Raw genomic sequence first — 115,343 nt, 5'->3', positions numbered from 1 at the left:
CGCCGGACCACACCGACGCCCGTACGCCGGCGAGCGAGGCCACGCCGCCCGCCCGCACCTGGCCCAATTGCGGGCCCATCGAATACGACAGCAGCTCGATCCCGGCCAGCCGTCCCCGCAACTCGTCCGGGATCGTCTGGTTCCACATCGCGGAACGGAAGATGCCGCTGACCATGTCGCAGCCTCCCGCGACCGCGAGGAGGAGCAGCACCGGCCAGATGTTTCCCAGCCCGCCCGCGAGTGCCATGGCCAGGCCCCAGCAACCGGCGGCGAGCACCACCATCCGGCCGTGCCGGTGCACGCGTGCGGTCCAGCCGCTGGTCAGGCTGACCGCCAGTGAACCGACCGACCCGGCCGCGTACATCAGCCCCAGCGCCCAGGGCGCGTGGAGTTCGTCCGCGAGGAACGGGAAGATCGCGGCCGGGTAGGCGAAGAACATCGCCGCCATGTCGACCGCGTACGTGCCGAGGAGTTCCTTGCGCCGCCACGCGTAGCGCGCGCCCTCCGCGATGCCCCGCAGGGACGGCTTCCGGGCGTCGTGCGACGGCGGCGAGGGCGCGAGGCGCAGGCCGAGGAGGACGGAGACGGCGAAGGTGGCCGCATCGAGCGCGTAGGCCCACTCCAGACCGGCGTACGCGATGATCACGCCCGCCAGCGCGGGCCCCGCGATCGCGCCCGTCTGCCAGCGCAGGGCGTTGAGCGCGGCCGCGGCCGGCAGGTGTTCGTGCGCGACGATGCGCGGCAGGATCGCGTCCAGGGCGGGGCGCTGCAGCCCGGTCAGTGCGCTGACAAGGGCCACGACCACGTAGAGCGGCCACACCATGGGGTTCGGCAGCAGGGTGTTGGCCAGGAGGATCACCGCGAGCAGGCCGAGGGCCGCTTCGGTCCTGACGATCAGCTTGCGGCGGTCGAGGGCGTCGGCGAGCGCGCCGCCGTAGAGCCCGAACACGAGCAGCGGGACGAGTTCGACCGCGCCGACCGCGCCGACGGCGAGGGCCGATCCCGTCAACTCCTTGATCTGCAGCGGCACGGCGACGAACGACAGAAAGCTGCCGAAGACCGTGATCGCGCCCGCGCACCACATGAGCCGGAAGTCACGGGAGGCGCGCCAGGGCGCGAGATCGGGGAGCAGTGTCACGGACGACCATGCTCCTGGGCGTACCGGACCCGGGCAAAGGATTTTCCGCCGGTCAGGGAAGGGGCGGGCCCGGGGTCCGCGGGTGCCGCCCGGCCCGTCTCCGGTGGGCCCTTCGGGTTTCCGGTGGGCTCGCCCGATGGGCTACCAGCGGGTGGGCGGCGGTTCCGTGAGCTGCTCGGCGAGGCGGGCGAGCCGGTCGCGGAAGCCGCGGCGGTTGCGCGGCCCGGGCAGCCGGTTCTCCCCGGCGGCCGCACTCACCAGGTGCTGGACGGTGTCGAAGCCCGTCTCGGGGCCCTGTCCGGCCGTCAGGATGCCGGGGGCGCCGAGGATGTCCGCACCGCGTCCACCGCCCGCCGGACCCCCGTCGATCCGCCCGCCGCCGTTCTCTTCCCCCGCGCCGTTCTCCGCGCCCGCGCCCGCGCCGGGGTCCGCGCCCGCGCGCGCCCCGGCCGCTCCCGCCCCGGGGGCGGTTCCGCCCGCCGCACCCTTGCCCGGCCCCCGTCCGCTGCCCGGCCCCCGTCCGCCCGCCGCACCTTTGTCCGGCCCCGCGCCCGGCGCCCGTCCGTCCGCCGCGTCCTCGCCCGGCCGCCCCGCGTGCACGGGCTGCGCGCCCGCGCCCGGCGGGACCAGGCCGCCCGGCACCGTCAGCGCGTCGTGGGCCAGAGCCTGCAGATCGCGGTCGCCGCCTTCCAGCGCGAGGATCGTCACCCCGGCCCGGCGCGCGTCGTGGACCCGCTCCAGCAGACCCTGACCCGGGCTGTCCGGTGTCACCACGAGCAGGGTCTCGCCGCGCCTGGCCGCCTGGATCCGGCCGAGCCCGACGGCCAGATGCGCCGGTTCGCCCGGCCGCACCCGGTGCCGTACGAGGGTGGGGGAGAGCTGGGGCAGACCGGACCAGGCGGCCTCGTCGTCCAGATGGGCCGCCAGGTGCCATGGCTCGTACGTCTCGCCGCCCACCAGCAACAGCCCGCCGCCGTGCGGTTCGACCGAGGTCCGCAGCGATCCCGCGAACCGGCGCGTGGCCTCCAACCACTCGGTCCCTGCGAGTACTTCGCGCAGCAGCGCGACCCGTACGGCATCCATGGCCGCGCATCCTGCCGGAGCGCACCCGCCGGCGCGACCGTTTCCCGCGGACCCTCACCCGGACGTGACGGCATCTGCGCCGGGCCTTGACCGGTCCGGCGGGGACGACTCCGCGCACGCTCCGGCCACCCGGCTCGGTCCCCCGGTACGACAACATCCCTGTATCCAGGGGTAAGAGACGAACCGTCATGTGACGTTCACTCACCGTTTCCCCGCCGTGGGCAGGGCTGGGATCCCGGCGGAATCCCCGGGAAATCCCCGCGGGACACGGGTGTCCGGCGCCTTGACGGTCCGTTGGGTCCTTCCTATGGTTCGCCGCAGGACGAAGGACGTCCTACGTCCATCGGAGCCAGGATGCAATCTCGTGTGCAACGAAGCAGCGGGAGGGGTCGCATGGCAGTCGGGGTCGCCGCGTCGTACGAGGTCTCCGTACCGTTCCGGGCGGGCGAGGACGGATACGAGAGCTTCCGTATTCCCGCTGTGGTCAAGGCTGCTGACGGGGCGTTGCTCGCGTTCTGCGAGGGCCGCGTCGGGTCCCAGGAGGATCACGGCGACATCGACATCGTCCTGCGGCGCTCCACCGACGGCGGCCGTACCTGGGGCCCGCTCCGGGTCGTCGCCGAGAACGGGGACGACACCGCGGGCAACCCCGCGCCCGTCGTCCTCCGCAGCGGCCGGGTCCTCCTCGTCCATGTGCGCAACGCCGCAGAGGCCACCGAGCAGTTGATCCGGCTCGGGCAGGTCGGGCCCGACGACGGCCGCCGCGTGTGGGTGCGGCACAGCGATGACCACGGCGGGAGCTGGAGCGATCCCCGGGAGATCACGGCGTCGGTCAAGAAGCCCGGCTGGCGCTGGTACGCGACCACGCCCGGGCATGCGCTCCAGATGCGCCAAGGCCCGTACGCCGGGCGGGTCGTCGTCCCCGGGAACCACTCCGGCCCGCCGTCCGGATCCGACACCGGCGCCGAGGGCAAGTACGACGGCAGCCACTCCCTCCTCAGCGACGACGACGGCGCCACCTGGCGGATCGGTTACACCGACAGCAGGCCGAACGGCTACATCAACGCCAACGAGACGACCGCCACCGAACTCCCGGGTGGGCGGCTCTACTTCAACTGCCGCAATGACTCACCCGCCCCCGGCACCCGCGCCGACGCCCACTCCGCCGACGGCGGCGAGACCCTGGAACGGCCCTTCCGCCCGCAGGCGGGGCTCACCGGACCGGTCGTCCAGGGCAGTGTGCTCCACCTCGGGGATCCGGACGTCCTGCTCTTCTCCGGCCCTGCCGACCCCGGCTTCCGGGCCCTGATGACCGTACGGGCCAGCCGCGACCGCGGTGTCACCTGGCAGGCCGTGCACACCGCCGACGGCCTCCCGGCGGCCTACTCCGACCTCGTGCGTGTCGACGACGGCACCGTGGGACTGCTGTACGAGACCGGGGACTTCAGCGCGTACACCACCATCACCTTTCGCCGGATTCCCGTGGAGGAACTGTCATGAGCGATGCCGGCCGCACAAGCCCCGACAGCCCCGGCCCCGGCCCCGGCCAGGGCCCCGACTCCGGCACCGCCTCGTCCGGCCGGCACCCCTTCCGTACACCCGCCCGCCGCACCGTCCTCGGCGGTGCCGCGGCCGCCGCAGCGGGCTTCGCCCTGGCCGGGTGCGGCGACTCGGGCGAGGGCGGAGGTGAGCCGCGGGGCCGCAAGAAGGGCCAGAAGGTCACGCTCACCTTCTGGTCGTGGGTGCCCGGCATCGACAAGCCCGTCGAGCTGTGGAACAAGAACAACCCCGATGTCCAGGTCAAGCTGGAGAAGGTGTCGGCGGTCAATGGCGCGCAGTACGCGAAGATGCACGCCGCCATCAAGGCGGGCAACCCGCCGGATCTCGGCCAGATCGAGTACCCCGTGGTGCCCAGCTTCCTCCTCGACAACGGCCTGCTGGACCTGGCCGAGTACGGCGCCGCAGACGTCAGGGGCAGGTTCGAGGGCTGGCAGTGGCAGCAGAGCGTGTTCGGGAAGTCGGTGTTCGCGATCCCGCAGGCGTCCGGCCCCATGGGGCTGTTCGTACGCCAGGACCTCTTCGACCGGTGGGACGTCGAGACCCCGGAGACCTGGGACGCGTACGAGGCGGCTGCCAAGGCCCTGCGCAAGAAGGACGCCTGGATCGAGACCTTCTCCGCCACCAACGGCAACCGCTTCGCGGGCTTCGCCTGGCAGGCCGGGGCGCGCTGGTTCCGCGCCGAGGGCGAGACGTGGGTCGTCGCCATCGACGACGCGCCGACCCGCAAGGTCGCCGACTTCTGGGAGTCGCTGGTGAAGCAGAAGCTCATCAAGACCATCCCGGACCGGCAGAACACCTGGTACAAGGACATCCAGACCGGCGCCATCGCCGCCTGGGCCGGGGCCAGTTGGGGTGACGCACTGCTCGTCGGCAACGCCCCGAAGACGGCCGGCAAGTGGCGGGTGGCACCGCTGCCCCAGTGGAAGAAGGGCGACAACGCGGCGGCCAACTGGGGCGGTTCGACGACCTCGGTCTTCCGTGGCACCAAGTACCCGCAGGACGCGATGGACTTCGCGGTCTGGCTCAACACCGACCCCGGGTCGATAAGGCTCCTCATCGACGGCGGCTACGGCTGGCCCAGCGCCGTATCGGGCTGGTCGAACACCGACATGGAGGGCCAGCGGGACTTCTTCGGCGGCCAGGAGTACAGCAAGGTCTTCCGGGCCGCGGGCAAGGCCGTGGACACGAGCTGGCAGTGGGGCCCGGCCATGGACACCCTCTACCAGCGCCTCGGCGACGCCTTCACCGAGGCCCTGGGCAACGGCGGTTCCTTCCGCTCCGTGCTCACAGCGGTGCAGCGGCGGACGGTGGAGGACCTGAAGGCCAAGGGCCTGAAGGTGGAGACCGGGTGAGGCGCATGACGCGCGGCGAGGCGCGCAACGCCCGGGCCGCGACGGGCTTCCTGCTGCCCTTTCTCGCGCTGTTCCTGCTCTCCTTCATCGCCCCCATCGCCTACGCCCTCTACCAGAGCCTGCTGAAGACCGAGCGGAGCGGCCCGCTCGGGCTCGGCGGCACGCATGAGGTGTTCGCGGGCCTGGAGAACTACACGCACGCCCTCCAGGACTCCACCTTCACCGCGGGCTTCGGCCGGGTACTGCTCTTCGGCGCCGTCCAGATCCCGGTGATGCTCGCCCTCGCCACCGCGCTGGCGCTCCTGCTCGATGCCGCGTCCGCACGCTGGGTCGGCTTCTTCCGTACGGCCTTCTTCCTGCCGTACGGGGTGCCCGGCGTCATCGCCTCGATCCTCTGGGGCTTCCTCTACGTACCCGGCATCAGCCCGTTCGTGGAGATGGCGGGCGCGGTGAACTGGGACGTCGACTTCCTCTCCCGCGGCGCCGTCCTGTGGTCCATCGCCAACATCGTCACCTGGCAGTACGCGGGCTACAACATGCTCGTCCTCGTCGCCCAGTTGAAGGCCGTACCGGGGGAGCTGTACGAGGCGGCGCGGATCGACGGGGCGAGCGCCTGGCAGGTCGCCCGCCACATCAAGCTGCCCCTGATCCGGCCCGCGCTCGTCCTCACGACCGTGTTCAGCATCATCGGCACGCTCCAGCTCTTCGCCGAACCCCTGGTGCTGCAGCCCCTGTCCAACGCCATCGACTCCGGCTACACCCCCAACCTGGCCGCCTACAACGAGGCGTTCAAGGGCAACAACCACAACATCGCGGCGGCCGAGGCCGTGCTGCTGGCGCTCGTCGCGTGCGCGCTGTCCTTCGGCTTCCTGAAGATGACCGGGCGCGCGGGGAAGGACGCCGAATGACGCTCCTCACCGAGGACACCGCCCCCGAACCCACCTCCGCGGCACGGGAGTCCGGCGCCACCGCACCCGGCCCGGGCCGCGGCCCCTCGCAGCCGCCGCTGCGCTTCCGCATCATCACCGCCTCGCTGCTCGCGGTGGCCGCCGTGTACTTCCTCGTGCCGGTCTACTGGCTCGTGGTCTCGGCGACCAAGAACACCGAGGACCTCTTCGGCAGCTTCGGCTTCTGGTTCGCCGACCCGCACCCCTTCCGCTACCTCGGCGACCTGCTGGCCTACGACGACGGCATCTACGTCCGCTGGTTCGGCAACAGCCTGCTCTACGCCGGCGTCGGCGCGATCGCCGCGACGCTGCTCTCGGCCGCCGCGGGCTACGCGCTGGCGAAGTTCCCCTTCCCCGGCCGCGAAGGCGTGTTCAATCTCGTCCTCGCCGGGGTGCTCATCCCCGGCACCGCCCTCGCCCTGCCCCTCTATCTGCTCTTCAGCGAGATGGGCCTCTCCAACACGTACTGGGCCGTGCTGATCCCGAGCGTCGTCAGCCCGTTCGGCGTCTATCTCTGCCGGATCTACGCGGCCGCGGCCGTACCGGACTCACTGCTGGAGGCCGCGAGGATCGACGGCGCGGGCGAGGCGCGGATCTTCTCCACACTGGGGCTGCGGCTGATGACGCCCGCTCTGGTGACCGTCTTCCTCTTCCAGTTCGTGCACGTCTGGAACAACTTCTTCCTGCCGCTGGTGATGCTCTCGGACTCCGGTCTCTATCCGCTCCAGCTCGGCCTGACCGGCTGGCAGGGCTACGCCGACCGGCAGCCGGTGCTGTACCAGTACACGGTGGGCGGTGCGTTCCTCTCCGTCGTACCGCTGATGGTCCTGATGGCCGTGCTCCAGCGGTACTGGCGCACAGGGCTGACCGAGGGCAGCGTGAAGTGAGGCGGGAGCGGACCGGAGCCGACCGGAGCGGGGCGGTGCGCGACCCGGTGCCGCGTCCGGCGTGAGGTGAGCCACGCCGGCGTGTGACGGCCGGCGCGCGCCTGGCAGGATCGGCGGTATGACGACCAACAACGCTGCCGGCTCCGCACCCCAGAAGCCCCCCGCCAAGGACCCGTGGGATCTCCCCGACGTATCCGGCCTGGTGGTCGGTGTCCTCGGCGGCACGGGTGACCAGGGGCGCGGCCTGGCGTACCGGCTGGCCAGGGCGGGCCAGAAGGTGATCATCGGCTCGCGCGCCGCCGAGCGGGCGGAGACCGCCGCCGCCGAACTCGGCCTGGGCATCGAGGGCGCCGAGAACGCCGAGTGCGCGCGGCGCAGTGATGTCGTGATCGTCGCGGTGCCGTGGGACGGGCACGCCAAGACCCTGGAGGCGCTGCGCGAGCCGCTCGCCGGCAAGCTCGTGATCGACTGCGTGAACCCGCTGGGCTTCGACAAGAAGGGCGCCTACGCGCTCAAGCCGGAGGAGGGCAGCGCAGCCGAGCAGGCCGCGGCCCTGCTCCCCGACGCGCGGGTGGCCGCGGCGTTCCACCACCTCTCCGCGGTGCTGCTGCAGGACCCGGAGATCGAGGAGATCGACACCGATGTGATGGTGCTGGGCGAGTCCCGCGCGGACACCGATCTCGTCCAGGCACTCGCCGCCCGGATCCCCGGCATGCGCGGTGTGTACGCGGGACGGCTGCGCAACGCCCACCAGGTCGAGGCCCTGGTGGCCAATCTGATCTCGGTCAACCGCCGCTACAAGGCCCACGCGGGGCTGCGCGTCACCGACGTGTGACCGGTCGTGGCTGCGCCGCCGGCGCACCGGGTGCTGTGAGCGCATCGCATGCCGTTGGCAGATCGCACGCCGTGAGCGCATCGCATGCCCTCGGCGCATCGCACGCCGTGAGCGCGATGCCCCGTTGACGACGGGCCCCCGGGGCATGGGGGACAATGTCCGGGACCTCATCCCGGACAGGAGTCGCCCCATGCCCCGCCTCGCCCTCTTCGCCCTCGCCGTCTGCGTGCTCGCCGTCGCCGCGGCGGTGGTGTCCTTCGCGCGGGGGAGCTGGCTCGGCGTCCTCTGGATCATGATGGCGGGCGTCTCGTCCAACATGACCTGGTACTACGTACGCAAGGCGAAGGTCGACCGCGCGGCCGCCGCGAACCGTACGGTCACGGGCTGAGCCCGGCGACGGCCGATCCGGCCCGCGACGGCCGATCCGGCGCGCAGAGCAGATCCGGTGGCCGGGAGCGGATCCCGGCGCCCCGGCCGGCCGGCGGACGATCCGGCCGGGGGATGGGGTCAGAGGCCCGCGGGGATCTGCGGCTCGCCCTGCCAGAAGCGGAAGAACTCCTGGCCCCAGTAGGTGTCCCAGTGCGTCACGCCGAGTCCGTTCAGCAGCGTGTCCACGGTCCCGAAGAACGCCTGGTTGACCGACGGCGCCCACAGCAGCCCGAAGACCGCCAGCAGCCCGAAGGGCGCGAACGGCTCGAGCTGGCGGCGGACCTTGTACGACAGCCAGGGCTCGATCACGCCGTAGCCGTCCAGTCCGGGGACGGGCAGGAAGTTCAGGATCGCGGCCGTGACCTGGAGCAGGGCGAGGAACGCGAGCGCGTAGCGGAAGGGGTCCGGCACCCCGTCCATGGTCCCGAGCCAGAACGGCGCCGTCAGCGCCACCGCGAACAGCGCGTTGGTCAGCGGCCCGGCGGCCGAGATCAGGCTGTGCTTCCAGCGCCCCTGGATCCGCCCGCGCTCGATGAACACGGCCCCGCCCGGCAGTCCGATCCCGCCCAGGATCACGAAGATCACGGGGAGCACGATGGAGAGCAGGGCGTGCGTGTACTTCAGCGGGTTCAGGGTCAGATAGCCCTTCGCCCCGATCGAGATGTCACCGCCGTGCAGCGCGGTACGGGCGTGCGCGTACTCGTGCAGGCACAGGGAGACGATCCAGCCGGACACCACGAACAGGAACACGGCGAAGCCCGTGCTCGTGGCGGCGCCGGTCCACACGGCCCAGGCGGACACCAGCATGATCGCGACGAGACCGAGGAAGACGGGGCTGACCCGGCGGTCGCTGCGGGCGATGGTCGTGGACATGGATGGAAGCTCCTGTGCGTGCGGGACGAGGGGGACGAGGCCGGGGCGTCCCGACCGTACAGGCGGCAGCCGGGAAACGTGCGGCCCGCCGGTGTGAGTTCCGCCCCGCCCCCGCCCGGGACGGCCCGATCGCGATGGCGCCGCACCGGTATGGGGCGGCAGCCGCCCCGTACAGGAGAATGATCCGGTGCGCTACGGCATCCTCGGCACGACACAGGCCCACGACGACGACGGGAACCCCGTCACGCTCGGCGGGGTACGCCTGCGTGCCCTGCTCACCGCGCTGGCGCTGGAGCCCGGCCGGGTGCGCACCGCGGAGGCGCTGATCGCCGAGGTCTGGGGCGGCGCCCCGCCCGTGGACGCCGCCGGGGCGCTGCACGCCCTGGTCGGACGGTTGAGGCGGGCGCTCGGCCACGCCGCCGTGGGCTCGGTGGAGGGCGGCTACCGGCTGCACGCGGAGCGTGACGCCGTCGATCTGTGCCGTTTCGAGCGGCTCGCCGGGGAAGGTGCGCGGGCGCTCGCGGACGGCGACGCGACCGGAGCGGCGGCCCTGCTCGACGAGGCGCTCGCGCTGTGGCGCGGCCCGGCGCTCGCCGACCTCCCGGACAGCGGGGGAGCCGCGGCGGGCGCCGAGGCCCGGAGGCTGGAGGCCCGCCGCTGCCGTGTCGCCGCGGACCTCGACCTCGGCCGCGCCGACCGCGCCCTGCCGGAGCTGGCGGCCCTCTGTGACGAACACCCGCTCGACGAACCGCTCCAGGGGCTGCGCATCCGGGCGCTCCGGGACGCGGGGCGTACGGCCGAAGCGCTCGCGGCGTACGAGGACGTCCGCCGCACCATCGCGGAGCGCCTGGGCGCCGACCCGAGTCCTCATCTGCGGTCGCTGCACGCGGAGTTGCTGGGTCGCGACGGGCCTTCGGCCGGCTCCGGCCGCGGCGAGAAGCAGACCTCCTCCCGCCCCGTATCGGCGGCCCCGTCACCGTGGCCGGACACCCCGCCACCGCAGCAGGGCATCACGCCGGCCCGGCAGGGCAACATGCGGGCCCGGCTCACCAGCTTCGTCGGGCGCGAGACCGATCTCGCCACCCTGCGGGACGACGTCGCCGCCGCCCGGCTCGTCACCCTGACCGGCCCCGGCGGTGCCGGGAAGACCCGCCTGGCGCAGGAGGCCGGTGACGCGTTCGCGGACCGGTGGCCGGACGGCGTCTGGCTGGCCGAGCTGGCGCCCGTCGATGACCCGGCGACCGTGGCCGAGGCGGTCGTCACCACGCTCGGCGGGCGCGAGACGGTCATCCGCGGCAGTACGGGCGAGGGGCTGCGCGTGGCGATGGACCCGGTGGCGGCCGACCCGTTCCCGCGCCTCGCCGAGTACTGCGGCCGGCGCCGGATGCTGCTGGTCCTGGACAACTGCGAGCATGTCATCGGCGCCGCCGCCGAACTCGCCGAATTCATGCTCCGCCACTGCCCGGGCGTCTCGGTGCTCGCCACCAGCCGGGAGCCGCTCGGTGTTCCCGGCGAACTGGTCCGTCCCGTGGGGCCGTTGCCGGACCCCGTCGCCGTGCGGCTGCTCGCCGAGCGCGGCGCTGCGGCCCGGGCGGGGTTCCGTACGGACGACGACCCCGCGGCGTGCACCGAGATCTGCCGCCGGCTGGACGGGCTGCCGCTCGCCATCGAACTGGCCGCCGCCCGGCTCCGGTTGCTCACCCCGCGCCAGCTCGCCGACCGCCTCGACGACCGCTTCCGCCTGCTGACCGGCGGCAGCCGTACGGTCCTGCCCCGGCAGCAGACGCTCAAGGCCGTCGTCGACTGGTCCTGGGACCTGCTCGGCCCGCCGGAACGCGCGGTCCTGCGCCGCCTCTCGGTCGTCGCGGGCGGCTGCGACCTGTCCGCCGCCGAAGCGGTGTGCGGGGACGTACCGCCCGCGCGGGAAGCGGGCGGCGGCTCGCCCGGAGGCGAACCGCCCACCGGAGCACGGGACTTCGGCTCCGGTGATGCGACCACGACGGCCGGGCCGACCGGCTCCGGTGAAGCGCCCACGGTGGCTGCACCGACCGGCTCCGGTGAAGCGCCCACCGTGGCCGCGCGCGCCGGCTCCGGCCGGCCGCCCGCCGATGCCCCGTGCATCGATTCCCGTGATGTCGCGCCCCTCCTCGGTTCCCTTGTCGACAAGTCGTTGGTCGTCGCCGAGCCGGGCCCCGACGGCGCGATGCGCTACCGGCTGCTGGAGACCGTCGGCGAGTACGCGGCCGAGCGGCTCGACGAGGCAGCCGAACGCGAGGCCGCCGAGCGGCGCCATCTGGTCCACTTCCGTGAACTCGCCCGTACCGCCGACCCGTTGCTGCGCGGGCCCGCCCAGCGCACCTGGATCGACCGCCTGGAGCGCGAGCACGACAACCTCCGGGCCGCGCTGCGGCGCGCGGTCGCCGCCGGGGACGAGCACGAGGCGCTGTGCCTGGTGCTCTCCCTCGGCTGGTTCTGGCAGCTGCGCAACCATCTCACCGACGCCCGTACGTGGTGGGCCGCGGCCGCCGCGCTCGGCCCCGACCCGTTCGCCGACCCCGTCGAGCCCGGGCCCGACCTGCACGAGCGACCGATCGACGCACCGCCGCCCATGCCGCCCGTCCTGCTGGAGGAGGCCCGGCGCGGGGTGCGGCTGATCGGGCTCGCCACCGACGAGTACGCCGCGGAGCACCAGGGGAACCTCGACCGCCTGGAGCGGATCCGCCGCCTGGCCGACGCGTACCGCCCCGGGCAGCCGCAGACCTGCCGTGTCCCCGGGGTCATGTGGTTCTACGCGGTGCTGCTGACCGGGGACTTCGAGCGGCTGTACCGGATCGTCGACGCGACCGTGGAGGGATGCCGCGAGCTGGGCCGCACCTGGGAGCTGGCGTTCATGCTGCGGTTCCGCTCCCGGATGCTCGCGGAGCGGCCGGGCCGGGTCGACCTGGCGTGCCGGGACGCCGACGAGAGTCTGGAGATCTTCCGGCGCCTCGGGGACCTGTGGGGCGTGGCCGAAGCGCTGTCCTCGCGCGGCGAGGCGCACGAGCGGCACGGCGCGTACGAGGCGGCGGCCGAGGACTACCGGGAGGCGGCTGCCTGCGCCAGGCGCCTCGGAGCCCAGGTCCAAGTGCCGCTGCTGCGGGCCCGGTTGGCGAGTGTGCTCATCGAGTCCGGCGAGATGGAGATTGGCGAGTCCATCCTCCGGGAGGTGCTGGAGGACAGCCGGCGGGCGGGCCGGGACGCCATGGCCTTCGTCCGGCTGCACCTGGCGGTGCTGCTCGGCCGCACCGGGCGTACGGCCCAGGCGCGTGAGCACATCGGGCTGCTGCGCGAGAAGGACTTCGCGGGCCGGCTTCCCGACCTGTTCGAGGGCGTGGTGCTGGGGATGCTCGCGTGGCTGGACATCCTCGACGGGCTGCCGGCCGAGGCGCTCGTCAAGGTCCGGCAGGCGCTGGAGAAGACGCGGGATCCGTTCACGGACCTGGTGGCCCCCGTCCTGCCGGTCGTCCAGATCATGACGGGCGCGCGTGCCCGGGCCGCGCTCGGCGGGGCGGACGACTTCCGGGCCGCGGCACGGCTCTCCGGCGCCTACGACGCGCTGCTGCCGCCGGGACACCACGCCCCGACGCTGGAACGGGAGGACCGGGCGGCCGTGGAGGCCACGGCCCGTACGGCACTGGGCGACGCGGCCTACGAGGTGGCGTACGCCGAGGGCGCCGGCCTCTCGCTCGACGAGGCCATCGCCCTCGTCTGACGGGGCCGTTGCACACTGTCGCCGTCGCCGTCGCCGCCCTCGTGTCCGGGTACGAGGTCGTGCACGGCAGGTCCCGGAGGCGCCCCGCCCCGTGTGCGAGGCGCTCCCGTGCGGCCCCGGCCGTACGGTCCCGGACCGGCGGGCCCGGGACCCTCACCTCACGTCTTCCTGCGGAACTGCCGTACCGCCAGCGGCGCCGTCACGACCGTGATGCCCACCGCCCAGCCCAGCGTGACCATCACCGGGTGGGCGACGGCGCCCTGGCCGTTGAGCAACGCCCGTGCGGCGTCGGCCAGTTGGGAGAGCGGGTTGTACTCGGTGAAGGCTTCCAGCCAGCTCGGCATCGTCCCGGGCGGCGCGAAGATCGACGATCCGAACTGCAGCGGCATTATGGCGAGAAACCCCATGCCCTGGACGGCCTGCGGGGTTTTCAGCGTCAGGCCCAGCAGCATGAACACCCATGTCAGCGAGGTGCCGAAGGCCAGGGCCAGGGCGATGGAGGCGAGCAGTTCGAGCGGTCCCGTCCGCAGGTCGAAGCCGATGCAGAACGCCACTGTGAGCAGGATCAGGGTGGAGACAAGCATCCGGCCGGTCTCGACGACGACCTTGGCGATCAGTACCGAGGAGCGGGCGATGGGCATGGTGCGGAAGCGGTCCATCACGCCCTTGGTGAAGTCGTCGTTGACGCCGCTTCCCACCGACATCGCGATGTTCAGGCCGCCCATCGCCATCATGCCCGGGATCACATAGTTGACGTAGACGTCGCGGTTGCCGCCGAGGCTGCCGCCGAGCGCCCCGCCGAAGACGTACACGAACAGCAGCGTGAAGACGATCGGCATCAGCACCGCGTCGAACATCGCCTCCGGGTTCTGCTTGATCTGCATCACGTTGCGCCGCACGAGCGCGCCGATGTGGCGCAGGTTCGCGCGCAGGCCGATCCGCCCCTCGCCCCGCTCGCGCACGGGCGCGGTCGTCGCCGCTGTCGTCGCCGCGCTCATGCCGCCACCCCCTCGTGTGCGTCCGGGACGGCTCGCGGGGCCGAGGCCTTCTGGCCCGTCACGGCCAGGAACACCTCGTCCAGGCTGGGCAGATGGGTGTCGATACCGGCGATCGCGAAGCCGCGCGCGCCGAGTAGCCCGACCACCGCGGTCAGTTGCTCGTCGCTGATGATCGGCACCTTGACCAGTCCCTCCTCCACATCGGCAGTGGCGCCCGAGATGCCGTCGAGGCCGGCGTGGGCGATGGCCCCGGCCATGGGGTACACATCGACCGGGTCGGCCGGCCGGATCTGCAGCGTCCGTCCGCCGACCTTCGCCTTCAGCTCCTCGGAGCCGCCCTCGGCGATGACCCGGCCGCGGTCGATGACCGTCAGATCGTCCGCGAGCCGCTCGGCCTCCTCCATGTACTGGGTGGTGAGCAGAACGGTGAGACCCTCCGTGACCATGCGCTCGATCTCGTCCCACACGATGTTGCGGGTCCGCGGGTCGAGACCGGTCGTCGGCTCGTCCAGGTAGAGCACCTTGGGCCGCCCGATCATGGACGCGGCCAGGTCCAGGCGGCGGCGCATGCCACCGGAGTACTGGGAGGCGGGCCTCCGGGCGGCCTCGGTGAGCGAGAAACGCTCCAGCATCGCGTACGCCCGGCGGCGGGCGTCGCGGCGCGGCAGATCGAGCAGCCGCCCGATCATGTAGAGGTTCTCCCAGCCGGAGAGCTTCTCGTCGACCGAGGCGTACTGCCCGGTCAGGCCGATGGCGCGACGCAGCTGCCGGGGCTGCTTGACCACATCGCAGCCGGCGACGATCGCGGTGCCCGCGTCCGGCACCAGAAGGGTGGACAGGCAGCGCACGAGCGTGGTCTTGCCGGCGCCGTTGGGGCCGAGGACCCCGAGGATGGTGCCCTCCTTCACCGTCAGGCTCACGCCGTCGACGGCCCTGGTCTCACCGAAGTGCTTGACCAGTCCCCGTACTTCGACGGCGTTTCCGCGCCCGGGGCTCATGCCGTAGTGCGTCATACGGGCACGGTGCCATATCCCGCCGACATCGCACCGACAGAGCGCCGACAGCCCGGCCGGTGGAGGGCGGCGGCGTACGGGGGCCGGCAGCCCGCCGACGGGGGAATTCCGGCGGGCTGCCGGCCGGGGGAGTGGCTTCTCGCGGACCGGCTCCTCTAGTGGAAGCTGTGCTCCTCGGTGGGGTACGCCCCGCCGACGACGTCCTCGGCGAACGCCTTCGCCGCACCGCCCAGCACCTCACGGAGCTGCGCGTACTGCTTCACGAACCGGGGCACGCGGCCGCCCGTCATGCCCGCCATGTCGGTCCACACCAGCACCTGCGCGTCGCAGTCGGGACCCGCGCCGATGCCCACGGTCGGGATGTGCAGCGAGCCGGTGACCTCGGCGGACAGCTCCGCCGGTACGAGTTCGAGCACGACCGCGAACGCGCCCGCGTCCTGCACCGCCTTGGCGTCCCGGCGCAGCTGCTGGGCGGCCTCCTCGCCGCGCCCCTGCACCGGGTAGCCGCCGTACGCGTTCACGGACTGCGGGGTGAGACCGATGTGCGCCATCACCGGGATACCGGCCTCGACGAGCAGCTCGATCTGGTGCGCCGAGCGTTCGCCGCCCTCCAGCTTCACCGCGCCGACGCCCGCCTCCTTGATGAGCCGGGTCGCGTTGCGCAGCGCCTGCACGGGGCCCTCCTGGTACGAGCCGAAGGGCAGGTCGCCGACGATCAGGGCGCGCCGGGTGCCGCGGACGACGGCGGCGGACAGCAGGGTCATCTCGTCCATCGTCACGGGGACCGTGGACTCGTAGCCGAGGTGGCAGTTGCCCATCGAGTCGCCGACCAGCATGACGGGGATGCCGGCCTCGTCGAAGACGGAGGCGGTCATGGCGTCGTAGGCGGTGAGCATGGGCCACTTCTCGCCGCGCTGCTTGGCCGCCGCGATGTCGCGGACGGTGAGGCGTCGGCTTCCCGTGCCGCCGTACAGCGTCTTGCCGCTGTCGGCGGAGGACTTCGGGGCAGGCGAGACATGCGTCATGGCAACGGCTCCTTCGTCATCTCGAGGCGCCCTGACGGCGTCCCCGGACCAGCTCCATGGTGGCACCTGTCGCCGGAGGCGCAAAGGGGAGCGGTGACGTGACGTGTCTCATCAGATACGGAACGGGGTCGTATCGTAAATGCGGTAGCCTGGCGCGCATGGCGACTCCCCCCGGTGCTCCCGCCCCGCGAACCGTCTCCGAGGCCGTCCACCGGCGCAGATGGCTGATCCTCGCGGTGCTGATGTTCAGCCTGCTGATCGTCGTGCTGGACAACTCGATCCTGAACGTGGCGATGAAGACGATCGCCACGCCCCCGCCCCAGGGCCTCGGCGCGACGCAGAGCGAACTGGAGTGGGCCATCAACGCCTACACGCTCGTCTTCGCCGGCCTGCTGTTCACCGCGGGCCTGCTGGGGGACCGGCTGGGGCGGCGGAAGATACTGCTCGTCGGCATGGTCGTGTTCGGCGTGGGCTCGGTCCTGGCCGCAATGTCGGATTCACCCGGACAGTTGATTGCGTTCCGCGCCCTGATGGGCTTCGGCGGCGCCTTCGTCATGCCCGCCACCCTGGCGATCCTCATGAACGTCTTCGAGCGCGACGAGCAGCCCAAGGCCATAGGGATCTGGGTCGGCGGCGTCGGGATCGCCATCGCCATAGGGCCCATCACGGGCGGGCTGCTGCTGGAGCACTTCTGGTGGGGATCGGTCTTCCTGGTCAATGTGCCGGTCGTGCTCCTCGGCCTGCTCGGCATGGTGCTGTTCGTCCCCGACTCCAGGGATCCCGCACCCGGCCGTACCGACCCCTTCGGCGTCCTGCTGTCGATCGTCGGTCTCGTCCTGCTCGTCTACGGGATCATCAAGGGCGGGCAGCTCGCGGATTTCGCCGATCCGGAGGTGCTCGGCGCGATCGGTGGCGGTCTGCTGGTCCTGGTGCTGTTCGTGCTGCACGAGCGGCGTACCGACCATCCGGCCATGGACATGGGCTACTTCCGCAAACCCGCCTTCTCTGCCGCCATCGCCGCGATCTCGCTGGTGTTCTTCGCGCTCATGGGCGTGACGTTCTTCACCGTCTTCTACACCCAGAGCGTGCGCGGCTACACCCCGCTGGAGACCGGGCTGCTGATACTGCCCCTCGCGCTCGCCCAGATGTTCTTCGCGCCCCGCGCCCCACGTGCCGTCGAGCGGTTCGGTGCCCGCGTGGTGTGCGCGGGCGGGATGCTCGTTGTCGCACTCACCCTGGCCGGCTTCCTCCTGCTCGACCAGGACACCCCGATCTGGGTGCTGGAGGTGCTGTTCTTCCTCCAGGGCGCGGGCATGGCCCACACCATGCCGCCCGTCACCACCACGATCATGCAGGCGCTGCCCCGGGAGAAGGCGGGTTCCGGCTCCGCGCTCAACAACACCTTCCGCCAGGTCGGCGGAGCCCTCGGTGTCGCCGTCCTGGGGTCGCTGCTGTCCACCAGCTACCGCAACGGCATCGACGGCGAACTCGCCGCCCTGCCGCCGGGCGTACGGCACGCCGCCGGCGAGTCCATCGAGGCGACGGTCGCGGCCGCCGACCGCCTCGGGCCCGCCGGTGCGGCACTGGTGCAGCCCGCCAACGACGCCTTCATCCACGCCATGCACATCACCGTGGTGTTCGGAGCCGGTGTCGCGGTCGCCGGGGCCGTGATCGTCGCGCTGTTCATGCCGGGACGCCCTCCAGCGCCGGAGCCTGACGACGCGGTGCACGAGTCCGCCCGCACCCCGGTCCCGCAGACCGGGGAGAGGGAGGGCGAGGAGTCGTGACCACCGCAGAGCGCCGCGGCCGCCCCCGTAACGCGGCCGTGGACACGGCCGTCATCGAGGCCGTCCTCCGCCTCCTGGAGGAGGGAACTCCGCTGGGCAGGCTGTCGATGGAGGGCATCGCCCGCGCCGCCGGGGTCGGCAAGGCCACTGTCTACCGGCGCTGGTCCGGCAAGGAGGCCCTGCTCCTGGACGTCATGCGCTCACTGGAGGAGGAGGCCACGGAACTCACCGGGGCGTCCGTCCGCGACGACCTCGTCCTCCTGCTGGAGTTCCTGCGCCGGCGGGGTCTGGCGAAGCGCTCCTCGGCCGTGTTCCGCGCGGTCCTCACCGAGGTCCGGTCCCAACCCCGGCTGTGGCAGGAGTACCAGGACACGGTCATAGGGGCGCGGCGGGACGCCGTATTCGGGGTGCTGCGGCGCGGCAGGGCGACGGGCGAGATCCGGGCCGACGTCGATCTGGAGCTGCTCACCGATCTGTTCACCGGACCGATGCTCGCCCGCGCCGTTCTCCATGACTGGCAGGAGCTGCCCGAAGGGCTGGCCGAGCGCATCGTCGACACGGTGCTGGAGGGCGTACGGCCGCGAGCAGCGGGCTGACGGGGCGCGGAAGGCGGGCTTCCGCGCGGGGTGGCGGGCGGCGCGACGCGGTGCCGGACATCTGCCCTTTTTCTCTGGGTACTTCCGGTGTTTGTCCAGGTTCTGTCACAGGCGCCCGCATGCCGGGACGACCAGGAACCCCTCGCCCCGGGGCGTTCGTCCTCGTAGGAGACCGGCCGCCGGGGCGGCACGAAAGGTACTCACCGGCCATCGCCTAAGGTGCGTAGGCGGGGCAGTGCGAAGCAGCGAGGAACGGCACACATGACGCAGGCGCAAACCAGGCACAGGGAACACGGCAGCTCGGGCGCCGAGCGGACCGGGTTCCGTGGCCGGCGCCTGCTGAGCGGCTGGCAGTCCCCCGGACTCTGGCGTCGCGGCATCGTCCTCGCCGTCTTCGCCCTGGTCCTGGCCGGGCTGATGGTCTTTCACTCCCGGATCCCGAACGCGGTCGGCAACGTCGGCAGCCTGCTGGAGACCTTCCTGCCCTGGATCGGACTCGGCATTCCCGTGCTCCTCGTGCTGGCGATCGCGCGCCGTTCGGCGACCGCGCTCATCGCGCTGCTGCTGCCGACGGTGATCTGGCTCAACATGTTCGGCGGCCTGGTCACCTCCAAGGCCTCCACCTCCGGCGACCTCACGGTGGCCACGCACAACGTCAACGCCCAGAACACCGACCCCGCGGGGACGGGCCGCGACGTGGCCCGCTCCGGTGCCGACGTCGTCGCGCTGGAGGAGCTGACGGGCGATGCCGTGCCGGCGTACGAGAAGGCGCTGGGCCGCGCGTACAAGTACCACTCCGTGCAGGGGACCGTGGGGATCTGGAGCAAGTACCCCTTGAAGGACGTCCGTCCCGTCGACATCAAGCTCGGCTGGACGCGGGCGCTCCGCGGCACCGTCGACACCCCCAAGGGGCAGGTCGCGGTCTATGTCGCCCATCTGCCCTCGGTCCGGGTGAAGTTCAACGCGGGCTTCACGGCGGGGCAGCGCGACGACAGCGCGCACGCGCTCGGTCAGGCCATCGCGCGCGAGCCCATCGGCAAGGTCGTCCTGCTCGGCGACCTCAACGGGACGATGAACGACCGTGCGCTGGCGCCCGTCACCTCGCCCGGCTCGTCGACGATGCGGTCCACGCAGGGCGCGGCGGGCGATGGCTTCGGCTTCAGCTGGCCCGCGTCGTTCCCCATGGCGCGGATCGACCAGATCATGGTGCGCGACATGGAGCCGGTGTCGTCCTGGACGCTGCCGAAGACCGGGAGCGACCACTTGCCGATCGCGGCCACGGTCCAGCTCTGACCCTGACCGGGCGCAGGCGCTGACCGGGCGCAGGCACTGACCCGGGCCCGGCTGCCCGTACGTCGTCCTCCACCGCTTCCCGTACGACGTCCTCCGCTCCGTCCCGTACGGGCGGGTGCTTCGGCCTGCGGAGATCTTTGGTCTGCTCGCAACAAGGGGTTCACGCGTACGCCCCACGCGTCTGAGAGACTTTGTTCCGGAAGCAAACTTAAGGAACACCGGAAAGGAAGGTTCTCCCTCCATGCCCCTGGCCCTGCTGGCCCTGGCTGTCTCGGCCTTCGGCATCGGCACCACCGAGTTCGTGATGATGGGCCTGCTGCCCAACGTCGCCGACGACCTCGGCACCTCCGTGCCCACCGCCGGCCATCTCGTCTCCGCCTACGCCATCGGCGTCGTCATCGGCGCCCCGCTCCTCACGGCGCTCGGCTCCCGCATCCCGCGCAAGCGGATGCTCGTCCTGCTCATGGTCCTGTTCACCATGGGCAACCTGGCTTCCGCCCTCGCGCCGAACTTCGCACTGCTGGCCGCCGGGCGGGTCCTCGCCGGGCTGCCGCACGGGGCGTTCTTCGGCGTCGGTGCCGTCGTCGCGGCCCGGCTGGTCGCGGAGGGGCGGCAGGCGCGGGCCGTGGCCACGATGTTCCTCGGCCTCACCGTCGCCAACATCGTCGGCGTCCCCTTCGGCACCCTCCTCGGCCAGCAGCTCGGCTGGCGCGCCACCTTCCTCGTCGTCGCGGTGATCGGCCTGGTCGCGGTCGCGGCCCTCGCCCGGCTCGTCCCGTACATGCCGCTCGACTCCCGTGCCGGGCTCGTACGGGAGCTGTCCGCCCTGCGCCATCCGCAGGTGCTGCTCGGGCTGCTCACCGCGGTCTTCGGATTCGCGGGCGTCTTCGCCGTGTACAGCTACCTCGCCTCGATGATGACCGAGGTCACCGGCTTCGCCGAGTCGTCGGTGACCGTCGTCCTCGCGCTCTTCGGCCTCGGCATGACGCTGGGCGCGCTGGTCGCCGGACCGCTCACCGACCGGGCCCTCCGCCCCACGCTCTACGGGTCGTTGGGCGCGCTGGCCGTCGTCCTCGTCGTCTTCGACGCCACCGTCCACATCAAGTGGGCGGCGCTGGTGACGGTCGTCGTCCTCGGTGCCGTGGGCTTCATCACCACGACACCGCTGCAGATGCTCGTCATGAACAAGGCGCAGCACGCGCCGACGCTGGCCTCCGCCTCCAACCACTCGGCGTTCAACCTGGCCAACGCCGGGGGTGCCTGGCTGGGCGGTGCCGCCATCGCCGCCGGGTGGGGGTGGACCTCGCCCACGCTGGTCGGTGCCGCGCTGGCGGCCGCCGGGCTCGCGATCGCCGTCACCGCCGGGCTGCTCGAGGGGTCCACGGCCCGTACGGCGGAGGGCGCGGGCGGCTCGCGGGTCGTGGCGCGCAGCTCCGACCCGGTGCACGTCGAGCGGGTCGGGTGAAGAAATCCGTCGGGTGACGTGGCTCCCTTGACCCGGGTGTCATCCTCGGAAGTGTGGCGCGTCGAGCCGCACCGGAGACGGCCGTGCCCCGCCCACTGCGCGGGGCACGGTCTTTCCGCTGCGGTTCCGCGAGCCCGCGAGCCCGCGAGCCCGCGAGCCCGCGAGCCCGCGAGCCCGCGAGCCCGCGAGCCCGCGAAACCCGACGCTTCCGGCGGTCAGGTCAGCCCTCGCGCCAGCGGTTGGTGATCGGCAGCCGGCGGTCCTTGCCGAAGCCCTTGGCCGAGATCTTGGTGCCCGGCGGGTACTGGCGCCGCTTGTACTCGGCCCGGTCCACCAGCAGCAGGACCCGGGCGACCTCGTCCGGGTCGAAGCCGGCCGCGACGATCGCGTCCTGACCCCGGTCGTGGTCCACGTACAGATCGAGGATCGCGTCGAGGATGTCGTAGTCGGGCAGCGAGTCCGTGTCGACCTGGCCGGGGCGCAGCTCGGCGCTCGGCGGCTTGACGATGGAGTTCTCGGGGATCGGCGGGGTCTGACCGCGGTCGGCGGCAGCCCGGTTGCGCCACCGGGCGAGACGGAAGACCAGGTTCTTGTAGACGTCCTTGATCGGGCCGTACGCGCCGACCGAGTCGCCGTAGAGCGTCGAATACCCCACCGCCAGCTCGGACTTGTTGCCCGGCGCCAGGACGATGTGGCCCTCCTGGTTGGACACCGCCATCAGCAGCGTGCCGCGCAGCCGTGACTGCAGGTTCTCCTCGGCGAGACCGGTGAGGCCGAGCGAGTCCATGTACGCGTCGAACATCGGCTCGATGGGCACCGAGCGGTAGTTCAGCCCCGTACGGGTGGCGAGTTCGGCCGCGTCGCCCCGGGAGTGGTCGGAGGAGTACTTGGACGGCATCGAGATGCCGTGGACGTTCTGCGCGCCGATCGCGTCGCAGGCGATGGCGGCGACGAGGGCGGAGTCGATACCGCCGGAGAGGCCGATGAGCACGCTGCGGAAACCGTTCTTCGCGACATACGCGCGAAGGCCGACCACCAGCGCCGAGTAGACCTCCTCGTCGTCGTCGAGCCGGTCCGCGTACCCGCCCTTGAGTTCGGGCTCGTACGGCGGCAGCGGTTCGGCGGACAGCGTGACGTGGTCGACGAGCAGGCCGTCGTCCACCGTGCCCGCGGGGACCGGTCCCGCCGCCGGGAGATCGAGGTCGATCAGTACACAGCCCTCGGCGAACTGCGGTGCGCGGGCGATCACTTCGCCGTCCGCGGCGACGACGATCGAGTCGCCGTCGAAGACCAGCTCGTCCTGGCCGCCGATCATCGCCAGGTACGCGGTCGTGCACCCCGCCTCCTGGGCGCGCTTGCGGACCAGCTCCAGGCGGGTGTCGTCCTTCTCGCGCTCGTACGGGGAGGCGTTGACGGACAGCAGCAGTCCGGCGCCGGCGGACCGGGCGGCGGGCACCCGGCCCCCGTCCTGCCACAGGTCCTCGCAGATGGCGAGCGCGATGTCGACACCGTGCACGCGGACGACGGGCAGGGTGTCGCCCGGCACGAAGTAGCGGTACTCGTCGAAGACGCCGTAGTTGGGGAGGTGGTGCTTGGCGAACGTCAGCACCACCTCGCCGCGGTGCAGTACCGCCGCGGCGTTCTGCGGTGCCCCGGCGGGCTGGCCGTACCGGGGCTGAGCCTTCTCGGAACGGTCCAGGTAGCCGACGACGACGGGCACATCGCCCAGGCCCTCGGCGTCGAGCCGTGCGGCGAGAGTGCGCAGCGCCTCCCGCGACGCCTCGACGAAGGAGGCGCGCAGGGCGAGGTCCTCGACGGGGTAGCCGGTGAGCATCATCTCGGGGAACGCCACGAGGTGGGCGCCCTGCTCGGCGGAGTGCCGGGTCCAGTGGAGGACGGCCTCGGCGTTCCCGGCGAGGTCGCCGACGGTCGAGTCGATCTGATTCAGTGCGAGGCGAAGTTGAGGCACGCGGCCAGTCTAATCGTCTCTCTGACGCGATGTCCCGGCCGCGGGGGTGTGGGCCCGTTCACTCCGCCGGGACGGGCGACCTCGCGGCCCGCCGTGGGCTCCGGCCCTGCTGCGCGCCGCCGCTCAGCAGCGTCGCCCCGGCCCGGGGCAACGCTTTAAAGGCCGCAGCCGACGCTCGCGCTTGCCGCGCGCCGGCTCGGTGCCCGGGCCCGTCCAGCCATTGGTTCCGGAAGGCGCGGAACCGTTCCGGCCGGAGATCGATCTCCGGCCGGGGAGCGGAGTCGTTGGCGTGGAGCCTATGGGTGCCCTCGGCGCGTACGGTCGCGAACCCGGCCGCGCGCGGCACGCGCAGATGCTGGGGGCACGGCCGGCCGGGAGATGCCGAACTCCTCGTCGGATGACGGCCGTCACCGCGCCGGAGGGCCGCTCGCCGCCGGCGAGGTGGTCCGCCACCGCATCGCCGCTCGCCGTCGGCGAGGAGTTCCGGAATCCGGCGGCGGACAGGGCGGACAGGGTGGCCCATTGCGTCGAGTGCGTGCACGCCGGGGGACTGTGCCGGCCCCGCCGGCCCCTGCTTGCACGAGTCCATGCTGGAGGAACGGCCACGGGGCGACAGTCCCGGGAGGCCGTCCGGAAGCGGCCCGCGGCCCGCGGGAAGGCGCAGGATAGGACGCATGATCCGTGTACCCGGCCGCATTCTCACGGTCGCCGGAGTCCCCACCCACGTCGTATGCGAGGGAGAGGGCCCCGTCTGCGTGCTCAGCGGCGGGCTCGGTATGAGCTGGTTCGACTGGGATCCGGTCGTCCCGCTGCTGGCCTCCCACCGCACCGTCGTGCGGTTCGACCGCCCCGGCCTCGGGTTCAGCGCCCCCGCGCCCGCGCAGCAGGTCCCCACGGCGGCCGGCGAGGCGCATCGGATCCTCGCGGTACTCGACGCGCTCGGCCTGTCCGGCCCCTGTACGGTCGTCGGCCACTCGCTCGCCGGACTCCACGCGGAGGCATTTGCACGGCTGCACCCCGCTCGTACCGCCGGGATCGTCCTCGTCGACACCAGCGTGGCGGAGGACGTCCGCGCCCCGGCCCTCCCCGCCGCGCCCCGCGCCGCCGCCGCGCGCCTGCTGGCGGCCGGGCTCGGCGCCGCGGGGGTGCCGCGGGTCCTCGGCCGCTCCGCGCGCCGCGTCACGGTCCGCGCCCAGACCGTACGCCACCGCGACCCGGCCCCCGCCGCCCTCGTTCGGCGCTGCTACAGCACGACGCGCGTGCTGCGCGCGAGCCTGCTGGAGAACGCGACGTACGCCGGTACGGCAGCGGAGGTGCTCGCCCTGCGAGCCCGCCGTCCGCTGCCGGACGTCCCCGTCACCGTGCTGGCCGCATACGGCGCCACCGATGCGCCCCGCCAACTGCGCCGCCTGGACCGGCAGCGGCGACTGGCCGCGGAGCTGAACGGAGCCGAGTTCCGGATCGCCGCCCCCGCGGGCCATCTGGTGATGATGGACGACCCCGCGGCGGTCGCCCGCGCCGTGCTCGGGGAGTCGCCCGCTTGGGACATCGCGGCCGGGAGGACCTAGCCTGACCCCGGGGACGAAACGCGGCAGAAACGCCGCCACGTGATACTGAAACGGCCACAGCGCGGTGGCGCACCCCTACAGCTCCAGAGCAAGCCGTCTGACCTGCGAGGATAGGAATCATGGATAAGCAGCAGGAGTTCGTGCTTCGTACGCTCGAAGAGCGCGACATCCGCTTCGTGCGCCTGTGGTTCACCGATGTGCTGGGCTTCCTCAAGTCGGTCGCGGTGGCGCCTGCCGAGCTCGAGCAGGCCTTCGACGAAGGTATGGGCTTCGACGGCTCGGCGATCGAGGGCTTCGCCCGCGTCTACGAGTCCGACATGATCGCCAAGCCGGACCCGAGCACGTTCCAGATCATCCCGTGGCGCGCGGAGGCGCCCGGCACGGCCCGGATGTTCTGCGACATCCTGATGCCGGACGGCTCGCCCTCGTACGCCGACCCGCGCTACGTCCTCAAGCGCATCCTGGCCAAGACCTCCGACCTCGGCTTCACCTTCTACACCCACCCCGAGATCGAGTTCTTCCTGCTCAAGCAGAAGCCGGTCGACGGCACACGGCCCACCCCGGCCGACAACTCCGGCTACTTCGACCACACCCCGCAGAACGTCGGCATGGACTTCCGCCGCCAGGCGATCACGATGCTGGAGTCCATGGGCATCTCGGTGGAGTTCTCGCACCACGAGGGCGCCCCGGGCCAGCAGGAGATCGACCTGCGGTACGCGGACGCGCTGTCGACCGCGGACAACATCATGACCTTCCGGCTGGTCATGAAGCAGGTGGCGCTGGAGCAGGGCGTGCAGGCGACGTTCATGCCCAAGCCGTTCTCCGAGCACCCCGGCTCCGGCATGCACACCCATCTCTCCCTCTTCGAGGGCGACAGGAACGCCTTCCACGAGTCGGGCGCCGAGTACCAGCTCTCCAAGGTCGGCAAGTTCTTCATCGCGGGCCTGCTCCGCCACGCGGCCGAGATCTCCGCCGTCACCAACCAGTGGGTGAACTCCTACAAGCGCATCTGGGGCGGCTCGCAGCGCACCGCGGGCGCCGGCGGCGAGGCCCCCTCGTACATCTGCTGGGGCCACAACAACCGCTCCGCGCTGGTCCGCGTCCCCCTCTACAAGCCGGGCAAGACCGGCTCGACCCGTGTCGAGGTCCGCTCCCTCGACTCCGGCGCCAACCCGTACCTGGCGTACGCGGTGCTGCTGGCGGCCGGCCTGAAGGGCATCGAGGAGAGCTACGAACTCCCCCCGGGCGCCGACGACGACGTCTGGGCGCTCAGCGACCCGGAGCGCCGCGCGATGGGCATCCAGCCCCTCCCGCAGAACCTGGGCGAGGCGATCACCCTCATGGAGCGCAGCGAACTGGTCGCCGAGACCCTGGGCGAGCACGTCTTCGACTTCTTCCTCCGCAACAAGAAGCAGGAGTGGGAGGAGTACCGCAGCGAGGTCACCGCGTTCGAGCTCCGGAAGAACCTGCCGGTGCTGTAACCGCAGGTCAGGGCACTTCCTGGCATGACAACGGCTCCGGGCCGGTGGCAGTACGCCACCGGCCCGGAGCCGTCTCATTCGCCCTGGGCCGCCTGTGGGCCAGAAGTAGAGCCGGGCGACGCGCATGAGCAAGAGATCATGCGTCGTGCGGTCGCCCGGCTTCGACCCAGGACACTTCCGTTCATCACCCGGCTACGGCTTCCGGCAAGCCGGCGGCCCGCCGCAACCCGTGTCGGCCGGACAGCGACCGATGCCTTGTGTCCTCGGCTGCCGAGCCCTAGGAGGCTCGTACGGTCACCCGATCTCGCTGAACTGCGCGACGATGCTGCGGTTGGCGTTCATGGTGATCTGGTAGCTCGGCGTGGTGACGCCTGTGGGTTGGCCGTCGACCACCCAGCCGGTGAACTGGAAGCCGGGGCTGGCCTCGGCGATGACGGTGACCTGCGTGCCGGGGTCGTACGGGCCGTATTCACTGGGCTTGACACTGGTGGCTCCGCCGACGGGGTCGGCGGAGATGTCCAGAGAGACCCGGTTGGTGACCAAAGAGGGCCGATAGGCGGCCAGGATGTCGGCGCTGCGTGTTGCGACGGCGGCGTTGTTGTTGTTCGCGTCGCCGAGGGGCTGGCCGTTGAAGATGTTCTCGGTGTTGGAGTACTGGTTGACGACCTTGCACGGCTGAGTGCAGGCACTGGAGTAGGCCATGATCGTGTGCCACTGCTGGTCGGGGGTGATCCAGCCGTAGTTCTGGGTGCCGACGGGGGTTGTTCCCCCCTGGTTGGCCACTGTCAGGCGGTCGTGCTTCAGACCGAAGTTGTGGCCGATCTCGTGTGCGAGGTTCTCCCACGCTGTCACGGAGAAGACGCTGGTGACCGAGAATGCGGCGCTGTCGGTCGTCGAGGTTGCGGCCGGGGTGGGCAGGTTGGCCTGCCCGGAGCTGTCCTCTGCGGGGATGGCGGCGAGGAGCGCGACCAGGTCGGCGCTGGATGCCGTCCGCTGGGCGGCGGCCGGGGCGCCGAGGGTCGGGTTTGCGGGGTTGCTGAGCATGCCCAGCAGGGTTCCGGCGTTTTCGCGCGCGACGCCGGTCGGCTGGGTCTGGTAGGTGTTGACGACGTGCACGCTGGCCGGCACACCGCTCGTCGCAAGCGCCCTGTTGAGCTGGTTCACGCCGTACCTGATCCGGGCCTGGACCGCCGTGACACTGCCGAGTTCGGTGACGCTGGCCGGGGTGTAGGCGACGACGATGTCGATGGCAGCCGGGTTGTCGGGAGTTGCGATCCTCAACCCCGGCTTGTGGGGCTTGTGGGGCTTGTGGGGCGGCTTCGGGTGCTTGTGGCCCGCAGGCACGTCGACTGTGTCGACACCGTGTCCGTTGGGGGGCAGCTTCAGGGAGTCGATCTCCTGCAGCTGGAACCAGCCCGGGCGCTTGGCCAGCGGCTGGTACTGGTACTGGCGGAAGCCGACCTCGATCGCGCCGGAGAGGGTGACCGGCCCATCTGTGCACGCTCCGATGATGGACACGGCGATGGTGTTCTCGGGGTGCTTCGGGTCGTGTCCGGCCCAATACACGGTGCCGTCAGCGTCCTGGCGCTGGAAGTCCTGCACCGCGGTGAAGCCCTTGCCGTGGCCGGAGGGAGGGAACGTGCGGCTGTCGTGGCCGAAGAGTGGGAACGTGCGGCGCTCGGGTCTCCCCTCCTTCTGCTTTCCGCACAACGAACGGAACTGCTTGGCATCCGCGCGCAGCGCGGCGGTGCGCACTACCCAGGGCTCGTCGTGGTCCCCGCCGGTCCTAGCGGACGCGGCGGGTGTGTTGAGGGCCAGTGCCAGGGTGGCGATGAGGGCGGTCGCCGCGCTGGAGGCGGCGAGTAGGGAACGACGCATGAGGTACGTCAGCCTCTCTATGGGGGTTTTCGGCTCATGTTCCGCAAACCGAGCTCCTGCCACATCGCGGTGCACCGCTCACACAGCCATCCGGGTCGAGGTTCACCCGGATACAGCTCTGGCCCTGTCCATCCGTCAGCAGCCGCGCCGTCGGAGACCTTTGCGCCGTGCTCTGGACCGGCAGTCGGCCGGCACGGCCTGCGGCAGGCCTGCCACCCTGCCTCACGGCAGCAGTTCGGTGAGGCCGGGAGCAATGGCGGCGACTCGGCGGTCTCACAGGGATCCTGACGGTCTCCCACCTTGCGGCGCAGACCGTGGTGGGTGCGCAAGGTCGGACGGGTGTTCCCTCCGGACAGATGACGCCGGGTCAGCGGCATTCATCACTGACCCGGCGTCATGTCACGCTTCCTGGAGCGTCTGTGGGCTGTCAGGCGTGGATTCGCTCGCCTCGTAGAGCCGATCGACCGCGGCGCCGCGCCGGAGAGTGCGCGGTCCGGAACGGTTCCGCCGATGGCTCTGCCTAGACGGTCCAGGCCGGTACTGTCCTGCCGGTGCCGTCAGGAGCGGAAGCGGACGCGCCTGGGGAGGCGGCAACAATGGCGGCGAAGCCCTCCTCGGGGTCGGCGCACACCCGCCGCGGCGCCGTGGCGGGCATCACGACCGTGTCGCCCGGCATCACGATGAGCTTCTCGCCATCGAGCTCAACGGTCGCTCCGCCGTCCACTACCGTCCACACCTGCTCGGCATCGCATGTGTGGAGGGGGCCCGTGGCGCCAGGCTGCATATCCACGCGCCACACGGCCTGTCCGGCGCCGCCCGGCGTCGGCGAGGCAAGCGTGGTCATGACGGCGTTGGGGGTCTCGGTCCTGCGGCTGCCGGCATGGCGGATGACAGGCATCGTGGAGACCCCTTAGACTCGACAACATGGTTGTCGAGATGGTGAACCTGGTTGTCGATCGTGTCAAGTGACTCCCCTGGATTCGAGCTGCCGCTGCGGCTGTTCCTCGCTTTCCGCGTTCTCATCGACGACCTCCATGACGAGCTGGCACGCCAAGGGCACCCCGATGTCCGGCCGATGCACGGCTACGTCCTCCAGGCGATCGGTCCGGACGGCACAACCGCCGCGGATCTCGGCCGTCGGCTCGGAGTCTCCAAGCAGGCAGCGGGCAAGACGATCGACACGCTTGAGCGCCTTGGCTACGCGGAACGCGGCGCGGATCCGCGCGATGCGCGGCGCAAGATCGTGCGACTGACCGATCGAGGCATGGACTGCCTGGCCTTGTCGGCGCGCATCTTCGACCGTCTCCGGGCCGACTGGGCTCAGACCCTTGGCGAAGATCGCCTCCGTGCGCTGGAAGCGGACCTGCGCAGCGTGACACCCGCAGAGCCATTCCTGCTCGACATGCCCGGATGGTTCGGCAACTCCTAGCATCGGGCCGAGGTGTCCGGAAGTGGCAGTCCCTCAAGTTTTCTCGCAAGTCGTGGAGCACGCTGTCGCAAACTCACGGCGCCCGGTGGGTGAGGACACCGGTCATGGCGTCCGGGCCGCGGAAGAACCTACCGGTGGTGCAAGGGCGTTCCGCGCTCATGCACGGAGCGTTCGCAGTGCCGAGCGGGCGTGCCGGGGTGTGAGCCAAGTGGCCCGCCATCCCTCGGTGCGACCGTCGGCGAGGTCTTCCAGGAGGGGCAGCAACGCGTCGCAGTCGCGCTCGGGAGTCCGTACGGAGACCAGCCTCTCGGGGCCCCAACGGACTTCCAGGCCCGGGGTGTCCGTGCTGATCCAGGGGCCGTATTCGAAGAAGCGCATGCGATGTCTCCGGTCGAAGAGGTGTCGTGGGGACAGCGACGCGCTGCGAGTCCCACGGATGCCCGAAGTCATGCCCGGTGCGACGAAGTCATGCCCGGCGCGGCCCGGTTGAACGGTCGGGCGTTCTCCGGTGCACGACGCTGTCACCGTCGTCCGGGGGCAATATCGCGTGCCCTTCACGTACGGGGGTAAGCGGTGCGGGACCGACGCACCACGAGAAGGGACCCCCGCCGTGCTCATGGCCCACCCTGCGGTTCTCACCGATCTCGTCGCCCAGTACGAAGCCCTGGAAGCACTCCGCGCCCAGGAAGGCGTCCCCGAGGCGCAGCAGCGGCTCGACGATGTCGTCCGTAACTTGTGCGTGGCGACAGGCGCTCAGGACATCGAGGCGGCGCTCGTCCTGGCGCGGCAGCAGCTGCGTGACGAGCGCGCCCGGAGCGGGACGCTGGTCGCGGGCTGACCCGCGTAGCGCGCCGTCCGGGGGAACCGATGTGTGTGTCCGGGCAGTTGGGTGCGGCAGCGCCCCCGTCACCTCATCCGGGCCGGCGGCCATCGACCGCCGGCCCGGAGTGTCATCGAGGTGTCAGGGGGCGGGTGGCGATCGCTCGGAGCCGTTCGTCCTGGCGCCTCGCGACGGCTGCCGAGACCGGGTTGGGGTCGTCGGGGTCCTGGCTCATCAGGTACGAGGTGAGGGTGCCCCAGGTGCGGACGACGGTCATGACTCCGGCGTGGCCGTCGGGACTGCTGGTGTTGGCCAGGGTGTAGGACACGGACCCGTGTCCGGCTTTCACCGTGGGGAGGCGGCCCACGGTGAAAGCGAAGGTCCAGCCTCGCTTCGAGGTGGCGGTGAACCCGGTGCACTCGTCAAGTGCCTTGTGGAGGTCGGCCATCCACGCCTTGGCGTCCGCGACGGTGTGGCTGCTCAGGGAGATCGAGCCGTCGACCTCTTCGGAAGCGGCGTCGGGCTCCAGGGCGGCCCATGCCAAGCCCCGGCGTTCGTACCGGGGGCGGAAGTTCATCGTCTCCGCGATGGGCCGGCACTTCGGGCTGTCCGTGGTGACCACGTCGTCGTGGTCGAAGAGAGGCAAGTCGTAGGGATCCCCATGGAAGCCGGGTAGATCACCGCCCTTCGGCAAGGCGTCCTCCAACTGCTGCGAAGTCAGGGGGCGTTGCCCGGATCTGGGCCGTCCGGGCTCGTCGTCGTCGGCCTGGTCCGACGGCCCGCAGGCCGTGAGGGTCACCGACAGGGCTGACAGCAGGGCGCAGGTCAGCACGCGTTGTATGCCGCTGGGCAACGGGCGCTCTCTTCTCCTCATGGGCGGCTGCCGGCATTGCTCTGCGTGCCGGTCGCCGCCGGATGACGCGTCCGATGATGTCACCTCATGACCGCACAAGCCCTGGAATTCCGTCCCGGTCGGCAGCCGCCCCGCGGCGTCCGCTGCCCGCCTCGACGTCGGCCTCGATGTCCGCCTCGATGTCCGCATCGACGTCGGTGTCGGTGTCCCGGCCGGATACAGCGGCGCTACGAGCCGGGGGTGCGTCAGCGGTATGCCCCGAGGTCCGCGAGCCGCCCCGTCCCCGGCCCTGCGAGCCGCCTCGCCCTCGGCCGTACGACCTCCCGCGGCCCGCCCCGGACGCCACGCCCGGCGGCCGCGCGTCCGGTCGCCGGTGGCGGCTAGGCTCGTCCTCGGCCCGTGATCGACAGGAGGCGGCGGTATGTCCATGTCCGTGCCGCAAGGACGCCGGAGCAGCACCTTTACGCAGATGCTCCGGCACGGGTTCACCGACCCCTCCGCCGCGGTCCGGCTGCTCGACACCCCGGCGCTCTCTCCCGTCCGCTCCGACCCCGTACTGCTCGACGCGCTCGGCTCCACCGCCGACCCCGACCTCGCCCTCCTCGGTCTCGTGCGCATGGTGGAGTCGCTGCAGGAGCACGGGTCCGAGGCGCAGGTCCTCCTCGACACGCTCGTCTCCGCCAAGCCGCTGCGCGACCGCCTCATCGGGGTGCTCGGAGCCTCCGAGGCGCTCGGTGACCACCTCGCCCGGCATCCGCTCGACTGGCACGCCCTGGTGACGTACGAGTCGGTCGATCTGCACCCGGGGGTCGAGGAGTTCGAGAACCTGCTGGACGGGGTGCCCGACCCGGATGCGCTGCGGGCCGCCTACCGCCGCTGTCTGCTCACCATCGCCGCCCGCGACGTCTGCGGCACCACGGACGTCGCCGACGCCGCCGCCGAACTCGCCGACCTGGCCACCGCCACCCTCCGTGCCGCCCTCGGCCTCGCCGAGGCCGCGGCGCGCGAGGACGCGGCGGCCTGCCGGCTGGCCGTCATCGCCATGGGCAAGTGCGGCGGCCACGAGCTCAACTACGTGTCGGACGTGGACGTCATCTTCGTCGCCGAGCCCGTGGAGGGCACCGACGAGGCCAAGGCCGTCCAGGCCGCGACGCGTCTCGCCTCCCACATGATGCGGATCTGCTCCGACACCACGGCCGAGGGAACCATCTGGCCGGTGGACGCCAACCTGCGCCCCGAGGGCCGCAACGGCCCCCTGGTCCGTACGCTCTCCAGCCACCTCGCGTACTACCAGCGGTGGGCCAAGACGTGGGAGTTCCAGGCGCTGCTGAAGGCCCGTCCGGTCGCCGGTGACCTCGCTCTCGGCCGCGAGTACGTGGACGCCGTCGCGCCGATGGTCTGGCAGGCCGCCGACCGCGAGAACTTCGTCGCCGACGTCCAGCAGATGCGCCGCCGCGTCGTCGAGAACATCCCCGTGGCGCAGGTCGAGCGCGAGCTCAAGCTCGGCCCAGGCGGCCTGCGGGACGTGGAGTTCGCCGTCCAGCTCCTCCAGCTCGTGCACGGCCGCTCCGACACCTCCCTGCGCAGCGGCACCACTCTCGACGCCCTGTCAGCCCTGGCCGCGGGCGGTTACGTGGGGCGGTCCGACGCCGCCGCGCTGGACGCCGCGTACCGGTTCCTGCGCACCATGGAGCACCGCATCCAGCTCCACAAGCTGCGCCGTACCCACCTCGTGCCCGAGGAGGAGGCCGACCAGCGCCGCCTCGGCCGCTCCATGGCCCGCACCTACGACTGGCCCGCCGGCAAGGAGGCCGTGGCGACGCTGCACACCGAGTGGCGGCGGCACGCGCGCGAGGTGCAGCGGCTGCACGAGAAGCTCTTCTACCGGCCGTTGCTGAGCGCCGTCGCCGAACTCGAATCCGCCGAGGCCCGGCTCAGCTCGCGCGCCGCGCGCCAGCGCCTGGAGGCCCTGGGCTATGCCGACCCGGCGGCCGCGCTGCGCCATCTGGAGGCCCTGGCCTCCGGCGTCACGCGCAAGGCTGCCATCCAGCGGACGCTGCTGCCCGTACTGCTCGGCTGGTTCGCCGACTCCGCCGATCCCGACGCCGGGCTGCTCGGCTTCCGCAAGGTGTCCGACGCCCTGGGCAAGACGCCCTGGTATCTGCGGCTGCTGCGCGACGAGGGCGCCGCCGCGGAGAATCTCGCCCGCGTGCTGTCCGCCGGCCGCCTCGCCCCCGACCTGCTGCTCCGCGCCCCCGAGGCGGTCGCGCTGCTCGGCGACCCCGAGGGCCTGCGCCCCCGCGACCAGGCGCATCTGGAGCAGGAGGTGCTGGCCGCGGTGGGCCGGGCCGACGACGCCGCGCAGGCTGTCACCGCCGCCCGCGGGGTCCGCCGCCGCGAGCTGTTCCGCACCGCGGCCGCGGACATCGTGGGCGCCTACGGCACCGAGGCCAGCCCCGCGGAGAGGGACCAGGGAACCGTGGTCGACATGGTCGGCAGGGCGGTGACCGACCTGAACGCCGCGACCATCGCGGGCGCGCTGCGCGCCGCCGTGCGCGACAAGTGGGGCGAGGAGCTGCCCGCCCGGTTCGCGGTCATCGGCATGGGCCGCTTCGGCGGCCACGAGCTCTCCTACGGCTCCGACGCCGACGTGCTGTTCGTGTACGAGCCGCGGGACGGCGTGGCCGACCAGGAGGCCGCGCAGGCAGCCTTCGCCGTCGCCAACGAGATGCGCCGCCTCCTGCAGCTGCCCACCGCCGACCCGCCGCTGCTCATCGACGCGGACCTGCGCCCCGAGGGCAAGTCCGGTCCGCTGGTGCGGACCCTGGCCTCGTACGCCGCCTACTACCGGCGCTGGTCGCTGGTCTGGGAGAGCCAGGCCCTGCTGCGCGCCGCGCCCGTCGCGGGCGACGCCGACCTGGGGGAGCGGTTCGTCGAACTGATCGAGCCGCTGCGCTATCCCGAGCAGGGCCTGACCGAGGAGTCCGTCCGTGAGATCCGGCGGCTCAAGGCCCGAATGGAGTCCGAGCGACTGCCCCGCGGCGCCGACCGGACCCTGCACACCAAGCTGGGCCGCGGCGGGCTGTCCGACGTCGAGTGGAGCGTGCAGCTCCTGCAGCTCCAGCACGCCGGGACCGAACCCGGCCTGCGCACCACCCGTACCCGGCAGGCCCTGCACGCCGCCCGCGAGGCCGGGCTGATCGGCGCCGAGGACGCCGAGGTGCTGGATGAGGCGTGGGTGCTGGCCACTCGGGTGCGCAACGCCGTGATGCTGGTGCGCGGACGGCCGGGCGACACCTTTCCCACCGAGGCGCGGGAACTGGCCGCCGTGGGCCGTTACCTCGGCTACGAGCCGGGCCACGTAGGCGAGATGCTCGACGACTACCGCCGGGTGACGCGGCGCGCGCGGGCCGTGGTCGACGAGCTGTTCTACGGGACGTGAGCGCCGACGGCGGGGGCGAGTTCCGGGGGAGGGGCCGGACGGCGGGCCGGAGAGGTCAGACCACGGGCCGGAGAGGCCAGAGGTCAGACCACGGGCCGCAGTTCGAGCTCCGGGCCGCCCGAGGTGACCACCCGCCGCGGCAGCCGGTAGGCGATCGAGCCGTACCAGAGGTACGACACGGCGTACCCGAAGGCCAGGCACATCAGCCCGCCGACCGCGTCCAGCCAGAAGTGGTTGGCCGTAGCGACGATGACCAGCAGCGTCAACGCCGGGTACACCAGGCCCAGCACCTTCGCCCACACCGGCCGCGCCAGCATCACGATGGTGATGCCGCACCACACCGACCAGCCGATGTGCATCGACGGCATGGCGGCGTACTGGTTGGACATGCTGGCGAGGTTGCCCGACGCCATCGACCCCCACGTCTCGTGCACCAGCACGGTGTCGATGAACCCCTCGCCCGACATCAGGCGCGGCGGCGCGAGCGGGTAGAGGTAGTAGCCGAGCAGGGCAACGCCCGTGGTGGCGAAGAGGACCAGCCGCGTCGCCGCGTAGCGCCCCGGATGCCCGCGGTAGAGCCACACGAGCACACCGATGGTGACGATGAAGTGCAGCGTCGCGTAGTAGTAGTTCATGCCGACGATCAGCCATTCCACGGAATTCACCGCGTGGTTGACCGTCCGCTCCACGGCGATGCCGAGGGATTCCTCCACCCGCCAGATCCAGTCGGCGTTCTCCAGGGCGGCCTGCTTCTGCTCCGGAACGGCGTTGCGGACCAGGGAGTACGTCCAGTAGCTGACGGCGATGAGTACGATCTCGAACCACAGCCGCGGCCTGCGGGGGGTGCGCAACCGCCGGCCCCAGGCGCGCTGCGACTCCGTCGGGCGGTCCTCGCGCCCCTCGATGGGTGACGGGGTGACCGTCCGTCCCTCCAGAGTCTCCACAGTGGCTTCACCCATAGCGCGACAGTCTGCCAGATGGCGGCCTGCTACCGATCACTCGCCGGTCCACGGCTCCTCTTACTCCACGCTACGCCTCGCGGACGCGGGCTGCCCCTTCGGCCCCGCGGCCGTCGATCCGCGGACCACCAGCTCGGGCAGGAAGACGAACTCGCTGTGCGGCGCCGGGGTGCCCCCGATCTCCTCGAGCAGCGCCCGGACCGCCGCCTGTCCCATCGCCGGCACCGGCTGCCGGATGGTGGTCAGCGGGGGATCGGTGAAGGCGATGAGCGGGGAGTCGTCGAAGCCGATCACCGAGACGTCGCGCGGCACTTCCAGGCCGTGCTGCCGCGCCGCCCGGATCGCGCCGAGCGCCATCATGTCGCTGGCGCACACCACCGCCGTGCAGCCCCGGTCGATCAGGGCGGACGCCGCCGCCTGACCGCCCTCCAGACTGTACAGCGAGTGCTCCACCAGGGACCGTGCGTCACCGGAGGTCAGGCCGAGCTGCTCCTGCATGCTCTGCAGAAAGCCCTCTATCTTCCGCTGCACCGGGACGAACCGCTTCGGGCCCAGCGCCAGGCCGATCCGTTCGTGGCCCAGCGCCGCGAGGTGGGTGACCGACAGCCCGACCGCGGCCCGGTCGTCGGGCGAGACGAACGGCGCCCGCACCTTCGAGGAGAAGCCGTTGATGAGGACGAACGGCACGCCCTGCGCGCGGAGCTGCTCGTACCGCTCGGTGTCGGCCGAGGTGTCCGCGTGCAGTCCGGAGATGAAGATGATGCCGGAGACCCCCCGGTCCACCAGCATCTCGGTGAGCTGGTCCTCGGTGAAGCCGCCGGGCGTCTGCGTGGCCAGGACGGGCGTGTAGCCCTGCTGGGTGAGGGCCTGGCCGATCACCTGCGCGAACGCGGGGAAGATCGGGTTCTCCAGCTCCGGGGTGATCAGCCCGACCAGGCCCGCGCTGCGCTGCCGCAGCCGCACCGGGCGCTCGTACCCGAGCACGTCCAGTGCGGCCAGGACGGACTGGCGGGTGGCCGCCGCGACGCCGGGCTTCCCGTTGAGCACTCGGCTGACCGTCGCCTCGCTGACACCCGCCTGGCCTGCGATGTCGGAGAGCCGTGCGGTCACGGGGGTGGACTGTACCGGTCGCATCTCAGACTGCCCACCAGACACAGGTGTCGGCCGGGATGTGCACACTGCCGCCCGTGAAGTGCAGCGCCGCGGTGGCGAGCACCGGCCGCCCCGGCACGGGCAGTTCGACCTCCCGGTCCAGGGTGTTGAGCGTGCACACGAAACCCGGGCGGGAGACGGCCAGCACGCCGTCCGGGGCGTCCAGCCAGTCCATCGGGCCGTCGCCGAGACCGGGCATCCGGCGGCGCAGCGCCAGCGCCGAGCGGTACAGCTCCAGGGTGGAGCGCGGGTCGCCGGACTGCGCCTGCACCGACAACTCCGCCCAGGCGGCGGGCTGCGGAAGCCAGCTCCCGCCGGGCCCGAACCCGTACGGCGCCTCCCCGCCCGACCACGGGATCGGCACCCGGCAGCCGTCGCGCATGCCGTCCTGCCCGCCCGCCTGCTCACCACCACCCTCATCCGAAGTCCCCCCGGACTCCGTCCGGGGGGACCCCGACACCGCCGCCTCGTCCTTGCCGCGGAAGAACGCCGGGTCCTGGCGCACCTCGTCGGGGAGGTCCGTCACCTCCGGCAGGCCGAGCTCCTCGCCCTGGTAGAGGTACGAGGACCCGGGCAGCGCGAGAGTGAGCAGCGCCGCCGCGCGGGCCCGCCGCAGGCCCGCCTCGCCTCCGCCGTAGCGGGTGGTGTGGCGGACGACGTCGTGGTTGGACAGCACCCACGTGGTGGGGGCGCCGACCGAGGTGGTGGCGGCCAGCGACTCGTCGATGACACCACGCATCGCGGCCGCGTCCCACGCGCAGGTCAGGAAGTGGAAGTTGAACGCCTGGTGCAGCTCGTCGGGGCGCACGTACAGCGCGAGCCGCTCGGAGCTGGGGGCCCACGCCTCGGCGACACCGATCCGCCCGTCGCCGTAGGAGTCCAGCAACTGCCGCCAGGAGCGGTGGATCTCGTGCACTCCGTCCTGGTCGAAGAACGGCAGCACCTGCGCGCCGATCATCTTGGCCTGCTCGCTCCGGCCGATCTCCGGCAGCCCTTCGGCCTTGACCATGCCGTGCGCGACGTCGATGCGGAAACCGTCGATGCCCAGGTCCAGCCAGAACCGCAGGATCGACTCGAACTCCTCGCGGACCTCGGAGTTGTTCCAGTTGAGGTCGGGCTGCTCGGGTGCGAAGAGATGGAGGTACCACTCGCCGGGCGTCCCGTCCGCGCCTGTCGTACGGGTCCAGGCCGGGCCGCCGAAGACCGACTCCCAGTCGTTCGGCGGCAGTTCGCCGTTCTCGCCCTTGCCCGGCCGGAAGTGGTAGCGGTTCCTGGAAGCCGCGCCCGCCCACTCAGCGAGCGCGGCCCGGAACCACTGGTGCTGGTCGGAGGTGTGGTTCGGGACGATGTCCACGATCACCTTCAGACCCAGCTCGTGGGCGCGCCGCACCAGGTCGTCCGCGTCGGACAGATCGCCGAACAGCGGGTCCACGGCCCGGTAGTCGGCGACGTCGTAGCCGCCGTCCGCCTGCGGTGACGCGTAGAAGGGAGTGAGCCAGACGGCGTCCACGCCCAGCTCCGCCAGGTACGGCAGACGGTCGTGGATCCCCCGGAGATCGCCGATCCCGTCACCGTTGCTGTCCGCGAACGACCGCACGTACACCTGGTAGATGACGGCGCTGCGCCACCAGCCGGCGCACCGCTCCGGGGCGGCCTGCTCACGGACGGACGGGGCGAGGTCCTGGGTCATGTGTTACGTCCCTATCGGGTGGGCCCAACCGGGCTACGACAAGCGGTGGTCTGGAACGGAACGGACCGCGCGGCGTGCGCGGACCGGTGAGGGGGTCAGCCCTTGGTGCCTCCCGCGGTGAGCCCGGCGACCAAGTGCTTCTGCGCGAAGAAGAACAGCATTCCGGCCGGCACCATGATCAGCACGGACGAGGCGGTCATCAGGCCCCACTCGGCGCGGTGCGGACCGACGAACGTCTGCAGGCCCACGGCGAGCGTGTAGTTCTCCTCGCTGCTCATGAACTGCGTGGCGAAGGCGACCTCGCTCCATGCCGTCAGGAAGGTGTAGAAGGCGGTGACGGCGAGACCGGGCCGGGCCAGCGGAACGACCAGCCGCCAGAACGTCCCGAACGGGGTGAGTCCGTCGACCCGCCCCGACTCGTCGATCTCGGCGGGGATGGTGTCGAAGTAACCCTTGAGCATCCAGGCGCAGAACGGCACCGACACCGAGCAGTAGGTGAGGATCAGACCGCCGTAGCTGTCCAGCAGGCCCATCGTTCCCAGGATGTTGTAGAGCGGCACGATCAGCACCGCGACCGGGAACATCTGGAAGAGCAGGAACGACCACATCAGGGTCCCGTGCCCGGGGAAGCGCATCCGGGACAGGGCGTAGCCCGCGCTGGCGGCGATGAGGACGCCGACGAGCATGGTGCCGCCCGCGATGGCGACCGAGTTGACGAACCAGGTGACGAACTCGGTGTCGTTCAGCACGTGTGCATAGTTGCGAAACGTGAAGCCGGACATCTCCATCGGGTGCGTCCAGCCGTTCTCGCCGCGCAGCGAGACCAGCACGATGAAGACGACCGGGAAGACGGCGACCATCGAGGCCACGACGAGCGTGGTGTGCAGGGCGGCCGAGGCGCCCTTGGACCGCTCACCGCGCCGCCGTACGCGCGGCGCCGCGGCGGCAGCCGTGACCGGTGCGGGGCTGACGGAGGCGGAGGCGGGGGCAGAGGCGGGAGCGCTCATCGGACGGCCTCCTGGCGGTTGAGCAGCCTGCGGTAGAAGACGGAGAAGACCAGCAGCAGGGAGAGGATGACGATCCCGTACGAGGCGGAGGCCGCGTAGTCCCGTACGCCCTGGAAGGCGAGCCGGTAGGCGTACGTCACCAGGATCTCGCTCTCGGTCCCGCCGGCCTGGCCGATCACCAGGTAGATGATCGGGAACATGTTGAAGGTCCAGATGGTGCCGAGCAGGATGACGGTGCTGCTGACGGGCCGCAGTCCGGGCAGGGTGACGTTGCGGAAGCGCTGCCAGGGGCTCGCGCCGTCCATCTCCGCCGCCTCGTACAACTCCCGCGGAATGGACTGCAGTCCGCCCAGGATCGCGACCATCATGAACGGCACCCCGAGCCAGGTGTTGACCGCGATGACCGAGATCTTCTGGACGAAGGGATCGCCGAGCCAGTCGACCGCCCCGATGCCGACCTTTCCGAGCAGGGCGTTGAGAACGCCGTTGTCGGAGTTGTACATCAGCTTCCAGGCGAAGGCGGCGACGAACGCCGGGACCGCCCAGGGCAGGATCAGCAGGACGCGGTAGAGCGAGCGGCCCTTGACCTGCCGGTTGAGCAGCATGGCCAGGCCCAGGCCGATCGTGTAGTGCAGGAACACGCAGCTCGCGGTCCAGATCACGGTCCAGGTGAGGCGCGGGTAGAAGGAGCCCTCCTGGCCGGAGAGGATGTTCCAGTAGTTGTCGAGGCCGACGAACTTGTACGTGGAGGGGACCTCGAAGTCACCGATCACCCGGCCGATGTTGGCCTCATTGGCGTCGGTGAAGGAGAGATAGATCCCGCGGCCGAGCGGATAGCCGACCAGCACCCCCAGCACCACGACGACGGGCAGCACCATCGCCCACGCGTACCAGTGGGTGTCGAACGAGCGCCGGGCCCGGGTGAGCAGGGAGGGGCTCGGCAGCTTCCTGTCCGGGCCCTCGGCGCCGGTGCTGCCGGAGCCCGCCGGGCTCCCGGGCTTGGTGACGGCTGTGGTCATGGCTCCACGGCTTTCTGCGGGTCGCGGGTCGAGCGGGTCGCGGTCTACGAGAGCGGGTGGGGGGCCGGGGTCCCGTTCCCGTCGTCCCTGGGGCGGGCGGCGGGCGGTGGGCGGCGGGCGGTGAACTCGCCTCCGCCCGGCGGGCGGTGGGACCGGCCCGGCCCGGCCGGGCGGCGCGTGGGCCGCACCCGCGCGGGGCGGGAGCGGCCCTCCCCTCGACGGGGAGCCCGGGCCGGACCGGGCCGGAGTCGGTGACCCGGCCTGGTCGTCGCCTAGCCGGCGATCTCGTAGTCCTCGATCAGCTTGGACTTCCACTCCTCGGCGAGGGCGTCGAGCCCGGCCTTCGGGGTGGCCTGCCCGCGCAGGATCTTCACGTAGTGCTGGTCGAAGGCCACGAACAGGTCACCGACACCGGGGATGACGGGGCGCGACTTGGAGGTGGCCAGGGCGTCCTGGAAGGCCTTCTTCGCCGGGTCGGCGGTGACGTCCGCGGTGTAGGCGGACTTGCGCGTCGGCAGCGTGTTGATCTCGGTGGCGGTGAACTCCTGGCTCTTGGCGGAGGACATGAACTTCACGAAGAGGTACGCGGCGTCCTTGTTCTGCGAGCCGCGGTAGACCGAGTAGTTGTGGCCGCCGATGGGCGCCGCGCCCTTGCCGGAGGTGCCCGCCGGGATCGGAGCGATGCCCAGGTTCTTCTTGTCCTTGAACGCCTTGCCGGTGTAGTCGTCGGCCACCGACCAGGGGCCGTTGACGACCATGGCGACCTTGCCGTCCTTGAAGGAGGTCTGCGCCGCGACGTAGCCGTCGGTGGAGGCGGGCTTGAGGGAGACGCCGGACTTCACCATGTCGACGGCGGTCTCGATGCCCTTGACGGCCTCGGGCGAGTTCACCGTGATCTTCTTGCCCTTGGTGTCGAGCATGTCGCCGCCCTCGCCGTAGAGGAACGGCAGGGAGAAGTAGCCCTCGGGGTTGAGCTGGGTGCCCGCGACGCCCGTCTTCTTCTTGACGGTCTTCGCGGTCTCGACGAACTCCTCCCAGGTGGCCGGGGGCTTCTCGACGCCGGCCTTCTTGAGGATGTCCTTGTTGTAGAGGAGACCGAGCGTGTCGGTGACCTGCGGGACGCCGACCGTCTCGCCCTTCCACTTGGCCGCGGAGAGCGGGCCCGTGAGGAAGTCGCGCTCGTGAGCCAGCGCCGGGGTGCCGTCCAGCGGCTGGAGGTAGCCGAGGTTGGCGAAGCCGGCCGACCAGCCGACGTCGGTGCGGATGACATCGGGGGCGCCCTTGCCGGACTGGGCGGCGGTCTTGAACTTCTGCTCGGCCGCGTCGAAGGAGACCGGGACGCGCTTGACCTTGATCTTGGGGTACTCGGCCTCGAAGTCCTTGACCAGCTTCTCGTACGTCGGGCCCTCGGCCTCGTTGGCGGTGTCCCACCACGTCACGGTGCCGGTGACACTGCCCGGGTCCTTGGCGGCCCTGGAGCCGTCGCCTCCGCCGTCCCCGTTGTCCCCACCGCAGGCGGTCGCCGCCAGAGCCAGCACGCCGGCCACAGCGGCGATCGATATGCCTCGACGCATACTGATCTCCTCGTTGAGTGCGGCCCGGCCTGTTCCATGGGCGCCATGTGCGGCACGCCTGTCCCTCGGCGGCCCCGGGCTGGGAGGAAGCTAACAGGGCTGCAATCTCTTGCGAAAGAGCTTGCAGAAAGAAAACAGCCGGATTTCCGCGCTGTTACCTCTTCGTGTCCCGGGGGTTGACCCGGATGTTCGAGGCTCGTACGGTCTCGGCGGTAGCAGGCCGCTGACGGCTTGCTGCAAGAACCATCACGACAATGGCCTTACGGGCATGGCGCGTTGCCACGAGGCTGCACCGTCACCCGCACCTCCCCCCACAGGAGGATTCATGGCCATATCTGTCGGCGGAACGGCCGGCAAGTCCCTCGTTGTCGCGGCCGCCCTCGCGGCGGGCGCCGCGGCCTTCCTCGCCTCACCCGCCGCGACATCCCGGGCCTCGGCATCCCCGCCCGGGGACAAGGACGTCACCGCAGTCCTCTTCGAGTGGCGTTTCGACTCGGTTGCCCGGGAATGCCGGGATTCGCTCGGCCCGGCGGGCTACGGGTACGTCCAGGTCTCCCCGCCCCAGGAGCACATCCAGGGCGGCCAGTGGTGGACCTCGTACCAGCCCGTCAGCTACAAGATCGCCGGACGGCTCGGCGACCGCGCGGCGTTCACGGAGATGGTCGACGCCTGCCACGACGCCGGTGTGAAGGTCGTTGCGGACACCGTCATCAACCACATGGCGTCCGCCGACGGAACGGGCACCGGCGGCTCGTCGTACACCAAGTACGGCTACCCCGGGCTCTATTCGGGCGCCGACATGGACGACTGCCGGTCCACCATCAGCGACTACAAGGACCGTGCCGACGTCCAGAACTGCGAACTCGTCGAACTCGCGGACCTCGACACCGGCGAGGAGCACGTCCGCTCCCGCATCGCCGCCTATATGAACGACCTGCTCTCCCTCGGCGTCGACGGCTTCCGCATCGACGCCGCCAAGCACATGCCGGCCGACGATCTGAAGGCAGTCAAGGGCAAGCTGAGCGACCCGGACGCCTACTGGAAACAGGAGGCGATCCACGGGGAGGGCGAGGCGGTGTCGCCGTCGGAGTACCGGGGCACGGGCGACGTCCAGGAGTTCCGATACGCCCGCGACCTCAAGCGGGTCTTCACCAGTGAGCGGCTGTCGTATCTGAAGAACTACGGCGAGGGCTGGGGCTACATGCCCAGTGGCTCTTCCGCGGTCTTCGTCGCCAACCACGACACCGAACGCGGCGGCGACACCCTCAGCTACAAGAACGGCGCCGACTACACCCTGGCGCACGCCTTCATGCTGGCCTGGCCGTACGGCGCCCCGGACGTCCACTCCGGCTACGAGTTCACCGACCGTGACACGGGACCCCCGAACGGCGGGGCGGTGAGCGCCTGTTGGAAGGACGGCTGGAAGTGCCAGCACAAGTGGCCGGAGGTCGAGAAGATGGTGGCCTTCCGCAACACCGTGCGCGGCACCGAGGTCACCGACTGGTGGGACAACGGCAACGACGCGATCGCGTTCGGGCGAGGGAGCAAGGGGTTCGTCGTCGTCAACCACGAGAGCGAGTCGCTGACGCGGACGTTCCAGACGTCGTTGCCGGTGGGCGACTACTGCGATGTCCAGTCGAACCGCACGGTGACGGTGGACGGCTCCGGTCGCCTGGAAGCCACGCTGGCCCCGAACACGGCGCTGGCGGTCCACGCGGGAGCACGCTCCTGCGGGTGACGCGGCGACGGCCGCCGGGGGTGGCGGCTGCGGCGGTGACGGCCCGTGCGGCTGGGGCGGTGGCGGTCGCGGTGGTGATGCCCCGTGCGGCTGGGGCGGTGGCGGTCGCGGTGGTGGTCACGGCGAATGCGGCGGTCGCGATGGCGGCGGCCACGGGGTGAACGGCAGCCGCGGTGGCGTGACCGGTGGTGTCAGCGCCGGCGGCACGGGGCGCGTGCGACGACGCAGTCGCGTACGGCGCGGTTCGGGCGCACTGCGTTCCGGGCCACGGCGGGGGCTCATACCGTCGGCGCGGATCGCCGGGCGCGTGCGGTCACGCGGGATGCGTGCCCGCGCCGCGGGGGTTCGCTTCGCTCCGACTCCCGCTCGCCGAACTCGGTTTGGGCTCGGTGGGCGGAGAGCGGCGGTCGGCGGGACCGGGCGGGCGGCGCCGTTGGTGTCGGGGTCCGGCCGCCAGGGGCGGGAAGGCGTTCCCGCCCCTGGCGGCACGGTGTCCCGGGCAGCCAACCGCCGTTGGTCGCAGTCGCAGTCGCAGTCGCAGTCGCAGTCGCAGTCGCAGTCGCAGTCGCAGTCGCAGTCGCAGTCGCAGTCGCGCCGCGGGGGCCGATGCGCAGCCCCGGTGGTGTCGGGTCCGGTGGTGCCGAGACCGACCCGGCCGGACCGGTCCCGGCAGCACCGGACCTGCCACCACCGGCCACACCCGTTGGGCGTTCTGCCGCCAGGGCGGGAAGGCGTTCCCGCCCTGGCGGCAGGCCGCGTCGGCAGCCGGCGGTCCTTGCCGGTCGCCGTTGCTGTTCCCGTTCGTGGCGCCGGCACCGCCTCTCCTCGGCTCACCCCGGTCCGGGGTGAGCGGGCGAGAAGCGGCGAGCGCAGCGCCGGTGTTGTGGCGTTGCGGCGGAAGGAAGGTTCGATCTGCCGGCCGCCGCGACGGAAGAAGTGCACGCAAGGCAACTCCCCTCCCTCCGAAGGAGATTCACGCCGATGAAACGCATCCGCACCACCGGGCGCAGAACCGCGCTCGCCACCGCCGCGGCAGCAGTGCTCGCCCTGTTGCCGTCCGGCGCGCCGCCCGCCGCGCAGGCGGCCGCCTCCGCGCCGCCTCCGCCGTCCGATGCCGCGCTGGCCGCCCAGCCCGCCCGGCACGACCTGACGCGCGAGCAGTTCTACTTCGTCCTCCCCGACCGTTTCGCCAACGGCTCGGCCGCCAACGACCGGGGCGGTCTCACCGGGGGCCGTCTCGACACCGGCTTCGACCCCACCGACAAGGGCTTCTACCAGGGCGGTGACCTCAAGGGCCTGACCGAGCGGCTCGACTACATCAAGGGGCTGGGCACGACCGCCATCTGGCTGGCGCCCATCTTCAAGAACAAGCCGGTCCAGGGCGAGGGCAAGGACGCGAGCGCCGGATACCACGGTTACTGGATCACCGACTTCACCCAGGTCGACCCGCACTTCGGGACCAACGCCGAGCTGGAGCGGCTGATCGACAAGGCTCATGCCAAGGGGATGAAGGTCTTCTTCGACGTCATCACCAACCACACGGCCGACACCGTCGACTATGCGGAGAAGGAGTACGGCTACCGGCCCAAGGGCGCGTACCCGTACCTCGACCGCGAGGGACGCCCGTTCGACGACCGCGCCGGGATGCGCCGCGTGGACGCCGACTCCTTCCCGTACACGCCGAAGCCGCGGAGCGGGGACGCGGAGAAGAAGGTGCCCGCCTGGCTCAACGACCCGGCGCTTTACCACAATCGAGGCGACTCCACCTTCGCCGGGGAGAGCGGCGAGTACGGCGACTTCGCGGGCCTGGACGACCTGTGGACCGAGCGTCCCGAGGTAGTGGCCGGGATGGAGAAGATCTACGAGCGCTGGGTCCGGGACTTCGGGATAGACGGCTTCCGCATCGACACCGTGAAGCATGTGAACCTCGACTTCTGGACCCGGTGGGCGACGGCCCTCGACGCCTACGCCGCACGCCACGGCCGCAAGGACTTCTTCATGTTCGGCGAGGTCTACGCGGCCGATCCCGCCGTCACCTCGCACTATGTGACGCGCGGACGGCTCGACTCCACGCTCGACTTCCCCTTCCAGGACGCGGCCCGCTCCTACGCCTCGAAGGGCGGTCCGGCGACGAAGCTGTCCGAGGTCCTCGCGCAGGACTACCGCTACACCAGCGACAAGGCCAATGCCTACGAGCAGGTCACCTTCCTCGGCAACCACGACATGGGCCGGATCGGGACCTTCCTGAAGCAGGACAACCCGAAAGCGAGCGACGCCGAACTGGTGCGCCGGGCGCGGCTGGCCAACGAGCTGATGTTCCTCGGCCGCGGCAACCCCGTCGTCTACTACGGCGACGAGCAGGGCTTCACCGGCGCGGGCGGCGACAAGGACGCCCGCCAGACCCTCTTCGCCTCGAAGACGGACGACTACCTCGACGACGACCTGATCGGCACCGACCGTACGCACGCCACCGACGCGTACGACACCCGTCACCCGCTCTACCGCTCGATCGCCGCACTGTCGAAGCTCACCGAGAAGCACCCGGCACTGCGCGACGGTGTCCAGACGGAGCGCTACGCCGCCAAGGGCGAGGGCGTCTACGCCTACTCCCGTACGGACGCGCGGGAGCGGACCGAGTACGTGGTCGCGGTGAACAACGCCACCGAGGCGAAGAAGGCCGAAATCCCCACCGGCGCCGCCGGGATGCGGTTTCGCCCGGTCTACGGCGCGAAGGGCGCCGGCGCGACGGCGGGGGAGGACCGGAAGCTGTCCGTCCAGGTCCCCGCGCTGTCCGCCGTCGTCCTCCGGGCGGAGAAGAAGCTCCCCGCCCCGGCGGCGGAGCCGACGGTGAGCCTGGACGCCCCCGCCGACGGAGCCACCGGCACCGTCGAGGTCTCGGCCGATGCGGACGGCGGCGGCCTGAACCGCGTCGTCTTCGCCGCCCAGGTCGGTAACGGGAAGTGGAAGGTGCTCGGATCGGCCGACCACGCCCCGTACAAGGTGACCCAGCATATCGCCGGGAGTGTGCCCGCCGGAACCCCCGTGCGCTATAAGGCCGTTGTCGTCGACAGCGCGGGCCGCACCGCGAGCGCACGCGCCGCGACCACCACCGGCCGGGCCCCCGAGCCACCGAAGCCGGGCGTCGTCCAGCGCGAGCACGCGGTCGTCCACTACCAGCGCCCGGACGGCGAGTACGACGGGTGGCGGCTGAAGACGGGCGGCGGCACGGCGGAGTTCACCGGCCGCGACGCGTACGGCGCCTTCGCCTGGGTGAAGGTCGAGGACGGTGCCACCGAGGTGCCCTTCACCGTCGAGAAGGACGGCAGCGCCGACGGCCCCGCACGCACGGTCGACCTCGCCCGCACAGGAGAGGTGTGGATCGAGCAGGGCAAGGACGGGCTGGAGGAGAAGGCCCCCGACGGCGCCTATCCGCCGCAGGACACCAAGAAGGCCGTCCTCCACTACCACCGTGCCGACGGCGACTACGACGGCTGGGGTCTGCACACCTGGACCGGCGCCGCCGAGCCCACCGACTGGTCCGAGCCGCTGCGGCCGGTGCGCCAGGACGCGTACGGCGTGACCTTCGAAGTGCCGCTCGCCGAGGGCGCGAAGTCCCTGAGCTACATCGTCCACAAGGGCGACGAGAAGGATCTGCCCGACGACCAGTCCCTGGACCTGGCCACCTCCGGCCACGAGGTGTGGCAGCTCTCGGGAGAGGCGCAGTATCTGCTGCCGAGCACCGGCGGCGCCCCCGACCTCGACCTGGACAAGTCCGAGGCGCAGTGGATCGACCGCGACACCGTGGTGTGGAAGACGAAGACCACCGGCGCCGCGAGCACGCAGCTCGTGTACGCACCCGAGGGCGGCATCACCGTCGAGGACGGGGCGCTGAGCGACGAGGGCCACTGGCTGCGGCTGAACGAGTCGGAGCTGACCGACGCGCAGAAGAAGGCGTACCCGCATCTGAAGGACCACCCCGCCTTCACCGTCGACCCGCGCGACCGGGACCGCGTCCGGGACGCGCTGCGCGGTCAGATCGTGGCGACCCGGCGGGCCGCGACAGGGGCGCTCCTCGCCGCGACCGGCGTCCAGATTCCCGGGGCGCTGGACGACCTCTACGCACGCAAGGCGCAGCGGGCGAAGCTCGGCCCGGTCTTCCGTGACGGCCGCCCCACCCTGTCCGTCTGGGCGCCCACGGCACGCACGGTCTCCCTCGAACTCGACGGCAGGACCGTGCCGATGCGGCGCGAGCGGGGCAGCGGAGTCTGGAGCGTCACCGGTGAGCGGAGCTGGACCGGGAAGCCGTACCGCTACGTGGTCGACGTCTGGGCCCCGTCCGTGCGGAAGCGCGTCACGAACAAGGTGACCGACCCGTACGCGACCGCCCTGACCGCCGACTCCCGGCGCAGCCTGGTCGTGGATCTCGCGGACCGCGCCCTCGCCCCCAAGGGCTGGGCGTCCCTGAAGAAGCCCGCCGCAACACCCTTGCGGGGCGCGCAGATCCAGGAGCTGCACATCCGCGACTTCTCGGTCGCGGACCGGACCTCCGGGCACCGCGGGCAGTACCTCGCCTTCACCGACCGGGACTCGGCCGGGATGAAGCACCTGCGGAAGCTGGCCCGTTCCGGCACCTCGTACGTCCATCTCCTCCCGGCCTTCGACATCGGCACCATCCCGGAGCGGAAGGCCGATCAGCAGGAGCCCGGGTGCGACCTGGCCTCGTTCGGGCCGGACTCCGAGGAGCAGCAGGAGTGCGTCGGCAACGCGGCGGGCAAGGACGCGTACAACTGGGGCTACGACCCGCTGCACCACACCGTCCCGGAGGGCTCCTACGCGAGTGATCCGGGAGGCACCCGCCGCACGGTCGAGTTCCGGCGGATGGTGCAGGGGCTCAACACCTCCGGGCTGCGGGCCGTGATGGACGTGGTCTACAACCACACCGTGGCGAGCGGGCAGCACGACAAGTCCGTCCTGGACAAGATCGTTCCCGGCTACTACCAGCGCCTGCTGGCGGACGGCTCGGTCGCCGACTCCACCTGCTGTGCCAACACCGCGCCCGAGCACACGATGATGGGCAAGCTCGTCGTCGACTCCATCGTCACCTGGGCGAAGGAGTACAAGGTCGACGGCTTCCGTTTCGACCTCATGGGTCACCACCCGAAGGCCAACATCCTCGCCGTGCGCAGGGCGCTCGACGCCCTCACACCGGAGAAGGACGGCGTCGACGGCAAGATGATCGTCCTGTACGGGGAAGGCTGGAACTTCGGCGAGATCGCCGACGACGCCCGGTTCGAGCAGGCCACGCAGAAGAACATGGCGGGTACCGGCATCGCGACCTTCTCCGACCGGGCGCGCGACGCGGTCCGCGGCGGCGGGCCGTTCGACGAGGATCCGCGCGTCCAGGGCTTCGCCTCCGGCCTCTTCACCGACCCCAACGGGTCGAAGGCCAACGGCACGCGCGAGGAGCAGAAGGAGAGGCTGCTGCACTACCAGGACCTGATCAAGGTCGGCCTGACGGGCAACCTCGCCGGCTACTCCTTCACCGACAGCGGCGGGAAGAAGGTCACGGGCGCGGAGGTCGACTACAACGGAGCCCCGGCAGGCTACGCGGCCGCCCCCGGCGACGCCCTCGCCTACGCCGACGCCCACGACAACGAGACCCTCTACGACGCCCTGGCGTTCAAACTCCCGCAGTCCACGCGGGCCACGGACCGGGCGAGGATGCAGGTCCTGGCCATGGCCACGGCCGCCCTCTCGCAGGGCCCGGCCCTCTCCCAGGCGGGCACCGACCTGCTCCGCTCCAAGTCGCTGGACCGCAACTCCTACGACAGCGGCGACTGGTTCAACGCCGTCCACTGGACGTGCGGGGCGGAGGGCAACGGCTTCGGCCGCGGACTGCCGCCCGCCGCCGACAACCGGCCCAAGTGGCCGTACGCCGAGCCGCTTCTGGCCGACCCGGCGCTGCGCCCCGGCTGCGGGCCGATCGCCGCCGCCTCCGCCGCCTACCGGGATCTGCTGCGGATCCGTACCACGGAGAAGGCGTTCGACCTGCCTTCGGCGGACGCCGTTCAGTCCTCGCTGTCCTTCCCCCTCTCGGGGAAGGACAACGGCGAGACGCCGGGCGTCATCACGATGAGGCTCGGCGAGCTGGTCGTCGTCCTCAACGCGTCGCCGGAGCGGCAGGAGCAGCGGGTCGCCTCGCTCGCGGGGACGCCGTACGGCCTGCACGCCGTGCAGGCGCGCGGCTCCGATGCGGTGGTGAAGTCCTCCTCGTACGCGGCGGATTCGGGCACCTTCACCGTCCCGGCGCGTACGATCGCGGTCTTCGAGCGACGCTGACCGGCGGTCTCCGCGGGGGACGGGGCAGGGCATGCACGGGGCAGCCGCACGCGCGGGGCAGCCGCACGCGCGGCTGCCCCGCTGCATGGGCGGGAGTTCGGTGCGAAGGCCCGAGACAGGTGCCGGGTCATGACAGCCTTGCGGTGACGGTCAGTGCCGTGACCGGTGTCAGGCCGTGACCGGAGGCACGCGATTCCACAACGGGTGCCAGGGCGGGCGCAGGGCCCGAACGCGCCTGCGGGTGCCCGGTCGTGTCACCGGGTCCTCCTGCGGACGCGGACGCGGATGCGGACTCGGATGCGGACCTTGGCCGTGACTCCTGCCGTCCCGATCGTTCGTTCTTCGCGCCGGGGCGCGAGAGGAGACGGGGAGCCGGTGGAGCCGTTGGATATCCGTGGTGGTGGGGCGGTCTGCCTGCTTGGTGCTGGGGGTTGTTGCCGGGGTGGTGGCCCGGTGGTGGGTGTTGAGCATCGGGGCGGGCCCGGGGCTTGGCCGAGGCCGGTGTCCGGAGGCTCGGTCGTCGTCCGGTTGCGCGACAGACCGACCAAGGTGCCTGCCCGGGTCGCCGGTTGAGCCGGTCCCGGAGACCCGTCGTCGAAATGCTTGACCGCAGGCAAGCAATCCCGCATCGAGTACCGGAGCGAAGCGCAGGACCACCGAGCGCCTGCCGGAACCGGCAGTGTCACCGACCCCTGCCACGGAAATGGACCTCGGCCCTGCCCCCCCGCCGCCCCGATGCTCGCTCTTTGCGCCGCAGGCGCGAGACGAGACCGAGTGCCGGTGGAGCCGATGGACATCCGTGGGTGGTGGGGCGGCCTACCTGCTTCGTGTGGGGGTCGTTGCCCGGATGGCGGCCCGTGGCGGGTGCTTGAGCATCCGGGCGGTCGGGGGCATGGCCGAGGCCGGTGTCTCGAGGTTCGGTCGTCGTCCGGTTGCGCGACAGACCGACCAAGGTGCCCGCCCGGGTCGCCGATTGAGCCGGTCCCGGGTACTCGTTGCCGAAATGCTTGACCGCAGGCAAGCAATTCCACAACGAGTGCCGCAGAAGAAACGGCCCCCAACGCGCCTGCCCGAACCCCGCAGTGCCACCGGGCTTTGTCGCGGACGCGGACCTCGGCCGCGCCTCCTGCCGCCCCGATGCTCATCTTTGCGCCGCAGGCGCGAGACGAGAGTGAAGGTCGAAGGGTGGCGGAAGTCCGGCCGGGCATGTGGAACCCTGCCGCGCCACCGGGCCTTGCCGCGGACGCGGACCTCGGCCGCGCCTCCTGCCGCCCCGATGCTCATCTTTGCGCCGCAGGCGCGAGACGAGAGTGAAGGTCGAAGGGTGGCGGAAGTCCGGCCGGGCATGTGGAACCCTGCCGCGCCACCGGGCCTTGCCGCGGACGCGGACCTCAGCCGCGGCCCCGCAGCCCCGATGCTCGCTCTCTGCACCGCAGGCGCGAGACGTCGAAATGCTCCACCGGAGGCAAGCAACTCCGCAACGGGCGCTGGAGAATGGGCATTCCCCCGGCGGGCGTCAGGTCGAGAAGCCCGATGGCTCGGAGGACACACCCGAACCGGAGGGCACACCGGCACCCGAGGGCACACCGGCACCCGAGGACCCACCGGCACCCGAGGACGTCGCGGGCTCGGCAGACGTCACCGGCCCGGAGCGCGCCGCCCCTTCGGGTGCGGCACCCGCGGCACCCGCGGCACCCGCGCAGGACAGCTGCCCGGACAGCAGGGAGATGAGCCGGCCGACCATCTCCGCGAACGTGCCGTCCGGCTCCTGCGAGACGATCCGGCGCGCCAGCTCCCCGCACTCCTCGTCGTGCGCCGCGCTCACCATCACCAGCGCCATGAAGTCGTGGACGAGCTGGAACTCCAGTTCCGTACGCGGGATGCGTCGTCCGTCCAGCCAGGCCAGGGCCGTCGTCTCGCACAGCCCGATCCACGAGCGGACCGCCAGCTCCAGGCGCGGGCCGGGTTCGGTGACATGGAGATGCGCGAGCATGTGGTCGTACGCCGACCGGCGCACCTCGTCGATCATCGCGGTCGCCTGCTCGGAGCCGACCGAGGAACTGCTGCCGCGCAACAGAGCTTCGAAACCCGGCCCGTGCTCGTCGACGAAGTCGAAGAAGCGGCGGATGACGCGCAGCAGGCGCACGCCGGGCGGGCCGTCGTTCGGTTCGGCGAACCGGCCGGTCAGTTCCTCGGCCGCCCGGCGCACCACCTCGTCGTAGAGGCTGTGCTTGCCGGGGAAGTAGTGGTAGACGAGCGGCCGGGAGATTCCGGCGGCCGTCGCTATGTCGTCGATCGACACATCGCCCGGGGGCCGTTGGCTGAAAAGCTCCTGCGCCACGGCTATCAGCTGCTCGCGCCGCTCCTCCACGCCCATTCTGCGTCGGCGCTCCACCCCAGTCGTCATGCGCATACCCTAACCGCCCGTCCGGCGCCAGCGGCAGGGGAGCCAATCTACGACCGGAAGAGACCCGCATGAGCCATGCGGCCCAAAGTGCGCAGTTCGGCGGCGCTTTGGCCGGAATCAGCGCAGTGCGCTCAACCGCTCCCCGTTCTCCAGGCGCGCGTCGAGTTCCGAGCGGGCGCCCGCCTTCGCGGGCAGCGCCAGGACGTTGCCCCGCGCTCGGCCCCTGACCCCGCCCGACGCCGCGATGGATGCGACCTGTTCGCTGCCCGCGGCCAGCACATGCCACGCCCCTTCCCGCGACTGCCACAGCACACCGGACAGGACATGAGGGGCGTGCGGCCCGCAGGCCGTGGTGTTCTCCGCCTGGGCGGTCACCGCCCCCGGAGCGCCGGCCGCCCTCGACGGTGGCTGGAACTGCGCCATCACGCGGCTGCCCGCGCCGCGCCAGGTCTCGGCGCGTGTGCACACCCAGGCCGCCGTGCCGCCCCGATCCGGCAGCCGCTGCTCCGCGAACTGCCAGGAGTTCACGGCCCGTACCCCCGTGGCGCGCACCGCCGAGAGGTGACAGGCCGTACGCGCCCAGACCGCGCGCGCCGCGTGTCCCGACACATCGCGCGGCTGCCGCTGCGGACCGCCGTACGTGAGCCGAGCCGGAGCCAGCTCGCCGAGATCGGTGAGCAGATGCGGGACGCGGCCGCCTCCGCCCCCGGGGCCATGACCGCCGTGCCGGGTGCGCAACTCCAGGGCGGGCCAGGTACGGCAGGTGGTCGCCGCCGCCGGGCTGGGCATCGCGTCGGTGATCCCGTCGACGGTGCGCCGCAGCGACCGCCCCGAGTCGCGCGGCCGCAGCAGGTCGCGCAGCCGCGCTCCGGAGACCCACGGGGCCGTCAGATAGCGGACGTTGCTGTCGGTACGGCCCACGACGAGCGCGGTGGCCGAGGACGCGTCCGCGTTGTCCGCCCGGGCGAAGTCCAGCACCGCGCCGCCGCCCCCGCCCTGCTTGGCCTCGGCGTACCGCACCACCCGCAGGCCGTCGTACAGGAGCACCACGGCGGCCCGGTCCACCTCGCCCGCGTACAGCAACTGCGCCGGGCCCGGCGGCGGTCCCGAGGCGGTGCCGGGTGTCGCGGATACGCGCACCGCTGCCCCGGGGCGCGCCCAGACGGCCAGCGCCCGGCGCAGCAGGGGCCGGTCGTCGACCCGGTTGCCGCGCGTGGGCCACGCCGTGAAGTCGGTACGGTCCGCCGTGCGCCAGGCGGTGGGTGCCACGTGGGCCAGTTCCGCGGGATCGAGCGCCCGCTCGGAGGCCGGATTGCGGGCGTACGGCGGAGCAGCCGCTCCGTCCGGGCCCCAGCCCTCGCCGGGCAGACCGAGGAGCGTGCCGCACACGACCACGGCGGCGGTCGCCGCGACCGCGGCGCGCACGTGCTGCCTGCGACGGAGCAGATCGGTGGGGCGCGCCTGCAGAGAGCAGGGGTCGAACTCCGGTGACTCCAGCAGGACTTCGTCCCTGCTGCCGCCCGGTGCCGGCATCCGGTCGGCCTCGTCCAGCGCCGACGCCGCGTCCGCCACGCCCGCCGTCTCCAGCAGCCGCCGCACCGCCGGGTCGGTGAGCCGTTCCAGCCCGCGCAGGACATGGGCCGCCCTGGCGGCGGCCGAGACCGACGACAGCGCCTGGTCCAGGGCGAGTTCATCGGCCCCTCCCGGCCGCGGGTGGAGGCGGAGCCCCCAGACGTGCGGCAGCAGCGGGGGCAGATCGGTGCGGCGCGGCAGCCCCCAGCGCCGCCGCGGACGCCCGGCCCTGAGCGCGGCCCGCAGCACCCGCAGCCGTACGTAGGCGTAGCCCGGCTGCTCCGTCGCGCCGTCCTCCTCGGTGCGCGGCGCGGGGAGCCCGGCCTCCTCCGGCCGAACCGGCGCCCCGCGGGCGCCCCGCCCCCGCGGCAGGGCGCGCTGCACCAGCGCGTGCGCGGTGAGCAGCCGGTGGTTCCGGCCGGCCCGGGGCGGCAGGACGAGATACGCGATCCGTACGAGCCGTGGGTAATGCCCGACGAGCGCGGCCTCGGCCTGCTCGAGCCCCACGGCACCGGCCGGGGCGGGGGAGGGAGTGGCTGTCGCCTGCCGTGAGGTCACGTTCAGCAAAACGAGCGAATCGTGCGATGGTCACCTCGACGGTTCAGGCCGGTGGAACACCGGCCCGATGCGAGGAGCCGGTGCCGGCCTCGGCGAGGATCGCCGGCCGGCCGGCCCTGCCCGATTCCTACACGTGCACGAGCCGTCGGAGGCTGTACCGACGGCTCGTGCAGCAGCTACTGGGTACCGGGGTCCGCGGTCGTGGTGGCGGAGGCTCCGGATGCGGACTCCTCGAAGTCCGGGGCCTGGAAGAGGTTCCTGGTCGGAGGCGGCGCCCCTGTCGTGACGCGGAGGGGTGCCGGCTCGGGTTCGGAGAACAGCGAGGTCGTGTCGACGGGACGTCTCCCTTTCGGTGCGGGGATGTTGTGCAGACGTGACGCGGGGGAGGTGCGGTTCGGGTGCCGAGGAGGACGTTCACCTGCTGCCGCCTCGGCCGGGTACGGCGGTCTCAGAGGTTGGTCATCTTGGAGTAGGGACTCGGGATGCGTTTCTGCAGTGAGCCGAAATCGACGAGCACTGCGACCCCGTCCTCGATGGCGGTGACCCGGCCGAGGCCGTACACGTCATGAGTGACCTGGTTTCCGACGGCGAATCGCTCGCACGGCGGGGTGATCGGGGCTTTGAAGGGGCTGGTGGGCAGATGACGCTTGGTTACGGTCGGCTTTCTCATTATCACCAGTATGCGCCTGCCGGTCGGACGAGCTGCCCGGCAGGCGCTCCCGGAGGCCTCTCACGGGTGCCGTTCAGTGCTGCGCCACCAGCTTGATCGCCACCACCGCCACCCCGATGACCGTGTCCAGGACGCCGCCCACGACGGCGGTGGCCGGATGGGCGCCCATGCGCCGGCCACCCGCGTACCCCCAGCCGAAGAGCGAGACCACCCCCGCGCCCGCCGAGATCAGCAGCGCCGAATCCAGGGAGAGGGCGCCCAGCGCGGAGAGGGCCGTCATCACCAGTGGGCCGACGGCGCTGAGCATGAGGGGGCTGGAGACGTACAGCATCCGGAGCCGCTCCCGGCGGTCCGCCCCGCGCCCGTGGACCGCCCGGTGCGCCTGGTCGTCGGCGACGAGGGTCGCCAGCCAGAGCCCGGCGGCCGTGGCGATGACCACGGCCGCCGCGTCCCAGCGCGAGGCGCTCTCGGTGTCGGCGAGCGCCACGACCACCGCGAGCATGGTGATCGTGGAATAGATCCGCTCCTTGAGCCGGGCGGCCTCGGTCTCCGCCACCGGCCCGGGCAGTCCGCCGGGTGCCGGTGACGGTGCCGATGCCGGTCCCGGGGGACCGCCGGACGGCGGCGGACTCATCCGGTCGGGCCTGCCGACCCCGCCGCGCCCGCCCGACCCGCTGCGCCTGCCGTGCTTGCCGGACCAGCCGCGTCCGCCCGACCCGCTGCGTCTGCCGAGCCCGCCGCAGGTCCCAGCTTCCAGCCGCTGAACTCGACGGTCCCGCGCGCCCCGTTCCCGCCGTTCGCCGCCGACATGAACAGCCCCACGTCCTGCGAGGGCGCCGCGCCGGGCACCGTCACCGTCCCCACCGTCCGCCACCCGGCCCCGTCGTCCGCCGAGCATTCGCCGGTGTACGCACCCGAGTCCCGGTCGCGCGTCAGCCGCAGCATGACCGGCGCACGCACCCCCGTCAGGCGCTGGAAGGTGTCGAGCGTCCCGTCGCCATTCGCGTCGTAGGTCAGCACCACGCCGTTGGCCGGCGTCACCGACAGGTTGACGATGCCGGGTGAGCCGGCGGTCGCCAGGCTGTTGCGGGCGATGATGCCGCACCGTGCCCAGGTCCCGGTCACGGCCTGCGTGTCGACCCGTACGGTCACCGACGTGCCGGTGGTCAGCGCGCCCTCGCGGTAGGCGGCGCCGAACTCGGCCGTGCCCTTCCACAGGTCCGCGCCCGCGCCGTCGATGCCGATGCGCTCCCCGAGCTGCCCGAACACGGCCGCGTTGTTCGTCACCGTCCGCCACCCCGCCGCCAGTGGTCCCGCCACGAACAGCGTGCCGGGACGGACCACCCGCACCCGATCCTGGCCCTCCGCCCCGTACGTGGTGGCCAGTTCGTACGGCAGCGGCTTCAGCGGCCGGTCCAGGGGGCCGGCCGGGGCCTTCACCTGCCAGCGGACCGTGCCGCTGCCGCCCGGATCGACGCGCGGCAGCGACGTCGCCCCCTCGGGCCCGGCGTCCACGCCGGTCAGGTGGAAGTCCACGCGCCCGGTGGCGGCCAGGCCGTTGACGTTGCGGAAGTCCGCGGAGACCCGCGCGGTGCCGCCCGGCGGCAGCGTCGACGGCTCGGCCGTGACACCCACAAGGCCCTGGTACGGGGCCGTTGCCAGCACCTCGCGAACCCGCAGCGCCGTGCGGTACGCGTCGCCGGTCGGCCGCAGCGGATAGCTCTTCCGCTCCCGCGTCCACGGCTCCTCGATCGCGTACCAGTCGAAGGACTTCGGCGCGCGGTTCTCGGCGAGCGCGTCCTCAAGATCCTCCAGGAACGCCCGCCACTGCGGGAGGTGGAAGTCGCCGATGAGGCCCTGCCAGTCGCGGTTGGCGTAGTTGGCCAGCCGCCCGCCGTCCGCGGTGACCCGGTCCGCCCAGGTGGTGACGAGCACCCGCGCCGTCCGCTCCAACGCCGCCGACTCCTCGCCGCCCGACGCCATCCGCTTGGCGTCCTCCAGCCAGGGCCCGAGGAGGAACAGCCGGTGCGATCCGGTCACCTCCTCGCTGAGTGCCATCAGCTTCAGCCACAGGCCGGTGAGGGCACGGAGGGTGGCCCGGTCCCCCAGCTCGTACGCGGTCCGGAGCTGGGGGAGGAGCTGCCAGGAGCGGTTGGCCAGCGCCTGCCGTGCGGCGTCCGCCAGGTCGTAGCGGTACGCGTCCGAGCCGCGCAGCCGCGCCCGTACACCCAGCAGCGCCGCGAAGGCCGCGTCGAACCCGGCCGGGTCGAAGGCCGGGGTGTGCGTGGCGTAGTGGGTGCCGGAGGCGGCGGTGAGGCTGGGGCGGGAGGCGAAGATCGAGTCGTGCGGGCGGCCGTCCCGGCTGCTGATCTCGTACGCGGTCCCGCGCAGGGCGGCGAACGCCTCGCGCGCCCGCTGGTCCCGCCCGCCGTACCGCAGATCCGCGTAGCCGTCGAACCAGGCGGCGCGATCGACCGGTTCGTCCCTCCAGGCCAGCTCGCTGAACAGCTCCAGCGCGGCCGGGTCCCGCTCGACGGCCTCCGGCATGTACGCCACACCGCGCAGCATGCTGCCCGGCTTGTCCCGCCACACCGTGAACCGCTCGGCCCACCGGTGGGTCTTGGCGCCGATCGTCGTACGCCCGCCGAAGTTGGGGATGGTGCCGAACGCGTACGGGGTGTTGCCCCAGTCCTTCTCGCGGTCCGTGACCGTCTCCAGGTCCGAAAGCCCGTCCACGACCAGCATCCGGTCCTTGTCGAGGGCGTCGAGGAGGTCACGGCGCGGGTTGTCCTGCCAGCCGAGGATCACCCACACCGCGCCCGGGCGGGACTCCTGCAGGGCCCGTTCGACCGCGCGCGCCGCGTCCGGCACCGGCACGTCACCGGGGTCGCCGCCCTCGTGCAGCAGGTCCATCTTGAAGTGGCCCGCCGGGCCGAGGAGATCCTCCTGGTGGCGGTAGAAGGCGGCTGCCACCCGGCGGAAGGCGTCGGTCCGAGGGTCGAGCCAGTCCGGCCGCTTCAGCCCCGCCCAGTTCCCTTGCGGGATCGTCCGGGCCCCGGGATTGCGGTCGGCGAAACCGTCCGGGACGGTGCCGAAGTAGCCGGGGAGCACGGGCGCCATGCCCATCTCGCGCAGCCGGGCGGTGATCCGGCGCCCCAGGTCGGCCCGCCGGGCGAGGAGTTCCGGGCTGAGCGGCCCGCCGTACGCGCTCATGTTCTGCAGCAGCCACCACGGCTGGTGGGAGGGGGCGGGCAGCCAGGTGCGCGCCTCGGTGTCGGAGTAGCCGAAGCCCTTGAGCAGGCGGTGGTAGACCGCCTCCTGCCCCGGCGTGACCAGAAGCTGATTGAAGCCGTGCAGCGCCATGACGTCGATGAGCCGCTCCCAGCGCGGCCAGTCGGCGTACGGCGCGGTGTAGCCGTCATGCGTGTCGTTGAACGCGAAGCGGCTTGGCACGGTCGCGGACCGCTCCAGGGGGCGGGCCGGGGCGGGCAGCCGGTCCGGCAGTCCGAGCTGGGTGCCGGCCCAGGAGATGTGCGCCCCGCACACGTACTTGAGGTACCAGTGGACGCCGGTCAGCAGCACCGCGGGGCTGGTGCCCGACACCTCGATGCGGCCGGCCGAGCCGGAGACCCGGAACCGTTCGCCTCTCTTCCCGCCTCCGCTCCCGGCCAGCGCTTGGAGGTGGAACTGGTCGGCGTGGTGCGGCAGCAGACGTCCCAGCGCCGCGCGCGCCGGGGCGGTGGAGAAGGGGCCGGGTGCGGCGGCGCCCGCGGGCGGGGCGGCGCCGAGGGCCGCGGCTGCGCCGAGCGCCCCCGCGGTGCCGAGAAGGGTCCGTCTGGCCACGGTGCGGCGGTGCGGATCGGTCACGTGCGCTCCCCACTGTGCGTAACGGTGCGGGTGGTGCGGCGTCATGTCCATGCGGGGTGCACGTTAATGAGACGGGCCAAGGGGGAGCAATGGGGCGCGCGAGAGGAGCACTCCCAGGAAGACTGAGTCATCCGCCGGTCATTCCCGTACGGGGTGGTGGCGGCGTGTGCCGCCGTCCGGAAACGGTCCTGTCAGGAGGTCATCGATGCGAGCACCCAGGCGTATGTCGAGCCGTGCCGCCGCCCTGTCCGCTGTGCTGCTCTTCGCCGCCGGGTGCGGCTTGATGGACGACGGCGACAAGGTGCCGAAGACGGCGACCGGGACCGTGGAGCAGCTCGCGAAGAAGGCCGAGTGCAAGCCCGACATCCAGGTCGACGCGGCGGATCTCCGGCAGGGCATGTGCGATGCCGGCAACAAGAGGAAGTACGTGCTGGCGACGTTCAAGTCGAACACGGGCCAGCAGGACTGGCTGAGCAGTGCGCAGGCCTATGGCGGCTCGTACCTCGTCGGCCCGAAGTGGGTCGCCGCGGGCGACGCGGACGTCATCGGCGACCTGCGCGGCAAGCTCGGCGGGAACGTGGAGAAGGCGCCCGACCACGAGGGCCACGGCGGCGGCTCGGAGGGCGGCGAGGACCACGGCGGCAAGGACCACGAGGACAAGACCGGGAAGCACGGCGGCAGTCACCAAGGCGGCTGACCGGGTGGCGACGCCGGGCCGACCGCCCGGCGGAGCCGGCCGTCCGAGCCGATGAGCCGGACCGCAGCCGAGCCGAGAACGCATCGCAGCAGCCGCGCCGAGAACCGCACCGAAACAACCGCGCCGAGGCCGGACCGCAGCAACCGCACCGAGGATCCGGACCCGGCCGGGCGCCAGGACCGCAAGAAGCCCCCCGCACCTTGAAGGTGCGGGGGGCTTCCCGGTTCGACGGGTCAGGGGGTCAGTTGCATTCACGTCCTTCGTTGATGCAGGACACGGCCTCCGCCATCAGGTCCTCGGAGAAGACGTTGATGAAGTCGTTGTGGTCCGTGATCGGATTGTGCAACTGCTCGGGGAAGGAGTCGACCGCGAAGTTGGGCTCCGGCTGGACGTCGTAGACGAGGCGGATCTGCAGCTGCGGGATCGCCTGGAAGCCGTTGTTGCAGGAGCCGTCCTCATTGGCGAAGTCGACGTGCGTACGGTGGTTGGCGCTGTCGGTGTTCTGGCCGTCCCAGCAGCTCTGGAAGTTGGCCGTGCGCACCACCTGCTCGCCCTCGGGGCAGAGCGGGTACTTGTCCTTGAGCTGCACCTTGTCCTCGAAGCCCGTGCAGCTCCAGGAGGCGTTGGCATTGGCGTCGCCGTTGGTGAGCGCCTTCGCGTCACCGGTGATGATGCGCAGGAAGCGCGGCATCTCCACGACCTCACCGGACGCGTTGCCGGTGAATTTGATCTCTGCCTGGGCCGGTGTCTGGATCTCACCGATGTTGCCGTCCGCGCCACCGCCGGGAGCGTTGGCGTCCGCTTCCTGTGCGCCGTTCTGCACGCGGAGCACGGGCCAGTAGTACGTGGACTGGTCGTCCTGGTTCTGGCAGCTCGTCTCGCCGTTGGCGAGATCGTCGTCCGACACGAAGCCGCCGGTCTCCTGGTTGCCCACGTAGTCGTGCGTGTGCTGGGCACCGTTGCTCACGCCGGGCGCGGCGATGACGTTGTCCGAGTTGCGGTTCCCGTTCTCGTTGGTGCCGCAGGCGGTGGTGAAGGTGCCGGTCGAAGCGCCTTCTTGCTCCTGCGGCTCCTGGACGTTCGGCTGCACCTGGGTGATGTCGACGAAGTCCTCGGGGGACGGGCCGCCGGCCTGCTGGCCGTCGCCCTGGTCCTGACCGTCTCCTTGGTCCTGGCCGTCGCCCTGGTCCTGACCGTCACCTTGGTCCTGACCGTCGCCCTGGTCCTGGCCGTCCTCCGGGGCGGTGCCGCCCTCCTGGACCTGGCACTCGGCCATGCCGCCCAGGTCCTCCGGCGCTTGACCGTCGTTGTTGTTCATGGACTGCGAGATGCGGTCGATGGCGGCCGAACGCTCGTCCTCCAGCGGGCCGAGGACGGAGTTCTGCACCCAGTTCGGGTCGTCCTGGGCGGCCTGCCGGTTCTGCACCATCTTCTGGTACGCCTCGCCGACCTGTCGGTCCATCAGCGAGAGATTGCGGTCGACCTCCTCCCGCGACTGCTGCGGCACCTCAGTGATCTGGTCCCGCACTTCGGGACAGTTGATCGTGGAGGCGTTTCCGACAGGCTGTTCCTGAGCGGAGTCGCCCCCCTGACCGGCATTGGCCGAGACATTGACGGCGATCAGTCCGCCGCCTCCCAGCAGAAGGGCGGCCGCCGCAGCGATTGCCCTTCCTGCCACTGGGGAGCGTTTGTGCGATGTGAGTTTCATGGAACCCCTCTACGTCGTTCCGGAAGATGGGGGGCCTCCCGGTTCGGAGAAGCTCCGTTTCATACGGGCCCGCACTCAACCGTGTTCAGTGACGTATGAGGTTCGTGGGATTCGCCAACAGCAATTGCCCGCAGGGCAGGTCAAATCCAGGCAGCCCGCCTACCCCTGGTCGAGGTAGGCGAGAACGGCCAATACCCGGCGGTTGTCGTCGTCCGACGGCGGAAGCCCCAACTTCCCGAAGATGTTGGAGGTGTGCTTGGCCACCGCCCGCTCGGTGACGAAGAGCTGTGCCGCGATGGCGGTGTTCGACCTGCCCTGGGCCATGAGTCCCATGACCTCGAGCTCCCGCGGGGTCAGTCCGCCGATCGGCCGGTCCTGGGAGTGCCGCGACAGCAACTGCGAGATCACCTGTGGATCCATCGCCGTGCCGCCCGTCGCCACCCGCCGTACCGCGTCGATGAACTGGTCCGCGTCGAACACCCGGTCCTTGAGGAGATACCCCACTCCGCCGTTTCCATCCGCCAGAAGCTCGCGTGCGTACAACTGCTCCACATGCTGGGAGAGCACGAGCACCGGCAGCCCCGGGGTCTTCCCGCGCGCGGCCAGCGCGCACTGCAGCCCTTCGTCGGTGAACGACGGCGGCAACCGGACGTCCACCACCGCCACGTCCGGCTTCATCTCGGCCAGGGCCCGCGTCAGCTCGGGGCCGCTCTCCACGGCCGCCGCGATCTCGAAGCCGTGCGCCTCGAGCAGACGCACCAGCCCGTCTCTGAGCAGGAACAGGTCCTCCGCGACGACAACCCGCACGGTGATCTCCCCCGGTCCGTTCTTCTTTCCTGGTCCCGTGCGGCCACGGTAGCCGTCCCCGGCCCGTCCGCCCTCGGGCCGGGATCACTCAATCGGCATTACTCAGCCGGGCGGCCCCGGCCGGGCCGGGGCCGCCCGGGGTAGGGACGGCCGTCGGACGGCCGTGATCCCGCGACGCGGGATCACCCGGTGCGGGTGAAGCTCCCGGCGGGCCCGGCGGCGTCCGCTGGGTGGGACGGAACACCGGGAACACCGGAAGGGAGACTTCGGATGCCCAAGGAGATGACGGCACAGGAGAGCATCGGCGGCCTCGCCGCGGGCGAGGTGCCCGTGCTGGAGACCCTCGCGCAGATGACCGTCGACACCTTCGAACGCTCGGGCCTGGACGTGGAGGAGTATCTGCTGGCCCGGATCGCCGCGCTGGTGGCGCTGGACGCCGCCCCGGCCTCGTACCTGATCCACGTCGGCGCGGCCGGTGAACTGGGCGTGCCGCTGGAACGCGTGCAGGGCACCCTCACCGCCATCGCCCCCGTCGTCGGCAGCGCGCGGGTCGTGTCCGCCGCCGGCAAGATCGCCGAAGCCTTCGAACTGCCCACGAACGGCGACAGCACGTAGAGCCACGGAGCCGGGCGGGGGTACGGCGCTCCGGCGGTCAGTTCAGCCGGCACGGGATCTCCATCGTCACCATCGTCGGACCCCCGGGCGGGCTGCTGACCGCCAGGATGCCGTCGAACGTGCCCAGCCTCCGTTCCACCCCGGCCAGTCCGCCGTCCGGCGAGAGGCTCGCCCCGCCGCGCCCGTTGTCCGTGACGGCCATCCGGAGCATCCCCGACGGGGCGTCGTGGTGGATGTCGATCCACACGCGCTCCGCCTCCGCGTACTTGGCCGCGTTCGTCAGCACCTCGCTGACCGCGAAGTACGCCGCCGACTCCAACGGCGCCTCCGCCCGGCCCGTCAGCTCCACCGACACCTCCACCGCGACCGGCATGCGCAGGGCCAGGGCCCGTACGGCGTCACCCAGGCCGCGTTCCGCCAGAACCGGCGGGTGGATGCCGCGCACCAGATCGCGCAGCTCGGTCAGCGCCTCCGCGGAGGACTCGCGTGCCGTGGCCAGCAACGCCTTCGCCTGGGCCGGATCCTTCTCCAGTAGCGCCTCGATCGTCCCCAAGCTCATGCCCATGGCTACCAGCCGGGCCTGGGCTCCGTCGTGCAGATCCCGCTCGATACGGCGCAGTTCGGCCGCCGAGCTGTCGACCGCGTCGTGCCGCGTGGCGGTGAGATGCTCGACGCGCTGGGCCAGCGACGCCTTCGTGGGGGACAGCAGCGCGGCGCACATCCGGAAGTGGGCGCGCAGCAGCGCCGGGTTCACAACGAGACTCAAGGCGATGAGAGCGGCACCGAGGGCGGCCGCACCGGCCGCGGACGCCTGGTCGGTGACGTGCACGAAGCCGAACCAGTTGCCGCCCCAGTCGGACCAGACCCGCCACAGGCCCGCCACGACGACGAAGCCCAGGACCCCGTAGGACAGCAGGGCGGCCGGGAGCAGGGCGGTGACGAATCCCGCCGTCATGTCGACGAGCAGCCATTGCAGATCCCGCCAGGTCGCCGGGTCCTTCAGCAGATGGATGCACCGCTCGACCTGCCCGACGACGCCGCCCCGCACCTCGGGAGGCAGCGGCCGGTACGCCGAGGGGATCCGAATGCCCGCCCAGCGGTGGGCGGTGACGCGGCGCTGGTCGGCCCAGAGGCGTACGGCGGCCAGCGCGGGCGGTGTGGTGAAGACACCGACCCCGAGCAGGATGAAGGAGATCGAGACGACCGCGAGCACGAACAGGGTGATCGAAACGGCCAGCGTCCCGATCGACACCACCAGCCCCTGGACAGCTGCCAGCAGCGACTCCCGCACTCTCCTCATGCCACCGACTCCCGCACTGCGCCGTACGCCCGTCCCTCGGGCAGTCTTCAGTCTGACCGCGGGGGAGGGCGGGGTCACGGGGTCGTTCCCCACTTCCCCTGGTGTAGGTAGCACCACCCTCCCGGAGCCGAGCGGCGTCGTGGAAGGAAGGCGCCGCCCTCGCTTCGGGCCCTCTGAGTCGAGCGGTCCCGGTGCAAGGGCGAGCACCTCGGAGTCCACCGCGATCGCAACCCCGGTTCGCGGCAGGGCGTCATCAACACCGGAAGCACCTGTGGCGCCCGAGGAGGTCGAGCCGTGTCCGACGAGCCGAAGGAAGCCGTGTCCGACGAGCCGAAGGAAGCGGAGTCGTCCGCGCTCCGCGTCCAGGCAGTGGCCGATGGTGTCGTGACCGATATCACAGCCGAGGAGCTTCGGCTCACGCTCTCCAACGGCATCGTCGTCCAGCTCTGCCCAGGCCATGACGGTTCGATCGCGGCACGGATCGATGTACAGCCGGATCGACACTTCAGGTTCGTCCTTGTGCCCGGAGCGGCGAACCTCTTCTTCATCAATGCCGAAGGGCACGTTCGCCCGACCGAGTGATTCCGGGTCGGGTTCGTCACCGTCGAAGCAGGCGACCGCGCCGAGATGACCGCTCGGTCCGGTTCCGGCGCCGACGGGGGCGGGGCAACTCCCTCCACTTACCGGGGCAATTCGTCCCGGCCGCACTTTCGGCGCGCTCGGGGTGGCAGCATGTCCGGCCATGACGCACGCCCGGTCGCCCGCGCGACCCGTACGCGCCGCGGTTTTCGCGGCGGTGTGCGTGCTGCTCGCCGGGGCCGGGCACGCTGTGACCTCCGGTGATCACATACCGTGGCAGGCGCTGCTCGCCGCCTTCTGCCTCACGAGTGCCGCCGCCTGGCTCGCTGCGGGACGCCGCCGGGGTGTCCTGTCCATCGGCGGTGGGCTGCTGGCCGTCCAGGGAGCCCTGCACCTGGTCTTCGACGAGGGCCGGATGCCGCGGCACCCGGACGCGATGCGCGGTCTGCCGGCCATGAGCCGCGCTGCGGCCGACGGCGCGGGAGAGGCTCTCTCGGCCCAGGGCGCGGGTGAGGCCCTGGCCGCGCACGGCGCGGGAGTGGCCGGCCACATGAACCATGCCTCCGCGCCCGGCCCCATGGCCGAGGGATCCGGCGCGATGCTCGCCGCCCACCTGCTGGCGGCCGTGTGCTGCGCCTTGTGGCTGTGGCGGGGCGAGGCGGCCTTCTTCCGCCTGCTGCGCTGCCTGGACGCCCTCGCCTTCACGCCGCTGCGGCTGCTGATCGCGGCGGGCGCGTGGCGTACGGCCGTACGCCGACCCGTACGCCCCCGGCCCCGCGCCCGGAGCGCCCGGCGGCCGGCGGACGCATTGCTCGCCCATGTCCTCTCCCGGCGGGGGCCGCCTCGCCGCGCGGTGTTCCGTGACACCGCGCCCATCGGCCTGCCCGCGGCCGCGATCTGATCCGATCCGGCGGCACGTTCGTCCGGCAGGCACGAACCGGTGGGCGTGGCACCGCCCCACCCGGCAGCTCGCAGCCGGACGGCCACGCCGTCCGGCCCGGTCCCCGCGACCGGTGCCGGGATGCGCGCCTCCTCCTGTCATTGCCGCGTACCCGCATGAGCGGAACGCCCGCCCCAGCGGTATGCGGCCGCCACACCGAAGGACACCCATGTCTGTCGACGACCCCGTCCAGGGGACCGAGAGAACCGTTCCTGCTCCTGCCGATGCCGCTCCCGACTCCGCCCCTGAACCTGCCCCTGCCGAGGGGGAGACCCGCGACCAGGACGCGGCCGACGCACCCGCCGAGGGCCGCCCCGGCGGCTGGTCCGCCCTGCGCCCGCTCGTCCTGCGGCTCCACTTCTACGCCGGGCTGCTGATCGCCCCCTTCCTCCTCGTCGCCGCCGTCACCGGCCTCCTCTACGCCGCCTCCATCCAGATCGAGAAGGTCGTCTACGCCGACGAACTCACCGTCCCCGTGGGGGAGTCCGCCGTCCCCCTGGCCCGTCAGGTGGAGGCCGCGCTCGACGCACACCCCGACGGCAAGCTCACCGCCGTATGGCCTTCCGCCGAGGACGGCGCCACCACGCGGGTCCTGCTCAGCGCCCCCGGCGTGGAGGAGGGCAAGTCGCTCGCCGTCTTCGTCGACCCGTACACCGCGGAGGTGCGCGGTTCGCTGGAGAGCTACGGCAGTTCGGGAGCGCTGCCGTTCCGCGCCTGGGTCTCGGAGCTGCACCGCCATCTGCACCTCGGCGAACCCGGGCGCGTCTACAGCGAGTTGGCGGCGAGCTGGCTGTGGGCGGTCGCGCTCGGCGGCCTCCTGCTGTGGCTCGGGCGGCGGCGCGCGGCGCGGGGACGCGGAGGAGCCCGCGGCCTGCTGCTGCCCGAGCGCGGTGCGACGGGGCGGCGGCGCACGCTGTCCTGGCACGGCGCGGTCGGCATCTGGGCCTTCCTGGGCCTGCTGTTCCTCTCCGCGACCGGTCTGACCTGGTCGACGTACGCCGGGGCCAACATCGACGTCCTGCGCAGCGAACTGCGCGGCGCCACCCCGGCGATCGACTCCGCCCTGGACGGCGGCAAGGCGGCCGCCGGGCACGGCGACCACGCGGGCGGACACGGCGGCACGGGAGACGAGGGGCGGGACAAGGGCCCGGACATCGGCCTCGACCAGGTCCACGAGATCGCCGCCGGGCGCAAACTGACCGGCAGCCCCGTGGAGATCACCGTACCCACCGAGCCGGGCACGGCGTACGTCGTCAAGCAGACGGACAAGCAGTGGCCGGTGCACCTCGACGCGATGGCCGTGCACCCGGGCACCGGTGAGGTCACCGACGAACTCCGCTTCGCCGACCACCCGTTGCTCGCCCAGCTCACGCGCTACGGCATCGACGCTCACATGGGGCTGACCTTCGGCCTGGCCAACCAGCTGGTCCTGATGGGGATCTCGCTGGGACTGATCCTGCTGATCGTGTGGGGCTACGTGATGTGGTGGCAGCGCCGGCCCACGAAGTCCCGCCGCCGGGGCGTCGGTCGCCCGATGCCGCGCGGGGCGTGGCGTCGGGTGCCGCTCCCGGTCCTGCTGCCGCTGCTGGCCGTGACGGCGGTGGTGGGATGGTTCGTCCCGCTGCTCGGGATCAGTCTGGTGGCCTTCCTGGCGGTGGACGTCGTGCTCGGCGCGGTGCGCCGCCGGGGTGCGGCTGCGGCCTGACAACTCCCGTGTTGCCCACGGCACTTGGTGTCCCGATTCCCCGGGTTCGGGGGGTCGGGACACGGGGGATCGGGACCGTCACCGCAGACCGGCGGGAGGCGGGACGCCGGGAGCCGCGGGGCCGCGGGGTCGGGGCCGGGCCGGGCCCCCGGAACCCCGCGGGCCGGGTCCCAGGGCGTGCGTCCCGGAAGCGCCTCCGGGACGCACGCCCTGGACGCTAGACAGCGGGCGGCACGTACTTGTAGCCGACCCGTCGCACCGTCACGATCGCCTCCCGGTACGCGGCGCCCAGCTTGCGCCGGAGGCGGGCGATGTGGACGTCCACGGTGCGCCCGTCGCCCACGTGTCCGTAGCCCCACACCGTTGTGACGAGGTGGTCGCGGCTGTGCACCCGGTGCGGATGGGCGACGAGATGGGCGAGCAGTTCGAACTCGAGGTAGGTCAGGTCCAGCGGACGACCGTCGACGTCGGCCGTGCGCCGCTCCTCGTCGACCCGTACGGGACCGGAACCGGCCCCGGCTCCCGCCCCTGCAACGCCGGATCCGAAGGCGTCGGGGACGGCGCGGCCGGCATCGGCCGGTGCGACGCTCGCCGGTGCGACGGCGAGCCCCGCGGGCGGCTCGTCGGCCGGTACGAGCACCAGGTAGCCGACCATCGGCGGCTGACCCGGCAGGGCCGGCAGCGTGTGCTGCGGCGCCGGCAGCCAGGTGGCCCCCGGCGGCAGGACGTCCGGGAGACCGACCACCTCGTCAGGGTCGACGGCCCGGAGCCGGTGACGGCCCAGCGCCGCGGACGGGGCACCGGGCGGAACCGACGAGACGGGGGAGACGGCGGCTGCGGCGGTGGCCGGCCGCGCGCCCACGGAAGCAGCGGAGAGAGTACGGGTGTTGGTCATGGTGAGCTCAGCTCTTTCGCGCGAGAAGTCGTCAAGAGGACATCGAGCGCGCGGGCCTTGTGCCGGTGTTTTCAGGGAACCGGCGGCTGACGGGGAGCCGCGCCGGACGGATCGGCGGTGGCGCGTGCCGGGCGGACGGCGGCCGGGTCAGCGGCAGATGGGGGCCTGCGCGGAGAACGCGCGGCAACACACCCGGTCGAAGTCGTGATCCTGCCGGGAGGGCCAGAACGGCTCGAGGTCGCCGTGGACCGGCGAAGTGTTCCGGAGGATGGCCATGGCCCCATTGAAGCAGAACGGATCCCGGATAGGACCCGCTCGCTCACCAGGTGATACGGAAACCGGCGTGACGCGTGACACGGAGGCGGGATGCTCCATTTGCCGGGTCGCCGGGTCGCCGGGTCGCCGGGTCGCCGGGTCGCCGGGTCGCCGGGTCGCCGGGTCGCCGCGGAGCCGTGGAGCGGTGGAGCGGTGGAGCGGTGGAGCGGTGGAGCGGTGGAGCCGTGAGGTTCCGGTGCGGGCCCTGCCGGGGACAGGGGAGCGGGCGAACCCGCCGCAGCTCTGCGGTCCCGCGCAACGCCGGGCGCACGGCGTACGGGGGGCTGCCGCGCATCGCGGCGCGTCGTGGGTGACATGGCTCATGAAGCGGCGTCGGCGGGGTTAGGCTGCGCGCCGACCGGTGCCCGGTGTGGGAATCCGCGGCGGTGGCGAAGGACGTACCCGAAGACCAAGGTGTGCCCGGGTGCCTACTGCCGACGTGCGACGTGGGGCGTCCGGCACAGCGGGCGCGGGCGGCGAGGAGAGGCGGCACCCCCATGCGCATCGGACTGCTCGGTACGGGCCCCTGGGCGGAAGCCGTGCACGCACCCGCGCTGGACGCGCATGCCGAGGTCGAGTTCGCCGGAGTGTGGGGCCGCAGGCCCGCGGCCGCCGGGGCGATCGCGGACCGGCACGGCACACGGACGTATCCCGACCCCGACGCGCTGTTCGCCGATGCGGACGCCGTCGCCATCGCGCTGCCCCCGGACGTGCAGGCCCCGCTCGCGGCCCGCGCCGCGGACGCGGGGTGCCATCTGCTCCTGGACAAGCCCGTCGCGACGACCGCCGAGGACGCCCGCCGCACCGCCGAGGCTGCCGACCGCTCGGGGGTCGCCTCGGTCGTCTTCTTCACGCTGCGCTTCGACCCCGTCGCGGCGGTCTGGATCGACCAACAGGCCGAGCTGGGCGGCTGGTTCACGGGGCGGGCGGACTGGCTCGGTTCGGTGTTCGCCGGTGACGGCACCGGCCCCTTCGCGGCCTCGCCGTGGCGCCGGGAGAAGGGCGCCCTGTGGGACGTCGGCCCGCATGCGCTGTCCGTGCTGCTGCCCCTGCTCGGCGACGCCGCCGTCCCGGCCGGTGGCGGCGGGATCGCCGCACTCCGCGGGCCCGGTGACACCGTGCATGTGGTGCTGCGGCACGAGGGCGGCGCGTCGAGCACCGCCACGCTGAGCCTGACCGCACCGCCCGCCGCCTCCGGGGTGAACGTCGAACTGCGCGGCGAGCACGGCACGGTGTCGCTTCCGCAGGGCGACGGCGAGGTGATCACGACCTTCGGGCATGCCGTCGACGCGCTGCTTGCCGCGGCGCGTACGGGTACCCCGCACGCTTGCGACATCCGTTTCGGCCTGCGGGTGACGGAGATCCTCGCGGCGGCCGAACAGGCCCTGCCGAAGGGCTGATCCCCAGGACGCACAGCAGACGCACGCCAAAGGGCCGACACCGAGGGCTGAGTCCAGGGTCCGACCCGAGGGCCGTCGTCGGGAGGGGAACGGCGGGCCGACGCCCGCGCCGTTGCAGCGGGAGCGGCTGCGCTGCTGCGCGGCCGGGCGTTCGGGCGTTCGGGCGCGCGGACCGGCCGGACTCTCGGATACGACCGGGGCTGCCGTGCGGCGGCCGTCCGATCACTCCCGTACGAGACAGAACGGGTGCCCCGCCGGGTCCGCGTAGACCCGCCAACTCCGCTTGCCGTCCCCGGCGTCCAGCGCCGTCGCGCCCAGCGCGAGTACCTCCCGCTCCGCGCGGTCGAGGTCCTCGACCCCGACATCGAGGTGGAACTGCTGCGGATGCTCGGGGTCCGGCCACCGCGGCGGCCGGTGGTCCAGCGCCCGCTGGAACGCGAGAACCTGGCCGCCGGTGTGCAGCGTCGACCAGTCGTCGTCCAGCGACCATCCGGACACGGGTCTGTCGACTTCGCCGCCGAGAACGCTCTGGTAGAAGGCGGCGAGCGCCTGGGGATCCGGACAGTCCAGGACAACGCAGTGCAGTGTGCCGATCATGTCAGTTCAGCTCTCCATCCTCGCGTCGGACGATCTGTCGTCGTGGTGCAGGACGTGGACGACGACCGGGTTGCCGAACAGGCTGTCCTCGCGGTGCGGTACGAAGCCGAGGCGCTCGGCGACCCTGACCGACGGCGTGTTCCCGGGGCGGATCATGGCCGTGACCGACCGGAGCCCGAGCGTGGCGAATCCCCAGTCGACGACCGCGCGGGCCGCCTCCGTCGCGTACCCCTGCCCCCAGGCGTCGGCCCGCAGCGTCCACCCGGCCTCGACCTCGTCGAACTGCGGCCAGTGGTTCAGGCCCGACCGCCCCAGGAAGGCGCCGGTCGCCCTCGACTCGATCGCGCAGAGACCGTGTCCGCGCTCGGCCCACTGGCTCTCCACGGCAGCGAGCCGCTCCAGCGCCTGCTCGCGCGAGTAGGCGCCGACGTAGGCGCTCACGCGCTCGTCGGCGTGCAGGGCGACGAACGCTTCCACGTCGGCCACGGTCAGTGGCCTCAGCCGCAGTCGTCCGGTCTCGATGACGGTCACGCGGCCGAGCGTAGACCGGGGGTCCGACAGTCGCGGTCCGGTCCGGTCCGGTCCGGTCCGGTCCGGGCGGGATGCGGGATGCGGGATGCGGGATTGTGGGCGAGGTGGGCGGGGCGGGTGGGCTTGTGGCACGGACCGTGATGGCCGCGCTTCACGCCTGCCCACCCGGCCCCGCCCGCGCTTCACGTCCGCCCACCCGGCCCCGCCCGAAGTTCACGCCCGCCCACCCGGTCCCGCCCGCGACCGCATGCCGTCGAGCGGCAGAGGCGCCCCGTCAGAGGTCCCGGGCCCGGTCAGAGGCTGATTCGGGCCGAGACCCCGGGCCGGGTCAGAGGCTGACCTGTACGGCCAGCGCCCCCTCGCCCTCCCGCCGTTCCACGACCCCGATCCGCCCCGCCGCGCGCACGTCCGCGTCGACCAGGGCGAACCGGTCCAGCGCGGACCGCGGCCCGGAGACGACCGCCCTGGCCACATCCGCCCGCATCGACACCTTGGCCTCCGACTTCGCCCTGCGGACCGCCGCGATGACCTCCGACGCGGTGGCGAGCAGCGCACGGTCCCCTCCTGCGGCCAGCGCGCGGAGCTCCCCGGCGTCCGGCCAGGCGGCGCGGTGGACCGAGCCCTCCGCCCGCCACGACCACACCTCCTCCGTGACGAACGGCAGGACGGGAGCGAAGAGGCGGAGCAGGGTGTCGAGGGCCGCGGCGAGGGCGGTACGAGCCGAGTCCGTACCGGCGGCCGAGTCCGTACGCGTCGAGTCCGTCCCTGCGGAGTGCGTACCCGCCGAGTCCGTACGCGCAGAGTCCGCACGGCCGGAATCCGCCCCGGCCCGATCCCCGTACGCGCGGTCCTTGACCAACTCCACGTAGTCGTCGCAGAAGCGCCAGAAGAACTGCTCCGTGCGCTCCAGGGCGCGGGCATAGTCAAAGGTCTCGAACGCGGCCGTGACGTCCTCGACGGTCGCCGCCAGTTCCGCGAGCATCGCGCGGTCCAGTGGTTCCGTGACCTCCGCCGCCCGCGGTGCCTCGCCGAAACTCCGCACGAACCGGCTCGCGTTGAGGATCTTCATGGCCAGCCGCCGACCGACCTTCATCTGCCCGACGTCGAAGGCCGTGTCCGTGCCGGGGCGTCCGCCCGCCGCCCAGTACCGGACGGCGTCCGAGCCGTGCTGGACGAGGAGATCGACGGGCGTGACGACATTGCCCCTGCTCTTGGACATCTTCTTGCGGTCCGGATCGAGGATCCAGCCCGAGATGGCGGCGTGCCTCCACGGCAGGACGTCGTGTTCGGCATGCGCCCTGACGACGGTCGAGAACAGCCAGGTGCGGATGATCTCGTGGGCTTGCGGCCGCAGGTCCATCGGGAAGACGCGCTCGAAGAGATCCGGGTCCTCCAGCCACCGGCCGGCGATCTGCGGGGTGAGCGAGGAGGTGGCCCAGGTGTCCATCACATCGGGGTCGCCGGTGAAGCCGTGCGGTGCGCCGCGCTGCTCCTCGGCGTACCCGGGCGGAGCCTCCGCGCCGGGGTCGACCGGCAGTGCGGCCTCGTCGGGGACGATGGGCCGGGAGTGGTCCGGGCGGCCCGCGCCGTCGAGCGGGTACCAGACCGGGATCGGCACGCCGAAGAAGCGCTGGCGGCTGATCAGCCAGTCGCCGTTGAGACCGCTGACCCAGTTCTCGTACCGCACCCGCATATGGTCCGGATGCCAGGTCAACTCCCTCCCACGGGCGAGGAGTTCGTCGCGGAGCGCGGCGTCCCGCCCGCCGTTGCGCAGATACCACTGGCGGGTGGTGACGATCTCCAGCGGCTTGTCGCCCTTCTCGAAGAACTTCACCGCGTGCGTGACCGGCCGGGGCTCGCCCTCCAGGTCGCCGCCCTCGCGCAGCATCTCCACGATGCGCTCCCGCGCGGTGTGCGCGGTCGCGCCGGCGAGTCGGGCGTACGCGGCGCGGGCCCGCTCCGACTCCAGGCCTGCGGGCGGATCGGCCCTGAAGCGTCCGTCCCAGCCGATGACCGGGCGCGTGGCGAGCCGCAGTTCCCGCCACCACGTCACATCGGTCGTGTCGCCGAAGGTGCACACCATGGCGATCCCGGAGCCCTTCTCCGGGTCGGCCGCCTCATGGGCCAGGACAGGCACCTCGACACCGAAGAGGGGCGTACGGACGCTCGTACCGAACAGCTCCCGGTAGCGCGCGTCATCGGGGTGCGCGACGAGGGCGACGCAGGCGGGGAGCAGCTCGGGACGCGTCGTCTCGATCATGACGCGGCGGCCGTCCGTCGAGAGGGTGCGCCCGTCCGCCGACGGGGTGCTCGTATCCCTGGCGGCCCTGCCGTGGAACGACAGCCGGTGGTACGCGGCCGGCCGTTCCCGGTCCTCCAGCTCCGCCTGCGCGACCGCCGTACGGAAGGTGACGTCCCACAGCGTGGGCGCCTCCGCCCCGTACGCCTCGCCGCGCGCCAGTCCGCGCAGGAAGGCGAGCTGCGAGGTGGCGCGCGCCTCGTCGCTGATGGTCCGGTAGGCCCGGGTCCAGTCCACGGACAGGCCCAGGCGCCGCCACAGGTCCTCGAACGCCGTCTCGTCCTCGGCGGTCAGCCGCTCGCACAGCTCGATGAAGTTCCGCCGGGAGACGGGGAGTTGGGTTTGGCCGGGCTTCTCGGGCGGGACGAAGCCGGGGTCGTGGGGCAGCGCGGGGTCGCAGCGGACGCCGAAGTGGTTCTGGACGCGCCGCTCGGTGGGCAGGCCGTTGTCGTCCCACCCCATCGGATAGAAGACTTCCTTGCCGCGCATGCGCTGGTAGCGGGCGATGGCGTCGGTGTGCGTGTACGAGAAGACGTGGCCGACGTGCAGGGAGCCGCTGACCGTGGGCGGTGGGGTGTCGATCGAGAACACCTGATCGCGCGTCTTCGACCGGTCGAATACATACGTGCCGCACTCGTCCCACCGCCGTGACCACTTCTCTTCCAGCCCTTCGAGCCGGGGCTTCTCGGGAACGCCCGCTGCCGTTCCGGCCGGGCGGTGGGAATGCGTCATACGTCCGCATGCTAGCCAGGCGGGTGGGGCCTCGCGCGACCCATTTCGAGGCGGCCGGTCCGAGGCGCGGTCCGAGGCGGCCGGTCCGAGATGCTGTTCGGGGGTGGCCAAGCGGGGGTGCTGCTCGGGGTGGCCGGGCGCTCGCGGGCGCCGCATGGCCCGGCGGGAAAAGCCGTTGCCCGTGCCGCCGGGGTCCGGTTAGCGTCAGTGCGCCCGTCCGCGACCCCCGGCGGACCCCGGTCAGGAGGAGGTGTGCAGCAGATGCGCACACGTGCCGAGCTGTCGAACCCCGGTTCCGACATCATTCGCCACCTCCTGACGGAGTCACCGTGTCCCTACGCATCACCCCACTGATCGACCCCGAGCAGAGCCCGTCCGCCCGCCGCCTGGCGTGGCTCGCCTCCGACTCCGAAGGGGCGCCGGTCGGTTCGGCGTTCCTGCGGCTGTTCACCAGGCCGGGCCAGGACCACTTGGCCGAACTGGACGTCCACGTCCACCCGGCCGAACGCGGCAGGGGCGTGGGCGCGCAGCTGCTCGACGCCGCCCTGCGCACCGCCCGCGACGACGGCCGGCGGTCGGTCGTCGCCCAGGCCGAGCAGAACTCGCCCGGCGATCGCTTCCTGGCCGGTCACGGCTTCCGGGCGGTCATGACCCTGACGTTCGCGCGTCTCCCGCTCGACTCGGTCGACCCCGCAGCCCTGTCCGCGATCGCCGCGGAGGTCCGTCCCGGCTACCGGCTGGTGTCCTGGGAGGGCACCGTCCCCGACCACCTCGCCGAGACCTTCGCGGAATCGCGACGGGCCATGGACGACATGCCGATGGGGGAGACCGACTACGGGACCGTGGCGTGGGACGTGGACCGCGTACGGGCGGTGGCCGATGCGGTCGCCCGCCGCGGCGACCTGCTGCACACCGTTGCCGCCGTTGTCTCCGTGGACGGCTCCGACGGCGACGGCTCGATCGTCGGCTTCACCGAACTGGTCGTCCCGGGCGACGGCAGCGGCGACGCCCTCCACTACGGCACCGGCGTGCTGCCGGAACACCGCGGCCGCGGCCTCGGCCGCTGGATGAAGGCCGCCTCCATCCACCACGCACGCGCCGGCCATCCCGACCTCGCGGGCCTCGTCACGGACACGGCGGAGGACAACCGGCCGATGCGCGCGATCAACGAGGCGCTGGGGTACGTACCGACGCATCGCTCGATCGAGTACCAACGGGATCTCACCGCCTCCGAGTCCCGCCTCTGAGTCCCACCCCTGAGTCCCGCATTTGAGCCGTACGCTCCGACCGCGCCGTCCTCTACGGGGGGCGGCGCGGCCGGCGACCGGGGAGGACGCTCAGCCCGCCCGCCGGGCGATCGTGATGATCTCCCGGCTCGTACGGGTGAGGGGCCCGCGGTCCCAGTCGCCGTACCGCGCCTCGACCACGAAGCCCGCCTCGGCCAGAAAGCCGTCCAGCGTCCCAACATCCAGGAAGCGCAGGCTCGTTCGGTCGGCGCGGAGCAATGGGCCGCCGGGCTCGGCCGTGATCCCGCGGAACCTGACCACATCGCCGGTCACGGATTCGACCTCGTTCCAGACGCGGAGGGCACGGCCGCCCGCGTCGATGACGTCGGACGCGTGTGAGAGGTTCCAGTCCTCCCAGACGCGCGCCTGCGGGTGACGGGTCTCGAACGCGAAACGGCCGCCCACGCACAGTGCCTCATGGATCGCCGCGAGCGAGGTCCGCACGTCGTCGTCGGTGACGAGGCACTGGAAAGCGTGGCTGACCATGAGCGCGAGCTCGAACTCGGCATCCCACGCCGCGTCCGCGGCGGCGCCCTTGAACCATTCGACATCGGTGCGGCGCCGGGCTCGCGCGAGCGCGGCGGGATCCGGATCGAGGCCGACGAGCCGTCCGCCGTGCCCGCGCTCCCGCGCACGGTGCAACATGGCGCCCGTCCCGCATCCGACGTCGAGAACCGACCCCGCGGCCATGAGCAGCTCGTCGAAGAAGCGGTCGGCGGGCCACTGTTCGGGATCCCAGGGATTCAACAGGTCGTACAGCGCGGCGGCATCGGCGTCCGAGAACACACCGCCAGTATCCCGCCCGCCCGAAGTCCCGGCCGAAGCCCGCCCGAAGGCCCGGCCTCAACCAGTCCGCGCGGGGCGCCAACAGGCCGTCACGTCAGCCCCCTTCGACAGGATCCTCCCGTCGGTGGGCCGACCTGACGAGGAGGGGCGCGCGAGTGCTGACGGCGGACGCCGTCCGATCGGCGTGCCGGTCATCGGCCCCGATCGACGGGCGTCCCGTTCCGGGCAGCCGACTTCAGCCACCCTCTGTGCACGGCCCTCACCTGCTCGCTTGGGGCGGTTCGCGTTGCCGTGAGTATCGCGGGTCCCCGTGAATTGAGTACCCGGCGGAGCGCCTTCATGGGGCCGAGGCAGGACAGCATGTCGTCGTGACCATGGACCGGCGCGCGGCGGGATCAGGCGGCCCGATCCTCTGGTGGCCTCGGCCGCCGATGCTAGTGTCTTAGTTGCTAAGATAAATCGGGCTCGATCGCCGATGCCGAGAAGGCTTCGGTCGGTGCCGTGGGCCGTGAGGACCAATGCTGGGGGAGGAATGTCGATGAATCGTCGAGGGCTGATCAAGGCCGCAGGGAAAGCCGGAGTGGGAGCCCTGGCGGTTTCCGCGTTCGGCGGGGCCATGGCGCGGCAGGCGTCCGCCGGTCCCGGACTCGGCATTGCTTCCGATCCCGGGATCTCGGCATGGTCGCACGCCAAGTCCACCAGCCACGAGGCCGGTTGGACCGATCAGTTCCAGGGCATGTGCACGGACGGCACGTACTGGTACGCCGTCTCGAACGAGGGGGACAACCAGCGCCTCCACAAGCTGACCCTCGACTTCTCCAGCACCATTGCGAGCCTCTCCGCCCCGCGGGGGAGCAACCACATCGGTGCGCCCACGTACGACCCGCAGCGCCGGCAGATCTACGTTCCGATCGAGGGCCCGGAGCCGGAGCTGATCTGGAAGGTCACCACGGGACTGAGCACGGCCGGGATCGTTCCGCTGGCCGGGCGCACTCCCGGATCCCCGGCACCGCAGCGCTGGAAGTGCCCCTGGATCGCCTTCAACCCGGCCGACGGGCTCGTCTACAGTTCCGTGTTCGGCGATCCGGAGCGGACGGACCTCGACAAGTACGTGGACCGTGTCTGGGGATACGACCGGGACACCGGGCTCCTCAAGAAGGAGATCCGGCTGCCGAGCAAGGTGTACGCCATTCAAGGCGGCACGTTCGGGAACGGCGGCAGGAACCTCTATCTGGCCTCCGACTACGAAGAGGCCACCAATGAAAGAAAGCATGTCTACGCGTACGACTTCTCCGCCGCGACCGACGGCCGGGCCGTCACGTCCTGGGGGAAGGTGGCGATTCCGGACGCGGGCGACGAGGTCGAGTGCGTGGTCTTCGCCCACCTTGCGTGGCGGAACGCGCCCGACACTCATATCAGCGTCGGCATCCTGGACGACGGCGTCTGGTCGGGCTCGACGGACAACGTGTACTTCCGGCACTTCGCCGTGCCCTCACCGGGGCTGATCTAGGCGGTCCGCTCCCTCCGGCCGGCGCGACGGTCATGGACCGGCGAGGTTCACGCCGGTCCGGTCCGGCCCGATCAGGTCAGGTCCGCCCGGTCCGGTCTCGTCCGCCGCCGTCCGGTCCGGTCCGGTCCGGCCCGATCAGGTTCGCATCGACAGGGGCAGGACCTCGGCCGCTCGCCGGTCAGGCGGCCGGAGACAGACGTATGGTCCGCGCGGCCCGACTCCGGAGGCCATACGGACGACGCCTCGGTCCCGTGACCGTGAACCGTGAACCCCGCAGCTCGGGCCGGAGCGCGCGGAACCGCTCCGGCCCGCAGTCAACTCCCGCACCAGGCGCGCCGGATGACGCCGGGAGATCCCGCACCGCGGACTCGCCAGGGGTCGGCAGGCGTCGTACGCAACCGACCGCGATTCGAGTATTTTCCCGGAGCGACCACTCGTAGCGTCTACCGCGTAGCACCACGTGGATGCTTACGGTGGGAGCCGGCATGGACACACCCGTCACCCTCGCCGAGGAGTTGCTGCTCCTCGCCCTCGACCCGGCCACGGGCAAACCGCGCTGCAGAGGGAGCTTTCTGCAGTACGGCCTCGCCGGGGCCGTACTCGCGGAGCTGGAAGCAGCCGGCCGCATCGTCGAGGACCACGGGCGGATCACCCTCATGAACCCGGTGCCGATCGGCGACCCCGTCCTCGACGGTGCCCTGGCCAGTCTGCCCGGCCCCCGCAAGGCCAAAGGCGTGCGCATCCAGCGATGGATCCGCGGTTCGTCCTGGCAGATCGAGGAGGCGTGTGCCCGCCGCCTGGCACAGCGCGGCGCGATCCGGATCGAGAAGCATCGTTCGCTCCTGTTCTTCCGGTACCACCTCTACCCCTCGGCCGGCTACGACTGGTCCACGCCCGCAGTCGCCCGGTTCCGCTCCGCTGCCAAGGTCCGCTTCCCGGACCGGCGCAGCCGTATGCTCGCCGGGCTCGTCTCCGCCGTCGATCTCGCATCCGGGATCGTTCCCGGTTCCGGTGGCGCCCGCCGTATCCGTCGTGAGATGCACCGGCTCACTGACGAGCAGTGGCCCGCATCGGCGGTACGGCGGACCGTGCGGCTGGACAAGGTGGGCCAGTCGGCCGGGGGCGGTGGGTGACACCTCCCCTCCCCTCGCCTCACCCTGACGGCGAAGGGCGATTCCGGACGTGTGACAAGACCGCCCCCTCCGGGACCGGAGGCATTGCCGTCCCTCGCGGGACATCGACAGAACGCCCTCAGCCGGCGGCCCAGGCGTCCTCGATCGGAATGGGATGACCGAGGACGTCGGACGCGGCGCGGTGGCCGGAGCGGAGTGCCGCGTTGACCGTCGCCGGATCGTCGGTCCACGTCGCCTCGCCCGCGAGATGCAGCACGCCGCCCACGGGGGTGGCGAGAAGGTCATGGTCTTCGGGCGTCGATCCCACGGTCATGTACGCGTACGACCCTCGCGAGTAGGGGTCGTCCTGCCATGAGGTCACGTGCACACGGGTGGGGTCCTCGACGCGGTCGCCGTAGAGCCGGCGCAGTTCGCGGAGGACCGAGTCGACGATCTTCTCCTGCTCCCATCCTCGCGTCTCCTGCGCGGCCGGACCGGCGGCGAAGGTGAGGAGCGTCGGAACGCCATGCAGGGCGGTGAGGTCGTACCAGGAGTGCCACCAGACCCCGCTCGGCCCTTGCTGACGGATGGCGTACACCTCGTCGTCCCAGAACTTCGAGCGGAAACTGAGGAAGACCTTCTCGAAGGCGTTCATCTCAAGGCGTGCCACCGCACCGGCGACCGGTTCGGGCAGCGGGGGTTCGATGCTGAACTCCGCGGACTTCAGCACCCCGATCGGGACGGTGACCACGACACGGTTCGCCGTGAACACGCCGTGATCGCTGGTGACCTCGACTCCGTCGGATGACCAGCGCACCGAGGTGACGATGTGCTCGAGCCGAACGTCGAGTCCTGCCGCGAATCCCGTCGCGAGGGCGTCGTAGCCGTCGGGGAAGACGACCTCGTCGCCCTCGATCCAATCGTCGTCGAGCCCGTGCGCGTCGAGCTCGTCGATCCAGACGCCGTACTGCTCCTCGGTTCGATGGCGCAGGTACTCTCGGACGCGCTCGGCGCGTTCCGCATCCCAGCCCTGGGCGGCCAGGGCCGACTCGACCGCCTCGCCGTACGAGCGCCCCGGCATGATGGCGGCCACGACACGGGCGAGCTCGGCGTCCACCGCGCCGATGTCGGCCACGAAGCGCTCCACCTCGTCGTCGGTGAGACGAACGCCCGAGGGACCGTAGTACGCGATGGGCCGGCTGTACGGCTGGTACCCGCCGACCGTGAACTCCACGGTCCGCAGCCCGAAGGCGGCTGCCGCTGCGGCGACCGGGCTGTCGGTGACCCCATGGATCCAGGACGCGCCGAGATCGGTGACGACCCCGCCATCCCGGTCGCTCCACACACGTCCGCCGATGCGATCGCGAGCCTCGAGCAGAACGACCCGCTGACCGCTCCGGGAAAGCAGTCGTGCCGCGGTCAATCCCGCGATACCCGCACCCACGACGATCGTGTCGAGTCGATCCATCGCACCCACCCCCTTCCCGGCGCGCTTCACGCGGCGCACCCCGTCAACGTAGTGGGCGGTGCAGTCTCTCGGTCGGCCTCAGGTATCACCGTCAGCACCCTCTCTGTCACGGTCTTCAACGACGACCAGGACCCGCAGCTCTTCTCCATCGTCCCGGAGCTGCCGTCGCTCCTCAAACGCGAGGACGGGAGCCCGTCCTCCTCCCTCATCTCGTTCGCCCGTGACCACCCTCCTCGCAGAAACGGCCGTGGGCCGCACCTCCCGGAACGGGAGGCGCGGCCCACGGCCTGTGTACGGCCCAGGAGAGCGAACGAACGCTCTGAACCGCGTCGTTTCTAGATGTCGAAGTAGAGCTCGAACTCGTGCGGGTGCGGCCGGAGCTGCATCGGCGCGATCTCGTTCGTGCGCTTGTAGTCGATCCAGGTCTCGATCAGGTCGGCGGTGAAGACACCGCCCGCCTGCAGGTACTCGTTGTCCGCCTCCAGGGCGTCGAGCACCGCCGGGAGCGAGGTCGGGACCTGCGGGACGCCCGCGTGCTCCTCGGGGGCCAGCTCGTAGAGGTCCTTGTCGATCGGCTCGGCCGGCTCGATCTTGTTCTTGACGCCGTCCAGGCCGGCCAGGAGGAGGGCCGAGAAGGCGAGGTACGGGTTCGAGGACGGGTCCGGGGCGCGGAACTCCACGCGCTTCGCCTTCGGGTTCGAGCCCGTGATCGGGATGCGCATCGCGGCGGAGCGGTTGCGCTGCGAGTACACCATGTTCACCGGCGCCTCGAAGCCCGGCACCAGGCGGTGGTACGAGTTCACCGTCGGGTTGGTGAAGGCGAGCAGCGACGGAGCGTGCTTGAGGATGCCGCCGATGTAGTAGCGGGCGGTGTCCGACAGGCCCGCGTAGCCGGTCTCGTCGTAGAAGAGCGGCTCGCCGCCCGACCACAGCGACTGGTGGACGTGCATGCCCGAGCCGTTGTCACCGAAGATCGGCTTCGGCATGAAGGTCGCGGTCTTGCCGTTGCGCCAGGCGACGTTCTTCACGATGTACTTGAAGAGCATCAGGTCGTCCGCGGCGGCGAGCAGCGTGTTGAACTTGTAGTTGATCTCGGCCTGGCCCGCGGTGCCGACCTCGTGGTGCTGGCGCTCGACCTGAAGGCCGGCCTTGTTCAGCTCCAGGGAGATCTCGGCGCGCAGGTCGGCGAAGTGGTCGACCGGCGGGGCCGGGAAGTAACCGCCCTTGTAGCGGACCTTGTAGCCGCGGTTGCCCTCGATGGCACCGGTGTTCCAGGCGCCGGCCTCGGAGTCGATGTGGTAGAAGGACTCGTTCGACTTGGTCTCGAAGCGCACGGAGTCGAAGACGTAGAACTCGGCCTCGGGCCCGAAGTAGGCGGTGTCCGCGATGCCGGAGGAGGCGAGGTAGGCCTCGGCCTTCTTGGCGATGTTGCGCGGGTCGCGGCTGTACTGCTCGCCCGTGATCGGGTCGTGGATGAAGAAGTTGATGTTGAGGTGCTTGTCCTTGCGGAACGGGTCGACGCGGGCCGTCGACAGGTCCGGGACGAGCGCCATGTCGGACTCGTGGATGGCCTGGAATCCCCGGATCGACGAGCCGTCGAACATCAGCTGCTCGGCCGGGTCGAACGCCTCGACCGGCACCGTGAAGTGCTGCATGATGCCGGGCAGGTCGCAGAACCGGACGTCTACGAACTTGATGTCCTCGTCCGCGATGAACTTCTTCGCGTCGTCGGCGTTCTGAAACATCCAACTCCTCCTAGCCCGCCGCCAGGGAGGGGCGGGATTGCTTCGGTCGCGTTGGCCAGTGCGGTGGCACGCTGGCCCGACCTTAGGTTTACGGGATTTCCCGGGCATGACCCAATTGTTTCGCCGAGGTTAACCGGGGGGCCTGCCCTGCGCCGGGCCGTATACCCCATGAAACACCGAGTGGGCCGGTTTCGGCCTGCCGCCCCGCGCGCGGGAGACCGTATGCGGTCCCAGTACCGTGGTCGGGTGGACAACAGGCAGGCAATCGGATCGTGGCTGTCCGGCCCCCGCGCGGCGGCCGAGGACATGGGCGTCGACTTCGGGTACCGGGGCAAGAGGCTCGGGCTGCCCGAGGAAGGGCCCGGCTCGATCGCGCCCCTCGGGCGGCGCTTCGGGGCCCTCTTCATCGACTGGGTCCTGTGCGGGCTCATCGCATACGGGCTCATCGCCCGGGGTGACCAGCAGACCGCGGGCAATGTGACGCTGCTGGTCTTCCTCGTGCTCAGCCTGCTCACCGTGGGCACCATCGGCAGCACTCCCGGCAAGCGGCTGCTCGGCCTGCGCGTGATCTCCGTGGACGGCACGCGGCTGCCGTTCGGCCGGGTGCTCGTACGCTCCGTGGCGCTGGTGCTGCTCATCCCGGCCCTGATCTGGGACCGCGACGGCCGCGGCCTGCACGACCGGCTGGGGCGCGCCGTCCAGGTGCGGATCTGAACCGGAGGCGGCGGGTGCGCGGCAGATGCGGTGAGCCCTGCCGCCGGTCCGACGGGTGCACGCGGCCGCGGGACACCGGGCCGCACGACGCGTAGAAGCGCGCCGCAGGGCGCCAGGCTGCACGACGCGTAGAAACGCGCCGCTGGACGCCGGGCCGCATGAAAGGTGGAACGCCGAGTGGGGCGGTCCGGAACCAAGGTTCCGGACCGCCCCACCGTTGCTTCTGTACGACCCCGCCGGGTCAGCGCATCCGGCCGCCCCGCGGCATCCGCATCCCCTTGGGCATCGGGCCCTTCGGCAGCGGCATGTTGCTCATGAGGTCGCCCATCGCCCGCAGCCGGTCGTTGACGATGGTCACCTGGTTCCCGGGCAGAACCCGCGGGAACTTCAGCAGGGTGGTGCGCAGCTTCTTCAGCTCCACCTGGCCCTCGGCCTCGCCGACGATCACGTCGTGGACCGGCACGTCGACCACGATGCGCGCCATCTTCTTCTTCTCGGACGCGAGCAGGCCCTTCAGCCGGTTCGGGTTGCCCTCACCGACGAGCACGACGCCCGCCTTGCCGACGGCGCGATGCACGACGTCCTGGCTGCGGTTCATCGCGACCGCCGGGGTGACGGTCCAGCCGCGGCCCACGTTCTCCAGCACCGCGGCCGCGGCGCCCGGCTGGCCCTCCATCTGACCGAAGGCGGCACGCTCGGCGCGGCGGCCGAAGATGATCGCCATCGCGAGGAAGGCCAGCAGGAAGCCGAGAAGGCCCAGGTAGACCGGGTGCCCGATGGCAAAGCCGATCGCGAGGAGAACACCGAAGGTGACGATGCCCACGGCCGCGACCACGAGGCCGACCTTGGAGTCGACCCGCTTGGTCATCTGGTACGTCAGGGCGATCTGCTTCAGACGCCCGGGATTCTCGGATGATTCCTGCCTCGCCATGCCGCAGAGTCTACGTGGCCTGCGGAGCGCGGTGGGCCACGGCCTCCAGTACGTGCTGGACCTCCCGGCGGTCGCTGGCGCGACGACGGTCCTCCAGGACCGCGTTCCAGGCATTACGGCGGGCGGTGCGCTGACCGTTGCGCATCAGCACTGCTTCGACGGCGCGCAGTGCTTCGGTGAATGTCGGGATAGCGGTGGCGCGTACGGGCGCGGCCTGCATGGCGTCAGTCCCCCTCGCGGCGTTGGGGCGGGAAAACGGCTCCCACCAGACTCACTGTTGGGTGTTACCAGGACGTGACCGGTCGGTCAAACACCAATGAAACCCATACGTGGAGCCGCCACATTCTGATGCGCTCCGAACGGGGGACCGGCCCTGGCCGGTCTCGGGCGACGCCGTTCGGCAGCCCTCCGGGGCGCATGGCCGGTTCTCGCCGAGCCCGTCCGCGGACGCCTCCGCCGGGAACCCGGCCTCGGACGCGTTCACGAGGTGAGAAGGGGAGCGGCACGAGGTGAGAAGGGGAGCGGCGGCGTCACCGCGCGGGGTGACGCCGTCCGGGCCGCTCAGACCGCCCGCTGGGACGCGACCGCGGCTTCGCGGCGCTCCATCGCCTGCTGGAAGAGGCGGCCGGCACGGTACGAGGAGCGGACCAGGGGCCCGGACATCACGCCGGAGAAGCCGATCTCCTCGGCCTCCTCCTTCAGCTCCACGAACTCGTGCGGCTTCACCCAGCGCTCCACCGGGTGGTGCCGCACCGACGGCCGCAGGTACTGGGTGATGGTGATCAGCTCGCAGCCCGCGTCGTGCAGGTCCTGCAGCGCCTGGCTGACCTCTTCGCGCTCCTCGCCCATGCCCAGGATCAGGTTGGACTTGGTGACCAGGCCGTCCTCGCGCGCCTTGGTGATCACCTCGAGCGAGCGCTCGTAGCGGAACGCCGGGCGGATCCGCTTGAAGATCCGCGGCACCGTCTCGACGTTGTGCGCCAGCACCTCGGGGCGGGAGGAGAAGACCTCGGCGAGCTGCTCGGGGACGGCGTTGAAGTCGGGGATCAGCAGCTCGACCTTCGTACGGCCCGCCTCGCGCTCCGCCGTCATCGTATGGATCTGCCGCACGGTCTCCGCGTACAGCCAGGCGCCGCCGTCCTCGAGGTCGTCGCGCGCGACGCCGGTGATCGTCGCGTAGTTGAGGTCCATGGTCACCACGGACTCGCCCACGCGGCGCGGCTCGTCGCGGTCCAGCGGCTGCGGCTTGCCGGTGTCGATCTGGCAGAAGTCGCAGCGCCGGGTGCACTGGTCGCCGCCGATGAGGAAGGTCGCCTCGCGGTCTTCCCAGCACTCGTAGATGTTGGGGCAGCCGGCTTCCTGACACACGGTGTGCAGGCCCTCACGCTTCACCAGGCTCTGCAGCTCGGTGTATTCGGGGCCCATCTTCGCCCGGGTCTTGATCCACTCCGGCTTGCGCTCGATGGGGGTCTGGCTGTTCCGGACCTCCAGGCGCAGCATCTTGCGACCGTCGGGAGCGACTGCGGACACGTCCGGCACTTCCTTTGCTAGCGCGGCATTCGATTCTTCGGCGAACACCAGGGTACGCCCGTCATTCGTACGCTCTTACGCCCCTGGCAACCGCGAGGGCTGGGGGCGCATTCCCGTCGGGCCGCCCCGCGGGCACTAGACCGCGCGCGGCAGCGGTTCCGCCGCTTCCAGCACGGCCCTGAGGTGCTTTTCGGCCACCGGCAGTACCTCGGCGATGGAGATACGGCGCCCCAGCTCGTTGGAGAGCGAGGTCACACCGGCGTCGCGGATGCCGCAGGGGACGATCCGGTCGAACCAGGTGTTGTCGGGGTCGCAGTTCAGCGCGAAGCCGTGCATCGTGACGCCCTTGGCGACGCGGATGCCGATCGCGGCGAGCTTGCGGTCCTCGCGGCGCTGCCCGGCGTTGGACGGGGCGTACTCCGGCCCGCTGAGCCGCGGGTCGAACTCGCCGTCCTCGCCCGAGGAGCCCTCGGCCGACCGCGGATCGAAGTCCAGCGACAGGCCGCCGAGGGCCGTCCGCTGCTCGACCGGGTCGCCCAGAATCCAGACGCCGCTGCGCCCCTCGATCCGCGTGCTCTCCAGGCCGAACTCGGCACAGGTGCGGATGAGCGCCTCCTCGAGGCGGCGTACGTGCGCGACGACGTCCACCGGGCGGGGCAGCTTCAGGATCGGGTAGCCGACGAGCTGGCCCGGGCCGTGCCAAGTGATCTTGCCGCCGCGGTCCACATCGACGACCGGCGTCCCGTCGAGGGGGCGCTCGCTGTCCTGCGTACGCCGTCCTGCCGTGTAGACCGGAGGATGCTCCAACAGCAGGCAGGTGTCCGGAATCTCGTCGGCGAAGCGGGCGGCGTGCACCCGGCGCTGCTCCTGCCACGCCTCCTGGTACTCGACGGCGTCCTCCCCGAAGCCCAGGTGGACAAAGCGCAGCTCGCGCGGCTCACTCACGGCAGCTCCTCTTTCCCGCTTCCCGGGGTGCCATCCCGCTTCCCGGGGCTCCCGGGGCGCCGAACGCGCCCATGCCACTGTACGGCGGCCCGGTCACGGCCCACCGGGCGGCTGTGGATCCGGTCCCGGAGGCTGTGGATCCGGGCCCGGAGGCTGTGGATCCGGTCCGTTGCGACCCTGGGATCCGGCCCGGGCCGGCTGCGGATCCCGCCCGCGTCGCTGTGGATCGGAGCGGAACGATCACGTCCCCTGACTCTGTCGTCCCCGCGGTGCTTGCTCACACGATCGGATGAATGCACGAGATCGACGCAGGCAATGGCCGCGCGGACCGCTAAATTCGCGCCGTTCCACGAGGGCGTACGAGCCCGGAAGGCAGGAGACCGCACAGCCGATGACGGATCGACCCCAGCAACGCACTCCCAACCGTCAGCTCGCCGCGTTCATCGCAGAGGCCGGGTTCTCCAACGCCGGGCTCGCCCGGAGAGTCGACCAGCTCGGCCTTGAGCACGGTCTCGACCTGCGCTACGACAAGACCTCGGTGACCCGCTGGCTGCGCGGGCAGCAGCCGCGCGGCACCACGCCCGCGCTGATCGCCGAGGTGTTCTCCCGCCGACTGGGCCGGCGGCTCTCCGCCCAGGACCTCGGGCTCGACGCCTGCGGCCCCGTCTACGCGGGCCTGGAGTTCGCCGCCTCGCCCACCGAGGCCGTCGACATCGTCAGCGGTCTGTGGCGCAAGGACTCCGGCAGCCACGCCGAACTCCGCAAGATCGCCTTCACCCCGGCCAGTCTGGTGGTGCCGAGCCGGGACTGGCTGATCGGCCGCCCCGACGACCGGGTCGCCCGCAGCGCCGAGCCCGTGCCCGCCGCCCCGGCCGGGGAGTCCGCGGTCCGTCCGCCCGTGCGCGGCCGCCCGCTCGTGCCCCGGCAGCGGCACACGGCGTCCTCCGAGCCCGGCCCGAAGGTCACGGGGGGCGACATCGCCGCGCTCCGCTCGGTCGGGGAGCTGTTCCGCACGCTCGACCACGCCTACGGCGGCGGCCACGCCCGTCAGGCACTCGTGCGCTACCTCGAGCACGAGGCCGAGCCGATGCTGCGGGGCTCGTACGGCGAGACGACCGGGCGGCGGCTCTTCGCTGCGGTCGCGGACCTGACCCGGCTGGCCGGCTGGACCTCGTACGACATCGCGGCGCACGGGCTGGCCCAGCGCTACTTCGTCCAGGCCCTGCGGCTCTCGCAGGCGGCGGGCGACCGGCACTACGGGGCCTATGTGCTGCTGACGATGAGCCGGCAGGCGGTCTATCTGGGGCATGGGCGGGAGGCCGTGCAACTCGCCCGCGTCGCCCAGCAGGGCGCCGGGAGCGGACCTCCGCCGGTGGTGCAGGCGCTGCTGCACGCCGTGGAGGCGCGCGGGCACGCGGTCATGGGCGAGGTCAGGGCCTGCACGGCATCGCTGGCGCGCGCCGAGCGCGCCCTGGAGCAGGCCAAGCCGGGCGACGACGTGCCGCACTGGGCGCGCTCCTTCGACGAGGCGCAGCTCGCGGACGACTTCGGCCACTGCCACCGCGACCTCCAGCAGTACCGGGCCGCCGTACAGCACGCCGAGCGCTCGCTGCAGTTGCGCGCCGCGGGCTACGCCCGGAGCCGGCTGTTCTGCCGCGTCGTGCTGGCCTCGGCGCGGCTCGGCCTCGGCGAGCTGGACCAGGCGTGCGTGCTGGGTGCGGAGGCCGCGGCGCAGGCGGCGGAGATGCGCTCGACCCGGGCCGCGGAGTGTGTGCGCGAATTCGAGCGACGGCTCGAACCGTACAAGGACACCGTGGCGGTGCGGTCCTTCCGGGAGCGGGTGGCCGCGCTGAACTGAGCGCGGCCGGTGGGGAGTTGGCGGACGGCGGCGAGCGGGCGGCAGCGGGCGGCCGGGGGCGGCCGGTGGGTGTGTACGGCGTCGGGCGCGGTACGCCCCACCCGTCCGGCGAGGTACGGCCCCACCCGTCGGGCGCGATCGATGTCAGCGCCGCCGCGGGGAGGCCGATCGCCGTACGGCGCCGGGCAGGGGGGCCGTACTCGTACGGGTGCTCGTAGCCGTGCTCCGGCGACGGGCGAGGGGCGAGGGGCGACGGGCGAGGGGCGAGGGGGGTGGAGCCGCACGGAGACGGGGAGCGGTCCGCCCGGCCATCGGGCAATGGAGGCACCCCGGCCGGTCGGGGCGCGGTCGGCCCGGCGCCGGGGCGCCGGGCGTTCCGTCAGGCCGCCGTGGACAGAGCCGTCGGCGCCTCGGCGTCCGGGAGACCGAAGTCGCGGAGTGCCGCGGCCGCCGCGCGCCCGCCCGAGACGATCGCTCCCTGAACCGTGCTGGTGTCGCGGTGGTCCCCGCACACGTAGAGCCCCGCCAGCACCCGTACCGGGCGCCGCCGGTCGTGCGGTGCGCGCATCGCCGGGACCGCCTCCGGGTCGTGGTGCGCGGCCACGAGCTGCCAGCCGTCGGCCTGCGTGCCGTACAACTCGCCGAGATGGACGCGGGCCGCCTTGTCGAGCGTGGTCAGCGGTTCGCGTGCGGCCTCGCCGAGGACGACGGAGGTGACGAGGGTCCGGCCGCGCGGGGCGCGCGACCGATCGGCCGCCGACACCACGATGGTGTGCGATACGGGCCCCTGCCGGTCCGCGTCGACGACGAGCGCGGGTTCGGCCATGGGCGGGGCGTCTGCGGTGTGGTGCAGCACGGTCGTCGGGTGGAAATCCGGCAGCCGCAGCCCCGGGAGCAGTTCCGCCGCCGCCCGCGCTCCCGTCGCCACCACCACGGCGCGGCAGGGAAGTTGGCCGTGGTCGGCGGTCTCCACGGACGTGGTGGAGGCCGATACGGCGCGCACCCCCGTCCGTACCGTGCCGGGCGGCAGGGCCTCCGCCATCAGCTCCGGCACGGTCGAGGCGCCGCCCGCGGGCACACTGAGCCGACTGCGGGCGAACGCCTGCAGGGCCAGGTCCGCGCAGCGGCTGGAGGTGGTGAGCTCCGGATCGCTGAGCAGGGCCGTGAGCAGCGGCCGCAGGAACCCCTCGACCGTACGGGAGGGCAGGCCGCGCGTGCCGAGCGCCTGCGCGGTGGGGACCTCGGGACGGGCGAGCACCCGGTCCGTGGGCATGGACGCGAGCCGGTTGAGGAACGAGGAGACCCGCGCCTGGTCGAGCGCCCCGCCCAGCGGCGACCGCGCGGCCGAGGCGAGGGCGCGGGCGGCGGTCAGCGGACCGCGTGCGCCGCGCGCCTCGGCGAACCGCTGGCTGCGTCCGCCCTGGCGCACCAGCACCCCGTGCGCGAGGGGCCGAAGCGTCAGCTTCTCCAGTCCGGGCGTACGGCGCAGCTCCGCGGAGGAGGGGGTGAGGAAGTGCGCGGTGCGGTCGAGCCGGAAGCCGTCCACCCTGTCGGTGGACATGCGCCCCCCGATGCGGGGAGCGGCTTCCAGGACGGTGACGCCGAGTCCGGCGTCGGTCAGGCGGCGGGCCGCGGCGAGGCCGGCCACGCCGGCGCCCACGACGATGACATCCGTCCGATCTGTGTTGTGCCGTGCTGGGCTGCTGAGCACGTCCCCTCCCCGAGGTCGGCTGTGTCCCGCGCTGGCGACCTGCGGTCGCAGGATCGCAGAGACCTCATGCCCTCAACGGCCATGGGAAATGCTCCGGTTCTGGACTGGTGTACGGAGGAATTGAGCCGATCCCGAAAGCGCTGTCCGGTGCTGTGACGCAGGTCGCGGAACTGCCGCGTTTCCCGGCCGGTTCACCGCCGTTCTGCGCCTTCCGCATTCCGTCTTCCGCCTGCACCCTCGCGTCCGCCTTCTGGCGTCCGCGCCTCGCGTCCGAGCCTTACGTCCGCCTCCTCGTACGGGCATTCTTGCGTCGGCGTCCTTGCGCCGCCCCCGCCCGGCCCGTGGGCGCGTTTCACTGCCGCAGGGCGGCGCGCAGCGTGCTCTCGGTCGTCGGGTGGGCGAACGTGAAGCCGGTCTCCAGCAGCCTCCGCGGCAGCACCCGCTTGCTGCCGAGAATGTCCTCGGAGAATTCGCGCAGCGCGAACCGCAGCACCTGTGCCGGCACGGGAAAGACCGTCGGCCGGTGCAGCAGCCGCCCCAGCAGCTCGGTCACCTCGCGGTTGGTGACCGGCTCCGGCAAGGTGCAGTTGACGGGCCCCGACAACTCCTCGGTGTCCAGGATGTGCCGGATCGCCGCGACCTCGTCCTCCAGCGAGATGAGGCTCCAGAACTGCCGCCCGTCACCGAGCCGTCCCCCCAGCCCCAGCTTGAAGATCGGGAACATCCGCCGGCCGAACGCCCCGCCCCGGGCGGAGACGACGGGCGCGGTACGGGTGAACGCCGTACGGATACCCGCCTCGGCGGCCGGCGCCGCCGCCTCCTCCCACGCGACGCAGAGGTCCGCCATGAAGCCGGCACCGGGCGGGGCCTTCTCGTCGACCTCCCGGTCGCCCGTATCGCCGTAGTAGCCCACCGCGCTCCCGCTGATCAGGACGCGGGGCGGGGTATCGAGCGAGGCGACCGCCTGGGCGATCGCGGTCGTGCCCAGCAGCCGGCTGTCACGGACCTCCTTGCGGTAGGCCGCAGTCCAGTAGCGGTCGCCGACCCCCGCGGCCGCCAGATGCACCACGGCCTCGCAGCCCGCGATCCCCGACGCGTCGACGTACTGGCGCCGAGGATCCCAGGCGACCTCGTCCGCCGCCGTCGGCTGCCGCCGCACCAGCCGTACCACCTCGTGCCCGTCCGTGCGCAGGGACCGTACGAGTGCCGTGCCGATGAGACCGGTCGAACCGGTGATCGCGATACGCATGCGGGACATCCTGCCCGGACCCTCACCCGCGATGCCTCAGGAACGGCGACCGATGGCACAGTGTCACCCATGTCCGACTCAGGCATACGACCCGTCATACGCCGCGCAGTTCGCGCCGACGACACCGCGCTCTCCGCCCTGGACCGGCGCACCTGGTCGACCCTGCACGCCGTACTGCCGGGACCCCCCGAGCCGGGCGACCCCTTCTTCGACGTGACGCATCCGCCGTCCCACTTCCTCGTCGCGGAGTACGAGCGCCGGATGGCCGGCTACGTCCGGCTCGTGACCCCCACCCCGCTCCCCGCCAACGCGCACGTCCGTCAGATCCAGGGGCTCGCCGTGGACACCTGGGCCCGGGGGCACGGCATCGCACGGGCCCTGCTCGACGCGGCCTGCGAGGACGCCCGGCGGCAGGGCGCGATCCGCATCACGCTGCGGGTGCTGGGCCACAACGCCCCGGCACGGCGCCTGTACGAGTCGGCGGGCTTCGTCATCGAGGGCGTGCTGCCGGGGGAGTTCCTGATCGCGGGGGACTACGTGGACGACGTGCTCATGGGGCGGGTCCTGACCTGACGGCAGTCCGGTGGGCGGGCCGGGGCCGTTGAACAAGCAGGCGCCCGTTGCACGAGCCGGGTCCCGGCGGGTGCTGAGGCTTGCGTGCCGGGTGCCGGGTGCCGGGTGCTGAGGTGCATGCTCACCGGAGCCCGGAGCCCGGAGCCCGGCGCTGAAGGACCGCCCGCGGGGCTCGAAGCCGACGCCGCGCCCACGGGGCTCAGGGCTGACGGCGTGCTCACGGGCTCAGGGCCGGAACGCGTCCCACAGCTTGGGGAACCGCTCCTCCAGCGCCCGGTCGTCCTCGAAGTTCAGCGCCGCGCCCTGCGGCTCGCGCGGCGGCTGCGGCAGCCCCAGGTCCGGGCTCTCGATGCCGGTGAGCTGCTCGTACGCCTCGTCCGCCGCGTAGCCCAGCTCCTCGGCGTCCCCGTCGACCTCCTCGTCGAAGTCGTCGATCAGCTCGGCGAGGGCGTCGGGGTCGTGCATCGCGCCCTCGAAGACCTCGCGGCCCTGACCGATCAGCCAGCAGCGGAAGTTGTCGAACGCATCGTCACTGGCCCCGCCGAGGAGGACCCAGGCGGCGCCCCAGACGTCCCAGCGGTAGGCCCGGGTGAAGCGGGCCTCGAAGTGACGGGCGAAGTCCAGCACGGCGTCCGGGTCGGACTGCACCAGCCGGTCCACGACCAGATCGGCCTGTTCCTCGGGGTCGCCTTCGGCGGCCTCGCGGGTGCTGTCGATGATCTCCCAGAACTCCGTCTCGTCCATCACCCGACCAGCATCGGCCCTTGCCCCCCGCCCCGCACCCGGAGCCGCCCGGATGCGGCTGTGTCGTTATCCGGGACGTTGTCCGGGGCCGTTGACCGTTGCCGCGGTACGCGGTCGCAGTCCCGCTTCGCCGTACGGCCGCGCACCGTTGTGCGTGGAGAGCCGCCACAACGACGCGCGGAATCACGACAGGAGATGTCCGGTTTGAGTGGCAGGGTCGGTGCGCAACGTCAGCGGGCACGGCGAAAGGAATCACACGTGAGCGAAGAGCGCGCACTGACCGGCAAGGTCGCCCTCGTCGCGGGGGCGACCCGCGGAGCGGGACGGGCCATGGCCGTGGAGCTCGGGCGGGCCGGTGCGACGGTCTATGCCACCGGCCGTACGACCCGCGACCGCGTCAGCGAGGTCGGCCGTACGACGGAGACCATCGAGCAGACCGCCGAGCTGATCACGGCCGCGGGCGGCGAGGGCATCGCGGTGCCGACGGATCACCTCGACCGCGGGCAGGTACGGACTCTCGTCGAGCGCATCGACCGCGACCACGGGCAGCTGGACATCCTCGTCAACGACATCTGGGGCGGCGAGCACCTGCTCGAACACATCGACCAGCCGAAGAAGGCCTGGGAGAGCGACCTGGACCAGGGCCTGCGGATGCTGGAGCTGGGCGTGAAGAGCCACATCATCACCAGCCACGCCGCACTGCCGCTCCTGGTCCGGCGGCCAGGCGGGCTCGTCGTCGAGGTGACGGACGGCACCGCCGACTCCAACGCCCAGTACCGGGAGAACTTCTTCTACGACCTCACCAAGTACGCCCCGATCCGGATGGCCTTCGGCCTCGCCGAGGAGCTGAAGGACGTGGGCTGCACCGCCGTCTCCCTCACCCCCGGCTTCCTGCGCTCCGAGCAGATGCTCGACGCCTTCGGCATCACCGAGGAGAACTGGCGCGAGGGCGTACGGATCGTGCGCAGCTTCTGCATCTCCGAATCGCCGGTCTACGTCGGCCGGGCCGTGGCCGCCCTCGCCTCGGACCCCGACGTCGCGCGCTGGAACGGCCAGTCGCTCTCCAGCGGGCAACTGGCTCAGGTCTACGGCTTCACCGACACCGACGGCACCCGCCCCGACGCCTGGCGGTACATCAAGGAGGTCGAGGGCCCGGGCCTGGACAAGGACGACACCGGCTACCGCTGACACCGCCGATCGCCGATCGCCGATCGCCGATCGCGGCCGCGGAGGCCGGGCCGCCCTGCGGCCCCCGCCGTACGAAGGCGGCGCCACCGAGGCGCCGCCTTGGTCATCCGATCCTGACCCTCTCGTGTTGATCGTGCGAAGGCTTTGTACAGTGACGACGCGTGGTGGAGCCCGTGCCGTGGAGGATCCTCCGGGCTCGGCAACGCGGGGCAAGAGGGCGCCAAGGGCGCGGCGGCGATTGCCGCCGACGAGGCCGACGACCGTCTGTCAGGGAACCGGAATCCGAGTACGTCGGCTCGGGAGTCCCTGGGCATTGCGAACCCCACGGGCGACCAGCCGAAGGACGTACCACCGCGCTTCCGGGACAATCCCTTCGGCTGACCGAGAGCACCTCTCCGCAACTGCGAAAGGCCCCTTCGATGAATCAGCAGCTCCGGGATCAGGTTCACCCGTTCCTTCAATCGGGAGAGGCCCTGATCGTGGTGTGCGCGTGCGAGCCGGCGCCAGGTGTGCCGACCCCACCGGTGGAGATGTGGACGCGACCGGCGCGCGAGGAGACCGCGCTGGAGCAGCGGATCAAGCACCGCTTGCCGGGCCCGCTGCGCAAGTTCCTGGAGCCGAAGCCCATGCCTCAGGACCGGCAGTCCGCAGCCGATTCCGTTGTCGATGCTTTCACCAGTGACAGCGTCGTTGTGAACAATGCGACCCATCGGGCCGGGTTCGGGAAAAACCTGGAAGGTGGCTGGCAGAGTCAGGCCGGCCAGTTCGTGATCGGTCACTACAACGCTCGCGGCGAGGGAACCACAGCGATCGCGGTGACCGATCGCCGGGTCCTCGTTCTCGGGAACGCGGCGAAGGTCTGGCAGCTGAAGGAGGAGCTCTATCTTCGGTGGGAGGCGTCCCGTTCTGCTGTGCCGGAATTCCGGCGCAACGCCAAGGGCGTGTTGCAGCGAGGCCGTTTTGAGGCGGTTTTCGCTGATGGGTCCTGGGTCGCCTTGCTCACCGAAGTGCCCACACACGCCGAGCAGTTCACGGCGCGGGCGTCCGCTGTGCGGTGACAGTGGCGGTGCCCCGGTGGGGCACTGCCACTCTCGTCTGACATGCCGTGCGAGGAATGTCGGCTCGAAGTCGCTTCAGAGCAGGGGAGGTACGGCGGTCTCCGCGCATGCGGCGCAAGAACGTGGCGGGATGGTCGGCCTGCCCTCCCAGCGCGCCCCTGCGCCTCGGGGCGGCAACTGGGAGAAGGTGCGTCGTCAGCCGTGCTTGGCGGACGCAGGCCCGCCCACGGCTACCGCCCACGGCTACCGCCCACGGCTACCGCCGACCGTCGCCGCCCTCTGGCGTTTCGCCGTACAGCGCCGCCGAGCGGACAGCGGCATCGGCGAACCGGCGGCGCAGCTCGACCGGCTCGAGCACTTCCGCCTCCGGCCCGAGCATCAACAGCTGGCCGAAGGCCACGTCCAGCGACTCGACGGGCAGGGTGACCGTCACCCAGCCGTCCGCTCCAGGATCGGAGGCGGACTCCACTGCCTCCCGCCCTGCCGCGCGGTCGGTCGCGTACGGCAGCCGGCCCGCCCCGGTCTCCGAGAGCCGCAGGACGACCGTGTCCCGCAGGATGGAGCGCGCGAACGCTTCCGCGCGGTCCGCCCAGAACGCTTCCAGGTCGAAGGACTCGTCCCGTACGAAGCGCTCGGGGCCGGGCGTCACGTCCGTGAACCGGTCCACCCGGTAGACCCGGTGGGCGGGGCGCGGCTTCTGATCGCCGTCGGGATCGCCGTCGGTGGAGGCCCCTTCGCCGGCAGTGGCCCCGCCCGCAGCGGCCCCGCCGACCGCGGACGCCCCGGCCGGGCGGGCCGCCAGATACCAGACCCCGGCCTTCAACACGAGGCCGTACGGCTCCAGCTCCCGTGCCACCTCGCCGCCGGCCCGGCGGTAACGGGCGCTGAGCGTACGGTCGTCCCAGACGGCGGTCGCGATGTCCGGCAGCAGCTCCGGGGTCCCGGGCTCCTGCCACCAGCCCGGTGCGTCGAGGTGGAAACGCTGGGCGGCGTTCGCCGGCGCGTCGCTCAACTCCGGCAGCAACGCGGCCGCCACCTTCAGCCGGGCCGCCGAGCCCGCGTCGGCGAGGCCCAGTTCGCGCAGCGCCGAGGGAACCCCGGAGAGGAAGAGCGCCTCCGCTTCCCGCCGGCCCATGCCCGTCAGCCGGGTGCGGTAGCCGCCGACCAGGCGGTAGCCGCCCGCGCGCCCCCGGTCCGCGTACACCGGCACTCCGGCTTCGGAGAGGGCGAGGACGTCGCGCGCCACCGTGCGCTCCGAGACTTCGAGCTGCCGCGCCAGTTCGGGGGCCGTCACGGACGGCCGCGACTGGAGCAGCAGCACCAGTTTGATCAGCCGTGCTGCCCGCATGGAGTCATCATGCACGCCGCCTCCGACAACGGGCAGCGGCAGTGGTGGCTACGCAGAGCACGGCCGTCCCACGAGAGCGGGGAGGCGGGGAGACGGGGAGCCGCGACAGTGCGAGACACGACAGGCGAGACGGTGCGAGACACGGCAGGGAGGGAGACGACGGCGCCCCCGCCCGGAGCGATCCGGACGGGGGCGCCGCTGCGTACGCGGTCCTGCGAGGGGGGTCAGAGGCCGAGGTCGACCTCGAACTCGCCCGCCTCCAGGAACTCCTTGACCGCCACCAGGTAGCGGGCGGCGTCGGCCCCGTCCACCAGGCGGTGGTCGTAGGAGAGCGACAGGTACGTCATGTGCCGGACAGCGATGGTCTCGCCGAGCTCCGGGTGGTCGACGACCACCGGGCGCTTGACTGTCGCACCGATGCCGAGCAGGGCCGCCTGGTTCGGCGGCACGATGACCGTGTCGAACAGCGCACCGCGCGAGCCGGTGTTGCTGATCGTGAAGGTCGCGCCGGACAGCTCGTCCGGAGTGATCTTGTTGCCACGGACCTTGCTCGCCAGCTCCGCGGTCTTCTTGGAGAGACCGGCGATGTTGAGGTCGCCCGCACCCTTGATGACCGGGGTCATCAGACCCTTCTCGGAGTCCACCGCGATACCGATGTTCTCGGTGTCGAAGTAGGTGATGGTGCCCTCGGCCTCGTTGATCCGGGCGTTGATGACCGGGTGGGCCTTCAGCGCCTGGGCGGCGGCCTTGACGAAGAACGGCATCGGCGAGAGCTTGACGCCCTCACGCTGGGCGAAGCTGTCCTTGGCCCGGGCCCGCAGCCGCATGATCTTGGTGACGTCCACCTCGACGACCGAGGTGAGCTGGGCCTGCTCGTGCAGCGCCTTCATCATGTTGTCGCCGATGACCTTGCGCATGCGGGTCATCTTGACCGTCTGACCGCGCAGCGGGGACGGCTCGACGGAGGCGGCCTTCGCCGCGGGGGCCGAGGCGGCCGGAGCGGAGGCCGCGGCCTTCTGCGCCTCGGCGGCGGCGATGACGTCCTGCTTGCGGATACGGCCACCGACACCGGTGCCCTTGACCGTCGCCAGGTCGACGCCGTTCTCCGCGGCGAGCTTGCGCACGAGCGGGGTCACGTAGGCGCCCGCGCTCTCGCCCGCCGGGGCGGACGGGGCCGGGATGGACGGCGCGGCCGGAGCCGGGGCGGGAGCAGGAGCCTTGGGAGCAGCGGCGGCAGGCGCCGGGGCCGGGGCGGGAGCCGGAGCCTCCGCCTTCGGGGCCTCGGCCTTCGGGGCCTCAGCCTTCGGAGCCTCGGCCTTCGGAGCCTCCGCGGCCGGCGCGGGCGCCGGGGCAGCGGGGGCCGGGGCGGCGGCCGCAGCGCCACCGGCGGCGCCGATGACGGCCAGCTTGGCGCCGACCTCCGCGGTCTCGTCCTCGCCGACGAGGATCTCGAGCACGGTGCCCGCGACCGGGGCCGGGATCTCGGTGTCGACCTTGTCGGTGGAGACCTCGAGCAGCGGCTCGTCGGCGTCGACGGACTCGCCGACCTGCTTCAGCCAGCGGGTCACGGTGCCCTCGGTCACCGACTCGCCCAGTGCGGGCAGGACGACCTCGGTGCCCTCGGCGGAGCCGCCCGCAGGAGCCTCGGCCTGGGCAGGGGCTTCGGCCTGTGCGGGGGCTTCGGCCTGAGCGGCCGGGGCCGGCTCGGGCTCGGCCTCGGGCTCCGGCTGCGCGGCCGGCTCGGGAGCCGACTCGGCCGCCGGGGCCTCCGCGGGCGCGCCGCTGCCGTCGTCGATGACGGCCAGCTCGGCGCCCACCTCGACGGTCTCGTCCTCGGCCACCTTGATGGAGGAGAGCACACCGGCCGCGGGGGCCGGGATCTCCGTGTCGACCTTGTCGGTCGAGACCTCGAGCAGCGGCTCGTCGGCCTCGACGCGTTCGCCCTCCGCCTTCAGCCAGCGGGTGACAGTGCCCTCGGTCACGCTCTCGCCGAGCGCCGGCAGGGTTACGGAAACCGCCATGGTTTCGGTTGCTCCTTAACGATCTGTGCGGATGGGTCGCGCCCGAGGATTAGTCGTGGGAGTGCAGAGGCTTGCCCGCCAGCGCGAGGTGAGCCTCGCCGAGCGCCTCGTTCTGCGTCGGGTGCGCGTGGATGAGCTGCGCGACCTCGGCGGGCAGCGCCTCCCAGTTGTAGATGAGCTGCGCCTCGCCGACCTGCTCGCCCATACGGTCACCGACCATGTGGACGCCCACGACGGCGCCGTCCCGCACCTGGACGAGCTTGATCTCGCCCGCGGTCTTGAGGATCCTGCTCTTGCCGTTGCCCGCCAGGCTGTACTTGAGGGCGACGACCTTGTCCGCGCCGTAGAGCTCCTTGGCCTTGGCCTCGGTGATGCCCACGGAGGCGACCTCCGGGTGGCAGTACGTGACGCGCGGCACACCGTCGTAGTCGATCGGCACGGTCTTGATGCCCGCCAGCCGCTCGGCGACGAGGATGCCCTCGGCGAAGCCCACGTGCGCGAGCTGCAGCGTGGGGACGAGGTCACCGACGGCCGACACGGACGGCACATTGGTCTGCATGTACTCGTCGACGGGGACGAAGCCGCGGTCCATGGCGACCCCGGCCTCCTCGTAGCCCAGGCCCTGGGAGACCGGGCCGCGGCCGACGGCGACGAGCAGCACCTCGGCCTCGAAGGTCTTGCCGTTCTCCAGCGTGACCTTCACACCGTCCGCGGTGTACTCCACGCCCTGGAAGCGGGAGCCGAGCGAGAACTTGATGCCGCGCTTGCGGAAGGCCCGCTCGAGCTGCTTGGAGCTGTCCTCGTCCTCGACCGGGACGAGGTGGGGCAGCGCCTCGACGATGGTGATCTCGGACCCGAAGGACTTCCAGGCGGAGGCGAACTCGACGCCGATGACGCCGCCGCCGAGCACGATCGCGGACTTCGGCACGCGGTCGAGGACGAGGGCGTGGTCGGAGGAGATGACGCGGTTGCCGTCGATCTCCAGGCCCGGCAGCGACTTCGGCACGGAGCCGGTCGCGAGCAGGATGTGGCGGCCTTCGTAGCGCTCGCCGTTCACATCCACCGAGGTGGGCGAGGAGAGACGGCCCTCACCGGTCACGTAGGTGATCTTGCGCGAGGCGACCAGACCCTGGAGGCCCTTGTACAGGCCCGAGATCACGCCGTCCTTGTACTTGTGGACGCCCGCCATGTCGATGCCCTCGAAAGAGGTCTTCACACCGAACTCGGCGCCCTCGCGGGCCTGGTCCGCGAGCTCACCGGCGTGGAGCAGAGCCTTTGTGGGGATGCATCCGCGGTGCAGGCAGGTCCCGCCCAGCTTGTCCTTCTCGATCAGTGCGACGTCCAGGCCCAGCTGTGCCCCGCGCAGAGCGGCGGCGTAACCACCGCTGCCGCCTCCGAGGATCACTAGGTCGAAAACGGTGCTGGCGTCGTTCGCCACGTCACGTCCTCCATGCATGGTGCGCCGGAGCCGGTCGGCGACCGGCGGCGGCTGTGGTTCGGCCGCTTTTTCTGTCGGCCCTCGGGTTGGCTCGCTCGGTAAGTGAGCCGGGGGCCCTGTCCTGCCGACACAACATCTTCGCACTTGTTCGGAGGAGGCGGGACGCGGGGCCACGGTCTGAGACGGGTCCGGGCACCTGGGCCTTCGGTTACCCGAGCGTACGCCGTACGGATTTCGTCGAGGGCGAACGGACACCGGCCCGGAACGACCAGGGGCGATGCCCGCGACGGCCCGGAACGCGTACGCAGCGCGCACCGGGCCCTCGACGTGCACGCGGCCCCGGGCGCGAGGGCCCGGGGCCGTGACGTGACCGCGATGGCTCGCTCAGGCGAGGTCGCCGGCCGCCGTGCGCTCGATGAGCCGCACCAGGGTGCGGACCGAGGAACCGGTGCCGCCCTTGGGGGTGTAGCCGTACGGGGCGCCCTCGTGGAAGGCCGGGCCCGCGATGTCGAGGTGGGCCCAGGTGATCCCGTCGGCGACGAACTCCTTGAGGAACAGGCCGGCCACCAGGCCGCCGCCCATCCGCTCTCCCATGTTGGCGATGTCGGCGACGGGGGAGTCCATGCCCTTGCGGAGCTCGGCGGGCATCGGCATCGGCCAGGACTGCTCGCCGACCTCGTCGGCGATCTCGTGGATCGCGGTGCGGTACGCCTCGTCGTTCGCCATGATCCCGAACGTGCGGTTGCCCAGCGCCAGCACCATGGCGCCGGTCAGCGTCGCCACGTCCACGATCGTGTCCGGCTTCTCCTCGCAGGCGCGGGTGATCGCGTCGGCGAGGACGAGCCGGCCCTCGGCGTCGGTGTTGAGCACCTCGACCGTCTTGCCGCCGTACATCGAGAGCACGTCGCCGGGGCGGGTCGCGGTGCCCGACGGCATGTTCTCGGCGAGGGCGAGCCAGCCGGTCACATTGACCTGCAGGCCGAGGCGGGCGGCCGCGACGACGGTGGCGAAGACGGCTGCGGCGCCGCTCATGTCGCACTTCATCGTCTCGTTGTGGCCGGCCGGCTTCAGCGAGATGCCGCCCGAGTCGTACGTGATGCCCTTGCCGACGAGGGCGACGGTCTTCTTCGCCTTCGGGTGGGTCCAGGCGAGGCGCACCAGGCGGGGCGGGTTGGCCGAGCCCTGGCCGACGCCCATCAGGCCGCCGTAGCCGCCCTTGGTCAGCGCCTTCTCGTCCATCACCTCGGCCTTGAGCCCGAACTCCTTGGCGGCGGCCTGGGTGGCGGCGGCGAAGGACTTGGGGGTCAGGTCGTTGGAGGGGGTGTTGATGAGGTCACGGGCGCGGTGCACCTCGGCGGCGAGCGCGGTGGCCCGCTCGACGGCCGCCTTGAAGGCCTTGTCGCGGGGCTTGCCGCCGAGGAGGGTGACCTCGGCCAGCGGCGCCTTCTTGTCGTCCTTCTTCTTGCCGCCCGCCTTGCTGTTGGCGCCGCCGCTGGTGCGGTAGGCGTTGAAGGCGTACGCACCGAGCAGCGCGCCCTCGGCGACCGCCGCGGCGTCCTCGGCACTGCCGACGGGGAGCGCGAACGCGCCCTTCTTCGACCCGGCCAGCGCGCGGGCGGCGGACCCGGCGGCGCGCCGCAGGGTCTCCGCGCCGAAGCCGTCGCCCTTCGCGGGGGCTTCACCGAGACCGACCGCCAGCACGACCGGGGCCTTCAGGCCCGACGGGGCGTGGAGCTTGGTCACCTCGCCCTCGCCGCCGGAGGCGCCGAGGGTCTCCAGGACGGCGGCCAGCTTCCCGTCGAACGCCTTGTCCACGGCCTCGGCGCCGGGCGTGACGACAGGGCCCTTGTCGCCCTTTGCCACGCCGATCACGACGGCGTCCGCGCGGAGCGTCGCCGCTGAGGAGGTGCTGATAGTCAGAGCAGTCACGGGTTGAGGTCCTCTTCCGTTGCGTTTCTCGGCCAGTCGGTGGGCCGGCCGCCGCGAGCCCGGACGGGTCGCCGCGCAACTGCCGCGCACGGCCCCGGGCGCTGCGAGCATCGTATTCCGACCGCTGGACCGGGGTGCCGCCCGGCAAGGGTGGAGGGTGCGAGCGCGGGCGGCAGGCGACCGCCCGCCGCGCACGGGCCGTTCGCCGCCGTGGGCGTCATGTCCCGAACGTGCGTTTACGGTGTGGAAGTTCCGTCGCTCTGTGTGGCGAAGTCCGCGCCGCGAAGTGTCCGTGCCGCGCTGCGAAGTGTCCGTGCGGCGACGTCTCTGCGCCGCGAAGTGTCCGTGCGGCGACGTCCGGTGCGGCGTCGTCCGGTGCGGCGAACGTCGCGTCAGGCGACGGCCAGGGCGAGCAGCGCGGCCGTGGCCGCCGTCTCGGCGAGGGCGCCGAACACGTCACCGGTCACGCCGCCGAGGCGGCGCCGGCAGTGGCGCAGCAGGAGTTCGGCGGCGCCGAGCGCGATCAGCACGGCCAACGCATGACGTACGGCGCCGTACGGTCCGAGCGAGGCGCCCGCCGCCGCGCAGGCCGCCACCGTGACGGCGGCCGCGACCGCGGCGCTCCCCACCGGGACCGTGGCCGCGACCGCGGCGCCGAGCCCGTCCGGCCGCGCGGCCGGGACCCCGGTGCGGGAGGCGAGGGTGAGTGCGAGCCGCGCCGCGACCGCGGCGGTGAGGGCTCCGAGGGCGCCCTGCCCGGCGCCCGCACCGAACAGCTCGTACAGGGCCGCGACCTGGGCCAGCAGGACGAGGACCAGCGTGACCACGCCGAACGGCCCGATGTCGGACCGCTTCATGATGCGCAGGGCGTCGTCGGCGGGCCTGCCGCTGCCGAGCCCGTCAGCGGTGTCGGCCAGACCGTCGAGATGCAGGCCGCGGGTGAGCACCGCCGGTACGGCCACCGCCGCGACCGCCGCGAGCAACGGCCCGCCGCCCAGGGCGTACAGGAGTCCGGCAGCCGCCGCCGCGCAGAGGCCGACGGCCGCCCCCGCCACGGGTGCGCACAGCATTCCGGAGCGTCCGGCCGCATGGTCCCAGCGGGTCACGCGGACGCGGAAGACCGTCAGGGTGCCGAAGGCGAAGCGCAGCCCCTCGCCCGGGGTGGCGGGGGAGCCGGGGGCCGTACCGTCGCGTGCCTCCGCCGGGCCGGACGCGGCGGGTCCCGAGGTCGTGTCGTCGCTCATCGCGCGCAGGCTATCCCGCACCGCGGCGCGGGCAGTACGCAGGCCGTCCGGCGCCGCTGTCCCTCCCCGCAGGCCGTGCCCCGTGGCGGGCAGTACATTGCCCTCTAGAGCAAAGCGGTACACAAGGGATCATTCCGACCCGGGGGAGCGATGTCATGGAGGGCTGGTGGGCTCGCAACATCGTCGAGCCGGGCAAGCTGCCCCTCTTCCTCGCCCTCACGGCCTTCATCCTGACCTTTCTGATCACCCGGACCATCACACGGATGATCAGGGCGGGCAGGGGCCCGTTCCGCAACGTCTCGCCGGGCGGGCTCCACATCCACCACGTCGTCCCCGGCATCATCCTCACCGTCATCGGCGGCTTCGGCGTGATCGGCGGCTACGGGCACGGGTTCGGCAGTGGACTCTCCGCGGTCCTCTTCGGCATGGGGGTGGGGCTCGTCCTCGACGAGTTCGCGCTCGTGCTGCACCTCGCCGACGTCTACTGGACCGAGCAGGGGCGGCAGAGCGTCGAGGTAGTGGTGCTCACCGCCGCGCTCGTCGGCCTCATGCTGCTCGGCTTCGTCCCGTTCGGCGTCAACGGCGTGACCGACGAGGAGCAGCAGGACCGCCTCACCGTCATCGCGAACATCGGCCTCAACTTCCTCATCGCCCTGATCGCCCTGATGAAGGGGAAGTTGAGACTCGCCGTCATCGGCGCGTTCATCCCGTACTTCTCCCTCGTCGGCGCCGTACGCCTCGCCCGCCCCACATCGCCCTGGGCCAAGCGGTTCTACAGGAACCGCCCACGCGCCAGAGCCCGGTCGCGCATCCGGGCGTACCGCCACGACAAGCGGTGGGACAGGCTCGGCCGGCGCTTCCAGGACATGGTGGCGGGAGCCCCCAGCCGCTGACGCGCCAAGCGCTCCGCCCCGCGTACGCGCAACGCCCCGTACGCCGCCGGCACCGCGCGGACGATCAGGACCGCGGCGATGGCGGCCAGATGCTCCTTGCCCGCAAGGTTGGGTTCGACGACCACTTCGACGACCATCGCGGTCACCACGAGACCGCCCGTGATCCAGGCGCGGAGATGCCACGCCAGGTACACCGCGAGGCCGACGACGGCGGCGGAGGGGCCGGTGTCGGTGACCAGCGCGTCGGCGGCGGGCAGGCCGAGGAAGCCGTCCGGGCCGACGGCGACGCCGTACCGCGCGTACATCGTCCCGCCGATGGTGGCCACAAAGGCGATCGCCAGCGTCCGGCGCCACCCCAGGCAGATCTGGCCGATGCCGAAGACGATGAGGATCTGGGCGAGTGCGCCCCAGACGGGGAGGTCGGGGGCGGGAACGAAGAGCGACAGCGGGGTCCGCAGAGCGGCGAGCCACCACGGCTGCCCGGCCCGGACGGCACCGATGTCCTGCACCGGCTGGAAGCCCCACGGCTGGGACTGTACGAGCTGGAACAGCGCCGTCAGGCACGCGGCCGCCACGGCCAGCGGGATCGCGCCGACGACGAGTGGCCGCCGGGCCACGAACGCCTCGCGCACAGGGCCGTGGACCGTGTTCCACTCGGCGCGGGCGGCGCGCACGAGACGTGCGCCGGCCCCGGGGGTTGGTCCCGTCGCTCCCGACGCCTTCGCCGCACCGGTGCGCCGCCCTGTGCCGGACTCGCCGCCGACGCGGCGCACACGTGGCGCGCGTTGCACGCGTCGCACGGGGGACGGGACGTCGTCCCGGGCCTCAACTCCCGTGTTCCGCGGCACGGATGCGGTGTCGCACCAGGCGCCGCCGCGTCCGCGCGAGGCGCCGGTGGCCGGGTCTGCTCCGTGCGGCGCATAACGAACGGCGCATTCCGCATGCTTGGGATGCACGTGGACTTCTCCCCCTGACGAGCAACCGTATGGAATCGGTGAGGGGGAGGAGCCGGGTCGGCCGGCGGCGCGGACGCGCAGTCACCGGCACGGGTCCTCGTCGCGGAACCATGTGCTCGTACACCGCGGACCGGTCCGTCCGCGGCGCAGGTCAGTCGAGCTCGGACTCCTGCGGCGTCCCGTCCGTGCCCTTCTCCGGGCGCTCGGGCAGTTCCGCCGCCAGGGAGGCCGCCGCCTGCACGAATGGCAGTGCGAGCAGCGCCCCCGTTCCCTCGCCCACAGTGACGCCGTGGTCGAGCAGAGGGTTGAGCGCCATCCGGTCCAGCGCCTTCGCCTGACCCGGCTCGCCGCTCGCCTGGCCCGCCAGCCACCAGTCCGGTGCCCGGAACGCCACGCGCTGCGCGACCAGCGCGCACGCGGCGGACACGACCCCGTCGAGGATCACAGGCGTACGGCGCACCGCGCACTGCAACAGGAATCCGGTCATCGCCGCGACGTCGGCACCGCCCGTGGCGGCCAGCAGTTCGAGCTGATCGCCCAGCACCGGGCGGGCACGGCGCAGCGCGTCGCGGATCGCGGCGCACTTGCGCATCCACGCGAGGTCGTCGATCCCGGCCCCGCCCCGGCCTGTGACGACCGAGGCGTCCGTGCCGCAGAGGGCGGCGATCAGCGCGCCCGCGACGGTGGTCCCGCCGACGCTCAGATCGCCGAGAACCACGAGATCGGTGCCCGAGTCGGCCTCCTCGTCCGCCACCGCCATCCCGGCGCGCACGGCCTGTTCCGCCTCCTCGGCGGTGAGGGCGTCCTCGATGTCGATACGGCCCGAACTCCGCCGGACGCGGTGCCGTACGACGTCCTCGGGCAGGTCCGCCGGATCGCAGTCCACAGCCATGTCCACCACGCGTACGGGAACGCCGAACCGCCGGGCCAGTACGGCCACGGGGCTCCCGCCCTCGAGGACCGAGCGCACCAGGTCCTTGGCCGTCCCGGCCGGGCGCGCCGAGACCCCGAGCCCGGCCACCCCGTGGTCACCGGCGAACAGCACGACACGCGGCTGCTCGACCGGATTCACCGGCACCGCGCTCTGCGCCGCGGAGAGCCATTCGCCCAGCTCGTCCAGGCGCCCCAGGGCACCGGGAGGCAGGACCAGGCGCTCGCGCCGTTCCTCGGCGTCCCTCCGCACCCCGCCGTCGGGTCGTTCGATCAGATTGCCGAAGTCGTCGAGATTCAGGCCGCTCACGTGCTGAACCCTATCGTCGCCGAAGGGGCCTCCGCCGGGCCGGGGGCGCCCGCGGGCCGCACTTCGGGGCGGCCTCGGCGGCTCCCAACTCCCCGCCCGGGGGTGGCGGTCGGGTTCCCGCTGGCCCCGATCCCGGCGGGTTCAGCGTGGACGGAGCAGGAGCGGCTGTCCCGCCACCACGAGAAGCAGATGTTCGCACTCGGCCCCGAACGCCGCGTTCAGGCGCCCGAGTTCGTCGCGGAACCGCCGCCCGGCGGACGTCGCCGGGTGCACCCCGGAGCCCACCTCGTTCGATACGGCGACGACGCTGCGCCGCGTGTTCCGTACCGCCTCCGTCAACGCGTCCGTCCGCTCGTGCAGTTCGCGCCGCGCCACGCCGGAGGCCCACCGTTCCTCGTCCCACGCCGCGGCCCGGTCCATGGCGTCCGTCAGCCACAGCGCCAGGCAGTCGACGAGCAGTGGCGGACCCTCCTCGGCCAGGAGCGGGAGCAGGTCGCAGGTCTCGACCGTGCGCCAGGAGCCTGGCCGTCGCTCACGGTGCAGGGCGACGCGGTCCGCCCAGTCGCCGTCGCCCTCCCGTGTGCCGCCGGTCGCGACGTAGACCACGTCCGGGAAGGACTCCAGCCGCCGCTCCGCCTCGACCGACTTGCCCGAACGGGCCCCGCCGAGCACCAGCGTCCGGCGCGGCAGATCGGGGACCTCCTGGAAGTCGCCGACCACCAGCGTCTCGCCGTCCGCCACGGCCCGTGCCCCCGCCGCCGCGAGCCGGCGGTGCAGTTCGGGGCCCGGCGGCACGTCGTGGTCGAGGTGGACGGCCACCACGTCCGTGGTCGCGGCCACCGCGCCGGCGGCGCGCAGCCGGGCGAGCGCGTCGGGCCGCCCGTTCACGTCGAGGACGGCCAGGTCGTACGGCTCATGGCCCTCCGACACGCCCGCGGGCGCCGCCTCCGGGGGCAGATAGAGCAGCCGGTCGCCGTCCGGGCCCGTCACCGCGTAGCCCGTGCCCGGCACGTCCACGGCGACGGCCTGCACCCGGTGGCCGCTGATCAGCGTGATCTCGCGCCCGTCCGGCACGCGCTCCGGCGCGGGCAGCCCGGCCGGCGCCTCGACGGCGGGCCCGTTGTGCGGATGGGACAGCAGCACCTGCCGTACGCCCGTCACGGTCTGCCCTGCGCGGGCCGCGGCCAGAGCGGCACCCGGCGTGAGGTCGAGCAGCAGCGAGCCGTCCAGCAGGAGCGCGGTGGGTGCCCGCGCCTCGTCGCCGACCGCCGTCGCGCAGGCGGCGCAGGGGCAGCCGGGGCGGGGCAGGCCGCTGGGGGTTCCGGTCCCGAGGAGAGTCAGTTCCACGCCCACGATCGTCTCGCGTCGCCGCGCGGCGGGCGCGCCGGGTCACCCGGGGTCCGTTCCGCCGTCCGTCCCGCGGACTGTCACGTGCCGGTCAGCGGGGTGGTCTCCGGGTACGCCCCGGCGGCGGCCCCGCCCGGCCCGTTAGGCTGCGTGGGCATGCACCCGGAGGGACTTCAGAGGGACGCAGGGAGGCGCACATGGCGTGGACGTGGCGGTTCGAGAAGGCCGACGGCACCGAGACCGTGCCCGCGGTCGAGCCCGAGGAGTTCAGCACACAGGGGGACGCCGAGTCCTGGATCGGCGAGGTGTGGAAGGACGTGGCGGACGGCGGCACGGACCAGGTGACGCTCTTCGAGGACGGCACCAAGATCTACGGCCCGATGAGCCTGCACGCGGAGGAGGCGTCGCAGGAGTCGGAGGCCGAGGCCGAGGCTGAAGCGTCCGAGGTCTGACCGCCCGCAGGGCGGCGGGATGACGGCGCGGCCGCAGTGGCGGCCGCGCCCTCGCCCGGGAGTTCGCTCAGGCCGGGTTCCACCCCGCCAGCAGCCGCGGCCGCTGGCGGGTGTCCGCAGCGCGCAGGGGAGTCCGTACGCCCCGCTCAGCCCCGTACGCCGCACAGATGCAACAGTGCCGCCACCGCGCGGTACGGGTCGGTGCGCCCGGCCCGCTCCTCCGCGGCGAGCATCCGCTCGGGTCCGGCGGGGTGCGGCAGGTGTAGGCCGTCACCGGCCGGGGCGGTGAAGACCCGTACCCCGTACCAGGCGTGCAGCGGGGCGCCGATCCCCGCGAGGGTGGCGGTGAGCGCGCCGATCCGGTCGGCCCGCAGCTTCAGACCGCTGGGGGCGGTGGAGACCGGGGAGTCGAACGCGGTCAGGGCCCCGTCCCAGTCGCCCGCGAGTCCGGGCCGCATCGCCAGACCGTCCGCGTTGCGCACCAGCAGCGACAGGAGCCCGCCCGGGGCGAGGACCCGGGCCAGGCCCGCCAGCATCGCGTCGGGGTCGGCTATGTACATCAGCACGCCGTGGCACAGCACGACGTCGAAGCTGCCCGGCAGGAAGTGGACGCCCGTGTCCTGGCCGGCGCCCTCGATGAACCGCACCCGATCCCGTATGCCCTCCGGCTCCGTCACCAGTGCGGTGCGGAGCACATCGAGAGTTCGCGCGTCGGACTCCAGAACCGTGATCTTGTGGCCCGCGCGGGCCAGGCGCAGCGCCTGCGAAACGCCCCGGGTCTCCGGCTCCGGCGCCCCCGGGCCGAGTCCCACGTCGAGGATGCGCAGCCGCTGCCCCACCGGGAAGCGGCCCGCTATCTGCTCCTCGAGCTGGCGGGCCACCAGTTCGTGCTGGACGGCGGCGGCCGGGTCGAGAAGGGCCTCCGGCCCGCCGACCGTGGCCTCGCGGGGGGCGGGCGGAGCGCTCAGGGCCGTTCTCCGCGCTTGACCTGCGGCTTCGGCAGACGCAGCCGGCGCATCTGCAGCGTGCGCATCAGGGCGTACGGCACTGCGCCGCGCAGGTTCTCGTTCGGGAAGCGGGTCCGGAGCTGCTTCTTCAGCCGGATGGCCACGCCGATCGAGTCGATGACGATCATCACGATGACGCCCAGCCACAGGAGCAGGGAGATGTTCTTGATCGCCGGCGACGGCAGCATGCTCAGCACCAGGATGAGCACCGCGAGCGGCAGGAAGAACTCCGCCACGGCGAAGCGTGAGTCGACGAAGTCACGGGCGAAGCGCCGGATCGGGCCCTTGTCACGGACCGGCAGAAAGCGCTCGTCGCCGCTCGCCAGTGCCTCGCGCTGACGGGCCATGTCCGCGCGGCGCGCCTCGCGGGTGCGCTTGGCGGTGTCCTTGCGGTTGGTCGGCGTCGACGCCAGGCTGCGGCGCTGGGACTGGGCCTGGCTGCGCTTGGGGGTGGGGCGACCCTTGGGTGCCTGCGGGTCGCGGGGCTGCTGTGGCTCGTCCGCGGTCATCCTGGTGACGGCGGACTGCTCATCCTTGGAACGGCTTCGGAACACAAGGCCCAAGGGTACGGGTTCCCGCGCTCCGGACCCACAGGCCCCACGGGCACGATCCGGCAACGGCGGGGGAGACGTACGGGGGGCGCGTCGCGGCGTCACCTACTCCTTGCGCCGGAGACAACCGTTCCGTGATCGTCCTGGAGGAGGAGCGCATCGGGGGCGGAACAGTGCGGTAATAGAGGCAGGACCCGTACTGTTGGGTCTAGAGACGTGCTGCAGTCCGAGCCCGGAAGAAGGGGGCGCGCGAGGCCCATGAGCGGTGTCATGAAGCGGATGGGGATGATCTTCCGCGCGAAGGCCAACAAAGCCCTGGACCGGGCCGAGGACCCGCGCGAGACCCTCGATTACTCGTACCAGAAGCAGCTCGAGCTGCTTCAGAAGGTCCGCCGGGGCGTGGCGGACGTGGCCACCTCCCGCAAGCGGCTCGAGCTGCAGCTGGGGCAGCTCCAAGGGCAGTCCGCGAAGCTCGAGGACCAGGGCCGCAAGGCGCTCGCCCTGGGCCGCGAGGACCTGGCGCGCGAAGCGCTGTCCCGCCGGGCCGCCCTCCAGCAGCAGGTCACCGACCTCGAGACGCAGCATCAGACGCTGACGGGCGAGGAGGAGAAGCTGACGCTGGCGGCGCAGCGGCTGCAGGCCAAGGTGGACGCCTTCCGTACGAAGAAGGAGACGATCAAGGCCACCTACACCGCGGCGCAGGCGCAGACCCGGATCGGAGAGGCCTTCTCCGGCATCTCCGAGGAGATGGGCGACGTCGGCATGGCGATCCAGCGGGCCGAGGACAAGACCGCCCAGCTCCAGGCGCGCGCGGGCGCGATCGACGAGCTGCTCGCGTCCGGCGCGCTCGACGATCAGAGCGGGATGGCCAAGGACGACATCGCGGCCGAGCTGGACCGGCTCTCGGGCGGTACGGACGTCGAGCTGGAGCTGCAGCGGATGAAGGCCGAGCTGGCGGGCGGCAGCGGTTCGCAGCAGGCTATTGAGGGAGGACCGGACCAGCAGGTGGCGCCGCAGCAGTCGGAGGAACGGCCCCGGTTCGACAAGAGCTAGACCCCCGCGCCGCGAGCCGTGGCCGGGCGTCACCGCGCACCGGACGTATCTGGAGGTCGTCATGATCGTGCGGATCATGGGAGAGGGCCAGGTGGAGCTGGCGGACCGTCACTTCCCCGAGCTCAACAGGCTGGACGACGAACTGCTGGCCGAGATGGAGAGCGGGGACGAGGCGGGCTTCCGGCGGACCCTCACCGCGCTGCTCAACGAGGTCCGCGAGCTCGGTGAGCCCCTGCCCGACGACTCCCTCGAACCGTCCGAACTGATCCTTCCGGCTCCGGACGCGACGCTCGGGGAGGTCAGGGAGATGCTCAGCGAGGACGGGCTGATCCCCGGCTGACGGACGGCCCGTCCGGCCGGGGCCGGTGGTCGGGTGACGGTCGGCGCGAGCCCGGCCCGTACGCGCGCTCCGGCGCAACGACAGGCGCAGAGACAGCAGCACACGGCGATGGCCCGGTGCCCCGCGAAGGGGACCGGGCCATCGCCGTGCGAAGGGAGTCCGGCGCCGGAAGTGCATCCCCATAGCGGTATCAATGCGGCAAAACGGGCAGGTAGTTGTCCGCCCGTGCGGATCTGCGAGCTCTTCCGGGTCCTGTCCTGCACCCACGCCCGCTGTCGGCGCACGCCGGGCACCGCTTACGGTTGCTTGTCGTGACCTCCCTCGCCGTCGGACAGGGCCTCGCCCGGTCCCAGCGCTGGCTGCGCGCCCACCCGCTGGCCCTCGACGCCGCCGTGGCCGCCGTCGTCCTCGCGATCATCCTCGTCGGCATGGTGACCGAGCCGCACGGGCCCCACGGCCGCCAGTACGGCGAGCGCAGCCCCGAGGCGGCGAGCGTCGTCCTCGCGGTCCTCGCCGCAAGTGCGCTCGTACTGCGCCGCCGGGTGCCGCACCGGGTCCTCGCCGTCACGGGCGCCCTGTCCCTGGCCGAGCTGGTGGTCGTCCGCAGTGACGACACCTCGTCGGTCGCCATCACCGCGGCCGTCGCCGTCTACACCGTGGCTTCCAGGACCGACCGCTCCACGACGTGGCGGGTCGGGCTGCTCACCGCCGTGGGACTCGCGGCCACCGCCATGCTCTTCGGCGCCCGCCCCTGGTACGTGCAGCAGAACGTCGGGATCTTCGCCTGGACGGGCATGGCGGCGGCCGCGGGCGACGCCGTCCGCAGCCGCCGCGCCTTCGTCGACGCCATCCGGGAGCGTGCCGAGCGCGCGGAGCGGACCCGTGAGGAGGAGGCTCGCCGCCGCGTCGCCGAGGAGCGCATGCGGATCGCCCGCGAGCTGCACGACGTGGTGGCCCACCACATCGCGCTGGTCAACGTCCAGGCCGGAGTCGCCGCGCATGTCATGGACAACCGCCCCGACCAGGCCAAGGAGGCGCTGGCGCACGTACGGGAGGCCAGCCGCTCCGCACTGAATGAACTGCGCGCCACGGTCGGGCTGTTGCGCCAGTTCGGCGACCCCGAGGCGCCCACCGAACCCGCCCCGGGGCTCGGCCTCCTCGACCAGCTCATCGACTCCTTCGCGCGCGCCGGGCTGCCGGTCGAGGTCGAGATGTCCAGAGCCGGTGGCGAGGGGCCGTGGCACGGCCGCCGGGCCGAGGACGCGGCGGAGGTGATCGGTGATCTGCCGAAGGGCGTCGACCTGACCGCGTACCGCGTGGTGCAGGAGGCCCTCACCAACACCCAGAAGCACGCGGGCGAGCAGGTGCGCGCGATCGTCCGTATCGCCCGGGCCCGCCAGGCCCTGGAGATCACGGTCCTGGACGACGGGGCCGGGGTTCCCGCGCCGACCGCGGTGGCCGGGACGCACGCCAAGGGCCTGAGCACGAAGAGCCTGACCGGCAAGGGCCTGAACACCAAGGGCGCGAGCCAGGACCGTACGAAGGCGGACCGCCCGGCCCTCGACCGTACGGACCACGGGCGCCCGGCCCCGGCCCGTACGAGCGTGGACGCCGCCGCCCTCACCGACCGCCCCGACGCCGGCGGCGGCCACGGGCTGATGGGCATGCGGGAACGCGCGGCCGTCCTGGGCGGGTTGTGCGAGACCGGCCCGCGCCACGGGGGCGGATTCCGCGTGCACGTACGCTTGCCGCTCACGGACGCGCAGGCCGGGGAGGCCGCGCAGAAGGGGGCGACGTGACGATCCGGGTGGTGCTCGCGGACGACCAGACGCTGCTGCGCAGCGCGTTCCGCATCCTTGTCGACTCCGAACCCGACATGGAGGTCGTGGGGGAGGCCTCGGACGGTGCGGAGGCGGTCCGGGTGGTGCGCGAACGCGGGGCGGATGTCGTCCTCATGGACATCCGGATGCCCGGTACGGACGGTATGGCGGCCACCCGGGAGATCAGCTCCGACCCGGCGCTCGACGGCGTCCGCGTGGTGATGCTGACGACGTTCGAAGTCGACGAGTACGTGGTGCAGTCGCTGCGCGCGGGAGCTTCCGGCTTCCTCGGCAAGGGCGCGGAGCCGGAGGAGATGCTCTCGGCGATCCGCGTCGCGGCCGCGGGGGAGGCGCTGCTGTCGCCGGCCGCCACCAAGGGGCTGATCGCCAAGTTCCTTGCGCAGCCGGACGGTTCGGATGCCGGGGAGGAGCGGGGCGGCGGCGCCGAACGGCTGGCGGCACTCACCGGGCGCGAGCGCGAGGTCCTCGTCCTCGTCGCGGGCGGGCTCTCCAACGACGAGATCGCCGAGCGGCTGGCAGTGAGCCCGCTGACCGTGAAGACACATGTGAACCGGGCGATGGCCAAGCTCGGCGCCCGCGACCGCGCCCAGCTCGTGGTGATCGCCTACGAGACCGGGCTGGTCCGCCCGAGGGTGGACTGACAGCCGGCCCCGGGGAGCGGGACGGCGTCCGTACCGCGGCGGGATGGCGTCCGGTCCCGGGCGGGACGGCGTCAGGTCCGGCGGCGGACCGGCGCTCTGCCGCCCGGCCGATCAGGGCCCGGCCCCACGCTGGTCGGGCGGCCGGCCCCGGGGTGGGTTGAGGCCCCGTCCGCCGAAGGGTGGACGGACGGGGGAGAGGGCCGTACTGCGTCCGTGGTAGGCGGGCCGGCCGAGAACCGACCTGGGAGCGAGGAATCCGACCCCTCCTGTGGCCGATCGTATAAGTGCGGCATAAGACCGCTTCACGACCGGCAACAGAAGAGAGACCTCCACCCATGTCCTGGCTGTCCCGAATCAGCCTCGTACAACGGGGTTTGATCGCCCTCATGGCGCTCATCGCGATCGCCTTCGGAGCGGTCGCGATACCCCAGCTCAAGCAGCAGTTGCTGCCCTCCATCGAGCTGCCGATGGTGTCGGTGCTGGCCCCGTACCAGGGTGCGTCCCCCGATGTCGTCGAGAAGCAGGTCGTCCAGCCGCTCGAGGACAGCATCGAGTCGGTCGACGGCATCACCGGCCTCACGGCGACGGCCAGCGAGGGCTCGGCCGTGATCATGGCCCAGTTCGACTACGGCAACGGCTCCAAGCAGCTCGTGGCCGACGTCCAGCAGGCCGTGAACCGGGCACGCGCCGAACTGCCGGACGACGTCGACCCGCAGGTCGTCGCAGGCTCGACGGACGACATGCCCGCCGTCGTCCTCGCCGTCACCTCCGGCAAGGACCAGCAGGCGCTCGCCGACCAGCTCGACCGCTCCCTCGTCCCGGTCCTCAAGGACATCGAGGGCGTCGGGCAGGTCACGATCGACGGCGTCCGGGACCGCATCGTCTCGGTCACGCCGGACGACGCGAAGACGGCCCGGGCGGGACTGTCGGCGACGGCCATCGGCCAGGCGCTGGAGGCGGGCGGCGCCTCGGTGCCCGCCGGTTCCTTCGCCGAGGACGGCAAGAGCAGGACCGTCCAGGTCGGCACCGGGTTCACCTCGGTGCGCCAGATCGAGAACCTGCGGATCTCCCCTGCGGCCGCTGCCGCCGGCGGCCAGGGCGGTGACCGGAGCGGCGAGAGCGGCCCGTCCGCCGACCAGGGCGGCGGCACCGGTGGCGGCGCGGCCCCCAAGGCCGTACGCCTCGGTGACATCGCCGAGGTGAAGGACGCGTCCGCGACCCCGGTCTCCCTCACCCGGACCAACGGCGAGGCCAGCCTCGGCGTCGTCCTGACGATGGGGCAGGACGGCAGCGCGGTCGACATCTCCGAAGCCGTCAAGGACAAGCTGCCCGAGCTGCGCAAGGACCTCGGCTCCGAGGCCGAGCTGACCGTCGTCAGCGACCAGGGCCCGGCGGTCTCCAAGTCCATCGACAGCCTCACCACCGAGGGCATGCTCGGCCTCCTCATGGCCGTCGTGGTGATCCTGATCTTCCTGGTGTCGCTGCGCTCCACGCTGGTGACCGCGGTCTCCATCCCGCTGTCCGTCGTGATCACCCTGATCGTGCTGTGGTCACGCGACCTCTCGCTCAACATGCTCACGCTCGGCGCGCTGACGATCGCCATCGGCCGCGTCGTCGACGACTCCATCGTCGTCCTGGAGAACATCAAGCGGCACCTCTCGTACGGCGAGGAGCGGCAGCGGGCCATCCTCGACGCCGTCAAGGAGGTCTCCGGGGCGATCACGTCCTCGACGCTCACCACGGTCGCCGTGTTCCTGCCCATCGGTGTCGTCGGCGGCATGACCGGCGCCCTGTTCGGCCCGTTCTCGCTGACCGTCACGGTCGCGCTGCTGGCCTCGCTGATCGTGTCGCTCACGGTCGTGCCGGTGCTCTCGTTCTGGTTCCTGCGCGCCCCCAAGGGCTCGGCGGGCATGGACCCGGAGGAGCTGCGCCGTGTCTCGGAGGAGAAGGAGTCGCGCAGCCCGCTCCAGCGGATGTACGTGCCGGTGCTGCGGTTCGCCACCCGCCGCCGGTTCACCAGCGTGCTGATCGCGGTCGTCGTGTTCATCGGCACGCTCGGTATGGCCCCGCTGCTGAAGACCAACTTCTTCGACGCGGGCGACCAGGACACGCTCTCGATCCGGCAGGAGCTCGAGGCCGGCACCAGCCTGGAAGCGGCCGACGCCTCCGCGCAGAAGGTCGAGAAGATGCTCGACGGCATCCGCGAGGTCAAGGACTACCAGGTCACGGTCGGTTCCTCCGGTCTCATGGCGGCCTTCGGCGGCGGTACGGGCGCCAACCAGGCGTCGTACCAGGTGAAGTTGAGGAACTCCGACGACTCCGACGCCGCCATCGAGAAGATCCGCGACGGCCTGGAGGGGCTCGGGAAGAGCGCCGGGCAGACCACCGTGCAGGCGGGGGACGGCTTCGGCAATCAGGACCTCAGTGTCGTGGTCAAGGCCGCGGACGCCGATGTGCTGAAGAAGGCGTCCGAGCAGGTGCGTGCCGAGG

General features: G+C 72.0%; 85 protein-coding genes and 4 pseudogenes (2 of these 89 cut by a window edge). 39 read left to right on the top strand and 50 right to left on the bottom strand.

What is annotated here, in order from left to right; genetic code table 11:
* Positions 1-1,084: the 5' portion of an MFS transporter gene (locus ACGFNH_RS02165; RefSeq protein ID WP_393651473.1), read on the bottom strand. The gene continues 149 nt to the left of window position 1, outside the view; only the first 1,084 of its 1,233 coding nucleotides appear in the window; it begins with the start codon at positions 1,082-1,084; its stop codon lies off the left edge, out of view.
* A 687-nt stretch (positions 1,085-1,771) separates the two neighbouring features.
* Positions 1,772-2,221 (bottom strand): annotated as a pseudogene (locus ACGFNH_RS02160) (hypothetical protein); the annotation flags it as partial.
* Positions 2,222-2,614: 393 nt separating this feature from the next.
* Between ACGFNH_RS02160 and ACGFNH_RS02155 the strand changes: the two are divergent.
* From ACGFNH_RS02155 to ACGFNH_RS02130, 6 genes are all read left to right on the top strand, one after another.
* Positions 2,615-3,721 (top strand): exo-alpha-sialidase, encoded by a 1,107-nt coding sequence (locus tag ACGFNH_RS02155; RefSeq protein ID WP_393651054.1) that lies wholly within the window; start codon positions 2,615-2,617, stop codon positions 3,719-3,721.
* Positions 3,718-5,133, top strand: coding sequence for an ABC transporter substrate-binding protein (locus tag ACGFNH_RS02150; protein WP_393651053.1), 1,416 nt, complete (start codon positions 3,718-3,720; stop codon positions 5,131-5,133). The genes ACGFNH_RS02155 and ACGFNH_RS02150 overlap by 4 nt, the downstream gene beginning before the upstream one ends.
* A gap of 5 nt (positions 5,134-5,138) precedes the next feature.
* Entirely contained in the window at positions 5,139-6,041 is a 903-nt protein-coding gene (locus ACGFNH_RS02145; RefSeq protein ID WP_393651472.1) for a carbohydrate ABC transporter permease, read from the top strand.
* Positions 6,038-6,967, top strand: coding sequence for a carbohydrate ABC transporter permease (locus tag ACGFNH_RS02140; protein WP_393651052.1), 930 nt, complete (start codon positions 6,038-6,040; stop codon positions 6,965-6,967). The genes ACGFNH_RS02145 and ACGFNH_RS02140 overlap by 4 nt, the downstream gene beginning before the upstream one ends.
* Positions 6,968-7,085: 118 nt before the next feature.
* Positions 7,086-7,802, top strand: coding sequence for an NADPH-dependent F420 reductase (gene npdG / locus ACGFNH_RS02135; RefSeq protein ID WP_393651051.1), 717 nt, complete (start codon positions 7,086-7,088; stop codon positions 7,800-7,802).
* 190 nt (positions 7,803-7,992) lie between these two features.
* Positions 7,993-8,190, top strand: coding sequence for a hypothetical protein (locus ACGFNH_RS02130; RefSeq protein WP_393651050.1), 198 nt, complete (start codon positions 7,993-7,995; stop codon positions 8,188-8,190).
* 119 nt (positions 8,191-8,309) lie between these two features.
* Here the strand turns inward: ACGFNH_RS02130 and ACGFNH_RS02125 are convergent, their stop codons facing one another.
* Positions 8,310-9,104, bottom strand: coding sequence for a site-2 protease family protein (locus ACGFNH_RS02125; protein WP_393651049.1), 795 nt, complete (start codon positions 9,102-9,104; stop codon positions 8,310-8,312).
* 187 nt (positions 9,105-9,291) lie between these two features.
* Here ACGFNH_RS02125 and ACGFNH_RS02120 point away from each other — a divergent pair, with 187 nt between their 5' ends.
* Entirely contained in the window at positions 9,292-12,855 is a 3,564-nt protein-coding gene (locus ACGFNH_RS02120; RefSeq protein WP_393651048.1) for a BTAD domain-containing putative transcriptional regulator, read from the top strand.
* 158 nt (positions 12,856-13,013) lie between these two features.
* Here ACGFNH_RS02120 and ACGFNH_RS02115 read toward each other — a convergent pair whose 3' ends face one another.
* The 3 genes from ACGFNH_RS02115 to panB form a co-directional block, all read right to left on the bottom strand.
* Positions 13,014-13,853 carry an ABC transporter permease gene (locus tag ACGFNH_RS02115; protein ID WP_393651047.1) on the bottom strand — a complete coding sequence of 280 codons (840 nt, stop codon included), beginning with the start codon at positions 13,851-13,853 and terminating at the stop codon, positions 13,014-13,016.
* The gene (locus ACGFNH_RS02110; protein ID WP_393651046.1) at positions 13,850-14,866 is read right to left on the bottom strand and encodes an ATP-binding cassette domain-containing protein; all 1,017 of its coding nucleotides are present in this window, start codon (positions 14,864-14,866) and stop codon (positions 13,850-13,852) included. The genes ACGFNH_RS02115 and ACGFNH_RS02110 overlap by 4 nt, the downstream gene beginning before the upstream one ends.
* A gap of 155 nt (positions 14,867-15,021) precedes the next feature.
* Positions 15,022-15,891 carry a 3-methyl-2-oxobutanoate hydroxymethyltransferase gene (panB, locus tag ACGFNH_RS02105; protein ID WP_393651045.1) on the bottom strand — a complete coding sequence of 290 codons (870 nt, stop codon included), beginning with the start codon at positions 15,889-15,891 and terminating at the stop codon, positions 15,022-15,024.
* 158 nt (positions 15,892-16,049) lie between these two features.
* Here panB and ACGFNH_RS02100 point away from each other — a divergent pair, with 158 nt between their 5' ends.
* The 4 genes from ACGFNH_RS02100 (at position 16,050) to ACGFNH_RS02085 (ending at position 21,032) form a co-directional block, all read left to right on the top strand.
* Positions 16,050-17,678 carry an MFS transporter gene (locus ACGFNH_RS02100; protein WP_393651044.1) on the top strand — a complete coding sequence of 543 codons (1,629 nt, stop codon included), beginning with the start codon at positions 16,050-16,052 and terminating at the stop codon, positions 17,676-17,678.
* Positions 17,675-18,274: a TetR/AcrR family transcriptional regulator gene (locus tag ACGFNH_RS02095; protein WP_393651043.1), complete on the top strand. Its 600-nt coding sequence runs from the start codon at positions 17,675-17,677 to the stop codon at positions 18,272-18,274. Before ACGFNH_RS02100 ends, ACGFNH_RS02095 begins: the two co-directional genes overlap by 4 nt.
* 261 nt (positions 18,275-18,535) lie before the next feature.
* Complete coding sequence (locus ACGFNH_RS02090) at positions 18,536-19,567, top strand: endonuclease/exonuclease/phosphatase family protein (RefSeq protein WP_393651042.1); 1,032 nt, start codon at positions 18,536-18,538, stop codon at positions 19,565-19,567.
* A gap of 241 nt (positions 19,568-19,808) precedes the next feature.
* Positions 19,809-21,032, top strand: coding sequence for an MFS transporter (locus ACGFNH_RS02085; protein WP_393651041.1), 1,224 nt, complete (start codon positions 19,809-19,811; stop codon positions 21,030-21,032).
* Between the two features lie 220 nt (positions 21,033-21,252).
* Here ACGFNH_RS02085 and ACGFNH_RS02080 read toward each other — a convergent pair whose 3' ends face one another.
* Positions 21,253-23,001 (bottom strand): NAD+ synthase, encoded by a 1,749-nt coding sequence (locus ACGFNH_RS02080; protein WP_393651040.1) that lies wholly within the window; start codon positions 22,999-23,001, stop codon positions 21,253-21,255.
* Between the two features lie 674 nt (positions 23,002-23,675).
* Here ACGFNH_RS02080 and ACGFNH_RS02075 point away from each other — a divergent pair.
* Positions 23,676-24,569, top strand: coding sequence for an alpha/beta fold hydrolase (locus ACGFNH_RS02075; protein ID WP_393651039.1), 894 nt, complete (start codon positions 23,676-23,678; stop codon positions 24,567-24,569).
* Positions 24,570-24,688: 119 nt separating this feature from the next.
* Complete coding sequence (gene glnA / locus ACGFNH_RS02070) at positions 24,689-26,050, top strand: type I glutamate--ammonia ligase (RefSeq protein WP_393651038.1); 1,362 nt, start codon at positions 24,689-24,691, stop codon at positions 26,048-26,050.
* Between the two features lie 294 nt (positions 26,051-26,344).
* Here glnA (ACGFNH_RS02070) and ACGFNH_RS02065 read toward each other — a convergent pair whose 3' ends face one another.
* Together ACGFNH_RS02065 and ACGFNH_RS02060 are read right to left on the bottom strand one after the other, a co-directional pair.
* Complete coding sequence (locus ACGFNH_RS02065) at positions 26,345-27,928, bottom strand: reprolysin-like metallopeptidase (protein ID WP_393651037.1); 1,584 nt, start codon at positions 27,926-27,928, stop codon at positions 26,345-26,347.
* A 520-nt stretch (positions 27,929-28,448) separates the two neighbouring features.
* The gene (locus ACGFNH_RS02060) at positions 28,449-28,826 is read right to left on the bottom strand and encodes a cupin domain-containing protein (RefSeq protein ID WP_393651036.1); all 378 of its coding nucleotides are present in this window, start codon (positions 28,824-28,826) and stop codon (positions 28,449-28,451) included.
* A gap of 60 nt (positions 28,827-28,886) precedes the next feature.
* Here ACGFNH_RS02060 and ACGFNH_RS02055 point away from each other — a divergent pair, with 60 nt between their 5' ends.
* Complete coding sequence (locus ACGFNH_RS02055; RefSeq protein ID WP_393651471.1) at positions 28,887-29,357, top strand: MarR family winged helix-turn-helix transcriptional regulator; 471 nt, start codon at positions 28,887-28,889, stop codon at positions 29,355-29,357.
* Between the two features lie 156 nt (positions 29,358-29,513).
* Here the strand turns inward: ACGFNH_RS02055 and ACGFNH_RS02050 are convergent, their stop codons facing one another.
* On the bottom strand, positions 29,514-29,735 hold the full coding sequence (locus tag ACGFNH_RS02050) for a hypothetical protein (RefSeq protein ID WP_393651035.1): 222 nt from the start codon (positions 29,733-29,735) through the stop codon (positions 29,514-29,516).
* Positions 29,736-29,973: 238 nt separating this feature from the next.
* Here ACGFNH_RS02050 and ACGFNH_RS02045 point away from each other — a divergent pair, with 238 nt between their 5' ends.
* Positions 29,974-30,195 carry a DUF5133 domain-containing protein gene (locus ACGFNH_RS02045; RefSeq protein WP_393651034.1) on the top strand — a complete coding sequence of 74 codons (222 nt, stop codon included), beginning with the start codon at positions 29,974-29,976 and terminating at the stop codon, positions 30,193-30,195.
* 112 nt (positions 30,196-30,307) lie between these two features.
* Here ACGFNH_RS02045 and ACGFNH_RS02040 read toward each other — a convergent pair whose 3' ends face one another.
* On the bottom strand, positions 30,308-31,030 hold the full coding sequence (locus ACGFNH_RS02040) for a sensor domain-containing protein (protein ID WP_393651033.1): 723 nt from the start codon (positions 31,028-31,030) through the stop codon (positions 30,308-30,310).
* A gap of 427 nt (positions 31,031-31,457) precedes the next feature.
* Between ACGFNH_RS02040 and ACGFNH_RS02035 the strand changes: the two genes are divergently transcribed.
* Positions 31,458-34,472 carry a bifunctional [glutamine synthetase] adenylyltransferase/[glutamine synthetase]-adenylyl-L-tyrosine phosphorylase gene (locus ACGFNH_RS02035; RefSeq protein WP_393651470.1) on the top strand — a complete coding sequence of 1,005 codons (3,015 nt, stop codon included), beginning with the start codon at positions 31,458-31,460 and terminating at the stop codon, positions 34,470-34,472.
* Positions 34,473-34,555: 83 nt separating this feature from the next.
* Here ACGFNH_RS02035 and ACGFNH_RS02030 read toward each other — a convergent pair whose 3' ends face one another.
* The 6 genes from ACGFNH_RS02030 to ACGFNH_RS02005 form a co-directional block, all read right to left on the bottom strand.
* Positions 34,556-35,431 (bottom strand): phosphatase PAP2 family protein, encoded by an 876-nt coding sequence (locus ACGFNH_RS02030; protein ID WP_393651032.1) that lies wholly within the window; start codon positions 35,429-35,431, stop codon positions 34,556-34,558.
* A gap of 60 nt (positions 35,432-35,491) precedes the next feature.
* Complete coding sequence (locus ACGFNH_RS02025; protein ID WP_393651031.1) at positions 35,492-36,541, bottom strand: LacI family DNA-binding transcriptional regulator; 1,050 nt, start codon at positions 36,539-36,541, stop codon at positions 35,492-35,494.
* 25 nt (positions 36,542-36,566) lie between these two features.
* Positions 36,567-38,273, bottom strand: a complete 1,707-nt coding sequence (locus ACGFNH_RS02020) for a glycoside hydrolase family 13 protein (protein ID WP_393651030.1) — start codon at positions 38,271-38,273, stop codon at positions 36,567-36,569.
* A gap of 95 nt (positions 38,274-38,368) precedes the next feature.
* Positions 38,369-39,280 carry a sugar ABC transporter permease gene (locus tag ACGFNH_RS02015; RefSeq protein ID WP_393651029.1) on the bottom strand — a complete coding sequence of 304 codons (912 nt, stop codon included), beginning with the start codon at positions 39,278-39,280 and terminating at the stop codon, positions 38,369-38,371.
* Entirely contained in the window at positions 39,277-40,299 is a 1,023-nt protein-coding gene (locus ACGFNH_RS02010; RefSeq protein ID WP_393651028.1) for a carbohydrate ABC transporter permease, read from the bottom strand. The genes ACGFNH_RS02015 and ACGFNH_RS02010 overlap by 4 nt, the downstream gene beginning before the upstream one ends.
* 272 nt (positions 40,300-40,571) lie before the next feature.
* The gene (locus ACGFNH_RS02005; protein ID WP_393651027.1) at positions 40,572-41,873 is read right to left on the bottom strand and encodes an extracellular solute-binding protein; all 1,302 of its coding nucleotides are present in this window, start codon (positions 41,871-41,873) and stop codon (positions 40,572-40,574) included.
* Positions 41,874-42,198: 325 nt separating this feature from the next.
* Between ACGFNH_RS02005 and ACGFNH_RS02000 the strand changes: the two are divergent.
* Together ACGFNH_RS02000 and pulA are read left to right on the top strand one after the other, a co-directional pair.
* Positions 42,199-43,608, top strand: a pseudogene (locus ACGFNH_RS02000) (alpha-amylase family protein); the annotation flags it as partial.
* Between the two features lie 984 nt (positions 43,609-44,592).
* Positions 44,593-49,950, top strand: coding sequence for a pullulanase-type alpha-1,6-glucosidase (gene pulA / locus ACGFNH_RS01995; RefSeq protein ID WP_393651026.1), 5,358 nt, complete (start codon positions 44,593-44,595; stop codon positions 49,948-49,950).
* A gap of 1,714 nt (positions 49,951-51,664) precedes the next feature.
* On the opposite strand, the pseudogene ACGFNH_RS01990 reads toward pulA, so the two are convergent.
* From ACGFNH_RS01990 to ACGFNH_RS01970, 5 genes and pseudogenes are all read right to left on the bottom strand, one after another.
* Positions 51,665-52,357: pseudogene (locus tag ACGFNH_RS01990) on the bottom strand (TetR/AcrR family transcriptional regulator); the annotation flags it as partial.
* A gap of 117 nt (positions 52,358-52,474) precedes the next feature.
* Positions 52,475-54,487, bottom strand: a complete 2,013-nt coding sequence (locus ACGFNH_RS01985; protein ID WP_393651025.1) for a hypothetical protein — start codon at positions 54,485-54,487, stop codon at positions 52,475-52,477.
* Positions 54,488-54,935: 448 nt separating this feature from the next.
* Positions 54,936-55,157, bottom strand: coding sequence for a hypothetical protein (locus tag ACGFNH_RS01980; RefSeq protein ID WP_393651024.1), 222 nt, complete (start codon positions 55,155-55,157; stop codon positions 54,936-54,938).
* Between the two features lie 73 nt (positions 55,158-55,230).
* Positions 55,231-55,713, bottom strand: a complete 483-nt coding sequence (locus ACGFNH_RS01975; protein ID WP_393651023.1) for a hypothetical protein — start codon at positions 55,711-55,713, stop codon at positions 55,231-55,233.
* Positions 55,714-55,787: 74 nt separating this feature from the next.
* The gene (locus ACGFNH_RS01970; RefSeq protein ID WP_393651022.1) at positions 55,788-59,024 is read right to left on the bottom strand and encodes an alpha-N-acetylglucosaminidase; all 3,237 of its coding nucleotides are present in this window, start codon (positions 59,022-59,024) and stop codon (positions 55,788-55,790) included.
* Positions 59,025-59,229: 205 nt separating this feature from the next.
* Here ACGFNH_RS01970 and ACGFNH_RS01965 point away from each other — a divergent pair, with 205 nt between their 5' ends.
* Positions 59,230-59,721 carry a hypothetical protein gene (locus tag ACGFNH_RS01965; protein WP_393651021.1) on the top strand — a complete coding sequence of 164 codons (492 nt, stop codon included), beginning with the start codon at positions 59,230-59,232 and terminating at the stop codon, positions 59,719-59,721.
* Positions 59,722-59,962: 241 nt separating this feature from the next.
* Here the strand turns inward: ACGFNH_RS01965 and ACGFNH_RS01960 are convergent, their stop codons facing one another.
* Entirely contained in the window at positions 59,963-61,429 is a 1,467-nt protein-coding gene (locus ACGFNH_RS01960; protein ID WP_393651020.1) for a DUF1996 domain-containing protein, read from the bottom strand.
* A 159-nt stretch (positions 61,430-61,588) separates the two neighbouring features.
* Positions 61,589-62,236, bottom strand: a complete 648-nt coding sequence (locus tag ACGFNH_RS01955; RefSeq protein WP_393651019.1) for a LuxR C-terminal-related transcriptional regulator — start codon at positions 62,234-62,236, stop codon at positions 61,589-61,591.
* 270 nt (positions 62,237-62,506) lie between these two features.
* Here ACGFNH_RS01955 and ACGFNH_RS01950 point away from each other — a divergent pair, with 270 nt between their 5' ends.
* On the top strand, positions 62,507-62,851 hold the full coding sequence (locus tag ACGFNH_RS01950; RefSeq protein WP_393651018.1) for a carboxymuconolactone decarboxylase family protein: 345 nt from the start codon (positions 62,507-62,509) through the stop codon (positions 62,849-62,851).
* 37 nt (positions 62,852-62,888) lie between these two features.
* On the opposite strand, the gene ACGFNH_RS01945 is transcribed toward ACGFNH_RS01950, so the two are convergent.
* A complete protein-coding gene (locus tag ACGFNH_RS01945; RefSeq protein WP_393651017.1) occupies positions 62,889-64,151 on the bottom strand; it encodes a sensor domain-containing protein in 1,263 nt (420 codons plus the stop codon).
* A 294-nt stretch (positions 64,152-64,445) separates the two neighbouring features.
* Between ACGFNH_RS01945 and ACGFNH_RS01940 the strand changes: the two genes are divergently transcribed.
* From ACGFNH_RS01940 to ACGFNH_RS01930, 3 genes are all read left to right on the top strand, one after another.
* On the top strand, positions 64,446-64,733 hold the full coding sequence (locus tag ACGFNH_RS01940) for a hypothetical protein (protein ID WP_393651016.1): 288 nt from the start codon (positions 64,446-64,448) through the stop codon (positions 64,731-64,733).
* Between the two features lie 160 nt (positions 64,734-64,893).
* Positions 64,894-65,631, top strand: coding sequence for a hypothetical protein (locus ACGFNH_RS01935; protein WP_393651015.1), 738 nt, complete (start codon positions 64,894-64,896; stop codon positions 65,629-65,631).
* A 208-nt stretch (positions 65,632-65,839) separates the two neighbouring features.
* Entirely contained in the window at positions 65,840-67,375 is a 1,536-nt protein-coding gene (locus ACGFNH_RS01930; RefSeq protein WP_393651014.1) for a PepSY-associated TM helix domain-containing protein, read from the top strand.
* A 217-nt stretch (positions 67,376-67,592) separates the two neighbouring features.
* On the opposite strand, the gene ACGFNH_RS01925 is transcribed toward ACGFNH_RS01930, so the two are convergent.
* Together ACGFNH_RS01925 and ACGFNH_RS01920 are read right to left on the bottom strand one after the other, a co-directional pair.
* Entirely contained in the window at positions 67,593-68,270 is a 678-nt protein-coding gene (locus tag ACGFNH_RS01925) for a winged helix-turn-helix domain-containing protein (protein ID WP_393651013.1), read from the bottom strand.
* Between the two features lie 147 nt (positions 68,271-68,417).
* Positions 68,418-68,546: a hypothetical protein gene (locus ACGFNH_RS01920; RefSeq protein WP_393651012.1), complete on the bottom strand. Its 129-nt coding sequence runs from the start codon at positions 68,544-68,546 to the stop codon at positions 68,418-68,420.
* A gap of 536 nt (positions 68,547-69,082) precedes the next feature.
* On the opposite strand from ACGFNH_RS01920, the gene ACGFNH_RS01915 reads away from it, so the two are divergent.
* On the top strand, positions 69,083-69,985 hold the full coding sequence (locus tag ACGFNH_RS01915) for a Gfo/Idh/MocA family protein (RefSeq protein ID WP_393651011.1): 903 nt from the start codon (positions 69,083-69,085) through the stop codon (positions 69,983-69,985).
* A gap of 222 nt (positions 69,986-70,207) precedes the next feature.
* Here ACGFNH_RS01915 and ACGFNH_RS01910 read toward each other — a convergent pair whose 3' ends face one another.
* The 3 genes from ACGFNH_RS01910 to valS all read right to left on the bottom strand — a co-directional run bounded on the left by ACGFNH_RS01910 (position 70,208) and on the right by valS (position 74,144).
* The gene (locus tag ACGFNH_RS01910; protein ID WP_393651010.1) at positions 70,208-70,582 is read right to left on the bottom strand and encodes a VOC family protein; all 375 of its coding nucleotides are present in this window, start codon (positions 70,580-70,582) and stop codon (positions 70,208-70,210) included.
* 6 nt (positions 70,583-70,588) lie between these two features.
* On the bottom strand, positions 70,589-71,113 hold the full coding sequence (locus ACGFNH_RS01905; protein ID WP_393651009.1) for a GNAT family N-acetyltransferase: 525 nt from the start codon (positions 71,111-71,113) through the stop codon (positions 70,589-70,591).
* 328 nt (positions 71,114-71,441) lie between these two features.
* Positions 71,442-74,144, bottom strand: coding sequence for a valine--tRNA ligase (gene valS / locus ACGFNH_RS01900; RefSeq protein WP_393651008.1), 2,703 nt, complete (start codon positions 74,142-74,144; stop codon positions 71,442-71,444).
* A gap of 329 nt (positions 74,145-74,473) precedes the next feature.
* On the opposite strand from valS, the gene ACGFNH_RS01895 reads away from it, so the two are divergent.
* Positions 74,474-75,391, top strand: coding sequence for a GNAT family N-acetyltransferase (locus ACGFNH_RS01895; RefSeq protein ID WP_393651007.1), 918 nt, complete (start codon positions 74,474-74,476; stop codon positions 75,389-75,391).
* Between the two features lie 90 nt (positions 75,392-75,481).
* Here the strand turns inward: ACGFNH_RS01895 and ACGFNH_RS01890 are convergent, their stop codons facing one another.
* The gene (locus tag ACGFNH_RS01890) at positions 75,482-76,216 is read right to left on the bottom strand and encodes a class I SAM-dependent methyltransferase (protein WP_393651006.1); all 735 of its coding nucleotides are present in this window, start codon (positions 76,214-76,216) and stop codon (positions 75,482-75,484) included.
* A gap of 538 nt (positions 76,217-76,754) precedes the next feature.
* Here ACGFNH_RS01890 and ACGFNH_RS01885 point away from each other — a divergent pair.
* Entirely contained in the window at positions 76,755-77,726 is a 972-nt protein-coding gene (locus ACGFNH_RS01885; RefSeq protein WP_393651005.1) for a hypothetical protein, read from the top strand.
* Between the two features lie 485 nt (positions 77,727-78,211).
* On the top strand, positions 78,212-78,859 hold the full coding sequence (locus tag ACGFNH_RS01880; RefSeq protein ID WP_393651004.1) for a GPP34 family phosphoprotein: 648 nt from the start codon (positions 78,212-78,214) through the stop codon (positions 78,857-78,859).
* A 118-nt stretch (positions 78,860-78,977) separates the two neighbouring features.
* On the opposite strand, the gene ACGFNH_RS01875 is transcribed toward ACGFNH_RS01880, so the two are convergent.
* Together ACGFNH_RS01875 and glnA (ACGFNH_RS01870) are read right to left on the bottom strand one after the other, a co-directional pair.
* A complete protein-coding gene (locus tag ACGFNH_RS01875) occupies positions 78,978-80,306 on the bottom strand; it encodes a flavin monoamine oxidase family protein (protein ID WP_393651003.1) in 1,329 nt (442 codons plus the stop codon).
* A 335-nt stretch (positions 80,307-80,641) separates the two neighbouring features.
* Positions 80,642-82,051, bottom strand: coding sequence for a type I glutamate--ammonia ligase (glnA, locus tag ACGFNH_RS01870; RefSeq protein ID WP_393651002.1), 1,410 nt, complete (start codon positions 82,049-82,051; stop codon positions 80,642-80,644).
* A gap of 246 nt (positions 82,052-82,297) precedes the next feature.
* Here glnA (ACGFNH_RS01870) and ACGFNH_RS01865 point away from each other — a divergent pair, with 246 nt between their 5' ends.
* The gene (locus ACGFNH_RS01865) at positions 82,298-82,765 is read left to right on the top strand and encodes an RDD family protein (protein ID WP_393651001.1); all 468 of its coding nucleotides are present in this window, start codon (positions 82,298-82,300) and stop codon (positions 82,763-82,765) included.
* A gap of 241 nt (positions 82,766-83,006) precedes the next feature.
* Here ACGFNH_RS01865 and ACGFNH_RS01860 read toward each other — a convergent pair whose 3' ends face one another.
* From ACGFNH_RS01860 to lipB, 4 genes are all read right to left on the bottom strand, one after another.
* The gene (locus ACGFNH_RS01860) at positions 83,007-83,696 is read right to left on the bottom strand and encodes a DUF4191 domain-containing protein (RefSeq protein ID WP_393651000.1); all 690 of its coding nucleotides are present in this window, start codon (positions 83,694-83,696) and stop codon (positions 83,007-83,009) included.
* A gap of 10 nt (positions 83,697-83,706) precedes the next feature.
* On the bottom strand, positions 83,707-83,916 hold the full coding sequence (locus ACGFNH_RS01855; RefSeq protein WP_393650999.1) for a hypothetical protein: 210 nt from the start codon (positions 83,914-83,916) through the stop codon (positions 83,707-83,709).
* A gap of 341 nt (positions 83,917-84,257) precedes the next feature.
* Positions 84,258-85,226, bottom strand: a complete 969-nt coding sequence (gene lipA / locus ACGFNH_RS01850) for a lipoyl synthase (protein ID WP_393650998.1) — start codon at positions 85,224-85,226, stop codon at positions 84,258-84,260.
* Positions 85,227-85,361: 135 nt separating this feature from the next.
* On the bottom strand, positions 85,362-86,171 hold the full coding sequence (lipB, locus tag ACGFNH_RS01845; protein ID WP_393650997.1) for a lipoyl(octanoyl) transferase LipB: 810 nt from the start codon (positions 86,169-86,171) through the stop codon (positions 85,362-85,364).
* A 391-nt stretch (positions 86,172-86,562) separates the two neighbouring features.
* On the opposite strand from lipB, the gene ACGFNH_RS01840 reads away from it, so the two are divergent.
* Complete coding sequence (locus ACGFNH_RS01840; RefSeq protein ID WP_393650996.1) at positions 86,563-88,029, top strand: regulator; 1,467 nt, start codon at positions 86,563-86,565, stop codon at positions 88,027-88,029.
* A 379-nt stretch (positions 88,030-88,408) separates the two neighbouring features.
* Here ACGFNH_RS01840 and ACGFNH_RS01835 read toward each other — a convergent pair whose 3' ends face one another.
* Complete coding sequence (locus ACGFNH_RS01835) at positions 88,409-89,740, bottom strand: NAD(P)/FAD-dependent oxidoreductase (protein WP_393650995.1); 1,332 nt, start codon at positions 89,738-89,740, stop codon at positions 88,409-88,411.
* A gap of 352 nt (positions 89,741-90,092) precedes the next feature.
* Positions 90,093-90,998 carry a TIGR01777 family oxidoreductase gene (locus tag ACGFNH_RS01830; protein WP_393650994.1) on the bottom strand — a complete coding sequence of 302 codons (906 nt, stop codon included), beginning with the start codon at positions 90,996-90,998 and terminating at the stop codon, positions 90,093-90,095.
* Between the two features lie 60 nt (positions 90,999-91,058).
* Between ACGFNH_RS01830 and ACGFNH_RS01825 the strand changes: the two genes are divergently transcribed.
* Positions 91,059-91,562 carry a GNAT family N-acetyltransferase gene (locus ACGFNH_RS01825; protein ID WP_393650993.1) on the top strand — a complete coding sequence of 168 codons (504 nt, stop codon included), beginning with the start codon at positions 91,059-91,061 and terminating at the stop codon, positions 91,560-91,562.
* Between the two features lie 225 nt (positions 91,563-91,787).
* On the opposite strand, the gene ACGFNH_RS01820 is transcribed toward ACGFNH_RS01825, so the two are convergent.
* Positions 91,788-92,306, bottom strand: coding sequence for a DUF4240 domain-containing protein (locus tag ACGFNH_RS01820; protein WP_393651469.1), 519 nt, complete (start codon positions 92,304-92,306; stop codon positions 91,788-91,790).
* A gap of 258 nt (positions 92,307-92,564) precedes the next feature.
* Between ACGFNH_RS01820 and ACGFNH_RS01815 the strand changes: the two genes are divergently transcribed.
* Positions 92,565-93,494, top strand: coding sequence for an SDR family oxidoreductase (locus ACGFNH_RS01815; protein ID WP_393650992.1), 930 nt, complete (start codon positions 92,565-92,567; stop codon positions 93,492-93,494).
* Between the two features lie 419 nt (positions 93,495-93,913).
* A complete protein-coding gene (locus tag ACGFNH_RS01810) occupies positions 93,914-94,552 on the top strand; it encodes a hypothetical protein (protein ID WP_393650991.1) in 639 nt (212 codons plus the stop codon).
* 256 nt (positions 94,553-94,808) lie between these two features.
* On the opposite strand, the gene ACGFNH_RS01805 is transcribed toward ACGFNH_RS01810, so the two are convergent.
* The 5 genes from ACGFNH_RS01805 to ACGFNH_RS01785 all read right to left on the bottom strand — a co-directional run bounded on the left by ACGFNH_RS01805 (position 94,809) and on the right by ACGFNH_RS01785 (position 102,532).
* Positions 94,809-95,900, bottom strand: coding sequence for a helix-turn-helix transcriptional regulator (locus ACGFNH_RS01805; RefSeq protein WP_393650990.1), 1,092 nt, complete (start codon positions 95,898-95,900; stop codon positions 94,809-94,811).
* 224 nt (positions 95,901-96,124) lie between these two features.
* On the bottom strand, positions 96,125-97,921 hold the full coding sequence (gene sucB, locus ACGFNH_RS01800; protein ID WP_393650989.1) for a 2-oxoglutarate dehydrogenase, E2 component, dihydrolipoamide succinyltransferase: 1,797 nt from the start codon (positions 97,919-97,921) through the stop codon (positions 96,125-96,127).
* Between the two features lie 49 nt (positions 97,922-97,970).
* A complete protein-coding gene (lpdA, locus tag ACGFNH_RS01795) occupies positions 97,971-99,359 on the bottom strand; it encodes a dihydrolipoyl dehydrogenase (protein WP_393650988.1) in 1,389 nt (462 codons plus the stop codon).
* Between the two features lie 384 nt (positions 99,360-99,743).
* Positions 99,744-101,288, bottom strand: a complete 1,545-nt coding sequence (locus tag ACGFNH_RS01790) for a leucyl aminopeptidase (RefSeq protein WP_393650987.1) — start codon at positions 101,286-101,288, stop codon at positions 99,744-99,746.
* 392 nt (positions 101,289-101,680) lie between these two features.
* Entirely contained in the window at positions 101,681-102,532 is an 852-nt protein-coding gene (locus ACGFNH_RS01785) for an adenosylcobinamide-GDP ribazoletransferase (RefSeq protein ID WP_393650986.1), read from the bottom strand.
* A gap of 155 nt (positions 102,533-102,687) precedes the next feature.
* Here ACGFNH_RS01785 and ACGFNH_RS01780 point away from each other — a divergent pair, with 155 nt between their 5' ends.
* Positions 102,688-103,425: a hypothetical protein gene (locus ACGFNH_RS01780; RefSeq protein WP_393650985.1), complete on the top strand. Its 738-nt coding sequence runs from the start codon at positions 102,688-102,690 to the stop codon at positions 103,423-103,425.
* On the opposite strand, the pseudogene ACGFNH_RS01775 reads toward ACGFNH_RS01780, so the two are convergent.
* The 3 genes and pseudogenes from ACGFNH_RS01775 to ACGFNH_RS01765 form a co-directional block, all read right to left on the bottom strand.
* A pseudogene (locus tag ACGFNH_RS01775) lies at positions 103,389-104,099 on the bottom strand (hypothetical protein); the annotation flags it as partial. The gene ACGFNH_RS01780 and the pseudogene ACGFNH_RS01775 overlap by 37 nt on opposite strands.
* A gap of 433 nt (positions 104,100-104,532) precedes the next feature.
* The gene (gene cobT / locus ACGFNH_RS01770) at positions 104,533-105,621 is read right to left on the bottom strand and encodes a nicotinate-nucleotide--dimethylbenzimidazole phosphoribosyltransferase (RefSeq protein ID WP_393650984.1); all 1,089 of its coding nucleotides are present in this window, start codon (positions 105,619-105,621) and stop codon (positions 104,533-104,535) included.
* A 141-nt stretch (positions 105,622-105,762) separates the two neighbouring features.
* Positions 105,763-106,968 (bottom strand): bifunctional adenosylcobinamide kinase/adenosylcobinamide-phosphate guanylyltransferase, encoded by a 1,206-nt coding sequence (locus ACGFNH_RS01765; RefSeq protein WP_393650983.1) that lies wholly within the window; start codon positions 106,966-106,968, stop codon positions 105,763-105,765.
* A gap of 197 nt (positions 106,969-107,165) precedes the next feature.
* Between ACGFNH_RS01765 and ACGFNH_RS01760 the strand changes: the two genes are divergently transcribed.
* Positions 107,166-107,420, top strand: coding sequence for a hypothetical protein (locus ACGFNH_RS01760; protein WP_393650982.1), 255 nt, complete (start codon positions 107,166-107,168; stop codon positions 107,418-107,420).
* 146 nt (positions 107,421-107,566) lie between these two features.
* Here ACGFNH_RS01760 and ACGFNH_RS01755 read toward each other — a convergent pair whose 3' ends face one another.
* Positions 107,567-108,301 (bottom strand): methyltransferase domain-containing protein, encoded by a 735-nt coding sequence (locus ACGFNH_RS01755; RefSeq protein ID WP_393650981.1) that lies wholly within the window; start codon positions 108,299-108,301, stop codon positions 107,567-107,569.
* A gap of 83 nt (positions 108,302-108,384) precedes the next feature.
* Positions 108,385-108,981: a DUF3043 domain-containing protein gene (locus ACGFNH_RS01750; protein WP_393650980.1), complete on the bottom strand. Its 597-nt coding sequence runs from the start codon at positions 108,979-108,981 to the stop codon at positions 108,385-108,387.
* Between the two features lie 255 nt (positions 108,982-109,236).
* On the opposite strand from ACGFNH_RS01750, the gene ACGFNH_RS01745 reads away from it, so the two are divergent.
* The 5 genes from ACGFNH_RS01745 to ACGFNH_RS01725 all read left to right on the top strand — a co-directional run.
* The gene (locus tag ACGFNH_RS01745) at positions 109,237-110,031 is read left to right on the top strand and encodes a PspA/IM30 family protein (RefSeq protein ID WP_393650979.1); all 795 of its coding nucleotides are present in this window, start codon (positions 109,237-109,239) and stop codon (positions 110,029-110,031) included.
* A 61-nt stretch (positions 110,032-110,092) separates the two neighbouring features.
* Positions 110,093-110,371 (top strand): hypothetical protein, encoded by a 279-nt coding sequence (locus tag ACGFNH_RS01740; RefSeq protein ID WP_393650978.1) that lies wholly within the window; start codon positions 110,093-110,095, stop codon positions 110,369-110,371.
* A 311-nt stretch (positions 110,372-110,682) separates the two neighbouring features.
* A complete protein-coding gene (locus ACGFNH_RS01735; RefSeq protein WP_393650977.1) occupies positions 110,683-112,170 on the top strand; it encodes a sensor histidine kinase in 1,488 nt (495 codons plus the stop codon).
* Entirely contained in the window at positions 112,167-112,853 is a 687-nt protein-coding gene (locus ACGFNH_RS01730; RefSeq protein WP_393650976.1) for a response regulator, read from the top strand. Before ACGFNH_RS01735 ends, ACGFNH_RS01730 begins: the two co-directional genes overlap by 4 nt.
* Positions 112,854-113,188: 335 nt before the next feature.
* A protein-coding gene (locus tag ACGFNH_RS01725; protein WP_393650975.1) for an efflux RND transporter permease subunit crosses the window boundary here: on the top strand, positions 113,189-115,343 show its 5' portion. Its footprint extends 1,067 nt past the window's final position; the window shows 2,155 of its 3,222 coding nt (coding positions 1-2,155); it begins with the start codon at positions 113,189-113,191; the stop codon falls past the right edge of the window.

Origin of the sequence: Streptomyces sp. NPDC048639 (genome assembly GCF_043199075.1) — a bacterium.
In the GTDB taxonomy this organism is placed as follows: Bacteria; Actinomycetota; Actinomycetes; order Streptomycetales; family Streptomycetaceae; genus Streptomyces.
This window is presented reverse-complemented; position numbering and strand designations above follow the sequence as displayed.

Bases quoted from the DNA above. Each gene is read 5' to 3' on its own strand.
- sucB (WP_393650989.1), bottom strand. From the start codon at position 97,921: ATGGCGGTTTCCGTAACCCTGCCGGCGCTCGGCGAGAGCGTGACCGAG.
- ACGFNH_RS02110 (WP_393651046.1), bottom strand. From the start codon at position 14,866: ATGACGCACTACGGCATGAGCCCCGGGCGCGGAAACGCCGTCGAAGTA.
- pulA (WP_393651026.1), top strand. From the start codon at position 44,593: ATGAAACGCATCCGCACCACCGGGCGCAGAACCGCGCTCGCCACCGCC.
- ACGFNH_RS02140 (WP_393651052.1), top strand. From the start codon at position 6,038: ATGACGCTCCTCACCGAGGACACCGCCCCCGAACCCACCTCCGCGGCA.
- ACGFNH_RS02115 (WP_393651047.1), bottom strand. From the start codon at position 13,853: ATGAGCGCGGCGACGACAGCGGCGACGACCGCGCCCGTGCGCGAGCGG.
- ACGFNH_RS01915 (WP_393651011.1), top strand. From the start codon at position 69,083: ATGCGCATCGGACTGCTCGGTACGGGCCCCTGGGCGGAAGCCGTGCAC.
- ACGFNH_RS01745 (WP_393650979.1), top strand. From the start codon at position 109,237: ATGAGCGGTGTCATGAAGCGGATGGGGATGATCTTCCGCGCGAAGGCC.
- valS (WP_393651008.1), bottom strand. From the start codon at position 74,144: ATGACGCATTCCCACCGCCCGGCCGGAACGGCAGCGGGCGTTCCCGAG.
- glnA (WP_393651002.1), bottom strand. From the start codon at position 82,051: ATGTTTCAGAACGCCGACGACGCGAAGAAGTTCATCGCGGACGAGGAC.
- ACGFNH_RS01760 (WP_393650982.1), top strand. From the start codon at position 107,166: ATGGCGTGGACGTGGCGGTTCGAGAAGGCCGACGGCACCGAGACCGTG.
- ACGFNH_RS01855 (WP_393650999.1), bottom strand. From the start codon at position 83,916: ATGCAGGCCGCGCCCGTACGCGCCACCGCTATCCCGACATTCACCGAA.
- ACGFNH_RS02150 (WP_393651053.1), top strand. From the start codon at position 3,718: ATGAGCGATGCCGGCCGCACAAGCCCCGACAGCCCCGGCCCCGGCCCC.
- ACGFNH_RS01920 (WP_393651012.1), bottom strand. From the start codon at position 68,546: ATGGCCATCCTCCGGAACACTTCGCCGGTCCACGGCGACCTCGAGCCG.
- ACGFNH_RS01950 (WP_393651018.1), top strand. From the start codon at position 62,507: ATGCCCAAGGAGATGACGGCACAGGAGAGCATCGGCGGCCTCGCCGCG.
- ACGFNH_RS01885 (WP_393651005.1), top strand. From the start codon at position 76,755: ATGAATCGTCGAGGGCTGATCAAGGCCGCAGGGAAAGCCGGAGTGGGA.
- ACGFNH_RS02100 (WP_393651044.1), top strand. From the start codon at position 16,050: ATGGCGACTCCCCCCGGTGCTCCCGCCCCGCGAACCGTCTCCGAGGCC.
- ACGFNH_RS02065 (WP_393651037.1), bottom strand. From the start codon at position 27,928: ATGCGTCGTTCCCTACTCGCCGCCTCCAGCGCGGCGACCGCCCTCATC.
- ACGFNH_RS02130 (WP_393651050.1), top strand. From the start codon at position 7,993: ATGCCCCGCCTCGCCCTCTTCGCCCTCGCCGTCTGCGTGCTCGCCGTC.
- ACGFNH_RS01965 (WP_393651021.1), top strand. From the start codon at position 59,230: ATGCGAGCACCCAGGCGTATGTCGAGCCGTGCCGCCGCCCTGTCCGCT.
- ACGFNH_RS01740 (WP_393650978.1), top strand. From the start codon at position 110,093: ATGATCGTGCGGATCATGGGAGAGGGCCAGGTGGAGCTGGCGGACCGT.
- ACGFNH_RS02125 (WP_393651049.1), bottom strand. From the start codon at position 9,104: ATGTCCACGACCATCGCCCGCAGCGACCGCCGGGTCAGCCCCGTCTTC.
- panB (WP_393651045.1), bottom strand. From the start codon at position 15,891: ATGACGCATGTCTCGCCTGCCCCGAAGTCCTCCGCCGACAGCGGCAAG.
- ACGFNH_RS01945 (WP_393651017.1), bottom strand. From the start codon at position 64,151: ATGAGGAGAGTGCGGGAGTCGCTGCTGGCAGCTGTCCAGGGGCTGGTG.
- ACGFNH_RS01785 (WP_393650986.1), bottom strand. From the start codon at position 102,532: ATGAGCGACGACACGACCTCGGGACCCGCCGCGTCCGGCCCGGCGGAG.
- ACGFNH_RS02085 (WP_393651041.1), top strand. From the start codon at position 19,809: ATGCCCCTGGCCCTGCTGGCCCTGGCTGTCTCGGCCTTCGGCATCGGC.
- ACGFNH_RS02050 (WP_393651035.1), bottom strand. From the start codon at position 29,735: ATGCGCTTCTTCGAATACGGCCCCTGGATCAGCACGGACACCCCGGGC.
- ACGFNH_RS02045 (WP_393651034.1), top strand. From the start codon at position 29,974: ATGGCCCACCCTGCGGTTCTCACCGATCTCGTCGCCCAGTACGAAGCC.
- ACGFNH_RS02155 (WP_393651054.1), top strand. From the start codon at position 2,615: ATGGCAGTCGGGGTCGCCGCGTCGTACGAGGTCTCCGTACCGTTCCGG.
- ACGFNH_RS02035 (WP_393651470.1), top strand. From the start codon at position 31,458: ATGTCCGTGCCGCAAGGACGCCGGAGCAGCACCTTTACGCAGATGCTC.
- ACGFNH_RS01825 (WP_393650993.1), top strand. From the start codon at position 91,059: ATGTCCGACTCAGGCATACGACCCGTCATACGCCGCGCAGTTCGCGCC.
- ACGFNH_RS01840 (WP_393650996.1), top strand. From the start codon at position 86,563: ATGACGGATCGACCCCAGCAACGCACTCCCAACCGTCAGCTCGCCGCG.
- ACGFNH_RS02020 (WP_393651030.1), bottom strand. From the start codon at position 38,273: ATGACCCAGGACCTCGCCCCGTCCGTCCGTGAGCAGGCCGCCCCGGAG.
- ACGFNH_RS01805 (WP_393650990.1), bottom strand. From the start codon at position 95,900: ATGCGGGCAGCACGGCTGATCAAACTGGTGCTGCTGCTCCAGTCGCGG.
- ACGFNH_RS01830 (WP_393650994.1), bottom strand. From the start codon at position 90,998: ATGTCCCGCATGCGTATCGCGATCACCGGTTCGACCGGTCTCATCGGC.
- ACGFNH_RS02145 (WP_393651472.1), top strand. From the start codon at position 5,139: ATGACGCGCGGCGAGGCGCGCAACGCCCGGGCCGCGACGGGCTTCCTG.
- ACGFNH_RS01875 (WP_393651003.1), bottom strand. From the start codon at position 80,306: ATGGATCGACTCGACACGATCGTCGTGGGTGCGGGTATCGCGGGATTG.
- ACGFNH_RS02005 (WP_393651027.1), bottom strand. From the start codon at position 41,873: ATGCGTCGAGGCATATCGATCGCCGCTGTGGCCGGCGTGCTGGCTCTG.
- ACGFNH_RS01960 (WP_393651020.1), bottom strand. From the start codon at position 61,429: ATGAAACTCACATCGCACAAACGCTCCCCAGTGGCAGGAAGGGCAATC.
- glnA (WP_393651038.1), top strand. From the start codon at position 24,689: ATGGATAAGCAGCAGGAGTTCGTGCTTCGTACGCTCGAAGAGCGCGAC.
- ACGFNH_RS01925 (WP_393651013.1), bottom strand. From the start codon at position 68,270: ATGACCAACACCCGTACTCTCTCCGCTGCTTCCGTGGGCGCGCGGCCG.
- ACGFNH_RS01880 (WP_393651004.1), top strand. From the start codon at position 78,212: ATGGACACACCCGTCACCCTCGCCGAGGAGTTGCTGCTCCTCGCCCTC.
- ACGFNH_RS02030 (WP_393651032.1), bottom strand. From the start codon at position 35,431: ATGGGTGAAGCCACTGTGGAGACTCTGGAGGGACGGACGGTCACCCCG.
- npdG (WP_393651051.1), top strand. From the start codon at position 7,086: ATGACGACCAACAACGCTGCCGGCTCCGCACCCCAGAAGCCCCCCGCC.
- ACGFNH_RS01860 (WP_393651000.1), bottom strand. From the start codon at position 83,696: ATGGCGAGGCAGGAATCATCCGAGAATCCCGGGCGTCTGAAGCAGATC.
- ACGFNH_RS02075 (WP_393651039.1), top strand. From the start codon at position 23,676: ATGATCCGTGTACCCGGCCGCATTCTCACGGTCGCCGGAGTCCCCACC.
- ACGFNH_RS01980 (WP_393651024.1), bottom strand. From the start codon at position 55,157: ATGAGAAAGCCGACCGTAACCAAGCGTCATCTGCCCACCAGCCCCTTC.
- ACGFNH_RS01820 (WP_393651469.1), bottom strand. From the start codon at position 92,306: ATGGACGAGACGGAGTTCTGGGAGATCATCGACAGCACCCGCGAGGCC.
- ACGFNH_RS02010 (WP_393651028.1), bottom strand. From the start codon at position 40,299: ATGACCACAGCCGTCACCAAGCCCGGGAGCCCGGCGGGCTCCGGCAGC.
- ACGFNH_RS02090 (WP_393651042.1), top strand. From the start codon at position 18,536: ATGACGCAGGCGCAAACCAGGCACAGGGAACACGGCAGCTCGGGCGCC.
- ACGFNH_RS01780 (WP_393650985.1), top strand. From the start codon at position 102,688: ATGGAGGGCTGGTGGGCTCGCAACATCGTCGAGCCGGGCAAGCTGCCC.
- ACGFNH_RS02015 (WP_393651029.1), bottom strand. From the start codon at position 39,280: ATGAGCGCTCCCGCCTCTGCCCCCGCCTCCGCCTCCGTCAGCCCCGCA.
- ACGFNH_RS01810 (WP_393650991.1), top strand. From the start codon at position 93,914: ATGAATCAGCAGCTCCGGGATCAGGTTCACCCGTTCCTTCAATCGGGA.
- ACGFNH_RS01910 (WP_393651010.1), bottom strand. From the start codon at position 70,582: ATGATCGGCACACTGCACTGCGTTGTCCTGGACTGTCCGGATCCCCAG.
- ACGFNH_RS01930 (WP_393651014.1), top strand. From the start codon at position 65,840: ATGTCTGTCGACGACCCCGTCCAGGGGACCGAGAGAACCGTTCCTGCT.
- ACGFNH_RS01935 (WP_393651015.1), top strand. From the start codon at position 64,894: ATGACGCACGCCCGGTCGCCCGCGCGACCCGTACGCGCCGCGGTTTTC.
- ACGFNH_RS02060 (WP_393651036.1), bottom strand. From the start codon at position 28,826: ATGCCTGTCATCCGCCATGCCGGCAGCCGCAGGACCGAGACCCCCAAC.